Genomic DNA, 110,953 nt, shown 5'->3' with positions numbered 1-110,953 from the left:
ACGCGCTGCAGGCGACGGACGGATCCGCCGAGCACGCGGCATCCGTGCGCGTCGAGACCGGCGCGGACGGCACCACGACGATCGGCGTCGGCTCGTTCGAGCAGCTGCCGGGCGCCCCCGCCGACCCGCTGGCCGAGTACCGCTGGACGGCGTTCCGGGTCTACGGCCTCACCGCCACGATCACGCCCGCGGGCGCCGTCTCGACCGAGTTCGCGGATCCCGGCAGCGCGGTCTTCGTGGACGGCCGCTGGATCGACGCCACGACCGACCTCTACACGGGCGTCGACGAGCAGGGCGCACCCCGCGTCACCGTCGCGTTCGGCGAGCACGAGACGGCGGCCGACGGCACCGTCACGGTCACCGCCGTGCACTACCGCGACCTCACGGGCGCGCACCCGGACGTGCGTCTCGGCACGGTCGTCGTGCCGCCCGCGGCCGGGCAGGTCGTGGGCGCGTACGGCGTCGGGGTCACCGCGGCCGACGGCACGGTGCTCGTCGCGCCGCAGCCGGCCGCGACCGTCGCCGCGCCGCACGCGTCGGCCGACGCCGTGACCGGCACGGGGACGGATCCCGACACCGCGTCGGCCGTCGCCGTCGACCTCGGCACGGGCGACGCCGCGGGCACCGCGACCGTCGACGTGGGCGCGTTCCGTCAGGTGCCGGGCGCCTCGACGGATCCGCGCGCCGACTACCGCTGGCCCGCCCTCCGGGTCGCCGGCCTGCACGCGGCCGTCTCCGCCGCCGGCGCCATGACCGTGTCCTTCGCTGACGCGGGGAACGCGGTGTTCGTGAACGGCGTGTGGATCGACACCACGACCGACCTCTACACGGGCGTCGACGAGCAGGGCACCCCGCGCGTCGAGGTGCGCTTCGGCGAGCGGACGGTCGCCGCGGACGGCACGGTGACGCTCACCGCGCTGCACTACCGCGACCTCACCGGCCGCCACCCCGAGGTGCGGCTGGGCGTCGTGACCGTGGCGGCGGGCGGCTCGACGACGCCCGCGCCGGATCCGTCGCCGACGCCCGTCCCGATCGTGCCGGACTCCGCGCCTGCGGGATGGTCGGCGTACGGGATCCGGGCGACCGGGCCGAGCGCGGTCGCGGCGACGCCCGTGGCGCGGCCGGCCGACGAGGCGGGCCCGGCCGGCACGTCCGCGGCCTCGCCGTCCGCTGCCTCGCCGTCCGCGCTCGCGCCGGACACGCTCGCGCCGGACACGCTCGGCACCCCGCGCGCGGTGGCCGCGTCCGACGCCGCCGCCGCGTCGACCGCAGCGCCGGCCGCCGCGACCGATGCCGGCACCACCGCCGGGGACGGCGCCGCGGGCCAGATCCGCGCCACCGGCGTCCGCCTCACCTCGAGCACGGCGTCCGGCAGCGCCGCCCTCGACGACGTATCGCTGTACCCGGGCAGCCGACTGGCCGTCCGGATCCAGGGCCTCCGGGTCGAGGTCGCCGACGGCACGGCGCGCGTCACGAGCGACGGCGGCAGCGTCGCGGGCACCCCGCTCGCGGCCGGCGACATCGCGCCGGGCACGCGGTTCGCGCTGCCCGACGGCGGATCCGCGGTGCTCGCCGAGGACGTGACCGCGGGCGCGTCCCGCACGGTCACCGGCCTGCACCTTGTCGACGCCTCCGGGCTCGACGCGGACGTGTCCGCGGCCGTGGTCACGACGGCCGCGGTGGCGGCGGACCCGGGTGGCACCGGCACGACGCCCGGCGGGTCATCGTCCGGCGGATCCGCGTCGTCCCCGGCCGGCACGGGCGGGGCGGCCTCCCCCGGCGTCCTCTCCGCCGACGGGTCCAGCCCGGCCGGCACCTCGGGCGCGAGCGGCCTCGGCAGCCTCCGCGGCGCGCTGCCGCGGACCGGATCCTCGCCCGCCTCGACGCTCGCCCTCGCGGCGCTGCTGCTGGTCGTCGGATCCGCGTCCGCACTCGAGGCGCGCCGCCGACGCGCGCGGACGGGCCGCCCAGCGCGCCCCTGACCGGGCGCACCGCACCGCCGCCGCCCTCCGTCCCGCATCCCGCGGGCCGGAGGGCGGCGTGCGTCACCCGCGGAGCAGCAGCACGTCGGATCCGCCCTCGCGCCCCACGGCCACGAAGCCGAGCGACTCGTAGAGCGCGCGGGCGCGGTCGTTGCCGTCCTCCACGCTGAGGCTCACGGCCGGGGCACCGGAGGCGCGGACCGCCGCGACGAGCGCCACGAGCAACCGCCGCCCGAGGCCCCGGCCCCGCGCCGACGGCACGAGCGCCATGCCGAGCTCGGGGATGTCGGCGGCGACGAAGCCGTAGCCGCGGTCGTCGTCGGCGAAGAGGCGGGCCCACGCGGCGCCGACCGGTTCCCCGGCCGCCTCGGCGACCACGCCCACGTCGCCCGCGCGCGGCCAGCCGGCCACGTAGTGGGCGAGCTCCGGCGTCGCGAGCATGCGCTCGCGCGTCATCGACCCGTCCTCGCGCCAGTCCATCGACGCCAGCAGCATGTCCTCGAGGAACGAAAGGTCGTCGGCGCGCGCCGGGCGGAGCGTCGCATCGGGCAACGCCTCCGTCATCGCGCCGCCTCGCCGTCGGCCGCGACCACGCGCGAGCACGACGTGCCGGCGTGGCCGTGGGCCCCGAACCGGCAGCCGGCGGCCTCCACGATCGCTCGTCGCGGGCGGTGCACGCCCGCCTGTCGCCGATCCATCCGCTGCTCCGTCCCACCCCTGAGCTGAGGGTAACGGGACGCGGTGCCCGCGGAGGCCGACAGGACGCGGGCGAGCAGGTGGGTGGGGGCCGGTGACGTCAGTCGTCACCGCGCCCCGCAGCCGGTGTGCGCGGCCCACCGCCGGTCTCCGCCGGCGCGGCCATCACGGATCCTGATCCGCCGATGGCTCCAGCCCGTCCCGGACGCCCAGCGGGTGGCTCCCGCAGGTCGCCGCGAATCGGCGTCCCACCCGCCTGTGCACAAGTCAGACGACCGTCTGACACGACGAAGTATCGTGCGCTCGAAGCACCTACCCGGCTCGGACACAGTGACGTGTCGCAGCACGCCCCCTGGAGGACCGGGTTCCCGTCCCATCCATGCACACCCGAACAATGGAGGCAAAGATGCCTACCCGATCGCACGCACGACCCGCTCATCGCCCGTCGAGACTCCCTGACCGGTGGAGGAGCACGTTGCTCCTCACCCTCATCGCCGTCACCTCCGTCGGCCTGACGGCCGCGGGAGTCACGCCCGCGCAGGCCGCGACCCACGCGACGGGGTCGGCCACCACCGCCGAAACCACGATCTCGCCCGCGCTCGCGGCGTCCGTCCGAGCCGGCACCGCAGAGGACGACATCCGTTCCGGGCGCATCACCGTCGACCAGCTCGCCGACGCCGCGGAGGTCGCCTCCGGGGCAGCCCGCGGGCTCTCGCCCGCTGCCCGCGCGGCGGAGCGCGCGCAGCTCGTGCGGGAGACCACGGAGCAGGTGGCCGAGCTGCGGCTCAGCCGCCCCGGACAGTCAGTCGAGACGATCGCGGTCGTTGCCGATGCATCCGGTCGTCTCGTGGCGACCGTGCCGGGACGCGGCGCCGTCGCGCTGGACGCGTCCTCCGGCGCGAGCGCCACGGCGGCCTCCCCTTCGGATCCGCTCGTCGCGTCGGACAGCTGGCGCTCCATCTGGCACCACATCACCCATCCGTCCATCGTCCTCAGCATCTCGCCCACCGTGGCGAAGATCATCTTCGCGTCGGCGGCCTCGCTCGAGGTGGGCGCGCTCTGCGCGGTCGCCGGGGCGATCGCGTGCGCCTTCATCGGCGCCGCCGGGACGGCGTTCACCACCTGGCTCCTGAACAACCGGTGGGCGGAGAACGGATTCTGGCTCCACCTGCCGGACTACTGGGAGAGCCGGCCCAAGTAGTCCGCTGACCCGATGCGCCGCCCTCCGTCCCATGGGTCGGAGGGCGTCGTGCGTCATCCCCGCGGATCCCCCGGTGTCCCGGCCACGGCCCCCGTCGGCGAGATGCGCGACCCCAGCCAGCTGCGCAGATCCGCGATCACCTCGTCGCGGTTGATCTCGTTGTAGATCTCGTGCCGCGCGCCCGGGTACACGATGAGCAGCACGTCGCTGAGGCGCGAGCGCCTGCTGTAGTCGCGCGCGAGCAGCTGCATCCCGCGGCGCCCGCCGAGCGAGTCCTCCTCGCCGCCCTGGATGAGCACGGGCAGGTCGGTCGCGAGCTTCCGGGGCGGGCGGCCCATGATCTGCACGGAGTCGCGCATCCGGTACGGCTTCAGCGCGTTGACGTCGAAGTTGCGGTCGTCGGCGCCGAACGCGCGCTGCGCCTCCGGATCCCGCGACAGCCACTCGAATCCGGACGCCGCCGGAGACCGCCAGCGCTTGTTGAGGTCGCCCGTGTTGATGACGCCGGGCATCGCGAGCGACGCCCCGCTCAGCACGAGCCCCGCGTAGAGCCCGGACGCGCGCGCCACGATGCGCTGCGCGAGGAGCGCGCCCCAGCTGTGCCCGAGGAGCACGAGCGGGAGGTCGGGGTGCTCCCGGCGGAGCTGCTCGCTCACCAGCTGGATCCCGTCGAGCGCCGCGAGGTGGCGCCTCGGCCCCAGCACGCCGATGCCGAGGTGGCCGAGCCCCGTGGCGCCGTGGCCGCGGTGGTCGTCGGCTGCGACCGTGTACCCGGCGGCGTTGAGCTCCCGCGCCAGCCGGATGTAGCGCAGCGCGTGCTCGCCGACGCCGTGCGCGATGTGCACGACGGCCCGCGGGCGCTCCGCCTCCCACACGTAGTAGTGGAGGGTCACGCCCTCCGCGTCCACGATGGTGCGGTGGTCGGCTCCGCCGGTGGAGCGCTCGTCGTCGGGCATGGATCCAGACTAGGCGGCCCCGCCGCGGCCGCCCCCGATCGGGAGGCGTGCGGGATCAGGACTCGCGCGTGATCTCGACCCGCACGAACAGCTTCGAGCGGAACGGCCCCGCGTAGATGCCCCGCAGCGGCGCGACGTCGCGGTAGTCGCGACCGCGGCCGACGAGCACGTGCCGGTCGCCGATGTCGATGAGGTTCGTGGGATCCCACCCGCGCCACTCGCCGCAGAACCACTCGACCCACGCGTGCGACTCGCCCGTGACGGTCTCGCCGACGGCCGCGTTCGGCTTCGGGTGCAGGTAGCCGCTGACGTAGCGCGCGGGGATCCCGACGTGCCGGAGCGCGCCGATCACGATGTGCGTGATGTCCTGGCACACGCCGCGCCCCTGCTCCCAGGCCTCGCGCGCGGTCGACTGCACGCTCGTGACGCCGGCCATGTACTCGACCCTCTCGCCGATCGCGCGCGCGATCCCGGCCGCCGCCTCGCACGGGGTGCCCGCCCCGCCCGCGATCTCCTCGGCGAGCGCGCGGACCTCCTCGTGCGGCTCGGTGCGCACGGTCTGCGCGACCTGCTCCACGTAGTCCGTCGCGCGCTGCACGTCGACGGCGAGGTCGTCCCAGCCGAGCTGGTGCGGCTCGTGCGCGCGCGGCCGGACCTCGACGAGGCTCGTCGCCGTGAGCTCGAGCGAGCGGTGGGGGCTGAGGATCTCGAACGAGGAGACGCGCGTGCCGAAGTAGTCGACGTAGGTGTGGTGCCCCGGCTTCGGTTGGATGTCGAGGTTCGAGTACAGGACGAACTGGTTCTCGCTCGACACGGGCAGCATGCGCGCCTCGTTGTACGACGCGGTCACCTCGCCCTCGTAGTGGAAGCCGGTCCGGTGGGTGATGCGCAGGCGGTTCACGAGTTCTCTCCGACCCAGCTGGGTGCCGCGTTGGTGGGGAAGTAGCGCTGGCGGACGGCCTCGGAGGTGGCGGAGGTCGCCTCCTGCACGGCGTCCATGAAGCGCGGGAGGTCGTCGAGGATCTCCTGGATGGGCCGGTACTCCAGCTCGCTCCGGATCTGCCCGAGCAGCCGCTGCGCCTGGTCGGACACCCCGAGGCGGTCGGTGCGCGGCTCGATGTCGTGCAGGCACTGCTCGGCGCGGCGGATCGAGTGCGTGATCGACCGCGGGAACAGCCGGTCGAGCAGCAGGAACTCGGCCGCGTTGCGCGCGCTCGGCACGCCGCGGTAGGTGCGGAGGTACGCCTCGTAGGCGCCGCAGGAGCGGAGGATCGTCGTCCACGACGGGCCGCTCGCCTCCGTGAGCGCGCGGGTGGCGAGGAGGCGGGCCGTCATGTCGGCGCGCTCGATGGACCGGCCGAGCGTGAAGAACTGCCACGCCTCGTCGCGGCTCGTGCCCGACTCGACGAGCCCGACCGCGAGGGCGGAGCGCTCGCGCACCCAGCCGAAGAACTCGTGCACGCGGTCGTTCGCGATCTTCCGCGGCATGCGGGCGCGCGTCGTGTTGAGGCACTCCCAGAGCTCCGACGAGACGATCTCGCGGGCGCGTCGGGCGTTCTCCCGCGCGGCGCCGAGCGAGTAGGCGATGGAGGCGGGCTGCGTGCGGTCCACCGCGAGGAGCGCGAGCACGTCGTCCCGCCCGAGCACGTCCTCGGAGGGCACGTCGCTGCCCATCACGCTGAGGAGCGAGCGGCAGGCGGTGTCCTCGTCGATCCACGGATCCTCCAGGAGCAGCTGCAGGTGCACGTCGAGGATGCGGGCGGTGCCGTCCGACCGCTCGATGTAGCGGCCGATCCAGAAGAGCGACTCGGCGATGCGCGACAGCATGGGCATCAGCGGTCCCCCTCGGTCGTGATGTCGGGCCCGGCGGGCGCCGCGGCCTGCTGCTGCTGCTCGTGCTGGTCGCGGTTGCGCGGCCGGTCGTGCGGCGACTGGTCGGGCGCCTTCTCCCCGTTCTGGATGATCGGGATGGACGTGGTCACCGCGGCCTGGTCGGCCACGAGCGTCTGCACGCTGCGCTCGCGGGTGGCGGCGGGGAAGCCGGAGTCGCCGACGACCCAGGTGTCCTTGGATCCGCCGCCCTGGCTGCTGTTGACCACGAGCTGGCCCTCGGGGAGCGCGACGCGCGTGAGCCCGCCGGGCAGCACCCAGATGTCGCGGCCGTCGTTGACGGCGAACGGGCGGAGGTCGGCGTGCCGCGGGCGCATGCCGTCCTCCACGAGCGTGGGGATGGTGCTGAGCTGCACCACGGGCTGCGCGATCCAGCCGCGCGGGTCCTTGAGGAGCCGCGCGCGCAGCTCCGCGAGCTCGCCCGCGCTGGCGGCGGGGCCGACCACGAGGCCCTTGCCGCCGGATCCGTCGACGGGCTTCACGACGAGCTCCGGCAGCCGGTCGAGCACCTCCTCGAGCGAGTCGGGCTCCTCGAGGCGCCAGGTGTCGACGTTCGGGATGATCGCGTCCTCGGCCAGGTAGTAGCGGATGAGGTCGGGCAGGTACGTGTAGACGAGCTTGTCGTCGGCGACGCCGTTGCCCACCGCGTTCGCGATGGTGACGTTGCCGAGGCGCGCCGCGAGCATGAGGCCAGGCGAGCCGAGCATGGAGTCGGCGCGGAACTGCAGCGGATCCAGGAACTCGTCGTCGACGCGGCGGTAGATGACGTCGACGCGCATGGGGCCGCCCGTGGTGCGCATCCAGACGCGGCCACCGGAGCAGAACAGGTCGCGGCCCTCGACGAGCTCGACGCCCATGAGGCGCGCGAGCAGCGTGTGCTCGAAGTAGGCGCTGTTGTAGACGCCGGGCGTGAGGACGACGACGTTCGGGTCCTCGACGCCGTCGGGCGCGCTCGCGCGGAGGGCCTGCAGGAGCTTGTTCGGGTAGTCGCCGACGGGACGTACGCGCATCGAGACGAACAGCTCGGGGAGCGTCTGCGCCATGACGCGGCGGTTGGAGATGACGTAGCTGACGCCGGACGGGACGCGCACGTTGTCCTCGAGCACGCGCATCTCGCCGGCCTCGTCGCGCACCAGGTCGATGCCGGAGACCTGGATGCGGACGCCGTTGGCCGGGTCGATGCCGGCGGCCTGGCGGTGGAAGTGGCTGGACGAGCTGATGAGGCGGGCGGGGATCACGCCGTCGCGGATGGCGCGCTGCGGGCCGTACACGTCGGCGAGGAACGCCTCGAGCGCCCGGACCCGCTGCGCGACGCCCTTCTCGAGCCGGCTCCACTCGGCCTGCTCGATGACGCGCGGCACGGCGTCGAGCGGGAACGGCCGCTCCTCGCCCGCGAAGTCGAAGGTGACGCCCTGCGCGAGGTAGCTGGTGGCGAGCGCGTCGGTGCGGTCCTTCAGCTCCTCCTTGGTCATGCGGGAGAGGGCCGCGTGGATCTCGCGGTAGGCCGCCCGGGCGACCGCCGGCTCGCCCGCGACGGGCGGATCCCGGAACATCTCGTCGAACGGCATCGCGCCACCGGAGGCGCGGCGTGCGGCCGCGAGCGTGCCGTATCCCTCGAACAGATCACCCATGCCGGGAGCGTAGCCGGGCCGTGTGTCCGGTTTGTTACCGGGCGCGGCGGGCGGAGGCGACGCGGATCAGGCGTCGGTGCGCTTGAGGATGTGCGCCGGGATCGCGATGGAGGCCGAGACGCAGAGGATGCCGGCGAAGAAGCTCAGCAGCTCGAAGCCCTCGATGTAGAACGCGAACGCGAACAGCGCCATGCCGCCCAGGAAGAGGGCGAACGCGATGATGAAAGCGACGATGTTCACGAGGGCACCTGGATCCGTTGTCGAGACTGGGGGCGACCGGCGCGCCGGGGCGCGGACGCGGTCGTCCCCAGTCTACGAGATCGCGGCGCGGGCGTGTCCCGACCGGCTCAGCGCGCGGCCTGCTCCGGCCGGATCCCGCCGGCCAGCGCCTGGTACGCGCGCTGCGGACCGGGCGACCGCGTGAGCGACGCCGCGATGGCGTCGAGCCCGGCGCGCTGCGCGCCCGACGGGTTGAGCAGGAGCTTGGCCGCCTGCCGCAGCTCGGTGACGGTCGCGACGTTCGGGGCCAGCGCGATCCCGAGCCCCGCCTCCTCGAGGGCTGCGGCCCCCGCGAACTGGTCGGTCGAGAGCGGCAGCACGAGCATCGGGACGCCCGCGGTCGCGGCCTCGGTGACGGAGTTGTTGCCGCCGTGCGTGACCGCGAGGTCGGCGTGGCCGAGCAGCGTCACCTGCGGGAGGAACGGCCGGACGAGCCAGTCCGACGGGATGTCGCCGAGGGAGGCCCGGTCGGTGGATCCGGTCGCGAGCGCCACGCGCACGTCGAGGTCGCGGAGGGCCGCCGCGATGCGGGCGAGCACGTCGTCGCGCACGGAGAGGAAGCTGCCGAGCGACACGTAGACGATGGGGTCGCCGCCGGCGTCGATCCAGTCCCGCACCTCCGCCTCGGGCGCCTCGCGACGCACGGCCGAGCCGATGAAGGCGTGCGGCGGCAGGAGCTCGGAGCGGTCGGGGTCGTGCAGCTCCTCGGGGTAGTTGAGCAGGAGCACGTCGCCGGCCTCCGCGAACGCGTCGCGGCTCGGGCGCATCGACGGCGCGAGGATCGCGAGGGCGTCGTTCCACTGCGCGGTGAAGCGGTCGCGCACGCGCTCGCACAGCGCGTGCAGCTCGTCGAGGTCCTCCTCCTCGGGCTCGAAGGCGGCCGGCCACGCGGGCGGGAAGCCGTAGACCTCGTCGCCGACGGGCAGCGCGCTCGGGTGGCCGAGCACGACGTCGGCGTGGCGGGTGCCCGAGGCGAGGAGCGCCAGGCGGGCGCTGAAGGCGAGGTGGTCGACGATCACCTGGTCGGGGCGCACCTCGTCGAGGATCCGCTGCACGGCGCGCGCGGTCTCCACCGGCTCCCAGAGCAGGTCGTCGCTGCGGGCCTCGGCCTGGAAGCGCAGCGTCTCGACCATGCCGCGGCGCGTGGCGGCGAAGAAGCCGCGGAGCGCGTCGTCCTCGCCCGTCGGCTGGTCCTCGGCCTTGATGGTGCCGGGGTTGGATCCGCGGCCGAGGCGGAGGTCGACCCGCTCGAAGCCGGAGGCCTCGACGATGCCGGCGGTCGCGGATCCGGTCGCCACGACCACGCGCTCGCCTGCCTGCTGCCAGGCCGACGCGAGCGTGATGAGGGGGAAGAGGTGGGACGCGTAGTCCGGGCTGATGACGAGGAGGGTCATGAGGCGCTGAGCTCCCAGAGGGTTCGGTCGTCGGCTGCGGCGACGTCGCGGTAGACGCGGGACAGGGTGCCCGCCATGGCCTGGATGGTGAAGGTGCGGGCGACCATGTCGCGCGCGCGGTCGGCGGCCGCGTCGGCGTCGGGTCCGGCCGCGATGTCGAGCGCGCGGGCGATGCCGGTGGCGAGCTCCGCGGGATCCGCGGTGTCGACGAGCAGTCCCGTGACGCCGTCCTCGACGTAGGTCGCGGGTCCGCCCGACGCGGGCGCGACGACGGGCAGGCCCATCGACATCGCCTCCAGGAGCGCGACGCCGAACTCCTCCTTGATGCTCGCGCACGCGTAGGCGCCGCCGGGGGCGCTCAGGCCGGGGCGGCCGTAGCGGACGGCGGCGAGCCAGCGCGTGACGGTGTCGTTGCCGCGGTGGCCGGCGAGGAGGAGGCCGTGGCGCGCGGCGTCCGCCGGGCCGTCCGGGTCGGGGACCGCCTCGAGGATCCGGGCGAGCTGCTCGCGCTCCTCGGGGCTCGGCGCGTCGAGGTCGCCGCCCACGATCAGGAGGTTCGCGCGGGAGCGGAGCGCGGGATCCGCCGCCCAGACGTGCGCGAGCGAGGCCATGCCCTTGACGCGGGCGAGGCGGCCGACGCTGATGACGAGCGGCAGGCCGCGGCGCTCCTCGGGCAGCCTGGCGAGCAGGTCGTCGAGCTCGACGAAGGCGCGGGCGGGCGCGCCCTCGGCGTCGGCACCGAGCATGGCGTCGTCGCGGGAGCGCTCGATGGCGGCGACGTCGATGCCCTCGGCGACGACGCTGTGGCGCTCCGGGTGCGCGTCCACGTCGATCCCGACGAGCCGGCGCATGTCGCGCTTCAGCTCGGGACGCGGGAACAGCACGGTGTGGGCGGCGTCCGCGGCCAGGCGCTGCACGAGCCGCACGCGGAACCAGTAGTGCTCGCGCGCGTCGACCGCGCCGAAGCCGTCGCGGGTGAGGGCGCCGGAGCGGTCGAGCGCGTCGACCACGCCATGCGGATCCGGCGCGACCGTGAAGACGACGGGGATGCCGAGCTCGCGCGCGACCGTGGAGGCGGCGAGCGTGCCGACGTCCGCCATCCGGAGGTGCACGGCGTCGACCCGGCCGGCGGCGCGCAGCACGCGGCGGATCCCCCGCTCGGCCTCGACGCGGTGCGGCCACGCCTCGGGCAGCGAGCGCGGGCCGCCGAGCATGGGGATGTGGGCGAAGACGTGCCCGTCCTCACCGGCCGTGACGCGCGCGAGGGAGCCGAGGGCCTGGTCGGGGGTGCCGCGGGAGAGCGTGATGACGCGGTCGACCGGGCGGTTGGCGTCGGCGACGTCCACGTCCACGTCCACCCCGAGCGGGTCGGCGACGACGGCGCGGCCCGGCGCGTCCGCGGGCGCTCCGCCGACGGCCGCGGGCGCCACGAGCGCGTCGCCCAGCCGCACGAGCAGCGTCGCGATGCCGCCGTTGTCGCCCGCGCCCACGTGCGTGAGACCGGCGTCGATGTCGGCGTGCAGGAAGAGCTGGACGACGGTGAGGCCGGGGCGCTCGGGCGCGGCCGGATGGTCGCCGTGCTGGCGCGCGATGTCGAGCACGGCCAGGCGCGCGACCGCGGCCACCTCGTCGTCGCCGCGCGCGATGTCGGCGACGAGGGCGGCGAGCGCCTCGCCCGCGGGCCGGTCGCCGAGCGCGGCGACCGCGGCGGACCGGGTGAGCGGCCCCTCGGCGGTGGCGGGCGCGATGCGGAGGAGCACGCGCTCGGGGATCCGCCCGGGCACGAGGCCGATCGTCTCCACGAGGCGCGACCGGGCGTCGTCGCCCTGCACGCCGAGCAGCGCGTTCTCGAGCGCCAGCGCGACGTGCTCGGGCGTCGACCCGGCCCACTGCTGCAGGGTCCGCTGCGCGAGCATGCCGGGGAAGCCGCCCTCGACCACCATCGCGACGAGGCCGGAGACCGCGTCGAAGCGCGGCAGGCGGGTGCCGAAGGCCCAGGCGGCGTGCTCGCGGATCCACCGGACGTCGTGGTCGAGGAGCGCGACGAGCGCGTGGTCGGCGGCCTCGTCGAAGACCTGGGCGAGCGCGTGGATGGCGGCGACCGCGGTGAGCTGGTCGGCGGGGTCCGCGGCGGCGCGGGCGAGGAGGCGCACCGCGCGTCCGCCGCCGTCGCGGCTGGCGGCGACCGTGAGCTCGTCGGCCTCCTGCATCACGTCGAGGATGCGCGCGGCCTGCGCGACCTGGTCGAGGCTCGTCTGGATCCCCATGCTCGTGCCCCTTCTCGGGTCGATACTCCTCGTACGGAGCCGGGAGGCGCCTCGCGCGGGAGCGTTCGCTCCCGGGACAGCCAGCCGACCCTCGCGAGTATTCCCCAGTCTGCTGCGAGAACCCAGCCGGGCGCCCGAGATGCCGGCCCGGGCGCCGCCCGCCCGGAGCTCGCGCGACCCCGCGCGTACGCTGGCGACCATGCCCCGCCCCGCTCCGCCCGCCCCGCAGATCCGCTTCGGCATCGTGGGGAGCGGCTGGCGCAGCGCCTTCTTCCTGCGCATCGCGCGCGCCCTCCCGGAGCGCTTCGCCGTCACCGGGCTCGTGACCCGCAGCGCCGACACGGGCCGCGCGCTCGAGGAGGAGTGGGGGATCCGCACCTTCCGCACCGCGGCCGAGCTGCTCGCCGCGGAGGCGCCGTCGTTCGTCGTCGTCTCGGTGCCGCGGGCGGCCGCGCCCGACATCATCGCCGACCTCGTCGACCGCGGCGTGGCCGTGCTCACCGAGACGCCGCCCGGCGAGACCGTGGCGGACCTCGAGCGGCTCGACGCGCTCGTGCGGCAGGGCGCGCGGATCGAGGTGGCCGAGCAGTACCCGCTCTCGCCGCTGCTCGCCGCGCAGCTCGCGATCGCGGCCGGCGGCCGGCTCGGGCGGATCAGCCAGGCGCAGGTCGCGCAGTGCCACGACTACCACGGCGTCCGCGTGATGCGGCGGGCCCTCGGCATCGGCTTCGAGGACGCGACCATCACCGCATCCCGCTTCTCCTCGTCGCTGGTGGCCGGGCCCGACCGCGACGGCGGTCCCGTGCGCGAGGAGGTCGTGACCGCCGTGCAGACCACCGCGCGCTTCGACTTCGGCGACCGCCTGGGCGTCTACGACTTCGCCGACCGGCAGTACTTCTCCTGGATCCGCCGCAACCGCCTCCTCGTCCGCGGCGAGCGCGGCGAGATCGCCGACGAGCACGTGAGCTGGCTGCTCGACGCGACGACGCCGACCTGGGCCGACATCACGCGCGTCGACACCGGCCAGGGCGGCAACCTCGAGGGCCACCACCTGCGCGGTCTGCTGCTCGGATCGGAGTGGGTCTACGAGAACCCGTTCGCGCCGGGCCGCCTCGCGGACGACGAGATCGCGATCGCGCAGTGCCTCGTCGAGATGCACGCGCACGCGGCCGGCGGTCCCTCCACGAACTCGCTCGCGGAGGCGTCGCAGGACCACCACCTCGCGCTCCTCATGCACGAGGCCGCGACCACCGGGCAGCCCGTCCGCAGCACGCGGCGGGCGTGGGCGGACTGAGCCGGCCTCCCGGCTCGGGCGGGGCGGGGCGGGTCAGCCCGCCAGGTGCCGCCGGATCGCCTCGACGCCGACCTCGACCTCGCGGAACGAGGTCGTCAGCGGGCTGAGCCCGAGGCGCAGGCCGGACGGCGCGCGGAAGTCGGGGATCACGCCCTCCTCCCACAGCGCGCCGACGATCTCGCGGAAGCGCGGGTGGTCGACGCTCACGTGGCTGCCGCGGCGGTCCTCCTCGCGCGGGCTGGCGACGCGGGCGCCGAGCGGCACGAGGTCGCGGTCGACGAGATCCAGCGCGAAGCCCGTGAGCGCGAGCGACTTGGCACGGATGGCATCCATGCCCGCCTCCTCGATGAGGGCGATCATGTCCTGCATCGCGAGCATGCCGACGATGGGCGGCGTGCCGCTGAGGAAGCGGCGGATCCCGTCGGCCGGCACGTACTCCGGCCCCATCGCGAACACGTCCTGCGCGCCCATCCACCCCTGGATCGGCTGCCGCAGCTCGGCCTGCAGGTCGCTCCGCACGTAGCCGTGGGCGGGTGCGCCCGGCCCGCCGTCGAGGTACTTGTAGCTGCAGCCGACCGCGAGGTCGACGCCCCACGCGTCGAGCTCGGTGGGGATCACGCCGACCGAGTGGCAGGTGTCCCAGAGCACGAGCGCGCCGGCGTCGTGCACGATGCGCGTGATCCCCGGCACGTCCGCCAGGAACCCCGAGCGGTAGGCGACCTGGCTGAGCACGACGAGCGCGGTCCGCTCCCCCACCGCCTCCGCGACGAGGTCCGGCGTGACGCCGGCGTCGGGCGCCACGTCGATCCACCGGATCGTCATGCCGCACTCCTCGGCCACGCCCTCGAGCACGAAGCGGTCGGTCGGGAAGTTGTCGGTGTCGATCACGAGCTCGTCGCGGCCGGGGCGCGCGCGGACGGCGGCGCGCACGAGCTTGTAGAGGATCACCGTGGTCGAGTCCCCGACGAACGTCTGGCCCGGAGCGGCTCCGTACGCGACGCGGCCGAGGTCGTCGCCGATGCGCGTGGGCATCGCCAGCCAGTCCTCGTCCCAGCCGCGGATGAGGCGGCCTCCCCACTGGTCGCGCACGAAGTCGGCGACGCGGTCGACGCTCGCGCGCGTGGGACGTCCGAGCGAGTTGCCGTCGAGGTACGCGACCACGTCGTCGGCCTGCACGAACAGGTCACGGAACCGGGCGAGCGGATCGCGGGCGTCGAGGTCGGCGGCGTTCGGGATCGGGCGGGCGGGCGTCGCGTCGGGTGTCACCTCCGCAGCCTACGTTCCGCGCGGCTGGCGGCACCGGTCACCGGTCACCGGCGCCGGCGTCATCCCGGTCAGCCGGCCCGGAAGTAGTACGCGTCCGCGATCATCCCCGGTGCCGTGGCCCACAGTCCGTCCTGGGCGCCGTCGATCGGGATCTCGATGACGACGTTGCCCGTCGCGGTGCCCTGCGGCTCGAGCAGCTCGTCGGCGTCCGTGAACGCGGGCGCCGGCGCCTGCACGAAGCTGTCGGCCGCCGAGTACTGCGAGCCGTCGGAGGCGAGGAAGCCCACCGCGAGCTCGGAGAGCGGATCGCCCGTGCTCGACCCGAGGTACGTCGCGGTGACCGGCACGACCGCGTACTGCATGCCTTCCGCGGGGGCCTCGTTGGAGGGGTCAGCGGCGAGGACCGCCGCCGTGGCGTCGAGGATCGGCGTGCCCAACGTGACCTGCCACTCGGCGCCGTCGATGCCCTCGCCGGTGACCGGGGTGCCGATCGGCAGCGGATCGTCGGGGCTCGTGCCGGCCTGGGCCGTCGCGTCGTCGTCCCCGAAGGCGTCGGTGGGCGCGGGGCTCGCGAAGCCGGAGTCGGCGCCCGCGGACTCCACGGCGTCGGTGACCGAGCTCACGAACGCGAACGTGTAGACGAACGCCAGCACGATGCTGAGGACGAAGCCGACGGCGCCGAGGATGAGGCCGGTGAGGGCCAGCGGCTTGCCGTCCATCCGCCGGGCGAGCGAGACGATGCCGAGCACCACCGCGACGAGCGCGGGCACGGCCGTGACGTAGTTGAGGAACGGGATGAGCGCGCCCAGGAACCCGGCGATGCCGACGACGAGCGCCGCGATGGCGAGGCCCTTGCCGCCGCGCGGGCGGGGCGGCTCGCCGGAGACGTAGGGCGGCGCGGCGGCGTAGGGCGGCGCGGCGGCGTAGGGCGGCGCGGCGGCGTAGGCCGGCGCCGCCGCGTAGGCCGGCGCGGCCGCGTAGGCCGGCGCGGCCGTCGGCGGCGCGTAGTCGGGGCCGGACGCGTCCGCGGCGGTCGCGGGATCGGACGGCACGGGGCCGGCGTCGGCATCCGTCGCGGCCGGTGCGGCCGTGTCAGCGCGGGTCTCGGCGGGGGCCGGTTCGGCAGCGGCCGCTTCGACGGCCGGTTCGGCGGTGGCCGCCGGACCGTAGGGACTGATCGGCTCCGCCGAACCGGCGCCCAACCGCGTCGCCTCCTCGTGGCCCTCCTCGTGCTCGGGCACCTGGTCCCGCGGCTCGTCGGGGTGGGATCCGTCGATCCGATCGGGGTCGCGCTCATCGCTCATGTGACGTTCCTAGCGGAGCGCACGACCCGAGGGGCAGCGCCGCGGTCGAACCGCCCCGAAATGGGGGCGCATCACGCCGTGGGTGCGCCGCTCCGGTGCGCATCCCCCGCCCGCGGTGGTCCGTTAACCTCGGGGCGTGCCCCTGCCCGCGTGGACCCCCGACGGCCCCGACCTCGTGATCCACGCCGAGAACCTCGAGGCCGTGCGCGCGCTGCCCGACGGCGCGTTCCAGCTCATCTACCTGGATCCGCCCTTCAACACCGGCCGCACGCAGGAGCGGCAGAACACCACGGTGACGCGCACGCCGGATCCGGTGCCCGAGGCCGAGGCCGAGCCGGGCGTCGAACCGGTGACCGAGGCCGCAGCCGCAGCCGGCACGGGTGCCGCCGCGGTCGCGTCGGCTGCGGATGCCGCGGCACCGCCCGCTCTCGCCCCGGAGAGCGCCGCCACCCCCGAGCCGGTCCGTCCGCCGGCCGCGCGCCTCGGCTTCCACGGCCGCAGCTACGACTCCGTGAAGGGCATGCTCTACGGCTTCGACGATTCGTTCGCCGACTACTGGGACTTCCTGGAGCCGCGCCTGATCGAGGCCTGGCGGCTCCTGGATCCGACGGGCACCCTCTACCTGCACCTCGACTACCGCGAGGTGCACTACGCGAAGGTCGTGCTCGACGCGCTCTTCGGCCGCCGGTCGTTCCTCAACGAGATCGTGTGGGCGTACGACTACGGCGCGAAGTCGCGCCGCCGCTGGCCGGCGAAGCACGACACGATCCTCGTCTACGTCAAGGACCCCGTCCGATACCGCTTCGACTCCGAGGGCGTGGATCGCGAGCCGTACATGGCGCCGGGCCTCGTGACCCCCGAGAAGCGAGAGCGCGGCAAGCTGCCGACGGACGTCTGGTGGCACACGATCGTCTCCCCCACCGGCCGCGAGAAGACGGGCTACGCGACGCAGAAGCCGCTCGGCGTGCTGCGCCGCATCGTGCAGGCCTCGAGCCGGCCGGGCGACTGGGTCCTCGACTTCTTCGCGGGATCCGGCACCACGGGAGCAGCAGCCCGCGAGCTCGGCCGCCGCTTCGTGCTGGTGGACGAGAACCCGCAGGCCATCGACGTGATGCGCGCGCGTCTCGCGGGCGGCGGGACCGTCTTCGTCACGACCGATGCGGATCCGACGGCTCGGGGGCCGAAGCCGGCTCCGCCTCCCGCCTCTCCGCTCGCCAGCTGACCCGCCGTCCCCGCGCCGCTACCCCTGCTGCGCGAGCGCGAACGGCAGCACACGGGTGGCGCCGGCCTTCCGCAGCAGGCGGCCGGCGACGGTGAGCGTCCACCGGGTGTCGACGAGGTCGTCCACGAGGAGCACCGGACGCGGATCCGCCGCGAGGTCGTCCACGAGATGCGCAGGCACCTGGAACCGCGGGTGGACGCGCCCCAGCCGGTAGACGCTGTTGCCGCGCGCGGCGCCGGGCGCCCCCGGATCCACGAGGTCGAGCGACCCGAGGAACGGCAGCCGCCCGACCTCGGCGATGCGCTGCGCGAGGCTCCCGACGAGCTGCGGCCGGCTCGCGGACGGCACGTGCACGACGGCACGCGGCCGCTCCGCCCAGCCCCACTCGGCGAGCACCCGCACGCAGGCCGCGACGAGCGCGTCGTCGACGGGCGCGTCCTCCGCGCCGGCCGCGAAGACCGTGCGGAGGCGCCCGCCCCAACCGAGGTCGGTGAGGCGGGCGAGGGCGCGGCCTTCGTCCACCTGCTCGCCCGCCGCGATCGCCCCGCTGAGCGGCACGCCGACGCTGGACGCGCCCGTGGGCCAGCGCAGCCGCGGCTCGATGGGCAGCCCGACCCTGTCGAGCGCCTGCGACGCCGTGGCGGACGCGTGCTGGTCCAAGGACGCCGGGTACCACGCGCCGGCGCACCGGTCGCAGCGCCCGCAGGGAGCCGCGGTGTCGTCGTCGAGCTGGCGCTGGAGGAACTCCATCCGGCAGCCGAGCGTGGTCTCGTAGTCGAGCATCGCCTGCTGCTCGCGCACGCGCGCCGCCGCGACCTGCTCGTACCTGGCGCGGTCGTAGACCCACGGGACGCCCGTGGCCGACCAGCCCGAGGTGTCCCGCCGCACGGCGCCGTCGACGTCGAGCACCTTGAGCAGGAGGTCGAGCCGGCTGCGCGAGAGCGAGACCCGCGACTCGAGCGCCGGCACCGACAGCGGCCGGTCGCTCTCGCCGAGCGCCCGGATGACGGCGGCCGCCTGCTGCTCGTCCGGCATGGAGGCGGTGGCGAAGTACTGCCAGATGTCGGGATCCTCGCGGCCGGGCAGGAGCAGCACGTCCGCGTCGGCGGACCCGCGCCCGGCACGGCCGACCTGCTGGTAGTAGGAGACGGGCGACGACGGCGCCCCGAGGTGCACGACGAAGCCGAGGTCGGGCTTGTCGAAGCCCATGCCGAGCGCGCTCGTGGCGACGAGCGCCTTGACCTCGTTGCGCTGCAGCTCGCCCTCCGCCTGCTCGCGGTCGGCCGGATCGTCGCGCCCCGTGTACGCCTTGACCGCGTGGCCGGCGTCGCGCAGCAGCCGCGCGGTGTCCTGCGCGGCGGAGACCGTGAGCGCGTAGATGATGCCGCTGCCGGGCAGCTCGTCGAGGTGGCTGAGCAGCCAGCCGAGCCGATCGCGGCTGTTCTCCAGTCGCAGCACGCCCAGCCGCAGCGAGCGCCGGGCGAGCGGCCCGCGGATGGTGACCACGGGAACGCGCTCCGTCTCGACGACGCCCGCGCCCGCGGATCCGACGCTCAGCTGCTCCTCCACGTCGGCCACCACGCGCGAGTTCGCGGTGGCGGTGGTGGCGAGCACGGGCACGCGCTCGTCGACGGAGGAGATGAGGTCGCGCAGGCGCCGGTAGTCCGGCCGGAAGTCGTGGCCCCAGTCGGAGATGCAGTGCGCCTCGTCGACGACGAGGAGGCCGAGCCGGGCGCGGAGCGCGGGCAGCTGCTCGTCGCGGAAGCGCGGGTTGTTGAGGCGCTCGGGCGACACGAGCAGGAGGTCGACCTCGTCGGCGTCGAGCGCGCGCAGGAGGTCGTCCCACTCGTGGGCGTTGCTCGAGTTCATGGCGACCGCGCGCACGCCGGCGCGACGGGCCGCGGCGACCTGGTCGCGCATGAGCGCGAGGAGCGGCGAGACGAGCAGCGTGGGGCCGAGCCCCTGCTGCCGGAGGAGCAGCGTCGCGACGAAGTAGACGGCCGACTTGCCCCATCCGGTGCGCTGCACGACGAGGGCGCGCGAGCGATCCTGCACGAGCGCCTCGATGGCCTCGAACTGCCCGTCGTGGAAGTCGGCGCCCGCGACGCCGACGAGCCGGGACAGGTGCTCGCGGGCGGCGGACCGGAGGTCGGAGGTCGGAGCGGCGGAGGACGCAGCGGAGGAGGGTGGCGTCGCGGTGTCGGGCATGGGGCCATGCTCCCATCCGCCCCCGACCGCGGCGACCGGCGGCGGCCCGCCGAGGGAACGGCCGGCGGCGCACGACCTGGGGAGGGACTACCGCTCGGGAGAGGAGCCCGGCTCGATGGCCCGGGGCGCCCGCGCCGGCCCGGCGGCACGAGCGGCCTGCACCGCCTGCTCGGCCTGGAGCTGCTTCATGCGGGCGACCGCCGCGTAGTGCCGCTCCTCCTCCTCGAGGTCGGCGAGCTGCTGCTCGGTGCTCCGCACGCGCAGGTCGACCGCGGCTGCCGCCCGCTCGTAGGCCGCGCTCCGGTCCGGCGGGCCGACGGGCTCGCGCCGCGGCTCCCAGTCGTGCCCGACGCAGAACCAGACGATGCTGCCGATGAGGGGCAGGAAGACGATGAGCAGGATCCAGACGAGCTTCGGCAGGTGCTTGACCTGGTCGTCGGGACGCGTGATGAGGTCGACGAGCGCGCACACGGCCACGAGGAGGGGGAGCAGCCCGAAGAGGATCACGGTCAGGGAGCCTAGGGGCGGCGCGGGGCCCGGCGGAAGGCCCTTGCCCGAACCGGGATCGGGATCCAGGGGCCCGCGCATTTCGCTCAGTGGACACGCATCCGCCGTCTGTCAGGCGCTCAGGAGCCGTCGGTCCTACAGTCCACATCGTGGGCCGCACCCGGTGGCCTCAGTGAGGAGGAGATCATGGGTCTCGACGACAAGATCAAGAACGCTGCTCAGGACATCGCGGGCAAGGCCAAGGAGGCGCTCGGCGACCACAAGGGCGACGAGAGCCTCAAGGCCGAGGGCCAGAAGGACCAGGCCGCGGCGTCCGCCAAGAAGGCCGGCGAGGACGTCAAGGACGTCTTCAAGTAGAGCCGGACCAGCAGCGCCAGGAGAGGCGGCGACCCACGGGTCGCCGCCTCTCCTCATGCCCGGGACGTCACGGGGCGGTGGGAGCGCCCGACTCCGCGGCGATCCGCCGCACCAGCTCCGCGTCGAGCACCGCGACCTCGTCGCCGTCGCCCTCCGCGTGCGCCCGCACGACGACCGAGGTGACGCCGCCGTCCGGCCGCACGTCGACCACGAGGAACCCGGATCCGCGCACGATGCGCTCCGTGCCGGGGTCGGCCGCCACATCCGTCTCGTTCGCGACGCCCGGCGCGACCAGCACGGGAACGCCCGCGAGCGATCCCACGATGTGGTGGTGGTAGTGGCCCGAGAGGATCACCCGCACGTCGCTGCCGCGGACGATCTCCGCCAGCCGCTCCGGCCCCTGCAGCGCGAGGGACTCGTGCAGCGTCGTGGGCGCGGGCACCGGCGGGTGGTGCAGCACGAGCACCGTGCCGCGCTCAGCCGGGGTGGCGAGCAGCTCGCGCAGGCCGTCGAGCTGCTGCTCGCGGAGGGCGCCGTAGCCCTTGCCGGGCACGGAGGTGTCGAGGGTGACGATGCGCCAGCCGTCCACGATGGTGACGCCGTCGATGGGCGGCACGGCCGCGGGATCGCGCCCGTCGTCGGTGCCGGGAGCGCCGTGCCCGTCTCCGAGCACGAGCCGGAAGGCCGAGCGCACGTCGTGGTTGCCGGGCGTGAGCACCAGCGCGGCGCCGCGCGACGACGTCCACGGCACGAGCCGCTCGCGCAGGAGCGCGTAGGACTCGGGGGTGCCGTCCTCCGACAGGTCGCCCGAGCCGACGAGGAGCCGCACGTGCGGGACGCGGTCGGCCTCGACGAGGACGCGCTCGAGGGCGGCGCCCGTGTCGACGACCCCCTGGTGCAGGCCGCCGTCGCGGAGGAGGTGGGTGTCGCTGAGGTGGAGGAGGCGCAGGGATCCGGGAGGCAGTGCGTGCATGCGCCGACCCTACGGGGGTCGGCCGACACCGCGGCGGACGCCCGGCGGACATCGGGTGACGCCGTTCCCCGGGCCCGGCCGCCGCGCATCCCCCGGCGGTAGCCTCGTGCCACGACGAGAGGGAACCCCATGGCGACGCGCGACGAGATGGACTGCTGGCTCACCGACATGGACGGCGTGCTGGTGCACGAGAACCAGGCCCTGCCCGGCGCGGCGGCCCTCATCCAGCAGTGGCAGGACCAGGGCAAGCCCTTCCTCGTGCTCACCAACAACAGCATCTTCACGCCGCGCGATCTCTCGGCCCGGCTCCGCGCGTCCGGCCTGCACGTGCCCGAGGAGTCGATCTGGACCTCCGCGCTCGCGACCGCCGCGTTCCTCGAGCAGCAGATGCCCGGCGGATCCGCGTTCGTCATCGGCGAGGCCGGCCTCACCACCGCCCTGCACGAGGCGGGCTTCATCATGACCGACACGAAGCCCGACTTCGTGGTCATCGGCGAGACGCGCAACTACTCGTTCGAGGCGATCACGCGGGCGATCCGCCTCATCAACGGCGGCGCGCGCTACATCGCGACGAACCCCGACGCGACCGGCCCGAGCGCCGAGGGCGTGCTGCCCGCGACGGGCGCCGTGCTCGCGCTCATCTCGAAGGCCACGGGCAAGGAGCCGTACATCGTCGGCAAGCCCAACCCGATGATGTTCCGCTCGGCCCTCAACAAGATCGGCGCGCACTCCGAGAGCACCGGCATGATCGGCGACCGCATGGACACCGACATCATCGCGGGCATCGAGGCGGGCCTGCACACGGTGCTCGTGCTCACCGGGATCAGCGACCGGGCGGAGATCGAGCGCTACCCGTTCCGGCCGGACGAGGTGCTGTCGGGCGTCACCGAGCTGCTGGACCCGGAGCCGGTCGAGTCCGAGCTCTGATCAGCGGGCCGCCCGGTCGGCGGTCGCGGCCGGGGCGAGCAGGGCCCGGATCCCGCGCGAGCGCAGCATCGCGACGCCGACGAGCGCCTCGCCCAGCCCGCCCGCGATGATCACGATGCGGAGCGCGGTCTCCTGCCCGAGCGGGTGCAGCGCCACCGTGAGCGCCCCGCCGAGGAGCACGGCCGGCGGGTAGAAGCCCTGGCCGAGCAGCTTCTTCGCGCCGAGCACCGCGCCCTGGCGCTCCGGCGGGATCCGCTCCTGCCACACGGCGGTGAGGGGCGCGCCCTGCACCTGGAGCGCGACGTTGCGGACCACGGCCGCGAGGATCCAGACGGCGAGGAGCGCGCTCGCGCCCAGCGCCACGCGACCCACCAGGCCGAGCACGACGGCGGCGCCGGCGATGGCGACGAGCCGCGGGATCCGGTCCCCGCGCGCCGCGACGAACGCGGCGCCGGCGAGGAGCCCGACGGAACCGGCGACGCTGAACGCCGCGAGGCTCGCGCCCGAGCCGATGCCGCCCGATCCGAGCAGCAGCACGTACGCCGTCGTGGCGGACGCGGCGATCCCGTTCGCGAGGTTCAGGGCCGCGAAGCCGGCCTGCAGGCGGCGGAGCCCGGGGTGGCGGAGGATCCACGCGATGCCGTCCCGGGCCCCGCGGAACGGGTTCGCGATGCGGCGGTCCGGCGGCGCGTCCCAGCGCACCACGAGGAGAGCGGCGACACAGCCGAGCGAGGTGACCCCGTCGACGACGAACACGGCGGCGGGCGCGACGACGGCCGACAGGGCGGCGCCGAGCACGGGCGCGAGCAGGGTCGGCCCGTCCTGCAGGAGCGAGGTGACGCCGTTGATCCGCGTGAGGTCCGCCTCCCGGCGCATCCGGCGGACGCTCGCCGTGAGGGTGAGCGCGAGGGTCGACGCCGCCAGGGCCGACACCAGGGTCAGCGGGTAGACCACGGCGAGCAGGCGCCCCGGGCCGAGGGCGGACACGACGGCCATCCCGCCGGACGCGAGGGCGAGGACCGCGTTGCTCGCGAGCGCGGCCCGGCGGTGGCCCAGGCGATCCGCGGCCCAGCCCGTGAGCGGGGCGAGGTAGATGGAGGCCACGGTGGACACCACCGTGAGCGCCGACAGCGCCAGCGCGCTGCCCGTCTCGCCGAAGACCTGCAGCGTGAGCGCGAACGAGGCCGCGCTCGCGCCGAGGGAGGAGACGGCCTGCGCGCCCCACAGGAGGAGGAACGCGCGGTCGTGGGGTCGGACGCGTGCGGTCACCGGTCCCCCGCCCTCGATCCGCGCGCCGATGACGCGCACGCGGTGTCGAGGGTAGGGCGGGAGCGGGGCTCGTCGGGGACGGGATCCCCAGGCGGCCGGCGGCTAGGGGACGACGGGCGGCTGCGGGACGCCGATGCTGCCCGTGAACGTGCCGCCGCCGGCACGCGAGACGAAGCAGTAGACATCGCGGTCGCCCGCCGTCCACTCGTCCTGCGTGATCGGGTACGCCGACTGGTACTGCACGTCGGAGTAGGCGCGGGCCGCCGCGTAGTCGATCACGGTGTCGGCGATGCAGAGCTCGTCGGCGGAGTCGCGCACGGCCTCCTCGCCGGGGAAGGCGTCGCCCGTCTGCGGCAGGGCGACGCGCGCGACCATCTGCGCGTGGTGCTCGGAGCCGCAGTCGACGACCGTGAACTCCTCCTTCCACGGGGTCGAGTACGGGTCGATGCACTCGCCGCCGAGCAGCGCGTCCCAGGCCTGCGTGCCCGCGGCGGCCGGGCCCTGGACGGGATCGGTGGGGGTGGGGGACGGGGTCGGCGTGGCCTCGGGCGTCGCCGTCGCGACGGGGGCGGCGTCGGGTGCGGCGCCCGCTCCGAGCCGCTGGCCCAGGTAGAAGAGGCCGACGAGGAGCAGCACCAGGAGGATCGCGCCGCCGACCCAGAGGCCGGTGCGACGCGGGCCGCGGGGTCCGCGGGGCGGCGCGGCGGCGGGCGGGGCGGGGATCCGCGCGGTGTCGAGGACGGGGGCGCGCGGGCCGGGCGGGCGCGGCGCGGGCGGGGCCGCGTACGGCGGCGGGACCGGCAGCGGGCGCGGGGTGGCGGCCGGGACGGACGCGGTGGGGGCGTCGCGGTCGGAGCGCGGCGCGGGGGCCGCGGCGGCACCGACGGCCGGCAGGACGCGCGTGCGGTCGTCGGCGTCCTCGGGGGCGTCGGGTCGGGCGTCGGCGTCGGGACCCGCGGCGGCACCGTCGTGGGGCTCCTCGGCGGGATCCGTCACGACGTCGCCGAAGAGGAGGTCGATGGCGTCCGTGGGCTCGGCGGCGGAGTAGCCCGACGGCACGGGGGCGATCGGGTCGGCGACGGGCTCGGCTCCCGGGTCGGCCGGCGCGGCCTCGTCCCGCGGCTCGGCGTCGTGCTCGGGTGCGGCGTCGGCGTCGGCGTCCGACGGCGACGCGGGCGCGGTGTCCGGCTCGGGCGCCGCATCCGGCCCGGGCGCGGCGGACGCCGAGGCGGATCCCGATGCCCAGGCCATCGCGGCGGCGCGCGCCGCGGCGGCCGCGGGGGCGAGCGGTGCAGGGGGCGCATCCTCGTCGTCGTGCGCGGCATCGCTCGACGCATCCCGGGCGGTTGCCTCGGGCTCCGCCTCGCGCGCGGCGGGGTCGGCGGGGTCGTCGACGACCCCCGCGTCCTCGTCCATCCGCTCGTCGCGGAGCGGCGTCAGCTGCACGGATCCGTCGGCGTCGTCGGGCTCCGCCACCTCGTCGGCGGCATCCTCGACGAGCTCGGCGTCGACCACCGGCGCGTCCGAGACCACGACCGGCGTGGCCGCGTGCTCCTGCGCGTCGTCGGCGGGTTCGAGCACGAGCTCGGCGGGCGCGTCGTCGGTCGGTGCGGGATCCGCCTCGACCTCGCCGGCCAGCACCTCGCCGGCCAGCACGTCGCCCGTCAGCGCCTCGACCGGCGCGTCGTCCGCGGGCGCGGGCACGTATCCGGGATCGGGCTCGCCGGCGAACTCCACGTCGCCCGCGTCGACCGGGGCCGCCGCGATGCCGGGCTCGGGCGCCGGCGCGTCGACGTCGGCCTCGGGGTCCTGGGCGTCCGGGCCGGGATCCACCTGGTCGAGCGGGGCGACGCGGGCGTCGTCCTCGGTCGGGTCGAGCGGCACGATGCCCGCGAGGATGTCGCCGTCGGCGGGCGGCGTCGGGTCGACGGGCGCGGGATCCACGCCGTCGTCAGGAGCGTCGGCCATGGACGGGCCCTGCTCCGCGGGCACGGGCTCACGGCCGGCCGGGCGCCCCCAGCCGATGGGCGCGAGCGGCTGCGCGGGCCGCTCGCGGTCGGCGTCGGTCGCGGGACGGACCGCGAACGGGTCGTCGTCGTCGCGACCGGATCCGGTGCCGCCGCCCGGCGCCTCGCCCACTAGGCGAGCCCCAGGTCCTCGAGGCCGATCGCGTACAGGTACCGGTGGCCCGCGGCCTCGATCACCTCGCGGGCGTCGGTCGAGCGGTCGACGACCACGGCGACCGCGGCGATCTCCGCGCCCACCTTCTCGAGCGCCTCGATGGCCTTCAGCGGGGATCCGCCGGTGGTGGACGTGTCCTCGACGACGATGACGCGCTTGCCCTGCAGGTCCGGGCCCTCGACCTGGCGGCCGCGGCCGTGGTCCTTGGGCTCCTTGCGGACGACGAACGCGTCGTAGCCGCGACCGACCGCGGCGCCCTGGTGCAGGATCGCGGCGGCGATGGGATCCGCGCCCATCGTCAGCCCGCCGACCGCGGCGACGTCGGGCACCTCGGCGATGAGGTCGAGCATGACCTGCCCGATGAGCGGCGCGACGCGGTGGTCGAGGCTCACGCGGCGGAGGTCGACGTAGTAGCTGGCCTTCTTGCCGCTCGTCAGCGTGAAGTCGCCGTGGAACACGGCGTCCCGCTTGATGTGGTCGATGAGCTGCTGGCGCGCGTCGGAGGTCGTCACGCAGCCGATCCTACGGGCGGGGAACCGCGCCGCCCGGTGCGACGGGCGGGCGCGGCCCGGACCGGATCAGGCGTCGGACGAGGTCGGCAGGCCGAACACCGTGCCGACCGCGGCCACGTCGTCGCCGCCGTGACCGGCCGCGGACGCCTCCGCGTACGTCTCGCGGAGCGCCTCGAGCATCGCCGTGTCGAAGTCGTGCGCGTCGGCGCCGTCGAGCGCCGCGAGCATGAGCGTCACGTCCTTGAGCAGGCCGTCGAGCGCGAACGACGGCGCGAGCGCGCCGGACAGCATCGCGCCGCCCTTGAGGTGCGCGTACGGGGTGTCGGCGGCGCCGCCCGCGATCGCGTCGAGAAAGAGGCGCGGCTCGACGCCGAGCAGGCGCGCGAGGCCGAGCGACTGGCCGGTCGCCGCGGTGATGGAGGCGATCCACGCGTTGCAGGCGAGCTTGAGGGCGGATCCCGGTCCCGCGTCGCTCCCGGCGACCACGGTGCGCGAGCCGGTCGCCTCGAGGACGGGGCGGGCGACGGCGAGGTCGGCCTCGGATCCGGACACGAGGTGCACGAGGAGGCCCTGCTCGGCGGGGCCGCGCGTGCCGAGGACGGGCGCGTCCACGAAGCGGATGCCGTGCTCGGCGGCGAGCGCCGCGATCCGCCGGGTGCCCTCGACGCCGACGGTGGAGGACTGGAGCAGCACCGCGCCGGGCCGGAGCGCGGGCGCGACCTCGGCGAGGACCTCGAGCACGGCATCCGCGTCGAACAGCATCACGACGACGACGTCGGCATCGCGCACGGCGTCGGCCGCGGTGTCGGCGACGGTCGCGCCCGCGTCCGCGAGGGGTGCCGCCTTCTCGGGGCTGCGGTTCCAGACGGTGAGCGGCAAGCCCGCGCGGAGGACCGAGCGGCTCATGCCGGAGCCCATGACGCCGGTGCCGAGGATCGCCACGCGGGGCGGCCCGTCGGACGCGGGGACGGAGGCGGGCACGGCAGCGGTGTCGTCGGTCATCCCCCGACGGTACGCCCGCGGTCTGCGAGGACGGCGTCGGATCCCTCGCCGGGCAGCACGATGTCGGCGATCGTGACGTCGACGCGCGTCACCGGCCGGCCCACGAGCTCGGTCACGGCGTCGGAGATCGCCGCGCGGACGTCGGCCGAGATGCCGTGCAGCGGCACGCCGTACTCGGCGACGAGGGTCACCTCGAACGCGACGCCCGCCTCCTGGGCGTCGACGGCGATCCCCTGCGTGAGGTCGGTCTGGCCGATGCGGTCGCGGAGCTGGCCGATGACGCGGGCCGCGCCGCCGCCCAGCGCGTGCACGCCCGGGATGTCGCGGACGGCGAGGCCCGCGACCTTGGCGATGACCCCGTCGGTGACGGTCGTGTCGCCCTCGGCGAGGACGCTCCCCGTGACGGCGGCGCTCGGGGGCGCCACGCGGGTGACGTCGGCGGGGGTGCGGGGGATCTGGTCGCTCATGGGACTCCTCCTCGTGGTCGCCCGGTCGTCCGGGCGGTGCTGTGGTAATCATGGGGGAGACGCGTGGACGGCGCGATCCGTCACGGATCGCTCCCGGATCCGCCCGGTCTCCCAGTGCACACGGAGGTACGGCATGGCCATCTCCTCCTCGCTGCAGGACGCGGGCGACGGGATCCTCGCCGAGCGCGCCGCCGACGGCGACGCCCGGGCCTTCGAGGTGCTGGTCCGCCGGCACGCCCCCTACATGCGCGCGTTCGCGATCCGGCTCACGGGATCGCGCGCCGACGCCGACGACGCCGTGCAGGAGGCGCTCATCACCGCGTGGGACCGCCTGCCGACGCTCGAGAAGCCCGACCGCGTGAAGAGCTGGCTGCTGCAGATCGTCAGCCGCAAGTCCATCGACCGGATCCGCGCCCGCCGCCCCGCCGACGACATCGACGACCACGAGATCGCCGACCGGCTCACCTCCCCCGAGCGCGACGCCGAGACGTCGTCGCAGATGCGCGCCCTCGCGGGTGTCCTCGATGCGCTGCCCCGCGAGCAGCGCGAGGTGTGGATGCTGCGCGAGGTGGGAGGCTTCTCGTACGAGGAGATCGCCGAGAGGCTGGGCGCGACGCCCTCGACCGTGCGCGGCCGCCTGTCCCGGGCGCGCACCACCGTGATGACGAGCATGGAGGCGTGGCGATGAGCGGCACCGGACCGGGCGATCCCGTACCCGCGGTCGACGCCGACGGCGAGCCCCTCGACATGGCCGCCCTCGCCGACTACCTCGACCGCGGGCGCACCCCGCGCATCGCGGCCTACGAGGACGACCCCGAGATCCGCAACGCGCTGCGCGCCCTCGAGCACATGCGCGACCTCGGCCGCGAGCTCGTGGAGGTCGAGGCCGAGGAGCAGGACGCGCCCGGCGACGACTTCTTCCGCGGCGTGCTCGCCCACATCAGCCGCGAGTCGCGGGCCGGCCGCGACATCCCGCTCTCCCACCCGGATCCGGCGGTGAGCCTCGCGCTCACCGAGGGCGCCGTGCGGACCCTCGTCCGGCAGGCCGGCGACGAGGTGCCCGGCGTCCTCGTCGGCCGGTGCACGCTCGACGGCGACGTCACGCGCGCCGGCGAGCCCGTGCGGGTGGCGCTGACGCTGAGCGTCGTGTGGGGCGAGCCGCTGCCCGAGATCGCGCAGCGCGTGCGCGAGCGGGTGCACGCGGCCCTGCTCCGGCACACCGAGCTGCGCGTCGAGGGCATCGACGTGACCGTGGTGGACGTGCAGCCGCGTCCCGTGCAGGAGGAGGCCGGAGATGACCCACGACGATGACGTCCCGGCCGCCGCGCCCGCGCCCGTCCCCGTGCCGCTCCCCGCGCCGGCCGACCTGTCGCGCGACCTGACCGCGGTCCTCCGCGGCGTCGCGGGCGTGGCCGACGTCTACGCGCCGCGGTCCCCGATCCTGCTCGCCGCGCAGCAGGTGGTGGAGGGCGTCGTCGCCGGATCCTCCACGGCGACCGAGCAGCTCGTCACCGTCGAGACCGGCGAGGGCACCGTGCTCGTGCAGGCGTCCATCGCCGTGGACGCGTCGGGCCGCGCGAGCGACACCGCGCGCGCCGCGGTCGACGCCGTCCGCGCGCGCCTCGCCGAGTCGATCGGCGACGAGGCCGCCGCGCGCGCCGCCGTGACGGTGCGCATCGGCAGCATCGGCTGATCCCGGCCGCCCGGTACCGTGGACGCATGCGCGTCGCCACCTGGAACGTCAACTCCATCCGCACCCGCGTGGGCCGCGTCGTCGACTGGCTCGTCCGCGAGGACGTCGACGTGCTGGCCATGCAGGAGATCAAGTGCAAGCCGGAGCAGTTCCCGATGCAGGCGTTCGAGGAGGCCGGCTACGAGGTGGTCGTGCACGGCCTCAGCCAGTGGAACGGCGTCGCGATCGCCAGCCGCCTGCCGCTCGAGGACGTCGTGACGACCTTCGAGGGGATGCCGCGCTTCGGCAAGCCCGACGCCTCCGGGCAGCCGCCCCTCGAGGCCCGCGCGATGGGCGCGACCGTCGCGGGCGTCCGCCTCTGGAGCCTCTACGTGCCCAACGGCCGGGCGCTCGACGACCCGCACTACTCCTACAAGCTCGAGTGGCTCGGGGCGCTCGCGGCCGACACGCGCGCCTGGCTCGCCGCGGATCCCGCCACCCCGCTCGCCCTCATGGGCGACTGGAACGTGGCGCCGCTCGACACCGACGTGTGGGATCCGGCGCTGTTCGAGGGCAAGACCCACACGTCCGAGCCCGAGCGCGCGGCCTTCGCCGCGTTCCTCGACGCCGGGCTGGCGGACGTCGTGCGGCCGTCGATCCCCGACGGCTACACGTACTGGGATTACCAGCAGCTGCGGTTCCCGCGGAACGAGGGCATGCGGATCGACTTCATCCTCGGCAACGCCCGGTTCGCCGAGCTCGTGGACGCGCCCCGGATCCACCGCGACGAGCGCAAGGGCGACGGCCCGAGCGACCACGTGCCGGTGGCCGTGGACCTCGACGTCGAGACCGAGCTCGACGACGACCGGCCGATGATCTTCTGACCCGCCGACCGGCGCGCGGCTCCGTCGCGACCGCCCGCGCACGCCGCCGATTCCGGTCGGGCAGGGCGCGCCCCGTAGTCTCGTGACGTGACCCCCGACGACGACGCGACCCCGGCCCCCGGCCGCCGCGCCTCCCGCGGGCGCCGATCCGCCGCCCCGCCGGCCCGCCGGCGGCGCCTGCCTGAGGTCCCGAGGATCGCCCTGCCGACGCTCCCCCGCGGACGCGGCCGGGCGGATGCGCAGCCCGACGACCGCCCGGCCGCCCGCTCCGCCGCCCGCCCGGCCGCCCGCGACGACGACCCCGCCGGCCCCGACTGGGTGCCGCGCTGGATCCGCCGGATCGACCGCCGCATCCTCGTCACCACGTTCGTCTCCATGCTCGTCGCCGCGGTCGTGGGCGGCAGCATCGCCGCCATGGGGCTGGGCCTCATCTTCGTCACCGACGCGTGCGACGTGGACGCCTACGTCTGCGACGACTCCCTCTTCACGATCGGCTACGCGCTCTCCGTCGCGGGCCCGCTGATGCTCACGGGGATCGCCGTCGTCGTCGCGCTCGTCGGCATGATCCGCGGCCGCACCCGGCCCTGGCTGGTGCTCCTCATCGGCGTGGGCGCCTCGCTCGCGGCGTACATCCTGGGCGCCGTGCTCGTGCTCGTCGCCGTGCCCGGGTCCTCCCCCATCACCTGATCCCGCGCGTCGGCCCGGCACCCTCCCGCGACGGCAACCTCGCCGCGGCGGTCCGCTAGCGTGGGAGGTCCGGCGCGCTCGACGCGGATCCGGGGATCGGTCGCGCACGCGGCATGCGAGGGGGCGGTAGTGGACAGCGGACGTGTGGCTCTGGTCATCGAGGACGACGGCGACATCCGCCAGCTGCTCGAGGTGGTCCTGCGCCAGGGCGGCTTCGAGGTGCACGCCGCCGGCACCGCGGCCGACGGCGTCCGGCTGGCCGAGGAGGTCTCCCCCGACGTCATCACGCTCGACGTGGGGCTGCCCGACTTCGACGGCTTCGAGGCCGCCCGCCGCATCCGCCTCGTCAGCGACGCCTACATCGTGATGCTCACCGCGCAGGGCGAGGAGGTCGACACCCTGCTCGGGCTCGAGGCCGGAGCCGACGACTACATCGTGAAGCCGTTCCGCCCGCGCGAGCTGCGCGCCCGCATCTCCGCGATGATGCGCCGACCGCGCGGCGGCGGGGACGCGACGGCGACGCCCGCGGCCGGGGTCCCGGCGGCCCCCGACGCCCCGGGCGCCGACGCGGACGAGCCGGCGCTGTCCGCGGCCTCCGCCACCACGACCGTCGCCGCGCCCGGCGCGCCCGCATCGCCGGACGACGACGTCCTCCGGCACAACGGACTCGAGCTCGACGAGGGCACCCGCCACGTCACGGTCGACGGCGAACCGGTCGACCTCACGCGCACGGAGTTCGACCTGCTCGCCTCGATCCTCGCGAGCGGCGGGCGCGTACGCACGAAGGGCGACCTCGTGCGCGACATCCGCAGCGGCTCGTACGCCGTCGCCTCCTCCACGGAGCCGGAGGAGCGCGCCGTCGAGGTGCACCTCGGCAACCTGCGGCGGAAGCTGCACGACGACCCGCGCGAGGCGCGGTGGATCCAGACGGTGCGCGGCGTCGGCTACCGGCTCGCCCCTCCGCGCGGCTGAGGCGCCGGGCAGCGGGCGCCGGGTGGGGGCTGCCGCGGGACCGGTGGGGTCCCGCGGCAGCTGCGCCGTGGATCGGGGTCCCCTCGGGTGGGATCCCGCTCCGATCCTCCGACCGGCCTGTCGCGGGAGCCGGTCGGGCGTGCGCGTCGGCCGTCGGGGGCGGCCTCGCGCACGGGTCTAGTCGGGCGGGTGGCCCGCCTCGGCGCGGATCCAGGAGCGCATCGCGTCCATGCTCCGCTCCCCCACCTCGCCGAGCTCCGGCAGCATCGCCGTGGCACGGCCGTGGTCGGCGGAGCGGATGGCCCGCTCGAGCCGCGCCGCCTCGTCGCTGAGCAGGAGCGCGCCGACCATCGCCGCCGAGCTCTTCACGCTCAGGCAGGCGTCGAGCGCCGTCGCCCGGTCGCCGGCGCGCACGGCGGCGTCGAGGCGGACCCAGCGGGACGGCCACAGGTCGACGAAGAAGCGCAGGAAGTCGACGCAGACGTGCTGCCCGTCGGTCAGCGCGCCGGGGCAGGTCGGCTCCGAGGGCGCGGGGATGGCGGTGGGGGCGCCGACCGGACGGGGGGATCCGGCCGGCGCCTGCCCGCGACCGGGTGCGGGGGCACCACGGGTCGCGAGGCGGTCGTCCGGATGGGGGGATCCGGACGACGGGGTCCCGCGGCGCGGCTCGGGGTGGCCGCGCGGCGGGGTCACGCCCCCCGGCGCGGGAACGCCGAGGGGCGGAGCGGGGGCGTCCGTCGTGGGGACGACGGACAGACGGGCGGGGCCGGGCTCGTCCGACAGCTCGGCCAGCAGCTGCTCCAGGACGCGGACGTCGAGGAGCGGGGGGAGCTGCGGGACCCGGGCGGCATGGGCGCTCACGCCCGGCCGCCGTCGAGACGACCGGAAGGACCGGGGAGGCCGCCGTCGGGCACCGGCCGCGCCTCCGTGGATCCGGTACGGCACCCGGTGCGCGCGGCTCGGGCGCCGCTCGCGGGGTGGTCGTGGGGGATCATCCGGTCCTTCGATCGCTCGTGTCGGACGGGTGGCCCCGTCGTCCTCCGAGCGTGACACCGCCGGATGCCGGATCGGATCAAGGTGGGGACAAGATCAGCTCAAGTCGGGCGCGGCGTGGCGGGGCCGACGCGCAGCGGCAGCCGCACGCGCATCGTGGTGCCCGTGCCCACGGCGCTCTCCACCTCGATGGACCCGTCGTGCGCCTCCACGATCGAGCGGGTGATGCTGAGGCCGAGCCCGACGCCCGCGACCGTGCTCGCGCGCGCGGAGCTGGTGCGGAAGAAGCGCGTGAAGAGCTGCGCCGTGTCCTCCGCCGACATGCCCACGCCGTCGTCCCGCACGCAGAGGCGGAGGTGGTCGCCCTCGACGTCCACCTCGGTGGTCACGGTGCCGCCCTCCGGGGTGTACTTCACCGCGTTGCTGAGCAGGTTGTCGAGCACCTGGCCGATGCGCACGGCGTCGACCTCGGCGACCAGCTCCTCGTAGTCCGGCTCGACCAGCCTGACGCCGCTCGCCATCGCGTGGGGGCGGATCACGTCGAGCGCGTTCTCGACGATCTCGCCCACGTCGACGAGGTTGCGGTTCACGGCCAGCCGGTGCTGCGCCGCCGTGAGGAGGTCGCCGATGAGGCCGAGGAGGCGCTGCGCGTTGCGCTCGACGATGGCGAGGCGGGCGGCCGTGATGCGGTCGTCGATGTCGTCCTCGACGAGGTCGTCGGCGATGAGCTCCACGTAGCCGAGGATCGAGGTCAGCGGCGTCTTCAGCTCGTGCGAGACGCTCGCGACGAAGTCCTCGCGCGCGGTGACCGCGAGCGCGAGCGCGGTGACGTCGGTGCTCACGAGGACCGTGCCGAGGGACCGGCCGTCCGCGCCGACGAGGGGCGCACCGGACGCGAGCACGGCCTTCTGCTGGGCGCCCTCGCCCACCCAGTACACCTGCCGCGCCATCGCCTCGCCCGCGCGGGCGCGCGCGATCATGCGCTCCTCGGGCGGGACGACCGTGATGCGGTCCTCCTCGTAGACGAGGCCGCCCGTGGTCGGATCCGCCGCGTCCTCGGGGTCGGCGAGCGCCATCAGCTCCTTCGCCGCACGGTTGCGCAGCATGATCCGCCCGGTCGGGTCGAGCACCACCACGGTGTCGTCGATCGCGTCGAGCACGCCGTCGATGATGGTGTTGCGCTCCTGCAGGTCGACCAGCGTGGCGGTCAGCTCGAGCTGCATCTCCTCCAGGCGCGCGTGCTGCCGGATCAGCTGCTGCGCGAGCAGGTTCACGGCGACCGCCACGAGGAGCATCACGACGGGGAGCACCACGAGGTGCGACCAGCCGACCGTGCCCTCCGGGAGGGTGCCCGTCCGGAAGAAGGGCAGCGCGAGGACCGATGCCGTGCCGAGGGCGCCGAGCCACAGCACGTGGAGGGCGAACGCGTACGCCAGCCAGATCACGGGGAAGACGATGAGGAACGCGGTCGACGGCACCTGGTCGGCGATCGCGTCGTGGCAGAGGGCGAGCGCGGCGAAGTCGAGCATCGGCAGCACGGCCACCCAGTCGGAGTCGATGCGCTCCCAGGGCACGACGGCCGCGACGATGGTGACGATCGCGGCGATGACGGCCCCCGCGACGAACCCCGGATCGGCCACCGAGTCGAGGTCGCCGGCGCCCGCGACGACGCCGACCACGGCGAGGCTGAGGATGAAGGGCAGCTGCGCGTGCAGCGGCTTCGAGAACGTCATGCTGCGGAGCATGGCCTGCGCGCGGGATGCGAGGCCGCGTCGTACGTCGGAGGGAGCAACCTCGCCCACGTGACCCCCCGGATGCGGTCACCCCGTCCCGCTCATCGATACTAGCCACGAGTGCAGCGTCAGCCCCGGGCCGGAGTACCCCGTGGTATGAGCCCGTACGATTCCCGGATGACCGACCTCCCGCACGAGCACCGCGTGGAGATCGCGCACCTCGTCGCGTCACCCGTGCACCGGCTCGAGGGGCGCCCGTCCGACGGCCCGCGGGACGAGCCGGGCGAGCCGCCGTCGCGGGCGTCCGTGCGCGTGCGCGCCGGCCTCGGGATCGTCGGCGACCGCTACTTCGGCCAGCGCGCGCTCCGCACGGCGGCGGTCACGGTGATGGCCGTCGAGCAGGTGGAGCGCGTGGCGCGCGAGCTCGGCGTCGACGCGGGGCTGGATCCCGTCGACACGCGCCGGAACGTGCTTCTGCGCGGCGCGGACGTGGACCGGCTGCGCGGCATGCGCTTCAGCATCGACTCCGGCAACGGACCGGTCGAGTTCCAGGGCCACCGCCCCGCGAACCCGTGCGCGTGGATGGACGTGATGCTCGCGCCCGGCGCCTTCCGCGCGCTCCGGGGCCGCGGCGGGGTGCGCTGCGAGCCGCTCGCCGACGGGATCCTCACGGTCGGGCCGGCCGTGCTGCGCACCGAGCGGCCGCTCGGGGACGCGGGCGACGACGCGCGCCTGTTCTGACGCGCGCCGCCGCATCCCGCGCGGGGGTCAGTGGACGGGCGTGCCCCCGGTGACCGCGATCGTCTCGCCGCTCGTGAAGCTCGACTCCTGGCTCGCGAGGAACACGTACGTAGCCGCGATCTCCGCCGGCTGGCCCGGGCGGCCGTAGACCGACTGGGATCCGAACTCCTCCACGTCCGACGCCGACTGGCCGACGGGCTGCAGCACCGTCCAGAACGGGCCGGGCGCGACCGAGTTGACGCGGATCCCCTTCGGCGCGAGCTGCTGCGCGAGCCCCTGCGTGAAGTTGCGGATCGCGCCCTTGGAGACCGCGTAGTCGATCTTGTCGGGGCTCGGCTGGTACGCCTGCGAGGAGCTCGTCGTGATGATGCTGCCGCCCTTCGGGAGGTGCGGGATCACGGCCTTGCTCAGCCAGAACAGCGAGTAGACGTTGGTCTTCATCGTGCGGTCGAGCTGCTCGGAGTCGAGGTCGAGGATGTCGTCCTCGTTGCGCTGGTAGCCGGCCACCATCACCAGGCAGTCGATGCCGCCGAGCGCCGCGACGGACGCCTGCACGATGTCCTGGCACGCGGTCTCGTCGGAGATGTCGCCGGGCACGAGCGCGGCGGTGCGCCCGTCCGCCTCGACGGTGGATGCGGTGTCGCGCGCGTCCTCGAGCTCCTCGTCGAGGAAGTTGAGCGCGATGTCGGCGCCCTCGCGCGCGAACGCGATCGCGACGGCCTTGCCGATGCCGGAGTCGGCGCCCGTGATGAGCACCTTGCGGCCCTTCAGGCGGCCGAATCCGACGTAGCTGTCCTGGCCGTGGTCGGGCGTCGGCTCGAACCGCAGCTCGTCGCCGGGGCCGGCCTGCTCCTGCTGCGGGAACGGCGGCGACGGGTACTGCGCGATCGGGTCCTGGATCTCGTACTGGTTGCCGGAGTTGCGGATCTCGCTCATGCGCTGCGCCTTCGTTCGGGGGTCATGGGGTCGCATCCAGCCTGGCCCGGCGGGCGCGCGGCGTCCGGGGTGCGGCTCCTACGATCGGTCCATGACGACGACACCCGACCCCGAGCTCCCCCTCGTCGAGTTCGCGTTCCCGGGGCCGCTCCGCGACCAGCTCGTGGCCGCCATCGTGTCGGGCGCGAAGACCTCGACCAGCTCGCTGCTGATCCAGTACGCGGCCGACGACGAGGAGCTGCCGGTCATCGGATCCCGCGGCACCGTCATCGACTCAGCCGGGCGGCCGGTGCTCGTGGTCGAGACGACGGCCGTGGAGGTCGCCCGCCTCGCGGACGTGCCGCTCGCGCACGCGGTGGACGAGGGCGAGGGCTTCACGACGGTCGCCGAGTGGCGCGCCGGGCACGAGGAGTTCTGGACGTCGCCCGAGGTCGTGGCGGAGCTGCCCGCCGGGTTCGTGCTCGACGACGACACCGAGATCGTGATGGAGCGCTTCCGCGTCGTGCGCTGAGCCGCGCTGGCCGCGGCGGCGCGAGCCGATGCGGGGGCGCGGCCGGTGACGCGGTGCCGGCGCGCGCCTAGGGTCGGATCATGCGCTCCCTCCTCGCCGCGGCCCTCGTCGTCGCCACCCTCGCCGTGGCCGGATGCAGCTCGCCCGCGGATCCGCGCGGCGCGGGTGCCGCCGCGGAGCCCGCCCTCACCGCGGCGGACGCGACCACCGGCGACTCCCCCGCGGTCGCCGTCGCCGCCTCCGGCGTCACCCTCCCGCCGACCGGCACGCGCTTCGACTACCAGCTCGGCGGCGCGTCGAAGGTCCCGTCGGGCGTCGGGATCGTCGTGCGCGACAGCACCGACGCGCCCGCTCCCGGCGTCTACGGCATCTGCTACGTCAACGGGTTCCAGACCCAGCCGGGCGCGTCCTGGCCGGACTCCCTCCTCGTGCGGGGATCCGACGGGAAGCCGATCGTGGATCCCGGCTGGCCCGACGAGCGCATCCTCGACGTCTCCACGGCCGCCACCCGGACCGCCAACGCCGCCCGTCTGGCGCCCGTGATCGACGCGTGCGCGGCCGCCGGGTACCGCGCCGTCGAGTTCGACAACCTCGACTCGTGGACCCGATCGGCCGGCGCCCTCGACGAGGACGACGCGCTCGCCTTCGCCACGCTGCTCGTCGCCCGCGCGCACGACCGCGGCCTCGCGGCGGCGCAGAAGAACGCGACCGACCTCGGATCCCGCGGACGCGACGAGGCCCGGTTCGACTTCGCGATCGCCGAGGAGTGCGACCGCTGGAAGGAGTGCGCGGCGTACACCGACGTCTACGGCGCGCGCGTGCTCGACGTCGAGTACACCGACGACCTGCGCGACTCCGCGACCGGCGCGTGCCGTCGCATCCGCGCGATGGATCCGGCGCCCGCGGCCATCGTGCGCGACCGCGACCTCGTGCCCGCCGGCACGCGGGGGTACGCGTACCGCGCCTGCTGACCGCGACCGCCCGCCGCGTGACACGATGCGGGGATGGACGACGACGACCGGCGCGCGGAGATCGCGGAGCTGCGCCGCCGCGTCTTCGGGCCGGATCGCGACCCGCGCGACGCCTCCTCCGCGGCGCGGCTGCGCGAGCTCGAGGGGCAGGATGCCGGGCGCCCGGTCGGCGCTGCGGCGGCCCATCCGGCTCACGGCACGGCCGGGCAGTCGGCGGCGACGGCGCAGGAGCGCGGAGCCCCGACCGTCGGTGATCCGCGCGACGCCCGGCCCGCGGCACGGCGGACGCGCGCCCGCCTCCGCCCGCGTCTCGCCGCCGCCTGGGCCGCCTCCCTCGTGATCGTCGCCGTCGCCGCCGCCGGGGGCACCGCCTGGTGGCTGGGCGACGCGCGCGGCACGGTCGCCGTCCTCGCGCTGGAGCCGCCGCCGGTGCCCGACAACGCGACCTACCTGTCGGTGGACACCGGATCGATCGCGCCCGGATCCCTGTTCGCGGAGTTCCACGGGATCTCGGTCGCCCGGGTGCCCCGGATGGAGGCGGCGACCGGCGCCGAGGTCACCTGCCTGGTTGCCGGCCCGCCGAAGCAGGACGGCTCGGTCGAGGGTCCCGAGGGCTGCGCGACCGGCGCCGTCCCCGCGCGCACCGCCCTGGTGGTGACGCCGGACCAGCCCCAGGAGCTCCGCGACGCGTTCCCCGTCGGCACCACGCTGTCGTTCGAGCTGGAGGGCGACGGCGAGACGGTGCGGGTCCGGACCGTCGGCGGCTGACGCCCCCTCCCACCTCGCACGGCGCCCGGGATCCCGCGCCCGACGGCCGGAGTGCGCCGGCCCAGGCGGATCCGCTAGGTTGTTCTCCGTTCGGGGAGCGCACCTATCGGGGTGCCTCGTCTGGTTCGATTTCCGGAGCTCTCCACCATTCGCCGCCATCGCGGCGCACGTGCTCACCGCACGCGCCTGGTCGCCTACGCGTCGGGTCGGGCGTACGAGACCGGCAGCAGGTCGCCGATCGCCACCATTTCCGGCCCGTCCGCGCCGGGCACGGCCACGCGGATTCCGGGCTGGAGGTCCAGCATCACCTGGCGGCACCGGCCGCACGGCGGGGCGATCCCGCGACCGCCGTCGCCCACCGCCGCCATCGCCACGAGCGGTCCCGCGTGCGCGGCGGCCGCGGCGCCCAGCGCGACGAGCTCCGCGCACGGGCCGCCCGTGAAGTGGAAGACGTTGACGCCGACGTGGATCCGACCGGCGGCATCGAGGGTCGCGGCCGCCATGGTGTGGTCCGGGTCCGCGCCGAGCGTCCGAGCGAGCGCCTCGGCCGCGTCGATCAGCCGGGCCTCGGAGTCGTGGAGGGGCATGCGCCCATCCTGGCGGACCCGATACCGGCCGCGTGCGGTCACTTGTCCCACACCCGGATCGGCGCCAGCCCGCGATCCGCGCGCTCGGCGTTCACGAGCTCCTCGACGAGCGCGGTCTTCCCGACCGTGTACGCGCGGCCGTCGGCGGCGGTCTCGGCGCGCGCCGCCTTGAGCGCGTCGTAGCGGCGGCGTGCGTCCGGGTCGCGCAGGAGCCGGTCGCGGAAGAGGCGCTGCGGGCAGGCGTCCCATGCATCGTCCGCGAACACGTGGAGGATGTGCGTCCGCGATCCATTCGCCGACCGCACGTGCACCCCGTGGTTCCGCGGGCCCGTGCGGTGCTGCGCGTAGCCCAGGGGCGCGAGCACCGCGTCGAGCCCGAGCGGGTCGATCCCCGGCGCGGCCCTGGCGGCGAGGTCGATGACCGGCTTCGCGCGGAGGCCTGGCACCGCGGTGCTGCCGATGTGCTCGATCGCGAGGAGCGCAGGTCCTGCCGCTGCGAGGATCCGCGCGGCCTCGGCGCGGAACGTCTCCGCCCACGCGGGTCGGTGCTCCTCGAGGCGGATCATCGCCGCCACCCTACCGACGCGGCCGCGCAGGCCCCTAGGCTCGACGACCGTGCCCTCCTCCTCCACGTCCCCTTCCCGTCGCGCCCTCGTCCTCGGCGGGACCGGCGCCATCGGCGGCGCGACCGCAGAGCGGCTGGCGCGCCACGGGTGGTCGGTCGACGTGACCGGCCGCGATCCGCAGCTCATGCCGTCCGAGCTCACGGACCTCGGCGTGCGCTTCCACGCGCTCGACCGCGCCGACGCCCGCGGCATCGAGCGGCTGACGGGCGACGGCGTCGACCTGCTCGTCGACCTCGTCGCGTTCACGGCGGCCGACGTCCTCGCAATCGTCCCGGCGATGCGGGCGAGCGGGTCCGTCGTCGTCGCGTCCTCGCGCGCCGTGTACGTCGACGACGCGGGCCGGCACATCAACGGCGACGAGCCGCCGCGCTTCCCCGTCCCGATCCCCGAGGACAACCCGACGCTCCCGCCCGCCGCGCCGGGAACCGACCCGTTCACGCGCGAGGGCTACGCGCCCTCGAAGGTCGCCGTGGAGCGGGCCGCGCTCGACAGCGGACTGCCGGTGACGGTGATCCGCCCGTCCAAGGTGCACGGCCGGTGGGCGAGGAACGCCCGCACGCGCACCATCGCCGAGCGGATGCTCGCGGGCGCGGAGACGATCGAGCTCGCGGACCGCGGCGCCTCCGTCGACCACCTCACCGCGGCGGCGAACGCGGCGGCGCTCATCGCGCGGGTCGCGGACGTGCCGGGCGCGCGGATCCTCAACGCCGCCGACCCGGATCCGCTGACGGCCGCCGAGATCGTCGCCGTCATCGCCGATGAGCTGGGCTGGCGCGGACGCATCGTCCCGCTCGAGCCGGGCGTCGACGGCGGCGCGCACCCGTGGGCCGCGGCGCACCCGATCGTGCTCGACACGCGCGCGTCGCTCGCGCTCGACCACGCGCCCGTCGGCCCGGGCGCGGAGCTGCTGCGCGCCGAGGTCGCGTGGATCCGCGACGGGGAGCGCCCGCGCAGCTGACGCCCCGCCCCGCCCCGATGGCGCTCGCCGCGTGGGCGACCGGCCGCCCACGCCGTCCGCTGCCTGACCGTCACGGACCGTCGTGCGCGAACTACTCCGCGGAGTCGTCGATCTCCACCGCGACGGCCTCGGTCACCGGCGGAGCGTCGACCACGGGGGCGGTGGCATCGCCCGTGACGGCGCCCTCCGCGGCCGTCACCTGCGGATGACCCACCTCCGCCTTCCTCCCGCACTCGGACATCGGAGCCCTCATGAACGGATCAGCAGCGTCGCGTGGCATCTCGCGTCGGACGGTCACGGCCGGCGTCCTGGCGGGGATCGCCGTCACCGCCGTGAAGCCGGCGAACACCGCCCGCGCCGCCGCGGCGGACGGGTGGGTCACGGTCTGGGAGGACCAGTTCAGCGGCGGCGCCCTCGACCCCGGATCCTGGAGCGCCATCGTCGGCGGCGGGCAGACCGACCTCCGTGATCAGCAGTACAACGACGCGGGGATGGTCTTCCTGGACGGGCAGAACCTCGTACTCAAGGCGCGGAAGGAGCCCGCGAACGGCTTCGCGTACCGGGCGGGCAGCATCACCACCCGGGGCAAGCGCGTCCTGGGACCCCATGGTCGGCTGACCACCCGGCAGTACCTCACGACGGGCACCGGCGTCGGGGTGGGCGTCTGCCTGTTCGGCGAGGACATCGACAGCGTCGGCTGGCCGCAGTGCGGCGAGATCGATGCGACGGAGATCGCCATCGGCCGCCCCGGCGCGCCCTTCGGGTCGATCCACGGGCCGGGGTACTCGGGCGCCTCGCCCATCTCCGGGACCTACACCGGTCCGCTCGATTCCCTGGCCGGCCGCTGGGTCGAGCACACGCTCGAGTGGTCGCCCTCGGAGATCAGCTGGGCCATCGACGGCCAGGTGTACCACTCCGCCACGCCGACGGATCCGCGCGCCGCGGGGGGCTGGCCGTTCGACAGGGCCTTCTTCGTGCAGATCGTCGTCACGGTGGGGTCCTGGGCGAGCGGTGACGTCGACCTCGCGGACTGGCCGGTCGCCGCGGACGGGGTGCCCGAGTTCAGCGCGGTCATCGACCTCATCCGCTTCGAACAGCGATCGGCCTGAGAGGCGCACGGGCCTCGTGGACAGCCCGACCGCGGGTGCCCCCGCCCCTGCGACCATGCGCTGCATGCCCTCCGTGACCGTGCGCCCCATGACCCCGACCGAGTGCGCCCGCATGGTGGCCGACGCCGACGAGGACTACGCGGCCCGCCAGGTCGAGGCGGGGCTCTGGCCGGCCGAGGGAGCGTTCGAGCGGGCGGCGGCCGAGACCGCGAAGTACCTCGCCGACGGGATCCGGACGCCGCGCACCCTGCTCCTGCGCGGCGTCGACGAGGACGGCGTCGGGGTCGGCAGCGCCTGGGTCGCGCTCGACGATCCGAACGGCAGGCCCGACACGGCGTTCCTGTTCGAGCTCCTGGTGGATCCGTCGCGCCGCGGATCCGGGTACGGCCGCGCCCTGCTCGCCGCGGTGGAGGAGGCGACGCGCGCCGCCGGTGCCCCCGCGCTGGCCCTCAACGTCTTCGGCGCGAACCACGTTGCGATCGCGCTCTACGCGTCGGCGGGATACGACGTGACGGCGCAGCAGATGCGGAAGGCGCTCTGAGCCGCATCCGGCCCTCCCCCGCTGCGCCCGCCTGGCCGTTCCCCGCCGCATCCGCTCCCGACCCGGTCGCGCGCCGCCGGACCTGGCAGGGTCGATGAGCGGGCATCCACCGATCCGCGCAGATCCCCCGAGGAGCACCATGCCGCTGATCCGTTTCCTGTTCGTCGCCGTCCCCGTGATCCGGAAGTTCCTGCGCAGCCGCCAGGGCAAGGCCGCCATGGCCAAGGGCAAGGCCCAGATGGCGAAGCGCTCGCAGAAGCGCGCCGCGCAGCGCACGGCCCCGACCCGCCGCCGCTAGGTCGGAAGGCGGGGCCGCTAGGTCCCGGGTGCGAGCAGCGCCGCGATCACCAGCAGCACCGGGATCGAGGCGACCGTCGTGATGAGCACGGTGTCGCGCGCCAGCACCACGCCGCGCTCGTACCGCGACGCGAAGTTGAAGATGTTCTGCGCCGTCGGCAGGCCCGCGATCACGGTCGCGGCGAAGGTCTGCGGCGCATCGAGGTGGAACGCGAACCGGGCCAGCAGGAACGCGGCGAGCGGCATGACCACCGTCTTGATCACCGAGGCGACGACGATCTCGCCGCGCCCCGACCCCGGCGCGAGCGGCTTCCGCCCCACGAGCGACATGCCGAACGCCATCAGCACGATGGGGATCGCCGCGCCGCCGATGAGCCGGAAGGGCTCGTAGATCGCGTCGGGGACCGGGAGCCCGGTGATCGCGATGAGGATGCCGAGCATCGACGCGATGATCATCGGGTTGCGCAGCGGCTGCGTGAGGATCCCGACCACCGACGCGGATCCGCGGCTCGAGATGTCGAGGACCGTCAGCGTGGTCGGCGCCAGCACCAGCAGCTGGAGCAGCAGCACGGGCGCGACGAGCTGCGCGTCGCCGAGCACGTAGATCGCGACGGGCAGGCCGATGTTGTTGGCGTTGACGTAGCTCGCCGAGGCCGCGCCGATGGTGGTCTCCGCGACCGGCCGACGGAAGAGGATCCGTGCCACGACCAGGTAGAGCACCGCCGCGACGGCCACCGCGCTCGCCGACGTGAGCAGGAACGCCGAGAACACGACGTGCAGGTCGGCCTTCGCGAGCACCGTGAAGAGCAGCGCGGGCGTCGCGACGAAGAAGGCCACCCGGTTGAGGGAGTGCTGGGCGCCGGGGCCCGCTATCCCGGACCGGCCGACGCCGTAGCCCACGGCGATGATGAAGCCGATGATGGCGAAGCCGGTCAGCACCCCGATCATCCGTCTCCCCTCGCGCGCGTCCTCCCACCCTACGGGCGAGGTGCGGGCTCGGCGGACGCCCGGCACCCCGCCCGTTCAGCGCCGGGACACCGCCGTGTCATGCCATCCGCCTAGCGTCGGCCGCGTCGCGCCCGCGACCGACCCGCACCCGCCGCCGCGCTCCTGCCGCGCCGCGCCCGCTCCACCAGGAACCCATGCGCCTCCGCACCCGCCGCCGCCTGTCCGCCTCCGTCGCGCTCGCCCTGGCCCTCGGGATCACCGCCGGCGGATCCGCCCTCCCGGCGCTCGCGGCGACCGGCACCGGCACCGCCGACCGCACGTACTACAGCAGCAAGACCCCGTACCAGCCGCAGGGCACCGCGGCCGACCTCGCGCCCGCGCCCGCCGGGTTCGCGCCCGTCTACACGGAGTCGGTCGCGCGCCACGGATCCCGCGCCCTGTCGAGCTTCAAGTACGACTCGCTCACCACGCAGGTGTGGGAGCAGGCCCGCTCCGAGGGCGCGCTCACGACACTCGGCCAGACGCTCGGCCCGGAGGTCGCCAAGCTCACCGCCGCGAACAAGAAGCTCGGCTACGGCAACCTCACCGGCCAGGGCGCCGACCAGCACCGCGGCATCGGCTCGCGCGTCGTCGAGCGGCTGCCGTCGCTGTTCGCCGGCGTCGACGCGGGATCCGACACCGTCGCGCTCGAGAGCTCGGGCGAGGCGCGCGCCACCGCGTCGGGCAAGGCGTTCGCGGAGGGCCTGAAGCGCGCGGATCCGCTCCTCGCGTCGCACCTGCCGAAGGACATCGCCAAGGACCCCGACACGCTCTACTTCCACAAGTCCGCGGCGAACGCCGACTACCAGGCCTACGAGGACGGCCCCGCCGTGACCGCGGCCGTCGACGCGATCTACGCCCAGCCCCGCAGCCACGAGGCCGCGCGCCGCCTGCTCGAGCGCATCTACACGCCCGCCTTCGTCGATCGCCTCGCGGCCGGGCAGTACCACTTCGTCGACGGCGGCGACGGCGGCGCCCACGTCGACGACGAGCTCGACGCCGCGATGATGCTCTACAACCTCTACATCATCGCGCCGGACATGACGGAGGAGGTCAGCGTCGACTTCGACCGCTACTTCGCGGGCGACGACGCGGACACCGAGTGGTTCGCCTACCTGCTCGACGCGGAGGACTTCTACTCCAAGGGCCCGGCGTTCCAGGGCAGCGACATCACCTACCGGATGGCGACGCCGCTGCTCGACGACTTCCTCGACTCAATGGACGCCCGGCTCGCCGGATCCGCGACGGCCGCGACGTTCCGCTTCGCGCACGCCGAGACGATCATCCCCTTCGCGGCCCTCATCGGACTTCCCGGCTCGACGCAGCCGGTGACCCCCGAGGCCCCGTACGCGTACGCGACGAACGCCTGGCGCGGCGAGACCGTCACGCCCATGGCCGCGAACGTGCAGTGGGACGTCTACCGGGACGCGACCGGCCGCGCCATCGTGCGCATGCTCTACGACGAGAAGGCGATCCCGTTCCGCGCGGGCTGCACGCCCATCGCGCCGGGCTCCCTGTTCTACGACACGGCCGAGGTGCGCCGCTGCCTCACGGGCGCTGCCGCGGTGGATCCGGGGACGACCTCGTCCGGGGCGTCCGTCCCGGGCGCGCTCCCCGGCTCGCCGGCCGCGATCGCCGCCGCCGACGCCTCCGCCGCTCGCGGCGACACGCTCGCCGCGACGGGCATGTCCGCCGACGAGCTGCCGTTCCTGGCCGTCCTCGCGTTCGCGCTGGGCGCGGCGGGCATCACCGCGGTCGGCGTGGTGAGGAGGCCGCGACAGGACCGGCCCGCCGGCCGCACGCGCTAGGCGTCCGGCGCGACCAGCCCCTCCATCACGTCGAGCGACGCGCCCAGCCCTGGATCGCCCTCTCGCGCGGCAGGTGGGATCAGATGTGGATCTCCCGATCCAAGATGCGCAGCGCTTGCTCGGAGCGCGTCTCCAACCGATCGAGCATCGTCTCGACGGTCGATGTCCGATGCGTCTCGCGCAGGCCCCCCGCGACGAGACGGAAGACGGCGGGCGCGATGGACACGAAGTCCTTGGCCCAGTGGATGAACGCATCGCCCGGCATGCCCGCTTCTCGCGCAACGGCGGCCCATTCGAAGGCACCCATCGATTCCGCCTCATACCGCCCTGCGATGGCCATGGACATCCGCGTCGCACCGAAGGCATGGAGCAGGTCTCGCGGCGCATCTCCCCGTGGCCGGATGTAGGGCAACAGGGAAGAGAAGTCGTACATCTCGGTCAGATCGAACGCGGGAGCAGCGTGCCTCAGCGAGAAGTTCTTGCCGTGGGCGTCGGTGTTCAGCAGAAACCACGAAGCGAAGAGCGCCTCGACGAATCGGGATCTCGCGAGCGCGGAGATCTCGCTGTCCGGGATGCGGCTGAGCTGGCCGAGGATGTCGCGATATCCCGGGCCGCCGTCCTTCTGGTACTTCTTCAACCGCGGGGTGCCGGTCGCTTGCACGAGGTCCTCTTGATGGAAGCGCGTCAGGCCGCCGTCCGCCGCGGGTTGTCGATCGAAGCGGGTGACCACGAGGGACCGCTCAGTGTCGAAGTCCAGCATCTCGGTCCGGGCGGCGGGAATGCCAAGCAACGGTAGCGCCGTCATCGTCACGTGCTCGATGATCTCCCCATCGACGAGGGCACCGACCTTGGGCTTGAAGATGTGGCTGGACGGGTGCACACCGGTCGGCGCGAACCACTCGCCTTCGCGGAGAGCCAGGGCGAACTTGCCCTGGGCGCCTCCCAGGGAGAAACGGCCTGCCTCGCCTTCCACGAGCGCGGGGTCGGGCAGATCGTGTCGAATGGCCCGGATGCGCTCGGCTATGGATTCGTGGCTGAGCGGTTCCAGATGGCCGTCCGAGCGGGATTCCTCCCCTGCCGGGTAGAACTCCAGGGCACCAGCGACGTCTGCACCGTGTACGGCGAGCAGCTGGAACGGCTCAGTGTCCGCGAGTCCCGCCTCCCTCGCCCATGCATCGCGCACAGGGCCGCTGTCCGGCAACAGGTTGTCGATGAAGTGGAACACCACTGCCCCTTCATGCCGCCGCTGCGTGACGGGAAGGGACAGTGAGACAGGCAGATCTTCCTCTTCGCTCCACTCTCTGGTGTATTCCAGGACGTATTCACGCGGCCGGATCTGCTCGAGGGTGGCGACGAGCACGCCGTATAGGCGCACATCTAGGACCCGGATCACTTCGCCTCCTGATGGTCTTCCCCGTGAGCAGACCGGGAGCCGGAGGGGAGCTGCCCCTGTCCCCGCATCTGCTGCTGGGAGCGCGACAACCGTTCCAACGCCCCCGCCATGGTGTCTTGCATCGCGACCAGAGCAGACGCCAGTGCCTTCTCATCGGGCTTCTTCACCCGCGAAGCGACGAGGGCGAACTGCTCCAGGGCGGCAGCGAGATGAGACGTGTCGACGCTTGCGGGCTTGTAGACCGGGATCGTCGTGCGGGGCCGTGTGACCGCGACACGCTCCTCGGCGGCCACATCCACATGCAGCTTGAGTTCCCGTAGGACGCGCAGCACCTTCGACAGCGTGGGATCGCCTTTGCCCGTCTCGAAGCGCGTCAACCACTGACGCGTCACCTCCGCCTTCGCGGCCAGTTCCTCCTGCGACCACCCCAGGTCCAGCCGCCGCTGGCGCGCGATGCGACCGAGATCCGCCGACCACGATGCGCGCATGCTCGCTCCCCTCACCTCGTGATGTAACGCCGATGTTACACGCGACAAATGGAATGTCCATGTGACATTGGCGCCACGGCGCATTCGCGTTCCATGGCGACCCCGCTGATCACGAGGTCGAGTCCGCAGATGGGATGCGGACACGACCAGCAGTGGTCACCCGCTCGGCGCGACCAGCCCCTCCATCACGTCGAGGAAGGCGCTCCAGCCCTGGATCGTCATCTCGCGCTGCTCGTCGGTGAACTCGCCGGCGCGCTGCGTCATCGTCATGCGCGTGGCACCGCCCGCGACCTCCTCGAGGTCGACGGAGAGCGGCTCGCCCGCGGGCTGGTCGGGCCGGTCGGTCATGGTCATCGCGAGGCGCGACGGCCGGTCGAGCTCGACGTACTCCCCCGCCCAGTCGATGGCGCCCCCGTCGGGCAGACGCATCACGGCGCTCCACGCGCCGCCGACGCGCACGTCCATCCGCAGGGTCTCGAGGGGCACCTCCACCGCGGCGGCGCCGAACCAGGCGGAGAAGTCGGCCGGCGTGGTCCACGCGTCGAAGACGCGCTCCCGCGAGGCGGCGAACGTGCGGGTGATGACGATGGGCTCGCTCACGGCGACCTCCGGTGGCTCCTGGGACGGGACGGGCCGCCGCCCGTGCGGACGACGGCCCTGCCGTGAGTCGACCGGCCGCGGGCGGCCGTGTCAACGGATCAGCGCTCGGAGCGTCCGTCCCGCGCGTCGCTCGACGGCACCGCGATCCGCGACGCGTCGTCGGCCGCGTCCGGTCCGGTCGCCTCCGCGGAGCGCGTGCCGGCGCGGACGCCCGCGCGCTGCTCCGCCTCGAGCCGCTCGGCCTCCTCGCCGCCCACCGCCTCGCCGCGGGCGACGAGCCCGGCGACGTCCGACAGCGGGATCTGCTTCAGCACGAGCGACAGCACGAACGCGATCGCGATGAACGGCACGAGGTACCAGAACACGGGAGCCAGCGCGTCGGCGTACGCGTTCACGATCCCGTCGCGCACGGCGTCCGGAAGCCCGTTCAGCGTCTGCGGGTCGATGCTGCTGGCCGAGGCCGCCGCGTCGCCCGGCGCCGCGCCCGCCCCGGCGAACACGGTCGTGAGGTTCTCGGTGAGGCGCGTGGTGAACAGCGTGCCGAACACGGCCGTGCCGAGCGCGGCGCCCACCTCGCGGAAGTAGTTGTTCGTGCTGGTCGCCGTGCCGATCTGCGCGGCGGGCACCGCGTTCTGCACCACGAGCACGACCACCTGCATGATGAGGCCCAAGCCCAGCCCGAAGACGAACAGGAACACGCAGATCAGCCAGACAGGCGTCTCGGCGGTGAGCGAGGTCATCAGCACGAGCGCCAGCATCGTGAGGAGCGTCCCGACGATGGGGAAGATCCGGTACCTGCCGGTGCGGCTGATGAGGATGCCCGACGTGATCGACATGCCGATGAGGCCCACCATCATCGGCAGGAGCAGCAGCCCTGAGACCGCGGCCGAGGTGCCGGTGGACATCTGCAGGAACGTCGGCACGAAGCCGATGGCCGCGAACATCCCGATGCCGAGCGCGAGGCCGATGGCGGTGGCGTTCACGAAAACGGGGTTCCGGAAGAGGCTGAGCGGGATCACCGGGTCGTCCGCCCGCGACTCCGTGAACACGAACAGCGACGCCGCGACCACGAGCCCGAGGCCCCACGCCCAGGTGAGGAGCGAGCCCCAGCCGTAGGCCTTGTCGCCGCCGAAGTCGGTGAAGAAGATGAGGCACGTCGTGGCGACGGAGAGCAGCACCACGCCGGCCACGTCGATCCGCTTGGTCGCCTTCTTGCTCGGCAGCGTGAGCGTGATGAACGCCACGACGAAGGCCGCGATCCCGATGGGGATGTTGATGTAGAACGCCCACTGCCAGGTGAGGTGGTCGACGAAGAAGCCGCCGAGGAGCGGTCCGCCGACGGCCGAGAGGCCGAAGATGCCGCCGAGCGGGCCGAGGTACTTGCCGCGCTGGTTGGCCGGCACGATGTCGGCGATGATCGACTGCGACAGGATCATGAGCCCGCCGCCGCCGAGGCCCTGAGCGGCACGGAACACCACGAACGACCAGAAGTCGCCCGCGAACGCGCAGCCGATCGAGGCGAGCGTGAAGATCGCGATGGCCGCGAGGAACAGGTTCCGCCGGCCGAGCACGTCGCCGAACTTGCCGTAGATGGGCATGACGATCGTGGTGGCGAGCAGGTAGGCGGTGGTGATCCAGACCTGGTGGTCGACCCCGCCGAGCTCGCCGACGATGGTCGGCATCGCGGTGGAGACGATGGTCTGGTCGAGGCTCGACAGGAGCATGCCGGCGATGAGGGCCGAGAAGATGATCCAGATGCGCCGCTGCGTGAGCAGGAGGGGCGCGGGGGCGGTGGCGGTCATGGGGTCCGTTCGTGCTGGCGGGTGGTCACGGTCGTGGGGTGGGCGATCTCGCGGAGCGCGTCGAGGCGCCTCCGCAGGATGAGCGGCATCGGGTCGGCGTTGCCGGGGACGAGGAACTCGCGCGCGCTCGCCCGGCCGAGGGCGCCCATGGTCTGGACGACGACGGCCGCGCGGAGGTCGCCCGCGGGCAGCCCCTCGCGGCGCTCGACGAGGAGCACGTCCTTCGCCTCGTCCTCCATGGCGGCCTCGAGGGCGCGCACGAGGAGGTCGGGCTCGCGGCGGAAGGCCGCGTGCATGTCCTGCATCGAGGTGCCGTCGGTGTCGAGGCGGGCCCAGCGCTCGAGGCACAGGTCCGCGAAGTCGTCGAGCAGCGAGGGCGACAGCGCGGGATCCCCGGGGTCGCCGGCCGCGACGAACGCGTCCTCGAGGTCCTGGGTCTCGACGCGGGAGGAGCGCCCGAAGAGCGCGTCCTCCTTGGAGGCGAAGTAGTTGAAGAAGGTGCGCCGGGAGACGCCGGCCTGCTCGCAGACCTCCTCGACCGTGAAGCCGGAGAGGCCGCGCTCGGCCGTCAGCCGGCGCGCGAGCGTCGTCAGACGCGCCGAGGTCTCGACCCGACGACGCTCGCGGAGTCCCGTTGCACCATCATTCACGAAGTGCATGTTTGCACCTTCGGGCCCTCAGTGCAAGTGCGGGATCCCCGCCCGGGTCAGATGCGGAAGCCCTCCGGCCAGCCGTGCGCCTCGAGGTAGGCGCGCACGCGCTCGATGTCGGCGTCCGACGGCATCTCGGAGGTGACGCCCGCGATGGCGGAGGCGACGTCGAGGCGGCTGGCGGGCAGCCCGCCCTCGGATGCGAGACGCGCGCTCACCTCCTGCACCTCCTCGTCGCTGAGGCGGCGTCGCAGCAGCGCGAGCAGCGGGACGAAGTCCTGCTCGGGGAGCCCGGCCGGGTATCCGGCGCGCAGCCACGACACGATGCGGGAGACGAGGCCCGTGCGCTCGGTCGCGCGCGCATCCGCGGCGTCCGGCTCGTGCAGGTCCTCCGGGGATCCGAGCGGCCAGCCCGCGGCGGCCAGCCGGGCCGAGACGCGCACGAGGTCGTCGGGCATCGCGGGGCCGAGCAGCATGGCCTCGACGCGCTCGCGGAGCTGGCTCCGGCCGATCTCCTCGCCCGCCGCCTCCGCCTCGACCGCGTCGTCGACGAGCTGGTCGACCACCTGCCCGAGCTCCTCGGCGGTGAGGCTGCGGCGGAGGATCCCGAGCAGCGGCACGTAGTCCTGGTCCGGCACGCCGGACGGGTAGCCCGCCCGCAGCCAGCCGACGACGCGCTGGACGATGCCGCGGTCGTGGCGGCCGGGCTCGACGACGCCGGTCGCGCCGTCGCCCGACCCGCCGCCCTCGGATGCGCTCTCGGTCATGGTCAGCCCTTCGAGGTGAAGGTCGGGATGACGTGCTCGAAGCTCACCGACTGGCCGAGGCCCGCCGCGATGATGAGCGTGAGGCCCGCGATGACGGCGAGGACGACGACCGCGTAGCAGAGGGCGCCGACGGCCTGGAGGACGACGGGCGGCGTGCGACGCGCGGAGTCGGATCCGGCGACGCGGCCGCTGGTGTCGGGGCTGGCGAGCGCGAAGGACCGCACGCCGAGGGCGAAGAGGGCGGGCAGGCCCGCGCCGAGGAGGAGGGCGACGAGGGCGACCTGGCCGACCGCGGAGAAGAAGAGGGGGAGCATGGCGGGGTCCTTCAGACGTCGGCGGGCTGGGCTGCGGGGCGGGCGGTCTTCTCGTCGGACCACTCGTCGTTCACGTTGTGCGCGCCCACGTCGTCCTTGCGCGAGCGGACGTAGACGGTGATCGCGACGGCGACGAGCACGAGCGTCATGGCGATGCCACCCGCGGCGCCGCCGATGAGGTGGCCGAGCCACCACATGACCGCGCCGACGAGGGCGGCGGCCGGGAGGGTGATGATCCACGCCACGACCATGCGCAGCGCCACCTTCCAGCGCACCTGCGCGCCCGGGCGGCCGAGCCCGGAGCCGAGGATGGATCCGGTGGCCACGTGGGTGGTGGAGAGCGCGAAGCCGAGGTGGCTGGAGGCGAGGATGACCGCGGCCGACGAGCTCTCGGCCGCCATGCCCTGGTGCGTGTCGATCTCGACGAGGCCCTTGCCGACCGTGCGGATGATGCGCCAGCCGCCGATGTAGGTGCCGAGCGAGATGGCGAGCGCGCAGCTGATCTTCACCCAGAACGGCACCGACTCCGTGTCGGTCCAGCCGCCCGCGGCGATGAGCGCGAGCGTGATGACGCCCATCGTCTTCTGCGCGTCGTTCGTGCCGTGCGCGAGCGAGACGAGCGAGGCGCTGCCGATCTGGCCGATGCGGAAGGTGCGGTCGAGCCCGCGGCCGGCGAGGTTCCCGATGATCCGGAACACCAGCCACGTGCCTATCGCGGCCACCGCCCCCGCGAGGATCGGCGACATGAGCGCCGGGAGGATGACCTTGCCGACCACGCCGTCGAGCTTCGAGCCGTCGCCCGCCCAGTTGACGCCGTTGACGCCGAGGCCCGCGAGCGTGGATCCGATGAGCCCGCCGAACAGCGCGTGCGAGGAGCTCGACGGGAGGCCGAGCAGCCAGGTGAGCAGGTTCCAGACGATGCCGCCGATGAGGCCCGCGAGCACGATGAGCAGCAGCGCGGATCCGCCGCCCTGGAGCAGAGCCGGGTCGGGGGCGCCGGACTTGTCCTGGATCTTCACGACCGCGTTCGTGACCGTGAGCGCGACCTCGATGCTGAGGAACGCGCCGACGAGGTTGAGCACGGCGGAGAGCGTGACCGCGACCTTGGGCTTCAACGCGCCGGTCGCGATGGACGTGGCCATCGCGTTCGCCGTGTCGTGGAAGCCGTTGGTGAAGTCGAAGGCGAGCGCCGTGATGACGACGAGCACGAGGAGAATGAATGGATCCACGGCGATGAGCTTGCGCCCTGCCGGCGCGTCCCCTCTACGGGGGACCGCCGGGTTCACCCGCTGTTCACCCGCGCCTGTGGAGAAGCGCGCCCCGGCGTCCGCCGCTCGAACCACCCGGAAGGACCCCATGCCCGACACCCCATCCACATCCCCGACCGTCGTGCTGGTCGACGTCGACGTCGACCGTGACCGCGCGGCGCTCCGGGGGTTCCTCACCTCGAACGTGTTCCCGTTCCACATGGGGTCGGAGCCGACGGCCGCGGACGTCGACGCGCGCATCGCCGACGGCGGCTTCTCCGGGCCCGAGCACGCGGCCCTCTGGATCGACGTGGCGGGATCCGGCCGCGTGGGCCTCGTCGTCCTCGACGACCTCGAGGATCCGGGCGTGCTGTTCGACCTGCGCCTCGCCGAGGCCTCGCGCGGCCGGGGGCTCGGCGTCCCGGTCGTCCGCGCGCTCACGGACCACGTGTTCCGGACGTACCCGCACGTGACGCGGTTCGAGGCGCAGACGCGCGACGACAACCGGGCGATGCGCCGGGTGCTGGTGCGTGCCGGCTTCGTGAAGGAGGCGCACTACCGCGAGGGCTGGCCCGTCGCCGGCGGCGAGCCGCGCGCGTCCGTCGGCTACGCGATCCTCCGCCGTGACCACGAGACGGGGACGAGCACCCCGGTGCCGGACGACGACGAGGCGTAGCGCACCCCGCTCGCGCACGCATGCTGCGTGGGCACCCGGATCCACGCGCGGATCCCGCACGCGGGACACGATCTCGCGCCGAACCCGCCGTTACGGTGGAGGGACCGCACGCACCCGCACGATCGGAGGTCGATCCATGTCCAGCGCCGCACCCACCGCAGCCGTCATCGGCGAGCCCGAGGTCGTCGAGGACGCGCGCTCCGTCGCCTCCTCCCCCGCGTGGCTCGCCCTCAAGGACGCTGCCGTCGCGCTCCAGCCGATGCAGGTGAAGGACGGGTCGATCCCCGACCCCGCGCACCACGCGGAGGCCGCGGGCCTCGTCGGCGTGATCCGCGACGCCGTCCGCGCGCTCGCCCCGCTCTTCCCGCACGACGCCGCGTACCTCGCCGCGCTCGACGTGGACTTCGCGCGCTGGGTCGACGCGGGCCTCGGCGTGCCCGACTTCCTCGACTCCCTGAACGAGTTCCAGCCGCAGCGCGACCGCGTGGACGGGATCCGGCACCTCGTCGTCTTCCCGATGACCACGCAGAACGGCAGCGCGAGCCGCCTCGTGGAGGCCGTGCTCATCGAGGTCGTCTGGCCCGAGTTCGTGGCCGAGCTGGAGGCGGGCGACTACGGCAACGCGCTGTTCGTCCCCATCCGGTTCGTCGACTTCACGCCCGGCTACGACACCAACTCGGCCGTGCTGTTCCCGGAGACCGTCGCGATGCGCGAGGTGCCGACCTTCACGTGGGGCGCGATCTTCGCCGACCGCGAGGCCGCCCGGTTCCGCCGCGTGGTGCGCCACGCCGCCGAGGTCACGAAGCTCGAGCTGCCGGAGGACGCGCGGCGCCTGCTCGAGGACCAGCGGCTCGCGGAGGAGACCTTCGTGATGTGGGACCTCATCCACGACCGCACGCACATGCGCGGCGACCTGCCGTTCGACCCGTTCATGATCAAGCAGCGGATGCCCTTCTTCCTCTACTCGATCGAGGAGCTGCGCTGCGACCTCACCGCGTTCCGCGAGGCCGTGCGCATCCAGCGCCGGCTCGCCGCGGTGGATCCCGCCGAGCGCTCCGCCGCCGACGACGCCCTGCTCGAGCGCGCCGGCATGGTGCAGCACGCCGTCATCTTCGACCGCATCTTCCGCTTCGCGATCACCGGATCCCGCGTGCGGAACTACGACGGACTCGGCGGCCAGCTCCTGTTCGCGTGGCTGCACCAGCACCACGTGCTGCACTGGACCGACACGCGCCTCACGATCGACTGGGACGACGTCGCCGACGTGGTCGTCGCGCTCGCCGACCGCGTGAACGACCTCTACTGGCGCTCCATCGACCGGCCGAAGACCGCGCACTGGCTGGCCGCCTACGCGATGGTCACCGAGACGGTCACGCCGCACCCCGCGTCCACGTGGGCGAAGGGGCCGGATGCGCTGCCGCTCGACGGGCCGCCGAAGGGCCTCACCGACCTCGTGCTCGACGACGAGTTCCCGCTCAGCATGTTCTTCGAGGCGCTGGAGAAGAAGATGCGCGACGTCATCTCCTCCACCGCCGGGATCACGGGGCAGGCGGCGTGAGCGTCGACGGCCGCGTGGTCGTGGTCGCGGGTGCGTCGAGCCCGGCCGGGCGCGCGGTCGCCGCCGAGCTCACGGCGGCCGGGGCGCGCGTCGTCGCGGTCGGCAGCGACGCCGGGAGGCTCGAGGAGGTCGACGCCGCGCGCCGCGAGGTGTGCGACCTCGCCGACCACGCGGCCGTCGTGGACCTGGCGGCGCGGATCCGCGCGGACCTCGGCGGCGTCGACGGCCTGATCCACCTCGTCGGCGGCTGGCGCGGCGGCAACGGCCTCGAGGGGCAGACCGACGAGGACTGGGAGTTCCTGCACGAGCGCATCGTCACGACGCTGCGCAACACCACGCGCGCGTTCGACGCCGACCTGCAGGCGTCCGACGCGGGTCGCCTCGCCATCGTCTCCTCCACGGCCGTGCAGCGCCCCTACCCGGGCGGCGCCAACTACTCGACCGCGAAGATCGCCGCGGAGACGTGGGTGCGCGCGGTCGACCGCGGCTTCTCGAAGGCCGGATCCCCCGCCCGCACGACGATCTTCGTGGTGAAGGCGCTCGGCGGACTCGAGCGCGCGCTCGGCCGCCGGGTCGTGAGGCTGTGGACGTCGGTCCCGCCCGAGCGCGACCTCATCGAGGGCTGACCGCTCGCGTAGCACACGGTCGGCTGCCCCGGAGAGGGGTCGCCCCACCCCTGCCGCGGGCGCCGGAGAGCGGTATACGTTCACGGGGTGACATCGCCCGCCAGAACCGCCGAGCACGACGCCTTCGGCCCGTGGATCGACACCGTCCGCACCGTCGACGAGGTCCCCCGCCTCTACCGCCCGCACGACGTCGACCCGTTCGCCGCGCGTCTCGTGCTCAAGGTGCCGCGCGACATCCCCCGCCGCGACACCGACCCGTCGATGGACCTGTACGACCACCTCCTCGTCGTGGGCGACCGCGAGCTGGAGGTGCTCTCGCGCGACGGATCCGCGTACACCGCCCGCCGCATCCCGTTCGCCAACATCGTCGCCGTGCGCGACCGCGTCGACCTGCTCGACGGCCTGCTCACGGTGCACACGGCCGACGGCCAGGCGCTCCGGATCCCGTTCAACGGCGCATCCGCCGACGTGGTCGTGGAGCTGACCGAGCTGCTGATGACGCTCGCGGGCGAGTCCGCCGGGGTGCCGCACGCACGCCCGTCCGAGACCCGCGGTGCGACGCCGCGCATCGACGTCGGGCAGGACGAGGCCGGCGTCGCCGCGGCGTACTGGGATCTGGCCGCGCGCGATCCGCAGCTCCGCTACCTCTCGTCGCGGCCGCGCACGCCGCTCGTGCCCACCGCCGACGGCCTCATGGGCGCGCTGCAGCGGCTCCGGCCGATGAGCCTCGCGGGTGCGGTGGCGGCGTGCTCGCCGCGCGAGCTGCTGATCCTCACGCGCCGCGACCAGATCCTCCGCCGCCGCACCGCGACGCTCTCGATCGACCGCCTCCGGATCCTCCGCCACGCCATCTCCAGCACCACCGCCGAGCCGCATCCGCGCTGGGTCGGCATGTCGACGGTGACGATCCGCGCGGGCGCCGCCTCCTTCGAGATCGTTGCCGCGTCCGCGGACGAGCTCGAGTGCGACCTCGTCACGGGCGGCAGCTGAGATGCGATGACGGACGCCGTGATCCTCACCGGCACCGTCGGCGCGGGCAAGACCACGACGATGCGCGCCCTCGGCGCCCTCCTCGCCGCGCGCGGGATCCCCCACGCCCTGGTCGACGCGGACGACGTGCGCCTCCTCCATCCGGCTCCGGCCGAGGATCCGTTCCAGCTGGGGCTCGCGCTCCGCAACCTCGGCGACCTGTCCCGCAACTACCGGGAGGCCGGGGCGCGCGTGGTGGTGGTCGCGTCCGTGCTCGAGGACCCCGCGGATCTGCCGCGCCACATCGACGCGCTCGCCTCCCGGGAGTGCCTGCTCGTCCGGCTCACGGTCGACGCGGAGGCGGTCGGGGCGCGCCTCGACGTCCGCCACGGCGATGACGCGGCCGCCCTCGCCTGGCACCGCGCCCGCGCGCCCGAGCTCGCCGCGATCATCCACGCCGCGGGTCTCGGCGGCCTCGCGATCGACACCACGTCCCGCACCGCGGCCGAGGTCGCCGCGATCGTCGCCGACCGCGCCGGCTGGTGAGCGCGCGCCCGTAGGGTCGAGTGGTGACCGACGACCTCCCCCTCGACTTCACCGCGCCGCTCTGGGCGTGGGAGGCGCGGCGCGAGCTGTGGACGTTCGTGTCCCTGCCCGGCGACCTCGCCCCGATGCTCCGCGAGATGGGCCAGGCGGGCCGCCGCGGCTTCGGATCCGTGCCGGTGCGGGCCCGCGTCGGCACCACGACCTGGCGCACGTCCGTCTTCCCGCAGGGCGACGGCACGTGGATCCTCCCGGTGAAGCGCGCGATCCGCGACGCCCACGGCCTCGAGGTCGGCGACGACGTGCACGTCGACCTCGAGCCGCTGCCGTGAGCGGAGACCTCCGGAGCGCCTAGCCCGCGGGCGGCGTGTAGAGCTGCAGGTCGTTGCCCTCGCTGTCCTGGAACGGGAGGATGCGGCCCCACTCGTGGTCGCTGATCTCGCCCGTGATCTCGGCGCCGCGGGCCTTGAACTTCTCGAGCTCGTCCTCGATGGAGCCCTCGGGCGTGAACGAGATGACCGCGCCGCCGCTCGACGAGCCGCCCGCCTCCTCGCGCGCGTTGAGCCCGATCATGAGGCCGTCCGCGTCGATCTCGCTCCAGTCCGCGTCCTCGCTCGTGATCGTGAGACCGAGCGTGTCGCGGTAGAACGCCACCGCGCGGGTCATGTCCGTGACGGGCAGCCAGACCGTCGCCACCGAATCGACCATGGGGTTCCTCCTCGCATCGAGGCCGGTCGGTCGACCGGCTCTCCCTCCCGGTCTACTCCGACGCACGCGACGTCGGCCTCGGCCCGGCCTCGGCGCGGAGATAGTTGACACCTGTCCACCACCGACATATGGTTGCCTGTAGTCAACTACCCGGAGGATCATGTCCCAGCACCGCCCGGCCGCCGCATCACCCGCGAAGGCCCCCCGCCGCACCGTCTCGGCCGACGGATCCATGTCGAAGCGCCAGGTCCTCGAGTCCCTCTCGGGCCTCCTGCTCGGCATGTTCGTGTCGATCCTCGCCGGCACCGTCGTCTCGACCTCGCTGCCGATCATCATCAGCGACCTCAAGGGCGACCAGTCCGGCTACACCTGGGTCGTCACCGCGACCCTGCTCGCCACCACCGTGAGCACGCCGCTCTGGGGCAAGTTCGCCGACCTCTTCAATCGCAAGCTGCTCATCCAGCTCGCGCTCGGCACCTTCGTGCTGGGATCCGCGCTCGCCGGCTTCTCGCAGAACACCGAGACGCTCATCGTCTTCCGCGTGCTGCAGGGCCTCGGCGCCGGCGGCCTCGCGGCGCTGAGCCAGATCATCATGGCCGACATCATCAGCCCGCGTGACCGCGGCCGCTACGCCGGCCTGTTCGGCGCCGTCATGGCCGTCGGCACCGTCGGCGGCCCGCTCCTCGGCGGCGTCGTGACCGACGCGTTCGGCTGGCGCTGGAACTTCTTCATCGCGCTGCCCATCGCGATCATCGCGATCATCCTGCTGCAGGTCACCCTCCACCTCCCCGCGCACCCGAAGCGGAAGGTGCACGTCGACTACCTCGGCGCCGTCTTCATCGCCAGCGGCGTCTCGCTCCTGCTCATCTGGGTCTCGCAGGCCGGCAAGCAGTTCGAGTGGGCCTCGACCACGTCCTACCTGATGGCGGGCGGCGCGGTCGTGCTGCTGATCGCCGCGGTCGTCACCGAGCTCAAGGTCGCCGAGCCGATCATCCCGCTCACCATGTTCCGCAACCGCACGTTCACGCTCTCGGTCGTCGCGAGCCTCGCGGTCGGCATCTCGCTGTTCGGCACCTCGGTGTTCCTCGCGCAGTACATGCAGCTGTCGCGCGGCGCCACGCCCACCCAGTCGGGCCTCCTGACGATCCCGCTCATGGCGGGCCTGCTCATCTCCTCGACCGTGTTCGGCAACCTGATCAGCCGCCGTGGCAAGTGGAAGGCGATCATGATCACGGGCGCCGTGCTCATCGTCGCCGGCACCTCGCTGCTCTCGACGCTCCGCTACGACACCGACTTCGTGCTCGTGGGCATCTACATGTTCGTGCTCGGCGCGGGCCTCGGCATGCTCATGCAGAACCTCGTCCTCGTCGTGCAGAACGCCATCGAGGTCAAGAACCTCGGCGTCGCCACCAGCGCGGTCACGTTCTTCCGCAGCCTCGGCGGCACGGTCGGCGTCTCGGTGCTCGGCTCGATCCTCGGCACGATCATCGCGTCGGAGATCACCGCGGGGATCATGAAGCTCGCCCCCGCCGACCAGGCCGCCGCCGCGCAGGCGCTCGGATCCGGCGTGATCCCGCAGGTCTCGCAGCTCAGCCCCGCGGTCCGCACCGTGGTCGAGAGCGCGTACGGCGTGGGCATCGGCGACGTGTTCCTCTACAGCGTGCCGCTCGCGGTCGTCTCGCTCATCGCGGTGATCTTCCTGCCCAACGCGCAGCTCGGCAGCAAGAACGCCGTGCAGCTGAAGAGCGACAGGGCCGCCGCGGCGGACACCAGGGGGACGCGCCGCACCGACGCCGAGGACGCGCTCATCGGCGCATCCGCCGGCGCCGTGGCGCTCACCCCCGCCGGCGAGGCGAACCCGACCGGGTCCATCCGGCTCCCCGAGGCCGAGGACGCCGGGGTCGACTCCCGCCGATGACCGACGAGGACCGCTCCCCCGCGGTCGACGCCGCGGGCGAGGCCCCCGTCGCCGCCGACGGGATCGCCGCGGGCATCGCCGAGGTGGAGGAGCAGATGACCGCCCTCGCCGGGCGGATCCGGACGACGACCCGGGAGGCCGCCGCGGCGATCCACCCGGAGCTCCCGCCCATCGGCTACAAGATGCTCCGCGTGATCCGCCGCTGCGGCAGCGCCCACGCGAGCGCCGTCGCCGACCAGCTCGGCGTCGACCGCAGCGTGGTCAGCCGCCAGCTCCGCCAGCTCCAGGATCTGGGGCTCGTGGAGGTCGGCGGCGACGCGCAGGACGGCCGGGTGCGCGTGCTCGCGCTCACGCCGGCCGGGCTCGCCGGCATCGACGCGGACGACATGCAGGGCAGCCGCCTCATCCGCGGCCTCGGCGAGTGGACGCGCGCCGACCTCGACGCGTTCGCCGGGTACCTGGCGCGGCTCAACGCCGGAACGACGCACGACGCCGTCGCTGAGGACGGCGAACGCCATTCGGATCCTTCGCGATCAGCTTGCGCCGCAGAACCCTTCGAGGGCGGCCGTCCGTGAACCGGCGCGACGGTAGACCTCCCACGACAAGAGCATCCCGCCTGCGCTGAACTCCTCGGCATGCGGTTCGGACAACGGCAGGACGACGATGACGCGGAGCCCCCTCTTCGTCGCTGACGCGAGGGCAGCCCGCGGCTCGTCTCCGTCTTCCGTGTTCATGAAGACGGATGGTGAGAGAGATGCGTGCCACTCGGAGTAACCCTCGAGATCCAGGAGCGATTGCGTCCTCTCATCCCAGGCCGGCGGCAGGACCTCGTGAAGCCGAGACCTGTCGCCGGATTCCAGGATGCGATGAGTCAGGTCCTGGCGGTGCGATGCATCGAGAAGCCAGTGGAGGGAGTCCCGCCATTGACGCGACAGCGCCTCCTGTCGCGTGGAACGCTCAACCGCACCCAGCACATCGCGCGAGCGTGCCGTACGGGTTCTCCGCCCTGAAGCTGTCGACGGCATGCCTGCGACCTGCAGCCCATGGACGTCTCGGATGTAGAGCATCTTGAGGAGCGCGTCGTCGTCTACGCACACCGGCACCTCGGTGTCCGCTCGTCCTGGCGGCATCCCATCAGCGGACCTCCGCACCTCACGCGCTCCCGTTCCGGCACTCTGGCGCGGCCGACATGACTGTGCTCATCACGACGCCCCTCAATCGAAGGTGTCCGTCGGTCCGGCCGAGTAGCAGACCGTCCCATCGTCACCGATCACATGCGAGCTCAGCGTGACGCCCGCGACTCCGGGACCGACCAACGTCGCGGCGGCCTGGGCGGACCAGGCGCCTCCGCTAGGTCCGTCCCACGGGAAGGTGTGAGAGTCGAACACCGAGACCGCAGTGACGCGCCATGTCTTCTCGGCGACCGGAAACGGGACCTGGTAGCCGGTGTTGACCGCGAGCGTGTCGTTGGACAGCTTGGTGGCGTTCACAAAGGACGAGCCGCAGTCTCCGGGAAGGGCGTTGTCGAGCACGACCTCGCTCCTGGCTTCCGCGGACACCGGCACGCTCGTCTGACGTCCATGCGCGTCGGTCACGATGCGATAGCCGTGCGCCTCGGCCACAGACGTGTCGTAGCCTCGGAAGGACATCGGAGCAGATGAGCTGGTGACGGCCGCAGCTGGGCCAGCGTCTTCGGTGGCGGCGTGGGCGGGGAGTGCGATGGACGTCGATGCGACGATTGCGCCCAGCGCCATCACGACGGCGGCGGTGCGCGGACGGGATTGCATGTGCATGTTGATCACCTTTGATCAAGTTGCGGGAAGGCCGCCATCATCTGCCTCCACGCGCACATGATGGCGATCCATCCACAGGGGCCATGAGCGACCAGGACTCGACGTCCCGAGCAGGGGCCCGGACCCAGAGGTCATGGGTGGGGCTTGTCGGCAGCCTCGGTGCGCCGGGGCTCGCCGCCGATCGCCGCGTGCAGGGCCTCGAAGGCCGGCAGCGCGCGGGCGATGTCGCGCAGCTCGTCGGGCGTGAGGCCGCGGAGGGCGCCCACGAGCACGCCCTCGGTCGAGCGATCGAAGGTGCGCAGCAGATCCCGCGCGCGATCCGTGAGGCCCACCTCGGTGCTGCGACCGTCGCCCTTCGCGAGGCGCCGGTCGACGAGCCCGTCGCGCTCCATGGCGAGGATGAGGTTGCTGACGGTGGAGCGCGCGAGCCCGAGACCGCGGCCGAGCCCGGTGGGCGTCGCCCAGCCGGTCGTCTCGAGGCGGCGGAGCACCTCGACCTGCGCGTCCGGCAGGTCGGGCAGGTCGGCCGCGCTCCGCGACGCGTTCATCAGGCGTCGCCGGAAGGGCCCCAGGTCCGCGCCGAGCCGCCGCGCGACGACCCGCAGTTCGGCGTCGGACGGGTCGGGGGGCATGCACCGAGGATACCCAGGAAGATGCGCTTGTGACAAACGCATTCCGGTGTCAGGATGCCCGCATGACAACGATCACCACGAGCGTCGAGCACCCCGTGCCCGCTCAGGACCTCAGCCCCCTCGTCGGACACCGTCTCATCTACACGTACGCCAACGGCTGGCAGTACGAGATGTACGTGAAGAACGCCACGACCATCGACTACCGCATCCACTCGGGCATGGTCGGCGGCCGCTGGGTCAAGGACCAGACGGTCGACCTCGTCGCCCTCGCCGACGGCGTCTTCAAGGTGTCGTGGAACGAGCCCACGGGCACCAGCGTCGTCGTCAACATCATCCCGGCCGCGCGCGTGCTGCACGGGACGATCTTCTTCCCGCGCTGGGTGGAGGAGGACGGATCCAAGACCGTGCTCTTCCAGAACGACCACCTCGACGAGATGCGCGCCCACCGCGACGCCGGGCCCACGTACCCGATCTACGTGGTGCCGGAGTTCGCGCACATCACCCTCGACGAGTTCGTGGGCGCCGACGACGAGACCGTCGTCGACACGGCGCCCGGCGACCTCCCGGCCGGGTTCGCCGACCGGCGCAACTGATGGACCGGGCCGCCGCGGCCCGGGTCGCCCCGCTCGAGCTCGACCACGGCGGGCGCACCCTCCGCGGCTGGGAGCACGGCACGGTGCGCCCCGGCGCCCCCGCCGCGCTGCTCGTGCACGGCTTCGGCGACTCGGGCACCGGCGGCCACGGCCTGTGGGTGCCCGTCGCCCGGGCGCTGGCCGCGTCCGGCACGGCGGCGCGCGCCTACGACCGGCTCGGCCACGGCGTGAGCGACGGCGACGTCGCCGACGTGCGCCTGCTCGACGAGGTCGACCAGGTGACCGCGATGATCCGCGCCCTCGCGCGGGACGCGGGCGGACCCGTGCACGTGGTCGCCCACAGCCTCGGCGGCGTCGAGTCGGCGCTGGCCGCGGCGCGCGTCCCGGAGCTCGTCGCGAGCCTCACGCTCTGGTCGCCGGCCGGTGTCGTGGTGGACGACATCACGCGGCACGGGCGCGTGATGAGCGTGCCGCTCGCGCCCGCCCGGGAGCGCGGCGTCGTCGACGTCGCCGGCATGGGCCTCGGGCTGGGCTTCCCGGACGAGGTGCTCGCGGGCGTCGACGTCTACGGGCCGGTCGCGGGATACCCGGGACCGGTCGACGTGCTGCACGGCACGGCGGACCAGGTCGTCCCGGTCTCCTACGGCGCGCGCTACGGCGACCTGATGCCGGGCGCGACCTTCACGGCCGTGGAGGGCGCGGACCACGGTTGGTCGTCGGTGGACCTGCGCCGCATGCTGGTCGAGCGGCTGCTCGCGCACGTGGCGCGGGCGTCGGGCGGGGCTGCGTAGCCGCCGCCGCGTCCGGCGGGCAGGATGGGGGCGTGCTCGCCGACCTCGCCCTCCCCGTCCCGCTCGCCGCCCGCGCGGACGGCGTGGTCCTCCGCCGCGCGACCGCCGCCGACCTCGCGCCGCTCATGGGACTGCTCGCCGACGACCCGGTGAGCGCAGGGCGCGGCGACCGGGCGGATCCGGGGGACGTCGACCTCTACCGCGACGCTCTCGCGCGGGTCCTCGCCGACCCCGCGAACGACCTGCTCGTCGCGACCGACGCGGACGGCGCGGTCGTGGGCACGCTGCAGCTCACGGTGATCCCCGGCATGGCCCGGCGCGGCAGCTCCCGCCTCCAGGTGGAGGCCGTGCGGGTGCGCAGCGACCTGCGCTCGGCCGGCATCGGCGGCGCCATGATGCGCTGGGTCGCCGACACCGCCGCGCCCGCCCTCGGGACACCCCTCGTGCAGCTCACCTCCGACGCCGCGCGCGTCGACGCCCACCGCTTCTACGAGCGGCTCGGGTACGCGCGCTCGCACGTGGGGTTCAAGCTGCGGATCCCGGAGGCCTAGCCGCGCGGGTCGGCCGACGCGCAGCCGCGCGGGTCAGCCGAGCGCCGACCGCATCGCCTCGAGCACCGCGTGCGCCGCCGTGGGTCCGGTGTTGAGGTAGAACACGTCGTCGTCCACGAAGGTGACCGCATCGTCCGCGACCGCCTGCAGCGTCGGCCACAGCGGGAGGCCGGTGAGCGCCCTCTCGTCGCCGCCCTGGACGGCCGCGAACACGTGGTCGCCCTCGGCCAGGTCGAGCTGCTCCTGGCTGATGTCGCGCGAGGTCTCGTCGGTGAAGTCCTGCGCCTGCGGGCGCGGGAGGCCCGCGTCCTCGGCCACGGATCCGGCGAAGGACGCCACGCCGAAGACGCGGATGCGGTCGGCGGACGAGCGGAGGAAGGAGACGGCCGGGCGGTCGGCGAGGCCCGCGCCGAACGCGGCCGCGTCGGACTGGTAGGCGTCGAGCCAGGACGCGGCCTGCTGGGTGCGGCCCACGGCGTCGGCGAGGAGCAGGAGGTCCTGCTTCCAGTAGAGGCCCGTCCCCTGCGTCGCGACCGTGGGCGCGATGGCGGAGAGGCTCGCGTAGAGCGAGGCCGCGTCCTTGCCCGTGACGTTCATGAGGATGAGGTCGGGCTTCGCGGCCGCGACGCTCTCGACGTCGGGCGAGATGCGGTCGCCGAGCGGCGCGACCGCGGCGAGCGCGTCGGCGTCCTCGGGGAAGGCGCGGGTGAGGTAGTCGGGCACGACGGCCGCGCCGTCGGCCGCGGTGGACGCGACGGGCACGATGCCGAGGGTGAGCAGCGAGTCGGCCTGGCCGGTCGAGATGACGGCGACGCGCTGGGGCGCCGCGGGGACGGTGGTCGTGCCCGCGAAGTGCACGACGGTGCGCGGGAAGACGCCGTCGGGCTGGCCGCTGCCCTTGCCGTCGGGCATGGTGCGCGGCGTCGTGTAGCCGGCGGGGTCGGCGGAGGTGCCGGTGCCCGCGGCGCCCGCGCCGGCGCCGCCGGTGGAGGAGGCGGGCGCGGCGCACGCGCTGAGCGCGACGAGGACGGTGGCGGCGAGCGCGACGCCGGCGAGGCGGCGGCGGGTGGGGCGGCGGTCGGGGCGGTTCTCGGGGCGGGGAGGGGAGGCGATGATCACCGAGGCAGCTTAGGGTAGCCTTACCCGGCCATGCCACCGACCCGATCCGCGCCCGTCGCCGTCTGCGAGGTCGTCACGATCGTCGCGCTCGTCGCGCTGTGCGCCGTGAGCCTCGCGACGGGATCCCGCGACATCGCCCTCGACGCCGTGTGGCACGCGATCCAGCATCCGGACGACGGCAGCCGCGACGCGATCATCGTCTGGCAGCTGCGGGCGCCGCGCACGCTCCTCGCGGTCGCGGTCGGCGTGCTGCTCGCGGTCGCGGGCGTGGTGATGCAGGCCATGACCCGCAACCCGCTCGCGGAGCCCGGCCTCCTCGGCGTCAACGCGGGCGCGTCGCTCGCCGTTGTGCTCAGCGTCGCGGTCTTCGGCGTCGGCTCGACGGCGGGATACGCGTGGCCCGCGTTCGCCGGGGCCGCGATCGCCGCCGTGGTCGTGGTGCTCGTCGGGATGCGGGCGGGGCCGCGCGCGGATCCCACGCGCCTCCTCCTCGCCGGAACCGCGCTGACCGCGAGCCTCGCCTCCGTCACCGGCGTCGTCACGCTCTCCGACCCGCGGACCTTCGGCGACTACCGCTCCTGGGTGGTCGGATCCGTGGCCTCGCGCGACCCCGCCGACCTCGTCTGGCTCCTCCCGCTCACGGCCGTGGTGGTCGTCGGGGCGCTGCTGCTCGTGCGCCCGCTCGCGGTGCTCGCGCTGGGCGACGACACGGCGACCGCGCTCGGCAGCTCGGTCGGGCGGGTGCGGCTCGCGGGCTTCGTCCTCGTGACGCTCGCGTGCGGCGCCGCGACGGCGGTCGCCGGGCCGATCTCGTTCGTGGGTCTCGTCGTGCCGCACGCCGTGCGCCTGGTCGTCGGGCGGCGCGAGCGGCGGGTGCTGCTCGGATCCGTGGCGGCCGGGCCCCTGCTCGTGCTGGGCGCCGACGTCCTCGGCCGGATCGTCGCGCGGCCCGGCGAGCTGGAGGCCGGGATCGTCACGGCGTTCATCGGCGCGCCCGTGCTGCTCGCCCTCGTGCTCCGGCGGACGGGCGCGCGGTGAGGCCGCGCATCCCGCGGCGGGACCGGGTCGTCCTCGGGATCCTCGTGCTCGCGATCCTCGGCGCCGCCGCGGTCGGCCTCGGCACGGGCGCGTACCCGCTGTCCCCGGCGCAGGCGCTCGACGCCCTGCTCGGCGGCGGGGATGCGCAGGCCCGCTTCATCGTCGCCGACCAGCGGCTGCCGCGCGTGGTGTGCGCGGTCGCGGTCGGGGCCGCGCTCGGCCTGAGCGGGATGGTGTTCCAGAGCGTCTCGCGCAACCCGCTCGGCAGCCCGGACGTCATCGGCTTCAGCACGGGCGCGGCCACCGGCGGGCTCGTCGCGATCCTGGTGACGGGATCCACGGCCGCCGCCCCCTCCTCGGCCGGCTCCATCGCGCTCGGCACGGTGGTGGGCGGCTTCGCGACCGCGTTCGCCGTGCACCTGATGAGCTCGCGCACCGCGACGACGGGCGAGCGGCTCGTGCTGGTGGGCATCGCGGTGGGCGCGATGCTCGCCTCGGTCAACGACTTCCTCATCACCCGCAGCGACCTCGAGCTCGCCCAGGCCGCCGCGACCTGGCGCTTCGGCACGCTCAACGGGATCTCCTGGCCGCAGGTCGCGCCCGCCGTCGCGGTGCTCGCCGTGCTCGTGCCGCTCGCGTTCCTCGGCGAGCCGCCGCTGCGCATGCTCGAGATGGGCGACGACACCGCCCGCGCGCTCGGGCTCGACGTCGGCAGGTGGCGGACGGCGCTGCTGGCGGCCGGGGTCGCCCTGGCCGCGGTCGGCGTCGCGGCCGTGGGCCCGGTCGGGTTCGTCGCGCTCGCGGCGCCGCACCTCGCCCGCCGCCTGATGCCCGGCAGTCGCGGCCGCATGCTCCCCGCGCTCGTGGTCGGGGCGCTGCTGCTGAGCGTCGCCGACCTCGTGGCCGGCCGCCTGCTCAGCCCGTTCCAGATCCCGGTCGGGCTCGCGACCTCGGCGCTCGGCGGCCTCTACCTGCTGTGGCTGCTCGCGGCGCCGGACACGTCGCGTCGGGCGGCGTCGCGGGGTTGATCCGCGGGGCCGCTCAGTCCTCCACGCGCACGCGGAAGTGCCGTGCGAACACCGGGCCGAGCGCCATGAGCTGGGTCGGGTCGAGCACCGCGCCGCGCAGGCCGTCTGGGGTGTCGAGGTCCATGATCTCGGCGCCGCGGAGATCCAGGTGCGTGAGGCTCGAGTCGGCGAGGTCGAGCGTGCCGATGGTGGTGCGGGCGAACGCGATGCGCATGCCGGCGGTGCCGCGGAGATCCAGCTCCTCGATGGCGCAGTCGGTGATGAGCAGGTCGGTGATCTTCGAGCCGCGCAGGTTCACGAAGCCGAGGCGGCAGTCGGTGATGTGCACCGAGGAGAGCGTGGCGTCGTAGAGCTCGGCGGATCCCACGCGCGAGCCCTCGAGGCGCACGTCGCGCATCCGGATCCGGGGCGCCTTGAGCACGGGCGCGTCGAGGCGGGAGGCGAGCACGTCCACGAGGCTGGCGGCGGTGAGGTCGGCCTCGTGCAGGCGGATCCGCTCGAGCGCGCACTCCTCGAACCCGATGTCGACGAGGTCGGCGTCCGAGAGGTCGGCGTCGGCGAAGCGGAGCCGCTCGAAGGTCGCGTGCGCGTCGAGGTCGGACGGGTCGCCGTCCGCGAGCCCCTCGAGCCGCGGCTCGCTGATCCGGGGCGGGAGGATGCGGGTGGATGCGGCCATGCGGAGCCTCCGGGGCGGGTGCGGGTCGGTGCGGATGCGGCCGCCCGTCGGGCGGCGCTCCCACGGTACGGGAGACCCCCGCGGTCCGGCCGCGGCCCGAACTGGGTACGGCGCCGGAGGGCGAGCGCGCGATAGGACTAGGGAAGGCCGCGCGGACGCGGTCGGGATCCAGGAGAGTCATGTCATCTGCACGTCGTCGGGCCGTCGTCGGCCTCGTCTCGTTGGCGCTCGTCGCCTCCGCGCAGGTGGGGATCGCCTCCGGCGCATCCGCCGCCGACGCGCCCACGCCCGCCGCATCCGCGTCCCCCGACGCGGCACGCGGATCCGCTCCCGCCGCCGTGCAGGCCGCCGCCGCCTTCACGGCGTCGCCGCGTCCCACGATCACCGGCACCGCGCAGGTGGGCTCGGCGCTCACCACGGTCACCGGCACGTGGACCCCCGCGCCCGACTCCTTCTCCTACCGCTGGTGGCGCGACGGGGTGGCGATCTCGGGCGCGACCGAGGCCCGATACGTGCCGGTCGCCGCCGACCAGGGGAAGCGGATCACCGTCACCGTCACCGCCGCGAAGAGCGGCTACACGTCGCTCGCCCGCTCGAGCGGCCCGACCGCGACCGTGACGGCCGCCCCCGCCGCGCAGCCGTTCACCGCGGCGCCCGTCCCGACCATCACCGGCACCGCGACCATCGGCAGCCCGCTGACCGCCGTCCCCGGGACCTGGTCCCCGTCGCCGCGCTTCGCCTACCAGTGGTTCGTCGGCGACAAGCCGATCTTCGGCGCCACCGCGTCCACCTACACGCCGACCTACTCCGACCTCGGTCGCGCCCTGTCGGTGTCGGTCGCGGGGTACCGCGACGGCTACGCGACCACCGTGCGCATGAGCGCGCCGACGCCGGCCACCGTGGGCCGCGGCACGCTCACCACGGCCGTCCCCACCATCACCGGTTCGGCCGTCGTCGGTTCCGCGCTGCGCGCCGTGCCGAACGCCTGGAGCCCCGACCCGACCTTCGAGTTCCGCTGGTTCGCCGACGACAAGGCGATCTCCAACGCCACGGGCGAGTACTACACGCCCGTGGCCGCGGACATCGGCAAGCGCATCACCGTCACGGTCACCGGCAGCGCGGCCGGCTACAACCCGGCGGCCCGGACGAGCGCCCGCACGGCCGCGGTCGTCGCCGCCACCACCCCGCCGCCCGTGCCGGCGACCGGCACGATCGTCGGCCGCGTGTACCTCGACTCCGTCGCCCCCGGCAACCTGATCCCCTCCGGCGAGGTCACCCCGTTCCGCGTCGGAGCGGCCGAGGCCACGTCGTCGCCCATCGTCGACGGCGCCTTCCGCGCCGAGGGCCTCCTGCCGGGTGACTACCGGCTGGCCGTGGACGTCACGGTCGGCGGGCAGCGCCTGTACCAGTACTACGGCGAGGCGGACGGCGTCACGGACGGCCGCACCTTCACCGTGCAGGCCGACGGCACCGTGCGGCTCGACGTCGTGCTCAAGCGCTACGCGACCATCAGCGGCACCGCGACCCTGGCCGACGGCAGCCCGGCGGTCGGATCCCAGGTCGAGGTCTTCCAGGTGCGCGGAGGCGAGGTCTCCGGCGCGACCACGGATGCGTCCGGTCGCTTCGTCGCCCGCGGGCTCACGCCCGGCCAGTACGAGGTGCACTTCACCGCCCCGTTCACGAACCCGGACGGCGTCATCGGCGAGTGGTACAGCGACACCGACGACCGCAACGCGGCCACGCGCTTCACGGTCGGCTGGGGCCAGTCCGTGACGGGAGTCGACCCGACGCTCGACGCCGGGTCCCGGCTCTCCGGCATCGTCCGCGCACCGGACGGATCGCCGTACGCGGGCGCGCGCGTCTACGTCGTCCCCGAGGCGGCGGCCCTGCTCGGCGCCGACCCGCGGTCGGGGGGCGGCGCGGCGACCGACGCGACCGGCCGGTTCCTCTCCACCGGGATCCTGCCCGGCCGCTACTACGTGTTCGTCGCGGCCGACCGCTCCGAGGCTCCCTCGTACGCCTCCCAGTGGCTGGGCGGCAGCGGATCGCTCGCCTCGGCGACGGTCTACACCGCGACGCGACGCGCCGACCTCCCCTCCGTCGACGCGCGCTTCGTCGTCAGCTCCTCGGTGACCGCCACGATCTCGGGCACGCCGGCGGCCGGCTGGGCCGACCACGCCCAGGTCACCCTGTTCCAGGGCGGCACCGCGAAGAGGACCACGTTCGTCTTCCCGGACATGGACGCGTTCCTCGACTCGGTGCCCGCCGGCACCTACCGCGTGCAGGTGACGTACTTCCGCGACTACGTACCGTCGTCCCGCTGGTGGGACGGCGGGACCGGCGCCGACCGCTCGGAGCTGGTCGTGCCCGCGGGGAAGGACGTGCCGCTCGCGATCCGCTCCGCCCCGGCCGTCGCCCCGACCGGGGCGTCGGTCGTCCGCTAGCCGCACGAGCACGACCGACGACGACGCCGCCGCGACCCCACCGGGTCGTGGCGGCGTCGTCGTGCGCGGTCGGTCGCGCCCCCGTTCCGCGCGACACGTCGACAGCCGGTGGTTCCGCGCGGTAGGCATGCAGCGGGCACCGCAGTCCGCGGTGCCGGACCGGGGGATCCATGCACGCACCACGTCGACGCGCCCTGATCGGGCTGCTGTCGCTCTCGCTCGTCCTGTCCGCGCAGGCGGGCATCGCCGGATCCGCCACGGCCGCCGACGCGCCCGCCGGCACCGCCGCGAGCACGTCCCGCGCCGTGCCGGCCTTCACCGCGTCGCCGAAGCCGACCGTCGCCGGCACCCTCCGCGTGGGCTCCACGCTCACCGCGGTCACGGGCGACTGGGCGCCGACGCCGACGACCTTCGGCTACCGCTGGTGGCGCGACGGCGTCGCCATCGCGGGCGCGACCGGATCCACGCTGCAGCTGACCGCCGCGGACGCCGGCGCGCGCATCGACCTCACCGTCACCGCGCGCCGGGGCGGGTACGCGTCCCTCGCGCGCTCGAGCGGCCCGACCGCCGCCGTCGCGCCCGCCACCACGACGCCGACGCCGCCCGCACCGACGCCCGCACCCACGACCCCGACGCCGGACCCGACCCCGGCACCGACCGCGGAGCCCACGCCCGACCCCACGCGTCCCGTCGCCACGGTCCCCTTCACGGAGGCCGCCGTCCCGGTGATCACCGGCGACGTGCAGGTCGGCCGCCCGCTGCGCGCCGTCGCGGGCGTGTGGACCCCGCGCCCGACCTCCTTCGCCTACGCCTGGGCCGTGGACGGCGTGGCCGTCGCGGGCGCGACGGCCATCTCGTACACGCCCGTCGACGCGGACGCCGGGAAGCGGATCACCGCGACGGTCACCGGCAGCGCCCCCGGCATCACGCCGACCACCCGCACCAGCGCGCCCACGCCCCCGGTCGCGGCCGCCGGCGTCGACCTCCCCGAGCAGCCCTCGACCGGGACGGTGGTCGGCAACATCTACCTCGACTCCGTGGATCCGGCGAACCTCGTGTCCTCCGGCGAGATCTACCTCGAGCCCGCGCCCTACGAGTTCAGCGACGGCCTCGTCTCCGGCGTCGTCGGCGGCGCGTTCTCCTTCTCGGGCGTGCGCCCGGGCGAGTACCGGCTGCACGCCTTCTTCAACGTCGGCGGGAGGTACCTCTACCAGTACTACGGGCAGACGAACGACGTGAAGCAGGCGCAGACGTTCGCGGTGCAGGCCGACGGGACCGTCCGCGTGGACGTGGTCCTCAAGCGGTACGCCACCATCCAGGGCACGGTCACGACCACGGGCGGGGTCCCCGCGAAGGGGCTCTCCGTCGCCGGCTACCGCACGTACGACGGCCAGCTCCTCGACTCCACGACGACGGACGCGCAGGGCGGGTACACCCTCTCGAGCGCGGAGCCCGGCGACTACCTGATCAAGGTCGGGACGCCCGTCGGCGACTCCCGCGGCATCATCGGCGAGTGGTACTCGGACGCCTACGACAGGGAGAGCGCGACGCCGGTGACGGTCGCGCAGTGGGGCACGGCGCTCACCGGGATCGACGTGGAGCTCAACCGCGGCGCGAGCGCGAAGGGCCAGATCTACCGGTCAGACGGGGTGGGGACCCCCGCGGCGTCCGTGCGCTTCGTCCCCGTGGCCGCGGCCGTGGAGGGCGTCGCCCCGACCACCGGCCGCGTCGCGTTCGTCGACCAGTACGGCCGCTTCAGCATCAACGGGATCACGCCCGGCGAGTACGTCGTGTACGTCGCCGCGGCCGGCGAGACCCCGCGGCAGCTCCCGCGGTGGGCGGGAGGCACGGGCAGCCTCGCCACCGCGACGCGCTACACGGCGGCGCTCGACACGCAGCTGCCGGCGATCTACGTGCAGCTCGCGCGGGATCCGGCGGCCGGGGCCTCCCGCGCCGCACCGACCGCGCGCTGACCGCCCCCATCGGGGGTCGTGACCTCGGCGCGGCGGAGGAGTAGACCGGTCTCCCGACCGGCAACCGCGCCGGTCCGAGCATCGGAGCGCCCATGCCATCCGTCCGCCGACGCGGTCTCGTCGGCCTCATCGCCCTGGCCCTGATCGCCGCAGCTCAGGCCGGCCCCGCCTCCCCCGCGTCCGCGGATCCCACCGCAGCCGCCGCCGGTGCCGCCGACAGCGCCACCACCGCCACCGTCGTCGGCCGCGTCTACCTCGACCGCGTGGATCCCCGGAACCTCGTCCGCACGGGCGAGGTCTCCCTCGAGCTCGCCGACATCCCGTTCGGCGACAGCGTCGACATCGTCGACGGCGCGTTCCGCTTCGACGGGATGCGCGCCACCCGCTACACGCTGCGCGCCTGGGTCACGGTCGGCGGCCAGCCCGCGTCCCAGTACCTCGGGCAGGTCAACGAGTGGCGGGACGCGCGCTTCTTCACCGCGCCCGCCGGCCGCGCGACCCGCGTCGACATCGTGCTCCGCACCCCCGCGGGCATCGGCGGCACCGTCACGCTGCCCGGCGGGGCGCCCGCCGCGGCCGCTCCCGTCGACGTGCTGCGCGCCACCGGCGACGGGCGCCTCGAGGCGTCCGGCTTCACGGACGCGTCCGGCCGCTACGCGCTCGGCAACCTGGAGCCCGGCTTCTACGTGGTGCGCTTCGGCACGCCGTCGTCGGATCCGCGCGCCTACCTCCCCGAGTGGTCCGGCGACCGCACGCAGCGCGCCCTCGCCACGCGCATCGCCGTCTCGCGGTGGGGCCAGGTGGTCACGGGCGTCGACGCGACGCTCGCGCCGGCCCCGTGACGCGGTCGCCCGACGTCGGCTGACGTCGGGCGCCCCGCGGCGCACCTCGGCTAGGCGTTGTCGTCCCCGGTGTCGATCGCCGTCTGCCGCGACGGATCCGCGAACGGCAGCCCCTCCGCGCCCGACACGTCGGCCATGTCCTCGCCGTGCTCGCGCGTGTGGACGCGGTGCGCGATGCGCTCGTCGTCCATGCGCTGCGAGAGGCCCGCGTAGGTGGTCTCGAGGTGCGGCACGCGGCGGATCACGTCCATGACGAGCCGGAACCGGTCGAGGTCGTTGAGCATCAGCATGTCGAACGGCGTGGTCGTCCCGCCCTGCTCCACGAACCCGCGCACGTGCATGTTCTCGTGGTTGTGGCGCTTGTACGTGAGGCGGTGGATGAGCGACGGGTAGCCGTGGAACGCGAAGACGACGGGCTTGTCGCGCGTGAAGAGCGCGTCGAAGGATCCGTCGTCGAGGCCGTGCGGGTGCTGCGTGGAGTCCTGCAGCCGCATCAGGTCGACCACGTTGACGAACCGCACGCGCAGCTGCGGGATCTCCCGCTTGAGGATCTGCACCGCCGCCATCGCCTCCACCGTCGGGATGTCGCCCGCGCACGCGACCACCACGTCGGGCTCGAGCCCCGGCACCTCGGTGCCCGCCCACTCCCACACGCCCACGCCGCGCGCCCCGTGCGCCCGCGCCTCCTCGAGCGACAGCAGGCTCGCGGTCGGCTGCTTCCCGGCGATCACGACGTTGATCAGGTCGGTGCCGCGGAGGCAGTGGTCCATCGTCACGAGCAGCGAGTTCGCGTCGAACGGCAGGTACACGCGCACGATCTCGGCGCGCTTGTTCACGACGTGGTCGAGGAACCCCGGGTCCTGGTGCGAGAAGCCGTTGTGGTCCTGGCGCCACACGTGCGAGGAGAGCAGGTACGTGAACGACGCGACCGGCCGCCGCCACTCCACCTTGGAGCTCGACTCGAGCCACTTCGCGTACTGGTTGAACATCGAGTCGACCACGTGGATGAACGCCTCGTACGACGTGAAGAGCCCGTGCCGCCCGGTGAGCAGGTACGCCTCGAGCAGCCCCTGCGTGATGTTCTCGTTGAGGATCTCGATGACCCGGCCCTCGTGCGCCAGGTGCTCGTCGACCGGCAGCACCTCGCCCTGCCAGGCCTTGGCCGTGACCTCGTACACGTCGTCGAGGCGGTTGCTGGCGGTCTCGTCGGGGCCGAAGATCCGGAAGTCGAGCGGGTTGCGGGCGATCACGTCGCGCAGCCAGCCGCCGAGCACGCGGGTCGGCTCGGCGATGACCCCGCGGCCGTCGCTGAGGTCGATCGCGTTGACCTCGAGCGGCGGGAGCCGGAGGTCGCGGCGGAGCAGGCCGCCGTTCGCGTGCGGGTTCGCGCTCATCCGCCGGTCGCCCTCGGGGCGGTTCGGCTGGAGCGCGGGCGTCAGGCGGCCGTCGCGGTCGAAGAGCTCGTGCGGGCGGTAGCTCTCGAGCCACTCCTGGAGCTGGCGGAGGTGGCCCGGGTCGTCGCGCACGCCCGAGAGCGGCACCTGGTGCGCGCGCCACGTGCCCTCGACCTGCTTCCCGTCGACCTCCTTCGGTCCCGTCCAGCCCTTGGGCGTGCGGAGGATCAGCATCGGCCACGCCGGGCGCTCCTCGCTGCCGCCCGTGCGGGCCGCCAGCTGGATCCGGCTGATGTCGTCGAGCGCCTCCGCGAGCGCCAGGGCGAACCGCTCGTGCACGGCGAAGACGTCCTCGCCGTCGAAGCCGCCCGAGACGATCCGCGGGGAGTAGCCGTAACCGGTGAAGAGCGCGAGCAGCTCGTCCTCCGGGATGCGGGCGAGCACCGTCGGGTTCGCGATCTTCCAGCCGTTGAGGTTGAGGATCGGCAGCACGGCACCGTCCGACTCCGGGTCGAGGAACTTGTCGAGGTGCCAGCTGGAGGCGAGGGTCGCGGTCTCCGCCTCGCCGTCGCCGATCACGCACGCGACCACGAGGTCGGGGTTGTCGAGCGCGGCGCCGAACGCGTGCACGAGCGAGTAGCCGAGCTCGCCGCCCTCGTTGATGGATCCGGGCGTCTCCGGCGCCGCGTGCGACGGCACGCCGCCGGGGAACGAGAACTGCCGGAACAGGTGCCGGAGCCCGTCGCGGTCGGGCGTCGCCGCCGAGAACAGCTCCGAGTAGGTGCCGTCGAGGTAGGCGTTCGCGACCATGCCCGGGCCGCCGTGGCCGGGGCCGGCGATGTAGATCATGTCGAGGTCGCGCTCGATGATCGCCCGGTTCAGGTGCGCGTAGACGAAGTTCAGCAGCGGGGTCGTGCCCCAGTGCCCGAGGAGGCGCGGCTTGATGTCGTCGCGCGTGAGCGGGCGCTCGAGCAGCGGGTCGTCGAGCAGGTAGATCTGGCCGACGGAGAGGTAGTTGGCGGCGCGCCACCAGCCGTCGACGACGTCGAGGTAGAGGGGCGCGGCGGGGTCGCGGGGTGCGGTGTCGGAGGCCATGCATCAGCCTACGGCGATGGGTCTGCGGTGTCCCGGGTGGGGCGGATCCGGTCAGGGGGCTCGCAGTGGCGGGCGGCGGATCGGCCGCGCGTCAGCCGAGGCAGGCGTGGTCGTCGAGGGGCGTTGCCGTGGTGCGGGCGACGACGATCTCCGCGCCGGCTGTGATGTCCGAGTTCCCGTTCGCCGCTTCCAGGTCGGCGATGCAGAGGCCGAAGCGGGCGGCGACGCCGGTCAGCGTGTCGCCGGATGCGGGTACGTAGTAGGTCAGCGTGCCCACCGCGGAGCTGACCTCGCCCTGCGCCTGGGAGCGCGGGCCGCCGTCGGTCGGCACGACCGGGTCGGGTGCCGTGGTCGACGTCGCCGGGGTTCGCTCGCCCTCTACGGCGGCCGGCGTCGGGTCGGGTCCGCCGTCCACGACGGACGTGCAGCCCGCGAGGAGGGCCGCCGCGGCGAGGAAGGCGGCGGCGAGGAGCGGGCGACGCGTCATGCCCGCGAGGCTAGCAGCCGCGCGGGCGCCGGTCACGAGCGCTGACGCCGCCGAGGCATGCCCTGAGGAGGATCCGCACCCCTGCCGCCCGCAGCCCCCTACCGTGCTGCTCGATCCGGTCGGGCAGGCCGCACGGACATCCGACCCCATCGAGGCCCCATGTCCTTCGCGAACCCCGTCCGTCGCGCCCGGCTCACCGCCGTGGTCGCCGCCCTGGCCGCCGTCCTCGTGATCGCGACCTCCTTCACCACGCCTGCTCCCGCCCACGCCGCCGGTACCGTCGACGAGGTCGACGTCGCGCGCAGCGACGTCTCCGGATTCGGCGGCGGCGTGGTCTTCGCCCCCGAGGAACCCGCCGGCACGACGCTCGGCGCCGTCGTCATCACGCCCGGCTTCCGCGACACGCACGCCGACATGCGCTGGTACGGCGAGGCTCTCGCGGCCGCGGGCTACGTCGCGTTCACCATCGACACGGACGGGGTCCTCGACCTCCCCGGCCAGCGCGAGCAGGAGACGCTCGCCGCGGTCGACTACCTCACCGGATCCAGCGCCGTGTCGGGCGAGGTCGACGCCGCCCGCGTCGCCGTCCTCGGCTACTCGATGGGCGGCGGCGGCGTCCTCCGGGCCGCGCAGGCACGGCACGCGCTCAAGGCCGTGATCGCCGTGGAGCCCTTCGACATCCCGAGTTCCTACCCGTCGGACACCACGCCCACGCTCGTCATCACCGGCCAGGACGACCCGGTCGCGATCCCCTTCCTCATGGGGAAGCGCATGTACCGGTCCATCCCGGCGCCCACCCCCAAGGAGTACGTCGAGCTGCGCGGAGCCGGGCACACCGCCGGCAGGCGGACGCCGAACGCCACCATCCGCGACGCGGCCACCACGTTCCTCGCCCGCTACCTCGACGACGACGAGTCGGTCAGCATCTGCCCGGCGCCCGCGGCCACGGGTCCCATCAGCGCGTCGATGAGCTACTGCGGCTGACGCGCGTCCGCCGTCGAGGTCGCGCTGCGCCGCAGCGAGACGACGGCGTACGCCAGGTGCAACGCCACGGTCCCCCACGCGCCGGCCACGGAGAGCCCGGGCGCGAGCGTCGCGATGAGCACGCCCCCGACGACCATGGGCACGCCCAGCCCGAGGTAGGAGCGCATCCCGTAGAGGAAGACGAACGGCAGGTAGTGGGCGCCCACGATCACCATGACCGCGGGGAAGAACAGCCGCGGGTCCGTGGCCGCGAGCACGAGGGCGACGAGCATCCCGAACGGCACCTGCATCGCGGTCTGGAAGGCGAGCCCGGCCATCGGATGGCCCTTCGGGAGCCCGGCCGGTCCGCCGAGGAGCCGGAGGCCCAGGGTGGTGAGGGGGAAGATCAGCATGCCGCCGAGGAAGAGCACGTAGGGGGCGACGGAGGCGGATCCGACCACCGCGACCACGGCGGAGGCGGCCCACACGAGCGCCGTCGCGACCTCCCCCACCGCTCCGTGCCGGTAGACCCGGCGGACGTCCTGCTGGGCGGTGGCGATGTCCATGCGCCCACCCTGTCAGGGCGACGGGGCACCGTCCCGGGGACACGGTCCGCGCGGCCGCCCCACACCGGGGGCACCGGCGATCGCGGACCTCGCGAAGATCGTCCTCGTCCCACGCCGCCGGCGCCGCCCCCGCGAGGAGACGGCGCCGCCGCGAGCATCAGCTGACGCGGATCACGCCGTCTTCGTCGGCCCGTAGAACGCCTCGATGTCGGCCAGCTCGCGCTCGGCCGTCTCCTGGATGAGGGCCATCAGGTCCTTGTCGAGGCCCGGCGCGAACTCCTCGAGCCGCTCGGGCGCGATGGTCGACGGGACGCCGACGGGCGCCTGCTCGGTCGCGGTGAGGTCGGTGCCGTCCTTCGAGGGCGACGCGCCCTGGAAGATCCGGCCGGCCTCGCTCTTGCCGTCGAGGTCGAAGCTGTACTGCGTGCTCTGGAGGCCCAGGTCCACGAGCTTCTTCACCTCGGGGAACTGCTCCGCGTCGGTCTTCGGGATCGGCAGGAGCTTGCCCCAGTCGACGCCGAGGGTCTCGAGCGCCTTCGCGTACGCGTTCTCGTGCGCCTGGTCGCGCACGATGAGGTACGCGACGGTCGCGCGGGCGACGGGGTTGTCGGTCATCTCGTAGATGCGGCACTTCTGCAGGCGGCCGGTCGACTCGAGCATGACGTTGTAGAGCAGGTCGAGCGGGAGGTTGCCCGAGTTGTAGACGTAGCTGCCGCTCCACGGGTTGCCGGCCGAGTCGACGGGCAGCGCGCCCTGGGCGCCCACGAGGTGGTGGTGGATGTTGCCGTGGTCGAGCGCGATGCTCAGCGGCGTCGCGCCGCCCTTGCCCGGGGTGTCGAGCGGGTCGGTGAGCTTGCCGCTGTACTCGGGCGCGCCGTCGAGCAGGCGCGAGATCGTGGTGCCGATGAGCTCGACGTGGCTGATCTCCTCGGTGCCGACGCCCTGGATCAGGTCGCGGTACGGCTTGGCGGCGGCGCCGCGGAAGTTCATGGCCTGGAAGAGGTACTGCATCATCGTGCGCATCTCGCCGAACTGGCCGCCGAGGCCCTCCTGCAGCGCGTTGGCAGCGGCGGGGTCGGGCTCGCCGTCGGCGATCTCGTTGATCCAGGTCTGTGCGTGGAAGTACATAGGGGCTCCTATTTCTTCGTGCGGCGAAACCGCCGCCTCTCCAACCTGGTCCGGGGGCCGAGCGGCGTGTGCCATGCGCAGGGGGCTTGCCAGGGCCGGGCCGATCGGTTACGGACGCGCGGGTGTCCGGCGGTCGTCGCACCCGGGGACCGCGCGGATCCGCCCCGGTAGGGTGTGCGCAGCAACGGGGGATCCGACCGGCCCGCGCCCCGGCGGGCGCGACGTCCGTCGCCGCCTCGGAGGATGCCGGATGGAGTGCGGGTGAGCGTCAGGAGCGGCGGCGAGCGGCTCGGGCTCCGCGAGGTCGCGGAGCGCGCGGGCGTCTCGCACATGACCGTCTCGCGCGTGCTCAACGGGCACCCGCAGGTCAAGGAGTCCACGCGGCAGCGCGTGCTCGAGGTCGTCGCCGAGCTCGACTTCCGGCCGAACAGCGCGGCCCGGCAGCTCGTCACGCAGCAGGCGCTGCGCATCGGCGTGCTCATCGAGAGCGCGGTGGAGTTCGGGCCGTCGAGCATCCTGCGCGCCATCGAGCGGTCGGCGCGCGACGGCGGCTACTCGGTCGCCTCGTTCGCGCTACGCGACGAGGAGGACGCGACGCCCGAGGAGGCCGTGCGCCACCTCACCGGCCAGGGCATCGACGCGCTGTGCGTGGTCGCGCCCCGCTCGTCGTCGGTCGCCGTGCTCCGCACCATCACGACCGGGCTGCCGACGCTCGTGGTGAAGGCCGAGAAGGATCCGGCGTTCCTCACGGTCTCGGTCGACCAGTCCGCGGGCACGCGGCTCGTCGTCGACCACCTCGCGAGCCTCGGCCACCGCGACGTGCTGCACGTCTCCGGCCCGCTCGACTGGCTCGACGCACGCGCCCGCGAGCGCGCCTTCCACGCGCGCACCCGGGCGTGGGGCATGCGCGAGCGGCCCATCGTGATCGGCGACTGGTCGAGCGACTTCGGCTACGACTTCGCGAAGGGGCTCACCGCGGTGCCCGAGTACACGGCCGTGTTCGTGGCGAACGACGAGATGGCGCTCGGCGTGATCCACGGGCTGCACGACCGCGGGATCCGCGTGCCGGAGGACCTCAGCATCGTCGGCTTCGACGACCTGCCCGTCTCCCGCCACTTCCTCCCGCCGCTCACCACCGTGAAGCAGGACTTCCCGGCGCTCGGCACGCTCGTCGTGGACGTGCTCATCGCCGCGATCGAGGGGCGCGAGATCCCGCAGGCCAGCCGGATCCCGGCCGAGCTCGTGGTGCGCGACTCGAGCGCCGCCGCCCGCCGCGTCGACTGAATCCGGCACCCGGGGGATCCGCGTCCGCCACCCCTCGCCCGCGCCGCCGACCGGCGGCTACAGTCGAGCACACCGGGCCCGCCCGGCACGCGGCCGCCACCGGCCCGGAACCCGAGGAGCACCAGGTGCGTCACGCACGGGGATCGACGACGATCCGCCCGACCGGCCCGACGGCCGCGCCCGCGCCCGCGCCCGGATCCGCGCAGACCGCGCGCCCGCACGCACCGGCCCGCCCCACCGTGCGCATGCGGGGCATCACCGTCGCGTTCCCGAACGGCGTCGCGCTCGACGGCGTCGACCTCGACCTCCACCCCGGCGAGGTGCACGCGCTCCTCGGCGAGAACGGCGCGGGGAAGTCCACGCTCATCAAGGCGCTGCTCGGCGTGCACCGGATCGAGGCGGGCGAGATCCTCGTCGACGGCGAGCCCGTGCGGCTCGGCGGGCCGGCGGATGCGCGCGCCCTCGGCATCCAGGCCGCGTTCCAGGAGTCGCACCTGGTCGAGAACCTGAGCGTCGGCGAGAACGTGATGCTCGGCCACGAGGCCCGCGGCCGCCTCGGCATCTCGTGGCGCGCCACGCACGCGCGCGCCGCCGCCATGCTCGCGGAGCTCGGACTGGCCGACCTCGACCCGCGCGACCGCCTCGCCGACCTCTCCCCCGCCAGCCGCCAGCTCGTCTCCATCGCCCGCGCCATGGTCGACCGGCCGCGCGTGCTGGTGCTCGACGAGCCGACGTCGAGCCTCGACGCCGACGACGTGGCGCGCCTGTTCCAGGTGATCCGCCGCCTCCGCGACCAGGGCGTCGCGATCCTGTTCGTCTCCCACTTCCTCGAGCAGGTGCTGGCCTTGAGCGACCGGATGACGATCCTCCGCGGCGGCGTGAAGGAGGGCGACCACCTGCCCCACGAGCTCGACCGGGCCGAGCTCGTCGCGCGCATGCTCGGGAAGGACGTGGCGCACCTCAAGCGCATCGGCTCGGAGCGGCGGGCGCACCGCGTGGATCCGGTCGGGCCGCCGCTCTACCGCGCCGCCGGCGTCGGCCGCCGCGGGATGCTGCGGCCGGTGGACCTCGAGCTGCACCCGGGCGAGGTCGTGGGCATCGCCGGGCTCCGCGGATCCGGCCGCACCGAGCTCGCGCGCCTGCTCGCGGGCGCCGACCGGGCCGACGGCGGCGTGGTGACGCTCGGCGGGCGCGATGTCGTGATCGACCGGCCGGCCGACGCGCTGCGGAACCGCGTGGCCCTCTCGGCGGAGGACCGCGGCGCCGAGGGACTCATCGGCGAGCTGAGCGTGCGGGAGAACATCGTGCTCGCGCTCCAGGCGCTGCGCGGCTGGGCGCATCCGCTCGCGAAGGCCGAGCGCGAGGACCTCGTCGAGCGGCACATCGAGCACTTCGGCATCACGCCGGCGGATCCGGCGACGCCCGCCAGGCAGCTCTCCGGCGGCAACCAGCAGAAGGTCCTGCTCGCGCGCTGGCTGGCGATCCGGCCGCGCGTGCTGATCCTCGACGAGCCGACCCGCGGCGTCGACATCCGCGCGAAGGTCGACATCCAGGCGCACATCGCGCAGCTCGCGCTCGAGGGCGTCGCCGTCGTGTTCATCTCCAGCGCGTTCGAGGAGCTCGTGCGCGTGAGCGACCGGATCGTCGTGCTCAAGGACCGGGAGAAGATCGGTGAGCTGGCCAACGGGCCGGGCGTGACGGTCGACACGCTCGTCGAGCTGATCGCGGCGCCGGCGGACGAGGACGACGAGGCGGACTTCCCGCTGCCGGAGCTGCCCGAGCGGCCCGACCCGCCTCGACGCTGATCCCGCGTCCCCGCGCTCCCGCGGTCCAGGCGACAGGACCCTTGTGCCACCCGAACTGTTACCGGTAACATCCCGAGCACGCGGCAGCACCCCGCGCCACCGCAGCACCACCGGTCACCGAGGACCGTGAGGGACATCGACGTCCCGACATCTCAAGGAGGAGATCCCATGTCCACGAAGAGGCGCATCGCCACCATCGCCGCAGCCGGGGCCATCGCCCTGAGCCTCGCGGCCTGCAACAGCAACTCCGGCACCGGATCCACGGCGGGCGGCACCGCCGACAGCGGCGGCGAGACGGCCACCGTCGGCTTCGTCGCGGTCGGCCCCGAGGGCGCGTGGCGCCAGGCCAACGAGAAGGACATCCAGGACACCTTCACGAAGGAGGCCGGGTTCGACCTCAAGTACGCGCCCGCCACGAACAACGACCAGAAGTCGCAGATCGACGCGTTCACGTCGTTCGTCGACGAGGGCGTCGACGTGATCCTGCTCTCGGCCACCGAGGGATCCGGCTGGGAGGACTCGCTCGAGCGCGCCAAGGAGGCCGAGATCCCCGTGGTCCTCATCGACCGCGGCATCGAGCCCGACGACGACTCGCTCTACGCGACCCGCATCGCGCCCGACAACATCGCCGTGAGCTCGTCGGTCGCCGAGTGGGCGAAGACCGCGCTGCCCGATGGCGGCAAGTACTTCACGCTCGAGGGCCCGGCCGGCGTCTCGGTCGTCAACGAGCGCAACGAGGGATGGGACGAGGTCATCGGCGCAGAGAGCACCTTCACGAAGGTCGGCGCGCAGACCGCGAACTGGTCGACCGAGGAGGCCAAGAGCGTCTTCGAGACCGTGCTCAAGTCGAACGCGAACGACGTGCAGATGGTCTTCGCGCAGAACGACGAGATGGGCCTCGGCGCCGTCCAGGCCGTCGAGGAGGCGGGCCTCACGCCCGGCCAGGACGTGAAGATCGCGACCATCGACGGCACCAAAAACGCGCTCCAGGCGCTGGCCGACGGCAAGCTCAGCTTCGTCGCCGAGTACAACCCGCTGTTCGGCGGCACCGCGCTCGAGGCCGTGCAGAAGCTGCTCGACGGCGAGAGCGTCGAGTCGTCGATCGTCGTCCCGTCGGACGTGTTCGACTCCGCCGAGAAGGCCGCCACCGCGCTGCCCGATCGCAAGTTCTAGCCCGCCCGCACGGACACCCGCGGCGGGGCGGATCCAGCCGCCCCGCCGCCCCACCCGCCCGGCACCGACGCCGGCGGAGGAACGGAGCACGCGCCATGCAGGCACCCAGCCCCATCGTCGAGATGCGGGGCATCACCATCTCCTTCCCGGGCGTGAAGGCGCTCGACGGGGTGAGCTTGCGGCTCTTCCCCGGCGAGGTCCACACGCTCATGGGCGAGAACGGCGCCGGCAAGTCGACGCTCATCAAGGCGCTCACGGGCGTCTACGGGATCGACTCCGGGACCGTGATCGTCGCCGGCGCCGAGCGCCGTCTCTCCGGCACCGCCGACGCGCAGGCCGCCGGGATCTCCACGGTCTACCAGGAGGTCAACCTCTGCGGGAACCTCACCATCGGCGAGAACGTCATGCTCGGCCACGAGCGGCGCGGCCGGTTCGGCATCGACTGGAGGGGCACGCACGCCGCCGCCTCCGAGGTGCTGGCGCGCGTGGGGCTCGGGCACCTGGATCCGCGCACGCCGCTCTCCACCATCAGCCTCGCGCTGCAGCAGCTCGTGGCGATCAGCCGGGCGACCGTGCTCGACTCGAAGGTGCTGATCCTCGACGAGCCCACCTCCAGCCTCGACGCCGACGAGGTCGAGGGCCTCTTCCGCGTGATGCGCCGCCTCCGCGACGAAGGCGTCGCCATCCTGTTCGTCTCCCACTTCCTCGACCAGGTCTTCGCGATCAGCGATCGGCTCACGGTGCTCCGCAACGGCAGGCTCGTGGGCGAGCACCTCACGCGCGACATCGACCGGGCCGGCCTCATCGCCGAGATGATCGGCAAGGACCTGCAGACCCTCCGCTCCCTCGACCGCGAGCGCGCCTCGCGCCAGGTGGCGATGGGCGAGCCCGTGTACCGGGCCACCGGGATCGGCCGGAAGGGCTCGCTCGACGCGACCGACGTCGAGCTGCGCCGCGGCGAGGTCGTCGGCCTCGCCGGGCTCCTCGGGTCCGGCCGCACCGAGCTCGCGCGCCTCCTCTACGGCGTCGACAAGCCCGACACCGGATCCGTGACCATGGACGGCGCACCCGTCGCCATCTCCTCCCCCGCGAAGGCGCTGAAGCACCGCATCGCGTTCTCGAGCGAGAACCGGCGCGACGAGGGGATCATCCGCGACCTCAGCGTGCGCGAGAACCTCGTGCTCGCCGTGCAGGCGAAGCGCGGCTGGGCACGTCCCCTGCCGCGCAAGGAGAAGGACCGGATCGTCGCCAAGTACCTCACGGAGCTCAACGTGCGGCCCGCGGATCCCGACCGGCCCATCCGCAACCTGTCCGGCGGCAACCAGCAGAAGGTGCTGCTCGGCCGGTGGCTCGCGACCGAGCCCGACCTGCTGATCCTCGACGAGCCGACCCGCGGGATCGACGTGGGCGCGAAGGCCGAGATCCAGGAGCAGGTCGCCGCCCTCGCCGACACGGGCGTGGCCGTCGTCTTCATCTCCTCGGAGCTCGAGGAGGTGGTGCGGCTCAGCGACCGCATCGTCGTGCTCAAGGACCACCGCAAGATCGCCGAGCTCGAGGCGGGACCCGATGTGACGGCGCAGTCGATCGTCGCCGCCATCGCGGAGGAGGGCGTCTCCGACATCGCGCTCGAGACCGTGCCCGACGGCGCGTCCGACACCGCGACCCGCACCGCGCCCGAGGAGGCCACCCGATGAGCGAGACCACGACCCCCGCGAAGCGGAGCGCGCGCGGACTCGGCGACGTGCTGCACCGGCCCTGGTTCTGGGGCACGGTCGCGATCGTCCTGCTGCTCGCCATCAACGTGGCGAAGGACCCCGGCTACCTCGCGCTGTCGGTGAACCCGGACACGGGCAACCTCGTCGGCAACCTCGTCGACATCCTCCGGGCCGCAGCACCCGTGCTGATGATCGCCGTCGGCATGTGCCTCGTGGTCGCCACCGGCGGCATCGACCTCAGCGTCGGCTCGATCATGGTGGTCGCCGGCGCCGTGTCCATGGAGTTCCTGAAGGCGGCCGGATCCGACTCGCTCGGCGTCGCGCTCGGCGCGATGGGCCTCGCGCTCCTCATCGCCGGGATCCTCGGCGCGGTCAACGGCATGCTCGTCTCCGTCGTGGGGCTGCAGCCGTTCATCAGCACGCTCGTGATCATGCTGGCGGGCCGCGGCCTCGCGAAGGTCATCACGGCCGGGCAGAACACGGCCGCGTCGAACGAGCCGTTCCGCTGGGTCGCGAACGGGTACCTCGTGGGGCTGCCGGTGGTGTTCCTGCTGGCCGTGCTGATCACGATCGGCGTCGCCGTGCTCGTGCGGCGCAGCGCGCTGGGGCTCATGATCGAGGCGATCGGCATGGATCCGCAGGCCGCGCGCCTCGCGGGCCTCGACCGCCGCGCGCTCCTGTTCACCGCCTACATCGCGAGCGGCCTGCTCGCGGGCGTCGCCGGGATCTTCGCCACCGCAAGCGTCATGACGGTCGACGTCTCCCGCACCGGCTACCAGCTGGAGCTCGACGCGATCCTCGCGGTCGTCATCGGCGGCACCTCGCTCGCGGGCGGCAAGTTCCACCTGCTCGGGGCCGCCGTCGGCGCGCTCCTCATCGCGACCCTCGACAAGACGGTCGTGTTCCTCGGCATCTCGTCGTCGGCCACGCCCGCCTTCAAGGCCATAGTGATCGTCGCGATCGTGCTCCTGCAGTCCCGGCGCGTCCGCGCGCTGTTCACGAGGCGCCGCCCGCCGGCGCCCACCCCCGTGCCGACCGAGAAGGAGGCCGTGCCCGCATGAGCGCCACGACGATCCAGCCGCCCCTGACCCCGACGCCCGCGCCGGCACCCGGCACCGCGCCCCGGCCGCCCCGCCGACGGATGCGCCTCCGCCTCGACTCGCTTCCGACGGTCGCCGCCCTGGTGATCCTGCTGGCGATGCTGGCCTACGGCGAGATCGCGTACGGCCGGATCCTGCAGGCCGCGACGCTGTCGAACCTGCTCATCAACAACGCGCACGTCATCGTGCTCGCCGTGGGACTCACGTTCGTGATCCTCACGGGCGGCATCGACCTGTCCGTCGGCGCGATCGTCGCCGTCAGCAGCGTCGCGGGCGTGCTGCTCGCGAACGCCGGCTGGAACCCGTGGGTGGTGATGGTGCTGATGATCCTCATCGGCACGGCATCGGGCGTCGTGTCGGGCGTGCTGATCCAGTTCTTCGACGTGCAGCCGTTCATCGCGACGCTCGCGATGATGTTCCTCGGCCGCGGGCTCGCCTCCATCCTCAGCACCGTGCCCGAGCGGCTCGACGACGAGTCCCCGCTGCGGTCGCTCGCCACGAACATGAAGGTCGTCGACGGCCCGAAGGTGAACGACGTCGTCACGACACCCGGCGTGCTCATCGCCCTCGTCGTGGTGGCCGTCGCGTTCTTCGTGCTGCACCGCACGCGCCTCGGCCGCACCGTGTACGCGACCGGTGGATCCGAGCAGTCGGCCGCGCTCATGGGCCTGCCCGTGCGACGCACCAAGCTCGCCGTCTACGTGATCAGCGGCACGCTCGCCGGTCTCGCCTCGGTGATCTACACGGCCCGGCTCGGCAGCGCGCAGAACATCACCGGCATCGGCTGGGAGCTCGACGCGATCGCCGCGACCGTGATCGGCGGCACCCTCCTCACCGGCGGCGTCGGCTTCGTGCTCGGCTCGGTCGTGGGCGCGCTCGTGCTCGGCCTCATGAACGTGCTCATCACGCGCGACGGCGGCATCCCGCCTGAGGCGACCACCATCATCACCGGCGGGATCCTGCTGGTCTTCGTGCTGCTGCAGCGCGCGGTGATGGCGAGGCGGCGGCGGACGTAGACCCCATAAGTGGGGGCAGTATTTCGGCCGACAGTCCTAAGTTTATGGCTAGCATACAGAAATATCCTACCCAGCCCTTTCTGGACCGCATTTCGGAGAGGGGCACTCGGATTCTGTTACATGCATCCTTTAGAAGACTTCGGGAGATGATCGGCACGGGCGAGGATTCCATTATTTGCGCCTTGCGCCGAGGATATTTGCCCTAGTTTCCCGACTTGATATTAGGAGCCGCGTCATGCCCCTTACCCCCTCGAGGAATGAACTCGCACTGTTAAACAGTTTAGCAGGAGGCCATGCGCTGATTTTCACAAACACCCTTGACGTGCTCAATGTTGATGAATCGGAGTTAAGCACTTGGGGCGCAGAAGGCGCCCTTCGCGCGACCTTTATTCGCGAAGTCCTTCGAGGGCTGCATGTTCCGCTTAATACGATCGACCCTCACGGTATTCAAGTTTCTGGCGCACGCATTGAGGGCCTGCTGGACTTAAACCATGTATCAACCCTGTTACCGATTAACTTTACTGCATGCCTCTTCGCGGGCGGCCTAACTGCAGTTTCGTCCGACATCGCACGGCTCAACATGGCGGCGTCCGTGATACTGGCCCCACTGGCAGGTCGCCCGGAATCCGTGATCCTACAAGATGCACGCATCCGGGGACAATTAAATCTCTCTAAAGTAAAAATAACTAATACGACCGCGGCGGCCTTAAATGCAGACGGTTGCGTAATTGATGGCGATGCATTTTTAAACGACGGCTTTGAAGCTCGCGGGCACGGACCAACCAGCGCAGTGCGCTTTCTTGGAGCGCAAATAACAGGCCAACTCGGAATGTCTGGAGCCAAGCTGATAAACCTAGCTGGCCCCGCTTTGTCATGCGACAACGCCGACATGGGCGCCCTTTTTATCGACGAAAGTTTTACGGCGATTGGGCGAGGTCGCGAGGGAACAGTGCGCCTTCCACACTCTCACATTCGCGGTCAATTTGTAGCAAGTGGCGCAACTATACACAACCCGGAAGGGTTGGCCTTGCACGCTAACAGTGCAACTTTTGATGGAGGCGTATATCTTAATAGTGCTTTTGTTGCTACCGCAAAAAGCGTCGGTGGCGGGGTGCGCTTTATGGGTGCGCGCTTCCTTCGCGAAGTTGATCTGACAAATTCAGATATAAGCGACGCAGACGGACCCGCCCTCTTGCTGGACGATGCACAAATTGCGGGAGCTTTACTGTTTGGTAGTGGCTTTAGCGCATCCGGAAGCGGGGCGGGGGATGCGTTCGCCTCGTCGGCACGAAGATTGCAGGCCAGCTTGCGCTGAGAGGGGCTCACCTTTCTAACGAAAGCGGTCCGGCGCTCTACGCAGATGGCGCTTTCATCGGCATGGGTGCGTTTTTGGACAATGGATTCAGTGCAATCGCTAAGGACGACGACGCAGCAATCCGATTTCATAGCATTAAAATCGAAGGCCAGCTTGCAATGAGCGGTGCAACTATTTCCAACTCAATTGGTACCGCGCTCTTGGCCGACTGTGCCGCAATCAATGGAGATGTTTTCCTTGATGACGGATTCGACGCGAAAGGCGATGGCGCACACGGCGTTGTACGCTTTACTAGCGCCGTAATCACGGGACAATTAGTGCTACATGAATCATCAATGCAAAATGGCTCAGGACCGGCCCTTGTCGCGGTCGGCGCTACCATTACTGATGGTATTGCGGCGAGACGGGAAGCCTCCGCTTTCGGATCGAACGATAGTGCCGTAGTTGACTTATCTCGTGTCACAATCACTGCAGACGTCGACTTGAGCGGCCTTTCCATAGTGCAAGGCGAAGGCTCCGCATTACGCATCGACGGCGCGGAAATCCGCGGGAATTTGGTCCTGTGCTCCAAGGTCGCCTCAAGGACCGCAGGCGACTCAGTCACCATCAGTCTTGCAAATACTACCGTGCGAGGATCCCTACACCTTAATGCAGATAATTTAGAACAGGCGGGGCGCGAAACCAAGTGGGTCCTCGGCGGTTTGTCGTACAAAAGCTATACGGGCGTTCCTTTCCTTAAATGGCTGGATGCGATTCAGAAGGGAACGACGGAGTACGGGGCCCAGCCCTACCAGCAGCTCGCATTGGTGGCCCGGACCGAAGGCCACGATAATGACGCTCGCCGGGCCCTGATGAGACAGCGCAATGATCAACTTAGGCGCGGAGGATTGTCGAAGCCGGCAAAGTTGTGGCTGCTGATCACGGGAGTATGCATCGGCTACGGATACCAGCCTTGGCGCGCCTTGATCGGCGTGCTAGGAGTTATCACAGTTTCTCTGATTGTGGCATTTCTTAACGCCGGTGCCCTAACTCAAACCGGAGCCGCGACAGCGACGCGATGCACTGACGTACAAATCCTACAAGTTGCAGTGGACGTGGCTATACCACTAGTTCGAACAAGCGTGGGGACCGCGTGTCGGGTGACGGCCACTGCAAGCGGACAGTTCGTAGCCACTGTTGGAGTCTTCTTGACGCTAACAGGATGGGCCCTCACTGCACTCTTCGCCGCCGGATTCACGAGGGCCATCCGGCAGCCTTAGCTCGCGTATCGTTAATCGCTTATCGAACTGGAAGGGATTTCACCAGCTGTTGCACGGATGGCTCAAATGAGCTGAGCCTCGAGCCGGCTCCGGGTTGCGGCGGCGGGGAGGGGGAGAGGTCAGCCCTTGAGCCTCAGCGGGCGACATCGTATGTGCCGTCCCGTCTGCACAGGGTTCGATTGGCCGTCGTCATCACGACGCCAGGCTCGCTTAGCGCGCTTGTGGTGCTGCGCCGTGGCGTTCTTCATATCGGTCGTCGGCGCCCTCGTGCTGGGCCTCATGAACGTGCTCATCACGCGCGACGGCGGCATCCCGCCTGAGGCGACCACCATCATCACGGGCGGGATCCTGCTGGTCTTCGTGCTGCTGCAGCGCGCGGTGATGGCGAGGCGGCGGCGGACGTAGCCGCCGCGTCGGCGACGCGGGACCATGAGGGGACCGCGCCCGCCCGCCACGTCAGGACCCCCGTGACCCACCCGCTCCCCCTGCACGTCACCGACGCCGATCTCGACGACCTGCGCGACCGGATCAGCCGCACCCGCTGGGCGCCGGAGTGGCCGGTCGAGCCGTGGGAGGCCGGCACGGACCAGGCGACGCTGCGCCGCCTCGCCGCCGTGTGGGCCGACGGCTTCGACTGGCGGGCGCGCGAGCGCGAGATCCGCGCGCTGCCGTGGGCGGTCGCCGACCTCGACGGCACGCCGGTCTCGTACCTGCGCTTCGAGGCGGAGCGATCCGGCGGGCTCCCGATCGTGCTCACGAACGGCTGGCCGAGCTCCGCGCTGGAGATGGTGCCGCTCGCCGAGCGGCTGTCCCAGCCGTCGCGCTCCGGCGGCGACCCGGGAGACTCCGTCACCGTGATCGTCCCCGCGCTCCCCGGCTTCCCGTTCTCGCCGCAGCGGCCGCGGATGAACGAGCCGACGCATGAGCTCTGGCACCGGTTGATGACCGAGGAGCTGGGCTTCGCGCGGTACGCGGCGCACGGCGGCGACCTCGGCGCGGGGATCACGTCGCGGCTGGCGGAGGCGCATCCGGAGGCGGTCGCGGGGATCCACCTGATGGCGGTTGCTGCACCTCGCGACCTCGACGCGGCGACGCTCACGGACGAGGAGCGCGCGCACGTAGACGAGGTGCGCGCGTGGGAGGCAGCCGAGGGCGGCTACGAGCACCAGCAGCAGACGCGTCCGCTCACCCTCGCGCCCGCGCTGCAGGACTCTCCAGTGGGGCTGCTGTCGTGGATCCTCGAGAAGCACCGCGCGTGGAGCGACTGCGGCGGCGACGTCTCCCGGGCCTTCAGCGACGACCACCTGCTGACGCTGGCGTCCCTCTACTGGTTCACCGGATCCATCGGCACCTCGCTCCGCCCGTACTTCGCGTACGGCTCCGGACGCACCGCGCCGGTGGAGCGCGTGCGGGTGCCGACAGCGGTCGCCGTCTTCCCGCACGACCTGGTGCATCCGCCGCGGAGCTGGGCCGAGCGCACCTACGACATCGTCCGCTACACGACCATGCCGCGCGGCGGCCACTTCGCGCCGCACGAGGAGCCGGGGCTGCTGGCGGACGACATCACGGCGTTCCTGCGGACGCTGCGGTAGCGGGGCCGTGGACACAACAACAGCCCTTAAACATCGCCACTCTTTGACCACCTGTGGGTGCCCCCGCGTCCAAGTTGAATAGAGGAGCGCACCCTCGAGGGCGGCACCCCGACGGCACATGCCATGACGTTTAATAATCGACGAGCAATCGATTGCAAAAGCGTCTTTGGGCTGAGTGCCTAGATGACCGGTGCGCACGAAGCCCACCGCCTCCCTAACAGGGCGGTCGACATGCTACGACTTGTTATCGCGAATGAAATCACGTTGAGATTGACGCCGTTGTCACGCACACCTTAAACCAGAACGCGAGCTGCGCAGCCGGCCCGAACGGGGGCCCCGTACGCACCCGCAATGCCCTAGCCTTGGAGAAATACGCATCTGACACTTAGGACACACAATGCGACCTTTTTTGCAACGCTACGAGAGGGGGCGCCCCCGAAATGGCGACCCCGACGAGAGGCGGGTCATGGAATTACTAGGGCCAGCTGCCCAAAGAGCTGCAACAGATCTCTTTGCCTTAACTCACCAGCGTCCGGGCCTCCCTGCCACCAAGCAGGACTTTTACGAGGTGACGCTAGTTCAATTCTTTTATCAGCACCTCTTGATGTCACCGTCACTACATGGTCGCAGCATTCAGTGGGAAGTGCCATTTAGCGCCACCGGCGGCAATCCAAAACGCGTCGATCTTGCATTGCATTCCCCTTCTGGAGCGCCGCAGGACGAACAGCTACTTCTGGAAGTTGGTAGATACGCAGCAGTAAAGCTCAAAGAAGATACGGAGAAGCTCCGCGACCTACAGGATCACGGCACTCACGTAAAGGGATACAAGCGCGTATTGCTTTACTGGCTAGGGCCAGATGCGCCTAAAAGCGCTGCGGCCGTAAGAGAAGCAATACGAAAGCCCATGGCTAACGCAGCCAGTCGGGCGCGGGTCGGACCGAGTCACATCCGCCCCCTTTGGGTTACGGGATGCGAGCTGTATGCGCAATCGGCGGGCAGCAAAACGCGGTTCAGTGCCGTCATGGTTGAAGTGTCGCCGTAGAACAAGTTGGAGCAGCTGTTCGATCGTTCAACACAAAGCCTAGATGATGCAGCCTAATCAGTTCTGATGCAATGCACCGGCTCCGCGGCTTCAAATATTTCTCGTGGAGGTGCCGATGGAAGCTAACCAGGGAGGCACCATTTGGATGCGTTGCGTCTTATCAATGCCTTAAATGGTACGGACCGGACGAGATAGCGCGCCCGTATAAGTGTCGAAACAGCTCCGCATAGAAACTGACCTCATCGTCACTTAAAAGGCGGTCATTGCCGAGAAACTTAACCCCTTGGGCCTTATCGCTCAAGCACACTAGCTTACCGTCCTCCTCAATGGCCAGACGCGTCTCTTCGGCGCCTTCGCAGGGGGATGCGAAAACGACAACTACAAGCAATTTGAAGATACGAATTGTGCACAAGATGGCGCCGACGGCCTCAAGGTCATCACTTGCAGATGACGAAAAACTCCAGTGAGTCGTCCAAAGCTTTGCGCTCTTCGTCAAGCCAATGCAAACGTGCCACCCAGGCAAGGGCGCTGCCCCGTCTCTTAATAATGACCGGTGCTCGTCAGGATAGGCGGCAGCACATCCCGTCTCCTTGGCGCCGCGAATCATGGTGGTCTTAATGGCCCATCTGACGAAGCGCTTGCGATCCGAAGAGGAAAACAGCCGTGGTGATCCAACCATGGTTGCGGAGATTATGCTTTTCGTGGCCGACTCCAGCCCCGACATCCAACCGCTGTTACACGGGAAGCAAACAATCTTCACCGCCTGTCGCAAGAACGGAATCTGCGGAACCTGCTTTAGGACAGAAAAAGCACCCCCTGAGCTAGGAACGTTTTTACGCCAAGTGTTTGTATCTCCCGGCACGTGCCCTACTTTGTCGGCAAGCCACTTTGGTAGCATGTGCTCGTCGGTAAGCGGCTTAGCGCCGCAGAAGAGACATGCCCGGTGCGTTTGACGCTGACGCTCTGCGGCCTTCCTTCTACCCATAATTTAGTTATACCCCAATGAATCGACGGGTCAGCGAATCGAATCAGCCGCGTTGGCAGCCTCTATTAATTCGCATCGCTGGCGGTGCCTATGTGCTCGACTTTGGTACGGCTGGCGGGCGACATCCGATCGATCGTCTGGATGCTGCGGTAGGGGATTCGATCAGGTCGTGGCGCCGCTCGCTTCGGGCACGCCGCCCGCCGGGATCGGATCCATGTGCCCCAGCTCGATCACGTTCCCGTCGGGGTCGCGGAGCTGCCGCTGGTACATGAAGCCGAGGTCGACGGCGGGCCGCGCCTCGGATCCGCCGGCCGCGAGCCCCGCGGTCGCGCGCGCGTCGACGTCGGTGCGGCTGTCGAGCATGACCGCCGTGATCGCCGCGGCGCTCGTGGCCGGGTCGCCCACCGGCAGGTCGAGGAACGACTGGAAGAAGTCGCGGGTGAGGAGCATGAAGGCGCTGCGGTCGGCCTCCACGACGAGGCACGCCGCATTCTCATCGCTGAAGTCCGGGTTCACGGTGCAGCCGACGGCCTCGTAGAACGCGATCGCGCGGGGCAGGTCAGTCACGGGCAGGTTGACGAAGATCATGGGCATCGGTCTCTCCTTCGAGACGCAGGGACCGCGGGCGATGCGGGTGCGCCCAGGCTCCCGGCCCCGGCACCCGCGGTCAAGGGTGCACGCGTCCGGCATCAGATCAGACGTTTCTGACGCTACAATGACGGCGTCAGGATCGGAGCCCCCCATGTCCCATGCCCAGCCGCAGCACGACCACCCGACCCCTGCGCTGGCCGCCCTCAGCGCCCACCAACGCCGCACGCTCGAGGCCTACAGCCGCTCCGTCTCCGCGGATCCCTCGTCGGACTTCGAGCGCTTCATCGCCCGGCAGACCGCCATCTTCAGGGAGACCGTCGCCCTGTCCGACGTCCTCTCCCGGCAGGCCGAGCAGCTGCCCACGGGCGTCGTCAGCAGCCTGAACGACACGGAGCTCTTCTGGCGGGCCATCGAGGCGGAGTTCGGGTTCCTCTCGAGCGTCGACGTGTCGGCGGCGCTCGGAGCGCGACCGAACCGCGCCTACGCGAGCGATCTGCGGACGGCGGGCAGGATCCTCGGGCTCCGGCGCACGAATAGATACGTCTACCCGGGCTTCCAGTTCCACGCGGAAGCCATCCGGCCCGTGATCCCCCGGCTCATCGCGCTCGGACACGAGCACGAGCTGGAGTCACGGGACGTGGTGGCGTGGCTCTGCCGCCCGACGACCTACCTCCGCGGGGATGCATGCCGACCCGTGGACCACCTCGACGAGCCCGACCTGGTGCTCGATGCCGCCACGCGTGCCTGGGCCGTCGCCTGGTGAGCGTCCCCGCGCCGCCGTCGCCGTTCACGGCGATCCCGGAGGTCGTCGAAGCCGGGTGGCGCATCCACCGCATCCACTCCGCCCGGTTCGGTGCATCCGAGTTCAACCCGGGCGTGGGCGCGCCGACCCGGTTCGCGTTCTTCGGCGACCCGGTCGTCCCGGTCCTGTACGCCGGAGACACCGAGGACGTCGCGGTGTGCGAGACGGTCCTCCACGACGTCCCGCTCTCCGGCGGCGTGGTCGGCGGCATGGACATCGCCGGGCGCCGCTGCTCGCGCCTGATCGTGGCACGGGACCTCCGCCTGGCCTCGCTGGTGGGAGGAGGCCCCCGTGCGCTCCGGGTCCGCGCGGACTCGGTGTGCGCCACAGACGCGGCCGACTACCCGGACACGGTCGCGTGGGCGGAGGCCGCGCACGCGGCGGGCTTCGACGGGCTGGCTTACCCGTCCCGACAGGCTGCCGGACGACGGGCGATGGTGCTCTTCGGCGACCGCGTGAGCTCCGGCGACCTCGAGCCGGATCCGGCGTACCGCTGGTGGTTCGATGACGCCGACGGGTTCGCGAAGCTCTACGAGATGTGCCGGCCGCTCGGCGTCACGGTGCTGCGTCTCGCCTGACGCCCTGGCCCGGCTGACGCCCCGGCCCGGCTGACGCACGACGGCGGGACGCCCTCGTCGAGGAGCGTCCCGCCGTCGGCGGAGCAGGCGGATCAGCGCTTCCGCAGCGCACCCGTCGACCAGAGCGCCAGCCCGATGAGCACCGGCTGGAAGAAGAGGCGGCGGAACCGCTTGGCGTCGGTGTCGAGGCCGAACGCGTCGCGCTTGTGGACGTACTGCGCGATGTTGCCCGGGAAGATCGCCGTGAAGAACGCGGCGGCCGCCCAGCCCGCGAGGCCGCGGCGCGAGCGCGCGAACAGCAGGGCCGAGCCGAGCGTGATCTCGACGATGCCGGATCCGACGACGGTCACGTCCTCGGGCACCGGCAGCGACTTCGGGACCTGCGCGCGGAACTCCTCGCGCGCCACCGTGAGGTGCGAGACCCCGGCGAACGCGAGGAAGGATCCCAGCACGACGCGGGCGGCGGTGCGCGGGAACGACGTGCGGGCGACGCCGGCCATCAGTCGTCCGAGACCGTGACGACGACCTCGATGTTGCCGCGGGTCGCGTTCGAGTACGGGCAGACCTGGTGGGCCTGGTCGGCGAGCTCCTGCGCGAGGTCGTGCTCGACCCCGGGGATGACGACCTCGAGGTGCACGGCGAGCTGGTAGCCGCCCTGGCCGTTGGATCCGATGCTCACGCGGCTGCCCACGCTCGAGTCGGCGATCTTCACCTTGCGCGCGCGGGCGACGCCCTGCAGCGCGGAGTGGAAGCACGCCGCGTAGCCGGCGGCGAAGAGCTGCTCGGGGTTCGCGCCCTCGCCGGATCCGCCCATGGCCTTGGGGATGGAGAGGTCGAGCGCGAGGTCGCTGTCGCTGACGGCCACGCGGCCGTCGCGGCCGGCTCCCGTGGCGAGGGCCTCCGCGGTGTAGAGGGCGTCCATGTCGGTTCCTTCCGTTCGTGGCCGCTCGTGGCGGCCCTGGGTGGGGATGGTGGTGCGGATCAGGGGGTGCGGGTGCGCGCCGACGCGTCGGCCGGCCGGGTCGCGGGGTGCGCGAGCGCCTCGGCCGTGGCGTCCTGCATGCCCGCGGTCAGCAGATGCAGGGTGGCGAGCAGCTGGCGAGCTCGGTCGAGATCGAGGCCCATGCCGCGGATGATCGCCGCGGGCACGTGCGCGAGCTCGGCCCGGACAGTGCGGCCGCGCTCGGCGAGCGACACCGTGACGACGCGCTGGTCGGCGGAGATCCGACGCCGCGTGATGAAGCCGGCCTCCTCCATCCGCGCGAGCAACGGCGACAGCGTGCCCGAGTCCAGGTCGAGCTGCTGCCCGAGCTCGGTGACCGTGCGGTCGTCGCCCGACCAGAGCAGCACCAGCACGAGGTACTGCGGGTAGGTGAGGCCCCACGGCGCGAGGAGCGCGCGGTAGGCCTGGGTGGTCGCGCGCGACGCCGTGTAGAGCGAGAAGCAGACCAGCTCGTCGGCGATGCGCGCGGGCGGCGCGGTCGCGTCGGCGGGGGTGCAGGGCTCGCGATCGGTCATGGTCCGACCCCGCCACGAAACAAGGTTGTGCGCAATCCAGTTCGGGCGATGCTCAGGAGCGGAGCGCCGCCGCGTACCCTGGACCGACATGATCACGAGACGAGAGGCCGCGCTGCGGCTGGGCATCCCGCTGGAGATGGCCACGCGCCACGGCATCCCGGGGCGCGTGCCCGAGTCCGAGATCGCCGCGATGGACCAGGATCCGCCCGCCTGGCTGGCGCAGTCCCGCGCGAACGCGACCGGCAAGCGCCCCGTCTGGGTGCAGCTCACGTGCGAGGTCTGCGGCTTCACCGAGGCCGTGCGCCCCAAGAAGTGGTGGCCGGAGTTCTCCCACCTCTCCTGCGAGCGCCACTCCCCCGACGAGCTGCCCGAGCCCGCGCTCGGCCTCGCCCGGCGCGAGGTCGACGGGATCGGCAGCCGCTTCGTGGGCGTGGTGGACGAGCGGCCGTAGCCCGCGCGCCCCTCCGCGCCGGCGCCGACCTCGACGGCGCTCGAGTCGGCCGTCGCGATTCTGATTAAACGGTTGATCACGCTCCGCGTCTGTGGTTGAGTCTGCGTAACCGATTAATCATCACGACGGAGTGACATGCAGCAGCGAGGCTTCCCCCGCCCCACCGACGCCTGGGTCGGCGACGTCATCCCCTGGCAGGAGGGCGGCGTCTTCCACCTCTTCTACCTGCACGAGACGCGCGCGCAGCCCAAGGAGGGGATGCCCTGGCACCGCCTCACCACCACGGACCTCGTCGACTTCTCCGACCTCGGCGTCGCGCTCGAGTCCGGCGGCGAGTCGGCCGCGGACTTCAACGCCTACACGGGCAGCGTCGTCCTGGACGACGCCGGCGTGCACCACCTCTTCTACACGGGGCAGAACCCGGAGCGCGTCGGCGACGACGGGCTGCCGCTCCAGCTCGTGATGCACGCGACGAGCGACGACGGCATGGCCTCCTGGACGAAGCACCCGGAGCACACGTTCGGCGCGACCGCCGGCTACGAGACGGCCGACTGGCGGGATCCGTTCGTCTTCCGCGACGAGGAGGCCGGCCTGTGGCGGATGCTCATCACGGCCCGCCACGTGGACGGCGCGCCGCGGCGGCGTGGCGTCATCGCCCAGTGCACCTCCCGCGACCTCGAGAGCTGGGTCGCCGACGAGCCGTTCTGGGACCCCCGGCGGTGCATCGCCCACGAGTGCCCGGAGGTCTTCCGCTGGGGCGGGTGGTGGTACCTCGTCTCCTCGGAGTTCAGCGACGCGTTCACCACGCGCTATCGGATGTCACGTGATCTGCACGGTCCGTGGATCGTCCCCGAGCACGACACGATCGACGGGCGCGCGTTCTACGCCGCGAAGTCGGCGGAACGCGACGGCCGGCGCTTCTTCTTCGGCTGGATCGCGACCCGGGAGGGCTCCCGCGACGACGGCCCCTGGCAGTGGGCCGGCACCCTGTCGGTCCTGGAGGCCGAGCAGCGAGCGGACGGGACCCTGGCGTTCCATCCGACCGAGGAGCTGCGGGACACGTTCGACCGGGCGGAGGCCCCGATCGTGGACGCGCCGACCTCTCTCGACGCGCCGGACGGGTACGCCCACGTGCTCTCGGCCGACGACGCGCCCGCGTCCTTCCGCCTGGTCACCACGATCGAGATCCCGGAGGCCACGACCGAGTGCGGCGTGCTCCTGCGAGCCGGTGCCGACGGGGACGAGTCCTACGTCCTGCGCCTCGAGCCCCGGCGGCACCGGCTCGTGATGGACAGGTGGCCGCGTCGGATCACGGGCACGGAGCAGTGGCAGATCTCCGGTGACGTGCCGTTCGCGGTGGAGCTGGAGCGCCCCTGCCGCCTGGAGCCCGGGGTGCACACGCTCGAGGTGATCGTCGACGGCGACCTCCTCGTCGCGACGGTCGACGATGCCGTCGTGCTGAGCACGCGCATCCACGATCGCCCCGCCGGCCGGGTCGGCGTGTTCGTCGGGGAGGGACGGGTCACGTTCCTCACCGCGACGCTCTCGTCCCGCGAGAGCCACGCCGCGCACGCCGCGACGCCCGACCGCGAGCTCCTCGCCACCGCCCGCTGACACCGCCCACCGCACCACCCCGCCCACCGCACCACCCCGCACCACCCCCACCCGCAGCACCACCCACCACCGAGTCGATGGAGACCTCACCCATGCCCACCTCACGCCGCAGGGCCTCGTCCCTGGCCGCCGCGACCGCTGCCCTCGCCCTGCTGATCACCGGCTGCGCCGGCACCTCATCCGGTGCGGATCCGCAGGACGTCCACCCGGAGGGGGAGATCGTCCCGCGCCAGATCTCCTGGCTCCTCTCGCGTCCCGCCGACGGCGGCGTCATCACCACGATGGAGAAGATCGCGGACGAGTACGCCGCCGACCACCCCGGCTTCGCCCTGAACCTCATCACCACCCCCGATCGCCCCTCCTACATCCAGAAGTACGAGACCCTCGCGGCGGCGAACAAGCTGCCGGAGCTGTTCGACACGGACGCGACCCCGTTCGCGCAGAAGCTCGCATCGCAGGGCCGGATGATGGACGTCGACGCGCTCCTCACCGACCTCGGCGTCGCCGACGACTACCGCGCCGCGGCCCTCGACTACCAGCGCTTCGACGACGGATCCCTGCGCATGGTCCCGTTCGAGTTCCAGCTCGAGTTCTTCTGGTACAACTCCGACCTCCTGAAGGAGGCGGGGGTGGGGGTCCCGGCGACCCTCGACGACTTCCCCGCCATGTGCCAGGCGCTGCGCCAGAAGGGCATCACCCCGATCGCGCTGGACGGCCAGGACCAGTGGCCGCTCGAGCGCTACATGGCCTACTACCCGTTCCGCATGGCGGGTCCCGAGTACGTGAAGGACCTCAAGTCGGGCGCGGCGTCCTTCGGGGATCCCGCCGGGCGCGCGGCCGCCGAGTGGCTGGCATCGCTCGGCAAGGCGGGCTGCTTCCAGGAGGGCTTCTCCTCGACCGGGTACGCCGACGCGCAGGCCCAGTTCACCTCGGGGAAGGCCGCGATCTACAACACCGGCACGTGGGAGCTCGCGAACCTCGCGACGGACGCCCTCGACCCGGGCGTGCGCGGCGCCGTCGACTACTTCACACTGCCGACGATCGACGGCGCCGTGACCGACGCGGACGAGTACATGGCGCCGTCGGGGATCGGCATGGCCGTCAACGCCCGGACCTACGACCCCCTGGTGCGCGACTTCCTCGCGTTCGCGCTGAAGCGCTACCCCGAGCTCTACGCGGCGACCGGCGCGCTCTCGCCCACGACGACGGCGACGACCGCGATCCCGACGGATGCGACGCCGCTGTACTCGCGAGCGGTGGGGCAGGCGGACGGGATCGGCAGCACGATCGCGATGCCGTGGGACACGCAGCTCGACCCGGCCACGAACACGCGCCTGCAGCAGGAGCTGACGCTCCTCGTCCAGGGCGACATCTCGCCGGACGACTTCATCACCACTATGGACGCCTCCCTCAAGGAGAACAGCGATGACTGACCTCGTCGAGCGGGCCGCGGGCGGGGCCGGGGGATCGGTCGGGAGCGGCGGCGGATCCGCGCCGACCGCGGCCGTCCGCGAGGTCGCGGCCCGCGCCCCCCGGCGCGCGCCGGTGGCGGGGTCGATGCTCCCGCGACGATCGCGGCTCTCCGTGCTCGTGTTCCTCCTGCCGCCGCTCGTCGTCTACGGCTTCGCCGTGCTCCTCCCGATCGGGCAGTCGCTGGTGCTCAGCTTCTTCCGGTGGGACGGCATCACCGACATGAGGTTCGTCGGGATCGACAACTACGTGAAGATGCTGACCCGCGACGACGTGTTCTGGACGTCGTTCGGGAACGCGCTCGCGTACCTGGCCATCTGCCTGGTCCTGCAGCTGGGCGGAGCGCTCATCGTCGCGAGCCTGGTGAGCGCGCTGCCCCGAGCCCGCGAGCTCGTGAAGACGCTGTACCTGCTCCCGGCGGTCATCTCGACCGTCGCCATCGCGATCCTCTTCCAGCGCATCTACTCCCTCGAGCCGGTCGGCCTGCTCAACCAGGCGCTGGGCTGGATCGGGCTCGGCTCGCTGCAGACCGCGTGGCTGTCGAACGTGTCCACCGTCCTCGCCGCGGTCTCCGTCCCCGAGGGATGGCGCTTCACGGGCCTCTACATGCTGATCATCTACGCCGCGCTCCTCGCCGTGCCCCGCGAGCTCGAGGAGGCGGCGCGGCTCGACGGCGCGACCTGGTGGCAGCTGTTCTGGCGGATCCGCTTCCCCTACATCCGCCCGGTGTGGACCACGACGACGATCATGGCGACCACCTTCGCCCTGCGCGGCTTCGACATCCCCTACCTGCTGACGAACGGCGGCCCGGGCCAGTCGTCGGAGCTGCTCACGACGTACATGTACAAGACGGCCTTCGTGCACACCGACTACGGGTACGCGAGCACCATCTCCGTGTTCATCGTCGTCGAGTGCCTCGTCGCCGTCGGCATCATCTTCCTGCTCCTGCGTCGAAGGGACGACTCATGACCACGCCCACCCTCGACCGCCCGACGGAGGAGCGCCCGAGCCCGGGCAGCGGGCCGGCGCGGCGACGCCCGACGCGCTCCCCGCGGCTCCGCGTCCAGCGGACCCTGCTCACGGTGACGGTCGTCGCCATCCTCGTCGTGCAGGTGTACCCGCTCGCCTGGCTCCTCATCACGAGCTTCCGCACGGCCGCGGACTTCGCGGGCGGCGACCCGTTCGCCTTCCCGTCCGAGTTCACGCTGGACAACTACGCGCGCGCCTTCGCGGGCGGCGACCTGGGGCTGAACATCGTCAACAGCCTCATCGTGACCCTCGGGGCGAGCGCCGTGATCGTCGTCGCCGGCATGATGGCGGCCTTCGCGCTGCAGGTGCTGGGCTTCCGGTTCAGCCGCCTCGTCCGCTCGCTGTTCCTGCTCGGGATCATCGTCCCCGTGCAGATCGCGCTCGTCCCGCTGTTCATCGACTACTCGCGCGTCGGGCTCCTGGACACGCACCTGTCGATGATCATCCCGCTGGCGGCGTTCGCCCTGCCGATGGCGGTCTACCTGTTCTCCTCCTTCTACGAGTACATCCCGGCCGAGATGTACGAGGCGGCGTCCCTCGACGGCGCAGGCCCGTACCGGATCTTCTTCCGCATCACGTCGCCCCTGTCCGCGAACACGATCATCACCGTGGTCCTCGTGAACAGCATCTTCATCTGGAACGACTTCATCTTCGCGAACACGTTCGTGCTCTCCGACGGGCTGAAGACGATCCCGCTCGGCCTGCAGAACTACATCGGCGCCATGGGCAACACCGACTGGACGGCGACGTTCGCCGCGGTGTGCGTCTCGGTCACCCCGCTCCTGCTGGTGTTCCTCGTGTTGAACAAGGCCATGATCCAGGGCCTCGAGAGCGGAGCGACCAAGGGATGAGCGGACCGGAGCACGGACGCAGCACGAGCGCGGTGACCATGCGCGACGTCGCCAAGGAGGCCGGCGTCTCGGTGGCCACGGTCTCGCATGTGATCAACGACAAGGCCGGCGCGCGGATCGGCGAGAACGCGCGGCAGCGCGTGCAGGAGGCCGTCATCCGCCTCGGCTACCGGCCGAACGCGCTGGCGAAGACCCTGCGCCAGGGGTCGTCCCGGTTCATCGGGCTGGTCGCGGACGCCATCGCCACCACGCCGTTCGCCGGGCAGATCATCCACGGTGCGCAGGACGAGGCCTGGAAGCACGGCTACGTGCTCCTGGTGGCGAACACCGAGGGCGACGCGGCGGTGGAGGAGGAGGCGATCGCGATGATGCTCGAGCACCAGGTGCAGGGCATCCTCTACTCGACCTGGTACCACCGCGAGATCACCGTGCCCGACCTGCTGCACCAGACGGACTCCGTGCTCGTGGACTGCTTCGCCGTGGGCAGCGGCCTGCCCGCGGTGGTGCCCGACGAGGAGCAGGGCGGACGGGCGGCGACGGAGGAGCTGATCGCCGCCGGCCACCGTCGCATCGCGTTCATCAACACGACGACGGACTCCCCCGCGCGCACCGGGCGGCTCGAGGGATACCGCTCGGCGCTGGCCGGCGCGAACATCGACTTCGACGCCGCGCTGGTGTTCGACGCGACGCCCCAGCAGGACGGCGGCTACGCGAGCGTCCGGTCGGTGATCGAGTCCGAGGCCACCGGGGTGTTCTGCCACAACGACCGGGTGGCCATGGGCCTCTACGACGGGCTGCGGGAGCACGGGCTGCGGATCCCCGAGGACGTCGCCGTGGTGGGCTTCGACAACCAGGACGTGATCGCCGCGCACCTGCGCCCGGCGCTGACGACCGTCGAGCTGCCGCACTACGAGCTCGGCGCCGCGGGCATCCGCGTGCTGCTCGGGATGGAGACGGTGTCGCCCGGGCACCCGCACCTCATCGCCTGCCCGCCGATCCGCCGGGCGTCGACGTGAGCGCCACGGACGCCCTCGTCCCGCGACCGCGATTCCACTTCACACCGCGCCGGAACTGGATGAACGACCCCAACGGCCTCGTGCACCACGCGGGCCTCTGGCACCTCTTCTTCCAGTACAACCCGCACGGCGCGGACTGGGGCAACATGAGCTGGGGGCACGCGACGAGCCCCGACCTGGAGCGCTGGACCGAGCACCCGGTCGCGATCATGCACCGTCCCGGCGAGCAGATCTTCTCCGGGTCCGTCGTCGCGTCCTCCCCGGGTTCGTCCGAGCTGACCGCCCTGTACACGAGCGCCTACGACGACGACCACCAGGCGCAGTCGCGGGCCACGAGCACCGACGGCGGGATGACCTGGACGCCGGATCCGCGCAACCCCGTCCTGGATCGCGGCACGTCGTCCTTCCGCGACCCGAAGGTGATCCGCGTCGCCGACGCCGCCGGCCACGCCCGGTGGGTGCTGCTCGCCGTCGAGGCGGAGGAGCGCCGGGTCATCTTCTACTCGTCCACGGACCTGCTCTCGTGGGAGCCGCTCAGCGACTTCGGGCCGCACGGGGAGGAGGGCGTCGTGTGGGAGTGCCCCGACCTCGTCCCGCTCGCCGTCGACGGGGATCCCGACCACGTCGCGTGGGTGCTCACGTTCAGCACCAACCCCGTGGACGGCCGCGATGATCCGGGAGGCTCCTCCATGAGCTACGTCGTGGGGGACTTCGACGGCCGGACCTTCACGTCGGCGACGCCGGATCCGCTTCGCCTGGACCACGGCACCGACTTCTACGCCGGGGTGACCTTCGCCGACGCCCCCGACGCGGCCGTGGTCATGCTCGGCTGGATGAGCAACTGGCGCTACGCGGCCGCCATCCCCTCCACGCCCTGGCGCGGCGCGATGTCGCTCCCCCGCACGCTCAGCCTGACGCGCACGGCCGCCGGCCCGCGCCTCGTCCAGCGGCCGCCCGCCTCCCTCGTGGAGCGCCTCGCGGAGCACCCGCCCCTCCGGATCGCGGCGCACGCACCGGCCACGCGGCTCGACCTGGGCGACCACTTCCTGCTCGGGCTGGCCTGGGACAGCTCGCGCCCGGGGACGTCGCGGCTCCACCTCCGGGGGACGGCCGACGCGTTCGCCGTGATCGAGCTCGACGCGTCGGCCGCCACGCTGACCGTCACGCGGGGCGGCCCGGCCATGGCCGCCGTGCACCCCGACCTCCCCGCGACCACGACCGCGCCGCTGCCGGACGGGCACGGCGGTCGGATGCTCGTCAGCGTCGACGGCCCGCTCCTCGAGGTGTTCGTCGACGGGGGGATCGTCGCCTCATCCCACCTCGTGCTCCTCGGGACGGGCGGGGTCACGGTGACCCTGTCCTCGGACGCCGCCGACGTCGAGCTCACGGTCGCGGACCGGGTGGGCGAGCCCGCCTCCGCGTGACGCGCACGACCCATCAGACGCACGACCATCAACCGAAGGGAGGTCCCGATGACGAACGACATCTCACGACGCCTGGTCCTCCAGGGAGCAGGAGGCGGGGTGCTGGCCGCCCTGGCCGCGGCCGCCGGTCCGGCGCACGCGACGAGGACGTCGGCCGCCGCCGCATCGCTCCGCGCGAGGTTCCACATGACGCCGCCCACCGGGTGGCTGTGCGATCCGCAGCGGCCCGTGTTCACCGACGGCGCGTACCAGCTCTACTACCTGCACTCGGACCAGAACAACGGCCCGGGTGGCTGGGACCGCGCATCGACCACGGACGCCGTGCACTTCACCCATCACGGCGTCGCCATCCCGCTGCAGCCGGACTTCCCGGTCTGGTCCGGCTCGGCCGTCGTCGACTCCGCGAACACGGCGGGCTTCGGCGCCGGCGCGGTCGTCGCCCTGGCGACGCAGCCGACGGACGGCGTGCGGAAGTACCAGGAGCAGTACCTGCACTGGTCGACCGACGGGGGCGCGACCTTCACCGCGCTCCCGGACCCGGTGATCGTCAACACCGACGGCCGCGCCGCGTCGACGCCGGGCGAGATCGACAACGCCGAGTGGTTCCGCGACCCCAAGGTGCACTGGGACGCCGCCCGCGGCGAGTGGGTCTGCGTCATCGGACGCGCGCGCTACGCGGCCTTCTACACATCTCCCGACCTGCGCACGTGGCGGCTGCAGCGCAACTTCGACTACCCCGACCACGGGCTCGGCGGGATCGAGTGCCCGGATCTGTTCGAGATGACGGCGGACGACGGCAGCCGCCACTGGGTGCTCGGCGCGAGCATGGACGCCTACGGCGTCGGCCTGCCCATGACGTACGCGTACTGGACCGGGCGCTGGGACGGCGAGCAGTACCTCGCGGACGACCTCACGCCGCAGTGGCTCGACTGGGGGTGGGACTGGTACGCGGCCGTCACGTGGCCGGTCGTCGAGGCGCCGGAGACGCGCCGCTACGCGATCGCGTGGATGAACAACTGGAAGTACGCGAACCGCGACGTGCCCACCGACGCGTCCGACGGGTACAACGGCCAGAACTCGATCGTCCGCGAGCTGCGGCTCGATCGCCAGGCGGACGGGCGCTACAGCCTGCTCAGCGCTCCCGTCGCGGCGCTCGCGGCCACCGCCACCCGGACCGTCGAGCTGCCCGACCGCGAGGTGGACGGCACGGTCGTCCTCCCCTGGGACGGCCGGGCCTACGAGCTCGAGCTCGACATCGCGTGGACCGCGGCGACCGACGTCGGCGTGTGGGTGGGACGCTCCGCGGACGGGGCGCGGCACACCGACATCGGCAGGACCGGGAGCGAGGTGTACGTCGACCGGTCGGCGTCCGACCTGCCCGGGTACTCCCTGTCCCCGTACAGGCGGGCGACCGCGCCGGGCGATGCGGCGGGCCGCTCCCTCCACCTGCGGATCTTCGTCGACATGCAGAGCGTGGAGGTCTTCGCGGACGACGGACACGTCGTGCTCTCGCAGCAGGTGCAGTTCGCGGACGGGGACACGGGCATCGCGCTCCGCTCCGTCGGCGGCGCGGCGCGGTTCACCGGCCTGACCATCCGCGACCTCGCCGGCTAGGCGCTCCGGTTCGGGAGGGCGGCGTCCCTCCCGGGCCGACGCGGGGCCCGCGCGCGGACGGCCCCGCGGCGGAATCAGGCGGCGACGGGTTCCGCGTGCGCCGCCCCGCCCTCGCGCAGCGCCGGGCAGTGCTCCGGCGTCGGGTGCAGGCAGACCTCGATCACGCGCTCCAGCTCCACGCGGGCGCGCTCGAGCTCGGCGATGGCCGCGGTGATCCGGTCGCGCTCGGAGCGCAGGAGCGCGAGCGACTCGGGCGCCGCGACGCCGGTGTCGACGCTCGGGAGCAGCTGGCGGATCGTGCGGCTCGGGAGGCCCGCCGCGAACAGCCGCTGGATGAGCTGCACGCGCTCGACCGCCGCCTCCCGGTAGACGCGCTGGCCGCTCGTGGTGCGCTCGGCCGGCAGGAGGCCCTGCTCCTCGTAGTACCGGAGCGCCCGCGTGCTCACGCCCGCGCGTCCCGCCACGTCGCCGATCCGCAGCATGCCGCCCTCTTCCCTCGTGCTGATGGTGGTGATCCCGCCGATCTCGCGGGCGGACTTGCCCTTCACGTCGACGTCAACTCCTAGCGTAGGCCGCGCCGCACCCCGCGATCGACGCGGGCGGCAGGAGGAAGAGCACGCATGGACATCCAGGATCAGGTCGCCCTCGTCACCGGCGCGAACCGCGGCATCGGCCGCACCTTCGTCGAGGAGCTGCTCGCGCGCGGCGCCCGCAAGGTCTACGCGACCGCGCGCCGACCCGAGGCGATCGACATCCCCGGCGTCGAGGTGCTGCGCCTCGACCTCGCCGACCCGGCGTCGGTGACCGCCGCCGCGGAGGCCGCGCACGACGTGACGCTCGTGGTCAACAACGCGGGCATCTCGACGGGCGCCGCGCTCATCACGGGCGACATGGCGGAGATCCGCCGCGAGATGGACACCCACTTCTACGGGACGCTCGGCGTGATCCGCGCCTTCGCGCCCGTGCTCGCCGCGAACGGCGGGGGCGCGATCGTCAACATCCTCTCGGCGCTGTCCTGGTTCTCGACCCCCGCCAACGGCGGCTACGCGGCGGCGAAGGCGGCCGAGTGGAACATGACGAACGCGGTGCGGCTGGAGCTCGCCGGGCAGGGCACGCTCGTGCAGGGCGTGCACCTCGGGGCGGCCGACACCGACATCATGGCCGGCTACGACGGGCCGATGATCGACCCGCGCGACGTGCCGCGGGCGTCGCTCGACGGGCTGGCGGCGGGATCCGTCGAGGTCGTCGTCGACGACTGGAGCCGCATGGTGAAGGCCTCGCTGGCCGGCGACCCGGCGCCGTTCTACGAGCGGATGCGCGCGATCCTCGGCTGATCGACGCACGGGCGGGGGCTGCCGATCGGCCGCCGGCTCAGAGGGACTCGAGCACGTCGACCGCCCGCCGCACCCCGCGCTCCCGCCGCATGAGCGCGCCCACCTCAGCCGCGCGCCCGCTCCGGGACAGGGCGTCGGCCATCGCGGGCGCGAGGGCGGCGGCCGACATGCGGCGCGAGGGGATCGGGGCGGCGGCCACCCCCTGCCGGTGCAGCTGGGCGGCCCAGAACGGCTGGTCGGCGGTGACGGGCACGACGACGGCGGGCACCCCGGCCCGGGCGACGGCGTGCGAGGTGCCCGCCCCGCCGTGGTGCACGGCGAGCGCCGCGCCCGGCAGCACCCGGTCGAACGGCGCCGACCGCACCGCCAGCACGTCGGATCCCCCGCACCCGTCCGGCAGCGCGAGCCCGCCCCAGCCGGTGACGAGCAGCACCCGGAGGCCGTGGGAGCGGGCGGCCGTGAGGATGGCGCGCCCCCGGGCCGACGCGTCCCCTCGCGCCATGGACCCGAACGAGGCGACGAGGTGGGGCCCACCGCCCAGGAAGTCCTCGATCACCGGATCCCGCGACGCCGCCGGCTCCTCCGACCAGGCCCCGGCCTGGTGCACCCGCTCCGGCCAGTCGTCGGGCCGCGGCAGCAGCGCGGGACTCACGGCCATGAGCGTCGCGCGCGACGGCGAGCGCCGGGAGGGACGACGGCCGCCCGGCAGCTCGGCGGCCGCGCGTACCACGTGGCCCTCGAGGAGGCGCGCGGCGAGGCGCGGCACGGCGTAGGTTGACCGGTTGCGCACGGGGAGGTCGCGGACGGCCGTGGGGCCGCCGGCCGCGGGGAAGCGGTCGCTGGGGGTGGCGACCGGCGCGAACTCCACGAGCACGCGGGGCACGCCGAGCGCGTCGGCCACCATCGGCGCGCTGAGGACCAGGGGATGGTGCACCACCACGTCGGGCTCGAAGGCGACCGTCTCCCGCACCGCGGCGGCGAGCATCCGCCGCATCGCGGGCCGGACCTCCGTGCGCAGGTGGCGCGCGAGGGCCCAGGGGGTGCGGCCTGCCGGGGAGAGCAGGCGCCGGGCATCCAGTCTGCGCCTGGGAGCCGTAAGGCGGGCGCGCGCGTCGATGGGGGTACGTTCGGCTTCGTGACCGACGGCAGCGAGCGCTTGCCCCGCACCGCGCCCTCGGAGATCGGGATGGCCGTGCGGCGCCTCGTGCTCATCTCGCGGCCGGTGCTGTGGATCAACACCATCGGGTCCGGCGTCGTCGCCGTGTGGCTCACGGGCGCGCTGTTCGACCTGCGCGCCCTGCCGCTGCTCCTGTGGCTCACCCTCCCGTTCAACCTGCTCATCTACGGCGTGAACGACGTCTTCGACCAGGACACGGACGCGGCGAACCCCCGCAAGGGCTCGCTCGAGGGCGCCCGGATCCGGCCGTCCGAGGTGCGGCTCATCGCCTGGTCCGTCGCCGCCCTCAACGTGCCGTTCCTCGTCTGCTTCCTCCTGGTGCTGCCCCCGCTCGCGAACGCGGCGATCCTGCTCTACGCGGGCGTGTTCGTCTTCTACTCCGCGCCCCCGCTGCGCTTCAAGGCCCGGCCCTTCCTCGACTCGCTGAGCAACGCGGCGTACGCGCTGCCCCTGGTGATCGTGCCGGCGGCCCTCGAGGCGAGGCCGGTCTGGCCCGCCGCCCTGGGCCTGATGGCCTGGAGCGTGGCCAAGCACGCGTTCGACGCGGTGCAGGACATCGTGGAGGACCGCGACGCGGGGATCACCACCACCGCGGTGCGGCTCGGCCCCCGCGGCACCGCCCTGTGGAGCGGAGCCTGGTGGCTCGTCTCGACGGCGCTGCTCGCGCTGGTGAGCGTGCCCGTGGCGGCCGTCACCCTGGTGATCGCCGGGACCCTCGTGGTGCGCCTCCTGCGCGACCCGACGCCGGAGACGGGCCACCGCCTCTACGGCCTGTCGATCGCCTTCCCCTACATCGCGGGCTCGTTCGCCGGCGTGCTGCTCGTCGTCTCGATCACGCTGGGAGGTGTCGCGTGAGCCGCATCGTCGTCGTCGGCGGCGGGATGGGCGGCCTCACCGCCTCCGCTCTGCTCGCCCACGCGGGCCATCGCGTCACCCTGCTCGAGGCCTCCGCCGAGCTCGGCGGCAAGAGCCGTCGGATCCTCCTCGGCGACGACCGCATCGACACCGGGCCGTCGCTGGTGACGTTCCCGGCGGTGTGGGACGAGCTGCGGCGCAGGCTCGGCGACGGCGAGCGCACCCCCGGGCGCGCCTCCGACGACGGCGGCCTCGACCTGGTGCGGATGCCCGAGGTCGGCCGCTACTACTTCGACGGCGAGGAGACCTCCCTGCCGGTGGCGCCCGACCACCCCTGGTACCGCGCCTGGCGGCGGTTCTCCGAGATCCACGCGCCCCTCGCCGACGACGTCACCGCGCTGCTGCTCGCCGACCCCACCGATCGGGCCGCGCTCCCCGCCGTGCGCCGGCTGCTGGCGGTGTACGGCTCGCGCCTCACGACGCGGGCCTACCTCGACAGCCTCACGTGGCTGCCCGACGGGCTGCGGGAGATCATCGCCATCCACACCCTCAACGCGGGCGTCTCGCCGTCGCGCACCCCGGCCCTCTACGCGAGCATGCCGGCGATCATGGCGGAGACCGGCGCCTGGGTGCCGCGCGGCGGCGTGTACGAGATCGTGCTCGCGCTGGGCCGGCTGGCCGAGGCGGCCGGGGTGGGGATCCGCACCGGCGAGGCCGTCACCCGCATCCAGCGAGGGTGCGTCACCACCGCAGCCGGGCGCTACCCGGCCGACCTCGTCGTCAGCGCCCTGGACGCCGACCGGCTGACCCGGTTGATGTGCCCGTCGCGGATCCCGACGGTCGCCGGCCTGCGCCCCCGCGCCCTCTCCTGCTCGGCGATCGCGGTCTACGGCGCGCTGCGGGAGGAGCTCCCGGCGGAGATCGCGACGCACAGCGTGGTGCTGCCGACGAAGCCGGCCGCGCTGCACCGCAGCCTCGAGGCGGGCGACGAGCCGGCCGACACCATGGTGTTCGTCAACCAGTACCGCGCCGGGGAGGTGTACCCGAACCCGCGCAGCACCGTCGGCATCCTCCTCACCGCTGCCGCAGACGGAGGCCGCTACACAGCCGAGCACCCCTTCGTCCGGCGCGAGGTCGACCGGGTGTCCCAGGCGTTGGGGCTCGACCGGCCCCTCACCGACCTCCTCGACACGACGACGGTGCTCGATCCGCGCTACTACGGCGTCGGCGGCGAGCCGCACGGCGCGCTCTACGGAGCGGCGCGTCCGCCGTGGATGAGCGGGCCGTTCCACCGTCCCGCGTACAACGACCCCTGGCGGCCCTGGCTGTGGCGGGTCGGCGCGTCGGTGCACCCCGGCGGCGGGATCCCGGCTGTGGTGGGCGGCGCGATGATCGCGGTGGCCCG

Annotated in this window: 110 protein-coding genes (2 of these 110 cut by a window edge); 61 read left to right on the top strand and 49 right to left on the bottom strand. The window is 73.1% G+C overall.

The genetic code is table 11. From position 1 onward, the window contains the following. On the top strand, positions 1–1,982 hold the 3' portion of the coding sequence (locus ITJ40_RS02135) for a hypothetical protein (RefSeq protein ID WP_228511735.1). Its footprint begins 889 nt before the window's first position; the window shows 1,982 of its 2,871 coding nt (coding positions 890–2,871); the start codon falls outside the window, past its left edge; its stop codon occupies positions 1,980–1,982. Between the two features lie 63 nt (positions 1,983–2,045). Here ITJ40_RS02135 and ITJ40_RS02130 read toward each other — a convergent pair whose 3' ends face one another. After that, the gene (locus tag ITJ40_RS02130; RefSeq protein WP_194665535.1) at positions 2,046–2,546 is read right to left on the bottom strand and encodes a GNAT family N-acetyltransferase; all 501 of its coding nucleotides are present in this window, start codon (positions 2,544–2,546) and stop codon (positions 2,046–2,048) included. Between the two features lie 607 nt (positions 2,547–3,153). On the opposite strand from ITJ40_RS02130, the gene ITJ40_RS02125 reads away from it, so the two are divergent. Beyond that, positions 3,154–3,879, top strand: a complete 726-nt coding sequence (locus ITJ40_RS02125; protein WP_194665534.1) for a hypothetical protein — start codon at positions 3,154–3,156, stop codon at positions 3,877–3,879. A 53-nt stretch (positions 3,880–3,932) separates the two neighbouring features. Here ITJ40_RS02125 and ITJ40_RS02120 read toward each other — a convergent pair whose 3' ends face one another. From ITJ40_RS02120 to ITJ40_RS02090, 7 genes are all read right to left on the bottom strand, one after another. Continuing rightward, a complete protein-coding gene (locus ITJ40_RS02120) occupies positions 3,933–4,835 on the bottom strand; it encodes an alpha/beta fold hydrolase (RefSeq protein ID WP_194665533.1) in 903 nt (300 codons plus the stop codon). Between the two features lie 55 nt (positions 4,836–4,890). Continuing rightward, the gene (locus ITJ40_RS02115) at positions 4,891–5,736 is read right to left on the bottom strand and encodes a transglutaminase family protein (RefSeq protein WP_194665532.1); all 846 of its coding nucleotides are present in this window, start codon (positions 5,734–5,736) and stop codon (positions 4,891–4,893) included. Next, entirely contained in the window at positions 5,733–6,662 is a 930-nt protein-coding gene (locus ITJ40_RS02110) for an alpha-E domain-containing protein (RefSeq protein WP_041464281.1), read from the bottom strand. Before ITJ40_RS02110 ends, ITJ40_RS02115 begins: the two co-directional genes overlap by 4 nt. Before the next feature lie 5 nt (positions 6,663–6,667). Further along, on the bottom strand, positions 6,668–8,356 hold the full coding sequence (locus ITJ40_RS02105; RefSeq protein ID WP_194665531.1) for a circularly permuted type 2 ATP-grasp protein: 1,689 nt from the start codon (positions 8,354–8,356) through the stop codon (positions 6,668–6,670). Between the two features lie 66 nt (positions 8,357–8,422). Continuing rightward, complete coding sequence (locus ITJ40_RS02100; protein ID WP_194665530.1) at positions 8,423–8,596, bottom strand: hypothetical protein; 174 nt, start codon at positions 8,594–8,596, stop codon at positions 8,423–8,425. Positions 8,597–8,703: 107 nt separating this feature from the next. Beyond that, a complete protein-coding gene (locus ITJ40_RS02095) occupies positions 8,704–10,029 on the bottom strand; it encodes a nucleotide disphospho-sugar-binding domain-containing protein (RefSeq protein WP_194665529.1) in 1,326 nt (441 codons plus the stop codon). Further along, the gene (locus ITJ40_RS02090) at positions 10,026–12,296 is read right to left on the bottom strand and encodes a glycosyltransferase (RefSeq protein WP_194665528.1); all 2,271 of its coding nucleotides are present in this window, start codon (positions 12,294–12,296) and stop codon (positions 10,026–10,028) included. The genes ITJ40_RS02095 and ITJ40_RS02090 overlap by 4 nt, the downstream gene beginning before the upstream one ends. A 199-nt stretch (positions 12,297–12,495) precedes the next feature. Here ITJ40_RS02090 and ITJ40_RS02085 point away from each other — a divergent pair, with 199 nt between their 5' ends. Beyond that, positions 12,496–13,590, top strand: coding sequence for a Gfo/Idh/MocA family oxidoreductase (locus tag ITJ40_RS02085; RefSeq protein ID WP_194665527.1), 1,095 nt, complete (start codon positions 12,496–12,498; stop codon positions 13,588–13,590). Between the two features lie 33 nt (positions 13,591–13,623). Here the strand turns inward: ITJ40_RS02085 and ITJ40_RS02080 are convergent, their stop codons facing one another. Continuing rightward, positions 13,624–14,856, bottom strand: coding sequence for an aminotransferase class V-fold PLP-dependent enzyme (locus ITJ40_RS02080; protein WP_194665526.1), 1,233 nt, complete (start codon positions 14,854–14,856; stop codon positions 13,624–13,626). Between the two features lie 68 nt (positions 14,857–14,924). Next, positions 14,925–16,160 carry a DUF4190 domain-containing protein gene (locus tag ITJ40_RS02075; protein WP_228511733.1) on the bottom strand — a complete coding sequence of 412 codons (1,236 nt, stop codon included), beginning with the start codon at positions 16,158–16,160 and terminating at the stop codon, positions 14,925–14,927. 136 nt (positions 16,161–16,296) lie between these two features. On the opposite strand from ITJ40_RS02075, the gene ITJ40_RS02070 reads away from it, so the two are divergent. Then, positions 16,297–17,382 (top strand): site-specific DNA-methyltransferase, encoded by a 1,086-nt coding sequence (locus ITJ40_RS02070; protein ID WP_370531967.1) that lies wholly within the window; start codon positions 16,297–16,299, stop codon positions 17,380–17,382. An 18-nt stretch (positions 17,383–17,400) separates the two neighbouring features. Here ITJ40_RS02070 and ITJ40_RS02065 read toward each other — a convergent pair whose 3' ends face one another. Both ITJ40_RS02065 and ITJ40_RS02060 read right to left on the bottom strand, forming a co-directional pair. Then, positions 17,401–19,590 carry a DEAD/DEAH box helicase gene (locus ITJ40_RS02065; RefSeq protein WP_194665525.1) on the bottom strand — a complete coding sequence of 730 codons (2,190 nt, stop codon included), beginning with the start codon at positions 19,588–19,590 and terminating at the stop codon, positions 17,401–17,403. Between the two features lie 87 nt (positions 19,591–19,677). After that, entirely contained in the window at positions 19,678–20,097 is a 420-nt protein-coding gene (locus tag ITJ40_RS02060) for a PLD nuclease N-terminal domain-containing protein (protein ID WP_194665524.1), read from the bottom strand. Between the two features lie 186 nt (positions 20,098–20,283). Between ITJ40_RS02060 and ITJ40_RS02055 the strand changes: the two genes are divergently transcribed. After that, on the top strand, positions 20,284–20,454 hold the full coding sequence (locus ITJ40_RS02055; protein ID WP_043585457.1) for a CsbD family protein: 171 nt from the start codon (positions 20,284–20,286) through the stop codon (positions 20,452–20,454). 67 nt (positions 20,455–20,521) lie between these two features. Here ITJ40_RS02055 and ITJ40_RS02050 read toward each other — a convergent pair whose 3' ends face one another. After that, complete coding sequence (locus ITJ40_RS02050) at positions 20,522–21,427, bottom strand: metallophosphoesterase (RefSeq protein ID WP_194665523.1); 906 nt, start codon at positions 21,425–21,427, stop codon at positions 20,522–20,524. Between the two features lie 129 nt (positions 21,428–21,556). Here ITJ40_RS02050 and ITJ40_RS02045 point away from each other — a divergent pair, with 129 nt between their 5' ends. Then, complete coding sequence (locus tag ITJ40_RS02045) at positions 21,557–22,354, top strand: HAD-IIA family hydrolase (protein ID WP_011931704.1); 798 nt, start codon at positions 21,557–21,559, stop codon at positions 22,352–22,354. Here the strand turns inward: ITJ40_RS02045 and ITJ40_RS02040 are convergent, their stop codons facing one another. From ITJ40_RS02040 to ITJ40_RS02020, 5 genes are all read right to left on the bottom strand, one after another. Further along, positions 22,355–23,662 (bottom strand): MFS transporter, encoded by a 1,308-nt coding sequence (locus tag ITJ40_RS02040; RefSeq protein ID WP_370531966.1) that lies wholly within the window; start codon positions 23,660–23,662, stop codon positions 22,355–22,357. A 63-nt stretch (positions 23,663–23,725) separates the two neighbouring features. Then, positions 23,726–25,762: a septum formation family protein gene (locus ITJ40_RS17355; RefSeq protein ID WP_194665522.1), complete on the bottom strand. Its 2,037-nt coding sequence runs from the start codon at positions 25,760–25,762 to the stop codon at positions 23,726–23,728. After that, on the bottom strand, positions 25,762–26,316 hold the full coding sequence (gene pyrE, locus ITJ40_RS02030; RefSeq protein ID WP_194665521.1) for an orotate phosphoribosyltransferase: 555 nt from the start codon (positions 26,314–26,316) through the stop codon (positions 25,762–25,764). Before pyrE ends, ITJ40_RS17355 begins: the two co-directional genes overlap by 1 nt. A gap of 66 nt (positions 26,317–26,382) precedes the next feature. Beyond that, positions 26,383–27,318, bottom strand: coding sequence for an NAD(P)-dependent oxidoreductase (locus ITJ40_RS02025; protein ID WP_194665520.1), 936 nt, complete (start codon positions 27,316–27,318; stop codon positions 26,383–26,385). Then, the gene (locus ITJ40_RS02020; RefSeq protein WP_194665519.1) at positions 27,315–27,785 is read right to left on the bottom strand and encodes an Asp23/Gls24 family envelope stress response protein; all 471 of its coding nucleotides are present in this window, start codon (positions 27,783–27,785) and stop codon (positions 27,315–27,317) included. Before ITJ40_RS02020 ends, ITJ40_RS02025 begins: the two co-directional genes overlap by 4 nt. A gap of 133 nt (positions 27,786–27,918) precedes the next feature. Here ITJ40_RS02020 and ITJ40_RS02015 point away from each other — a divergent pair, with 133 nt between their 5' ends. From ITJ40_RS02015 to ITJ40_RS01990, 6 genes are all read left to right on the top strand, one after another. Beyond that, positions 27,919–28,473, top strand: a complete 555-nt coding sequence (locus tag ITJ40_RS02015) for an RNA polymerase sigma factor (protein WP_194665518.1) — start codon at positions 27,919–27,921, stop codon at positions 28,471–28,473. Further along, positions 28,470–29,096, top strand: coding sequence for an Asp23/Gls24 family envelope stress response protein (locus ITJ40_RS02010; protein ID WP_194665517.1), 627 nt, complete (start codon positions 28,470–28,472; stop codon positions 29,094–29,096). Before ITJ40_RS02015 ends, ITJ40_RS02010 begins: the two co-directional genes overlap by 4 nt. After that, positions 29,080–29,478, top strand: coding sequence for a hypothetical protein (locus ITJ40_RS02005; RefSeq protein WP_194665516.1), 399 nt, complete (start codon positions 29,080–29,082; stop codon positions 29,476–29,478). The genes ITJ40_RS02010 and ITJ40_RS02005 overlap by 17 nt, the downstream gene beginning before the upstream one ends. Positions 29,479–29,504: 26 nt before the next feature. After that, complete coding sequence (locus ITJ40_RS02000; RefSeq protein ID WP_194665515.1) at positions 29,505–30,341, top strand: exodeoxyribonuclease III; 837 nt, start codon at positions 29,505–29,507, stop codon at positions 30,339–30,341. An 87-nt stretch (positions 30,342–30,428) separates the two neighbouring features. Next, positions 30,429–31,028 (top strand): hypothetical protein, encoded by a 600-nt coding sequence (locus ITJ40_RS01995; protein WP_194665514.1) that lies wholly within the window; start codon positions 30,429–30,431, stop codon positions 31,026–31,028. Positions 31,029–31,157: 129 nt separating this feature from the next. Beyond that, entirely contained in the window at positions 31,158–32,000 is an 843-nt protein-coding gene (locus ITJ40_RS01990; protein WP_194665513.1) for a response regulator transcription factor, read from the top strand. A gap of 177 nt (positions 32,001–32,177) precedes the next feature. Here the strand turns inward: ITJ40_RS01990 and ITJ40_RS01985 are convergent, their stop codons facing one another. Next, on the bottom strand, positions 32,178–32,861 hold the full coding sequence (locus tag ITJ40_RS01985) for an Hpt domain-containing protein (RefSeq protein WP_370531965.1): 684 nt from the start codon (positions 32,859–32,861) through the stop codon (positions 32,178–32,180). Between the two features lie 233 nt (positions 32,862–33,094). Next, the gene (locus tag ITJ40_RS01980) at positions 33,095–34,726 is read right to left on the bottom strand and encodes a cell wall metabolism sensor histidine kinase WalK (RefSeq protein ID WP_228511729.1); all 1,632 of its coding nucleotides are present in this window, start codon (positions 34,724–34,726) and stop codon (positions 33,095–33,097) included. A 177-nt stretch (positions 34,727–34,903) separates the two neighbouring features. On the opposite strand from ITJ40_RS01980, the gene ITJ40_RS01975 reads away from it, so the two are divergent. Continuing rightward, a complete protein-coding gene (locus tag ITJ40_RS01975; protein ID WP_194665510.1) occupies positions 34,904–35,467 on the top strand; it encodes a molybdenum cofactor biosysynthesis protein in 564 nt (187 codons plus the stop codon). Between the two features lie 27 nt (positions 35,468–35,494). On the opposite strand, the gene ITJ40_RS01970 is transcribed toward ITJ40_RS01975, so the two are convergent. Next, on the bottom strand, positions 35,495–36,403 hold the full coding sequence (locus ITJ40_RS01970; protein ID WP_194665509.1) for an SDR family oxidoreductase: 909 nt from the start codon (positions 36,401–36,403) through the stop codon (positions 35,495–35,497). Positions 36,404–36,494: 91 nt separating this feature from the next. On the opposite strand from ITJ40_RS01970, the gene ITJ40_RS01965 reads away from it, so the two are divergent. The 3 genes from ITJ40_RS01965 to ITJ40_RS01955 all read left to right on the top strand — a co-directional run bounded on the left by ITJ40_RS01965 (position 36,495) and on the right by ITJ40_RS01955 (position 38,653). Continuing rightward, positions 36,495–36,914 carry an ASCH domain-containing protein gene (locus ITJ40_RS01965; RefSeq protein WP_194665508.1) on the top strand — a complete coding sequence of 140 codons (420 nt, stop codon included), beginning with the start codon at positions 36,495–36,497 and terminating at the stop codon, positions 36,912–36,914. Positions 36,915–36,994: 80 nt separating this feature from the next. Beyond that, positions 36,995–37,885: an endo alpha-1,4 polygalactosaminidase gene (locus ITJ40_RS01960; protein WP_194665507.1), complete on the top strand. Its 891-nt coding sequence runs from the start codon at positions 36,995–36,997 to the stop codon at positions 37,883–37,885. A 33-nt stretch (positions 37,886–37,918) separates the two neighbouring features. Then, positions 37,919–38,653, top strand: coding sequence for a hypothetical protein (locus tag ITJ40_RS01955; protein WP_194665506.1), 735 nt, complete (start codon positions 37,919–37,921; stop codon positions 38,651–38,653). Positions 38,654–38,847: 194 nt separating this feature from the next. On the opposite strand, the gene ITJ40_RS01950 is transcribed toward ITJ40_RS01955, so the two are convergent. Further along, positions 38,848–39,240: a cytidine deaminase gene (locus tag ITJ40_RS01950; protein ID WP_194665505.1), complete on the bottom strand. Its 393-nt coding sequence runs from the start codon at positions 39,238–39,240 to the stop codon at positions 38,848–38,850. A gap of 38 nt (positions 39,241–39,278) precedes the next feature. Further along, on the bottom strand, positions 39,279–39,806 hold the full coding sequence (locus ITJ40_RS01945) for a GrpB family protein (protein ID WP_194665504.1): 528 nt from the start codon (positions 39,804–39,806) through the stop codon (positions 39,279–39,281). Between the two features lie 49 nt (positions 39,807–39,855). On the opposite strand from ITJ40_RS01945, the gene ITJ40_RS01940 reads away from it, so the two are divergent. After that, entirely contained in the window at positions 39,856–40,824 is a 969-nt protein-coding gene (locus ITJ40_RS01940) for an NAD-dependent epimerase/dehydratase family protein (protein WP_194665503.1), read from the top strand. 91 nt (positions 40,825–40,915) lie between these two features. Here the strand turns inward: ITJ40_RS01940 and ITJ40_RS17200 are convergent, their stop codons facing one another. After that, on the bottom strand, positions 40,916–41,038 hold the full coding sequence (locus ITJ40_RS17200; RefSeq protein WP_255526437.1) for a hypothetical protein: 123 nt from the start codon (positions 41,036–41,038) through the stop codon (positions 40,916–40,918). A gap of 37 nt (positions 41,039–41,075) precedes the next feature. Here ITJ40_RS17200 and ITJ40_RS01935 point away from each other — a divergent pair, with 37 nt between their 5' ends. The 3 genes from ITJ40_RS01935 (at position 41,076) to ITJ40_RS01925 (ending at position 42,772) form a co-directional block, all read left to right on the top strand. Next, positions 41,076–41,933 (top strand): family 16 glycosylhydrolase, encoded by an 858-nt coding sequence (locus ITJ40_RS01935; RefSeq protein ID WP_194665502.1) that lies wholly within the window; start codon positions 41,076–41,078, stop codon positions 41,931–41,933. Between the two features lie 64 nt (positions 41,934–41,997). Further along, on the top strand, positions 41,998–42,474 hold the full coding sequence (locus ITJ40_RS01930; protein ID WP_194665501.1) for a GNAT family N-acetyltransferase: 477 nt from the start codon (positions 41,998–42,000) through the stop codon (positions 42,472–42,474). Positions 42,475–42,613: 139 nt separating this feature from the next. Further along, positions 42,614–42,772, top strand: a complete 159-nt coding sequence (locus ITJ40_RS01925; protein WP_194665500.1) for a hypothetical protein — start codon at positions 42,614–42,616, stop codon at positions 42,770–42,772. Positions 42,773–42,789: 17 nt separating this feature from the next. Here the strand turns inward: ITJ40_RS01925 and ITJ40_RS01920 are convergent, their stop codons facing one another. Then, a complete protein-coding gene (locus ITJ40_RS01920; RefSeq protein WP_194665499.1) occupies positions 42,790–43,719 on the bottom strand; it encodes an AEC family transporter in 930 nt (309 codons plus the stop codon). A gap of 194 nt (positions 43,720–43,913) precedes the next feature. On the opposite strand from ITJ40_RS01920, the gene ITJ40_RS01915 reads away from it, so the two are divergent. Continuing rightward, the gene (locus tag ITJ40_RS01915; protein WP_194665498.1) at positions 43,914–45,566 is read left to right on the top strand and encodes a histidine-type phosphatase; all 1,653 of its coding nucleotides are present in this window, start codon (positions 43,914–43,916) and stop codon (positions 45,564–45,566) included. 79 nt (positions 45,567–45,645) lie between these two features. Here the strand turns inward: ITJ40_RS01915 and ITJ40_RS01910 are convergent, their stop codons facing one another. The 8 genes from ITJ40_RS01910 to ITJ40_RS01875 all read right to left on the bottom strand — a co-directional run bounded on the left by ITJ40_RS01910 (position 45,646) and on the right by ITJ40_RS01875 (position 52,809). Further along, entirely contained in the window at positions 45,646–46,941 is a 1,296-nt protein-coding gene (locus ITJ40_RS01910; protein ID WP_370532028.1) for a HipA domain-containing protein, read from the bottom strand. Between the two features lie 14 nt (positions 46,942–46,955). Then, the gene (locus tag ITJ40_RS01905; protein ID WP_194665496.1) at positions 46,956–47,447 is read right to left on the bottom strand and encodes a helix-turn-helix transcriptional regulator; all 492 of its coding nucleotides are present in this window, start codon (positions 47,445–47,447) and stop codon (positions 46,956–46,958) included. A gap of 156 nt (positions 47,448–47,603) precedes the next feature. Further along, the gene (locus ITJ40_RS01900) at positions 47,604–48,047 is read right to left on the bottom strand and encodes an SRPBCC domain-containing protein (RefSeq protein WP_194665495.1); all 444 of its coding nucleotides are present in this window, start codon (positions 48,045–48,047) and stop codon (positions 47,604–47,606) included. Between the two features lie 98 nt (positions 48,048–48,145). Next, positions 48,146–49,849: an MDR family MFS transporter gene (locus tag ITJ40_RS01895; protein ID WP_194665494.1), complete on the bottom strand. Its 1,704-nt coding sequence runs from the start codon at positions 49,847–49,849 to the stop codon at positions 48,146–48,148. Beyond that, a complete protein-coding gene (locus ITJ40_RS01890; protein ID WP_194665493.1) occupies positions 49,846–50,508 on the bottom strand; it encodes a TetR/AcrR family transcriptional regulator in 663 nt (220 codons plus the stop codon). Before ITJ40_RS01890 ends, ITJ40_RS01895 begins: the two co-directional genes overlap by 4 nt. A gap of 47 nt (positions 50,509–50,555) precedes the next feature. Further along, positions 50,556–51,266 (bottom strand): DUF3349 domain-containing protein, encoded by a 711-nt coding sequence (locus ITJ40_RS01885; protein WP_194665492.1) that lies wholly within the window; start codon positions 51,264–51,266, stop codon positions 50,556–50,558. Positions 51,267–51,268: 2 nt separating this feature from the next. Continuing rightward, positions 51,269–51,580 carry a hypothetical protein gene (locus ITJ40_RS01880; RefSeq protein ID WP_194665491.1) on the bottom strand — a complete coding sequence of 104 codons (312 nt, stop codon included), beginning with the start codon at positions 51,578–51,580 and terminating at the stop codon, positions 51,269–51,271. 11 nt (positions 51,581–51,591) lie between these two features. After that, complete coding sequence (locus ITJ40_RS01875) at positions 51,592–52,809, bottom strand: inorganic phosphate transporter (RefSeq protein WP_194665490.1); 1,218 nt, start codon at positions 52,807–52,809, stop codon at positions 51,592–51,594. A 127-nt stretch (positions 52,810–52,936) separates the two neighbouring features. Between ITJ40_RS01875 and ITJ40_RS01870 the strand changes: the two genes are divergently transcribed. The 6 genes from ITJ40_RS01870 (at position 52,937) to ITJ40_RS01845 (ending at position 57,531) form a co-directional block, all read left to right on the top strand. Next, positions 52,937–53,503 (top strand): GNAT family N-acetyltransferase, encoded by a 567-nt coding sequence (locus ITJ40_RS01870; protein WP_194665488.1) that lies wholly within the window; start codon positions 52,937–52,939, stop codon positions 53,501–53,503. 136 nt (positions 53,504–53,639) lie between these two features. After that, entirely contained in the window at positions 53,640–55,061 is a 1,422-nt protein-coding gene (locus ITJ40_RS01865) for a DUF6421 family protein (protein WP_194665487.1), read from the top strand. Beyond that, the gene (locus ITJ40_RS01860) at positions 55,058–55,687 is read left to right on the top strand and encodes an SDR family oxidoreductase (RefSeq protein WP_194665485.1); all 630 of its coding nucleotides are present in this window, start codon (positions 55,058–55,060) and stop codon (positions 55,685–55,687) included. Before ITJ40_RS01865 ends, ITJ40_RS01860 begins: the two co-directional genes overlap by 4 nt. A gap of 87 nt (positions 55,688–55,774) precedes the next feature. Beyond that, positions 55,775–56,677 (top strand): hypothetical protein, encoded by a 903-nt coding sequence (locus ITJ40_RS01855; RefSeq protein ID WP_194665484.1) that lies wholly within the window; start codon positions 55,775–55,777, stop codon positions 56,675–56,677. A gap of 6 nt (positions 56,678–56,683) precedes the next feature. Then, on the top strand, positions 56,684–57,202 hold the full coding sequence (locus tag ITJ40_RS01850; RefSeq protein WP_194665483.1) for a zeta toxin family protein: 519 nt from the start codon (positions 56,684–56,686) through the stop codon (positions 57,200–57,202). 23 nt (positions 57,203–57,225) lie between these two features. After that, positions 57,226–57,531, top strand: a complete 306-nt coding sequence (locus tag ITJ40_RS01845) for a DUF1905 domain-containing protein (RefSeq protein WP_194665481.1) — start codon at positions 57,226–57,228, stop codon at positions 57,529–57,531. 19 nt (positions 57,532–57,550) lie between these two features. Here ITJ40_RS01845 and ITJ40_RS01840 read toward each other — a convergent pair whose 3' ends face one another. Continuing rightward, positions 57,551–57,907: a VOC family protein gene (locus tag ITJ40_RS01840; RefSeq protein WP_194665480.1), complete on the bottom strand. Its 357-nt coding sequence runs from the start codon at positions 57,905–57,907 to the stop codon at positions 57,551–57,553. Between the two features lie 160 nt (positions 57,908–58,067). Between ITJ40_RS01840 and ITJ40_RS01835 the strand changes: the two genes are divergently transcribed. Further along, positions 58,068–59,825, top strand: coding sequence for a DHA2 family efflux MFS transporter permease subunit (locus tag ITJ40_RS01835; protein WP_194665479.1), 1,758 nt, complete (start codon positions 58,068–58,070; stop codon positions 59,823–59,825). Beyond that, positions 59,822–60,400, top strand: coding sequence for a MarR family winged helix-turn-helix transcriptional regulator (locus ITJ40_RS01830; protein WP_228511725.1), 579 nt, complete (start codon positions 59,822–59,824; stop codon positions 60,398–60,400). Before ITJ40_RS01835 ends, ITJ40_RS01830 begins: the two co-directional genes overlap by 4 nt. On the opposite strand, the gene ITJ40_RS01825 is transcribed toward ITJ40_RS01830, so the two are convergent. The 3 genes from ITJ40_RS01825 to ITJ40_RS01815 all read right to left on the bottom strand — a co-directional run bounded on the left by ITJ40_RS01825 (position 60,359) and on the right by ITJ40_RS01815 (position 62,250). Next, complete coding sequence (locus tag ITJ40_RS01825) at positions 60,359–60,955, bottom strand: hypothetical protein (protein ID WP_194665477.1); 597 nt, start codon at positions 60,953–60,955, stop codon at positions 60,359–60,361. The two genes, ITJ40_RS01830 and ITJ40_RS01825, sit on opposite strands and share 42 nt — an antisense overlap. Positions 60,956–61,039: 84 nt before the next feature. After that, on the bottom strand, positions 61,040–61,618 hold the full coding sequence (locus ITJ40_RS01820) for a hypothetical protein (RefSeq protein WP_194665476.1): 579 nt from the start codon (positions 61,616–61,618) through the stop codon (positions 61,040–61,042). A 131-nt stretch (positions 61,619–61,749) separates the two neighbouring features. Next, positions 61,750–62,250 carry a MarR family winged helix-turn-helix transcriptional regulator gene (locus tag ITJ40_RS01815; protein ID WP_194665474.1) on the bottom strand — a complete coding sequence of 167 codons (501 nt, stop codon included), beginning with the start codon at positions 62,248–62,250 and terminating at the stop codon, positions 61,750–61,752. A gap of 62 nt (positions 62,251–62,312) precedes the next feature. Here ITJ40_RS01815 and ITJ40_RS01810 point away from each other — a divergent pair, with 62 nt between their 5' ends. The 3 genes from ITJ40_RS01810 to ITJ40_RS01800 are packed head-to-tail and all read left to right on the top strand — an operon-like array spanning position 62,313 to position 64,185. Further along, complete coding sequence (locus tag ITJ40_RS01810; protein ID WP_194665473.1) at positions 62,313–62,843, top strand: phenolic acid decarboxylase; 531 nt, start codon at positions 62,313–62,315, stop codon at positions 62,841–62,843. After that, positions 62,843–63,634, top strand: a complete 792-nt coding sequence (locus tag ITJ40_RS01805) for an alpha/beta hydrolase (protein ID WP_194665471.1) — start codon at positions 62,843–62,845, stop codon at positions 63,632–63,634. Before ITJ40_RS01810 ends, ITJ40_RS01805 begins: the two co-directional genes overlap by 1 nt. 32 nt (positions 63,635–63,666) lie before the next feature. After that, positions 63,667–64,185 carry a GNAT family N-acetyltransferase gene (locus ITJ40_RS01800; protein WP_194665469.1) on the top strand — a complete coding sequence of 173 codons (519 nt, stop codon included), beginning with the start codon at positions 63,667–63,669 and terminating at the stop codon, positions 64,183–64,185. Positions 64,186–64,218: 33 nt separating this feature from the next. Here the strand turns inward: ITJ40_RS01800 and ITJ40_RS01795 are convergent, their stop codons facing one another. Beyond that, positions 64,219–65,304, bottom strand: coding sequence for an ABC transporter substrate-binding protein (locus ITJ40_RS01795; RefSeq protein ID WP_194665467.1), 1,086 nt, complete (start codon positions 65,302–65,304; stop codon positions 64,219–64,221). A 30-nt stretch (positions 65,305–65,334) separates the two neighbouring features. On the opposite strand from ITJ40_RS01795, the gene ITJ40_RS01790 reads away from it, so the two are divergent. Together ITJ40_RS01790 and ITJ40_RS01785 are read left to right on the top strand one after the other, a co-directional pair. Further along, positions 65,335–66,342: an iron ABC transporter permease gene (locus tag ITJ40_RS01790; RefSeq protein WP_194665465.1), complete on the top strand. Its 1,008-nt coding sequence runs from the start codon at positions 65,335–65,337 to the stop codon at positions 66,340–66,342. Continuing rightward, positions 66,339–67,370 carry an iron chelate uptake ABC transporter family permease subunit gene (locus ITJ40_RS01785; RefSeq protein ID WP_194665463.1) on the top strand — a complete coding sequence of 344 codons (1,032 nt, stop codon included), beginning with the start codon at positions 66,339–66,341 and terminating at the stop codon, positions 67,368–67,370. Before ITJ40_RS01790 ends, ITJ40_RS01785 begins: the two co-directional genes overlap by 4 nt. Before the next feature lie 13 nt (positions 67,371–67,383). Here ITJ40_RS01785 and ITJ40_RS01780 read toward each other — a convergent pair whose 3' ends face one another. Then, positions 67,384–68,046 (bottom strand): pentapeptide repeat-containing protein, encoded by a 663-nt coding sequence (locus tag ITJ40_RS01780; protein ID WP_194665461.1) that lies wholly within the window; start codon positions 68,044–68,046, stop codon positions 67,384–67,386. A gap of 179 nt (positions 68,047–68,225) precedes the next feature. On the opposite strand from ITJ40_RS01780, the gene ITJ40_RS01775 reads away from it, so the two are divergent. From ITJ40_RS01775 to ITJ40_RS01765, 3 genes are all read left to right on the top strand, one after another. Further along, positions 68,226–70,490: a carboxypeptidase regulatory-like domain-containing protein gene (locus ITJ40_RS01775; RefSeq protein WP_194665459.1), complete on the top strand. Its 2,265-nt coding sequence runs from the start codon at positions 68,226–68,228 to the stop codon at positions 70,488–70,490. A gap of 170 nt (positions 70,491–70,660) precedes the next feature. Then, a complete protein-coding gene (locus ITJ40_RS01770) occupies positions 70,661–72,463 on the top strand; it encodes a carboxypeptidase-like regulatory domain-containing protein (RefSeq protein ID WP_194665457.1) in 1,803 nt (600 codons plus the stop codon). Between the two features lie 92 nt (positions 72,464–72,555). Next, positions 72,556–73,305 (top strand): carboxypeptidase regulatory-like domain-containing protein, encoded by a 750-nt coding sequence (locus tag ITJ40_RS01765; RefSeq protein WP_194665455.1) that lies wholly within the window; start codon positions 72,556–72,558, stop codon positions 73,303–73,305. A gap of 50 nt (positions 73,306–73,355) precedes the next feature. Here the strand turns inward: ITJ40_RS01765 and ITJ40_RS01760 are convergent, their stop codons facing one another. Together ITJ40_RS01760 and ITJ40_RS01755 are read right to left on the bottom strand one after the other, a co-directional pair. Beyond that, on the bottom strand, positions 73,356–75,794 hold the full coding sequence (locus ITJ40_RS01760; RefSeq protein ID WP_194665453.1) for a phosphoketolase: 2,439 nt from the start codon (positions 75,792–75,794) through the stop codon (positions 73,356–73,358). A 91-nt stretch (positions 75,795–75,885) separates the two neighbouring features. Then, the gene (locus ITJ40_RS01755) at positions 75,886–76,281 is read right to left on the bottom strand and encodes a LysM peptidoglycan-binding domain-containing protein (protein WP_194665451.1); all 396 of its coding nucleotides are present in this window, start codon (positions 76,279–76,281) and stop codon (positions 75,886–75,888) included. Positions 76,282–76,440: 159 nt separating this feature from the next. On the opposite strand from ITJ40_RS01755, the gene ITJ40_RS01750 reads away from it, so the two are divergent. Next, positions 76,441–77,265 carry an alpha/beta hydrolase gene (locus tag ITJ40_RS01750; protein WP_194665449.1) on the top strand — a complete coding sequence of 275 codons (825 nt, stop codon included), beginning with the start codon at positions 76,441–76,443 and terminating at the stop codon, positions 77,263–77,265. On the opposite strand, the gene ITJ40_RS01745 is transcribed toward ITJ40_RS01750, so the two are convergent. Further along, positions 77,253–77,810: a hypothetical protein gene (locus ITJ40_RS01745; RefSeq protein ID WP_194665447.1), complete on the bottom strand. Its 558-nt coding sequence runs from the start codon at positions 77,808–77,810 to the stop codon at positions 77,253–77,255. The two genes, ITJ40_RS01750 and ITJ40_RS01745, sit on opposite strands and share 13 nt — an antisense overlap. Positions 77,811–77,981: 171 nt before the next feature. Further along, a complete protein-coding gene (locus ITJ40_RS01740) occupies positions 77,982–78,938 on the bottom strand; it encodes a manganese catalase family protein (RefSeq protein ID WP_194665445.1) in 957 nt (318 codons plus the stop codon). 261 nt (positions 78,939–79,199) lie between these two features. Here ITJ40_RS01740 and ITJ40_RS01735 point away from each other — a divergent pair, with 261 nt between their 5' ends. The 10 genes from ITJ40_RS01735 to ITJ40_RS01690 all read left to right on the top strand — a co-directional run bounded on the left by ITJ40_RS01735 (position 79,200) and on the right by ITJ40_RS01690 (position 91,197). Next, complete coding sequence (locus ITJ40_RS01735; protein ID WP_194665443.1) at positions 79,200–80,222, top strand: LacI family DNA-binding transcriptional regulator; 1,023 nt, start codon at positions 79,200–79,202, stop codon at positions 80,220–80,222. A 125-nt stretch (positions 80,223–80,347) separates the two neighbouring features. Beyond that, on the top strand, positions 80,348–82,027 hold the full coding sequence (locus tag ITJ40_RS01730; protein ID WP_194665441.1) for a sugar ABC transporter ATP-binding protein: 1,680 nt from the start codon (positions 80,348–80,350) through the stop codon (positions 82,025–82,027). Between the two features lie 168 nt (positions 82,028–82,195). Beyond that, the gene (locus ITJ40_RS01725; protein ID WP_194665439.1) at positions 82,196–83,200 is read left to right on the top strand and encodes an ABC transporter substrate-binding protein; all 1,005 of its coding nucleotides are present in this window, start codon (positions 82,196–82,198) and stop codon (positions 83,198–83,200) included. Between the two features lie 95 nt (positions 83,201–83,295). Then, positions 83,296–84,894 carry a sugar ABC transporter ATP-binding protein gene (locus tag ITJ40_RS01720; protein ID WP_194665438.1) on the top strand — a complete coding sequence of 533 codons (1,599 nt, stop codon included), beginning with the start codon at positions 83,296–83,298 and terminating at the stop codon, positions 84,892–84,894. Then, complete coding sequence (locus ITJ40_RS01715; protein ID WP_194665436.1) at positions 84,891–85,976, top strand: ABC transporter permease; 1,086 nt, start codon at positions 84,891–84,893, stop codon at positions 85,974–85,976. The genes ITJ40_RS01720 and ITJ40_RS01715 overlap by 4 nt, the downstream gene beginning before the upstream one ends. Next, entirely contained in the window at positions 85,973–87,031 is a 1,059-nt protein-coding gene (locus tag ITJ40_RS01710) for an ABC transporter permease (protein WP_194665434.1), read from the top strand. Before ITJ40_RS01715 ends, ITJ40_RS01710 begins: the two co-directional genes overlap by 4 nt. A gap of 235 nt (positions 87,032–87,266) precedes the next feature. Beyond that, positions 87,267–88,346: a hypothetical protein gene (locus ITJ40_RS01705; protein ID WP_194665432.1), complete on the top strand. Its 1,080-nt coding sequence runs from the start codon at positions 87,267–87,269 to the stop codon at positions 88,344–88,346. A gap of 62 nt (positions 88,347–88,408) precedes the next feature. After that, positions 88,409–89,605 (top strand): hypothetical protein, encoded by a 1,197-nt coding sequence (locus tag ITJ40_RS01700; protein WP_194665430.1) that lies wholly within the window; start codon positions 88,409–88,411, stop codon positions 89,603–89,605. Positions 89,606–89,839: 234 nt separating this feature from the next. Continuing rightward, on the top strand, positions 89,840–90,010 hold the full coding sequence (locus tag ITJ40_RS01695) for a hypothetical protein (RefSeq protein WP_228511723.1): 171 nt from the start codon (positions 89,840–89,842) through the stop codon (positions 90,008–90,010). A 62-nt stretch (positions 90,011–90,072) separates the two neighbouring features. Beyond that, the gene (locus ITJ40_RS01690; protein WP_194665428.1) at positions 90,073–91,197 is read left to right on the top strand and encodes an epoxide hydrolase family protein; all 1,125 of its coding nucleotides are present in this window, start codon (positions 90,073–90,075) and stop codon (positions 91,195–91,197) included. 2,189 nt (positions 91,198–93,386) lie between these two features. Here ITJ40_RS01690 and ITJ40_RS01685 read toward each other — a convergent pair. Continuing rightward, positions 93,387–93,818: a VOC family protein gene (locus ITJ40_RS01685; protein WP_194665426.1), complete on the bottom strand. Its 432-nt coding sequence runs from the start codon at positions 93,816–93,818 to the stop codon at positions 93,387–93,389. 148 nt (positions 93,819–93,966) lie between these two features. Between ITJ40_RS01685 and ITJ40_RS01680 the strand changes: the two genes are divergently transcribed. Continuing rightward, positions 93,967–94,578, top strand: a complete 612-nt coding sequence (locus ITJ40_RS01680; RefSeq protein ID WP_194665424.1) for a hypothetical protein — start codon at positions 93,967–93,969, stop codon at positions 94,576–94,578. Continuing rightward, a complete protein-coding gene (locus ITJ40_RS01675; protein WP_194665423.1) occupies positions 94,575–95,195 on the top strand; it encodes an RES family NAD+ phosphorylase in 621 nt (206 codons plus the stop codon). Before ITJ40_RS01680 ends, ITJ40_RS01675 begins: the two co-directional genes overlap by 4 nt. 92 nt (positions 95,196–95,287) lie before the next feature. Here ITJ40_RS01675 and ITJ40_RS01670 read toward each other — a convergent pair whose 3' ends face one another. The 3 genes from ITJ40_RS01670 to ITJ40_RS01660 are packed head-to-tail and all read right to left on the bottom strand — an operon-like array spanning position 95,288 to position 96,713. Then, complete coding sequence (locus ITJ40_RS01670; protein ID WP_194665421.1) at positions 95,288–95,695, bottom strand: MauE/DoxX family redox-associated membrane protein; 408 nt, start codon at positions 95,693–95,695, stop codon at positions 95,288–95,290. Beyond that, positions 95,695–96,117 carry an organic hydroperoxide resistance protein gene (locus tag ITJ40_RS01665; protein WP_011931635.1) on the bottom strand — a complete coding sequence of 141 codons (423 nt, stop codon included), beginning with the start codon at positions 96,115–96,117 and terminating at the stop codon, positions 95,695–95,697. Before ITJ40_RS01665 ends, ITJ40_RS01670 begins: the two co-directional genes overlap by 1 nt. Positions 96,118–96,176: 59 nt before the next feature. Beyond that, entirely contained in the window at positions 96,177–96,713 is a 537-nt protein-coding gene (locus ITJ40_RS01660; protein ID WP_194665420.1) for a MarR family winged helix-turn-helix transcriptional regulator, read from the bottom strand. 88 nt (positions 96,714–96,801) lie between these two features. Between ITJ40_RS01660 and ITJ40_RS01655 the strand changes: the two genes are divergently transcribed. The 8 genes from ITJ40_RS01655 to ITJ40_RS01620 all read left to right on the top strand — a co-directional run bounded on the left by ITJ40_RS01655 (position 96,802) and on the right by ITJ40_RS01620 (position 106,182). Beyond that, positions 96,802–97,164 carry a hypothetical protein gene (locus ITJ40_RS01655; RefSeq protein ID WP_194665418.1) on the top strand — a complete coding sequence of 121 codons (363 nt, stop codon included), beginning with the start codon at positions 96,802–96,804 and terminating at the stop codon, positions 97,162–97,164. Positions 97,165–97,299: 135 nt separating this feature from the next. Further along, complete coding sequence (locus ITJ40_RS01650) at positions 97,300–98,778, top strand: glycoside hydrolase family 32 protein (protein ID WP_194665417.1); 1,479 nt, start codon at positions 97,300–97,302, stop codon at positions 98,776–98,778. A 92-nt stretch (positions 98,779–98,870) separates the two neighbouring features. Beyond that, entirely contained in the window at positions 98,871–100,211 is a 1,341-nt protein-coding gene (locus ITJ40_RS01645; protein WP_194665415.1) for an ABC transporter substrate-binding protein, read from the top strand. 124 nt (positions 100,212–100,335) lie between these two features. Next, on the top strand, positions 100,336–101,217 hold the full coding sequence (locus ITJ40_RS01640; RefSeq protein ID WP_194666905.1) for a carbohydrate ABC transporter permease: 882 nt from the start codon (positions 100,336–100,338) through the stop codon (positions 101,215–101,217). Continuing rightward, positions 101,214–102,128, top strand: coding sequence for a carbohydrate ABC transporter permease (locus ITJ40_RS01635; protein WP_194665407.1), 915 nt, complete (start codon positions 101,214–101,216; stop codon positions 102,126–102,128). Before ITJ40_RS01640 ends, ITJ40_RS01635 begins: the two co-directional genes overlap by 4 nt. Beyond that, the gene (locus ITJ40_RS01630) at positions 102,125–103,144 is read left to right on the top strand and encodes a LacI family DNA-binding transcriptional regulator (RefSeq protein WP_194665405.1); all 1,020 of its coding nucleotides are present in this window, start codon (positions 102,125–102,127) and stop codon (positions 103,142–103,144) included. The genes ITJ40_RS01635 and ITJ40_RS01630 overlap by 4 nt, the downstream gene beginning before the upstream one ends. After that, a complete protein-coding gene (locus ITJ40_RS01625; protein WP_370531964.1) occupies positions 103,141–104,568 on the top strand; it encodes a glycoside hydrolase family 32 protein in 1,428 nt (475 codons plus the stop codon). The genes ITJ40_RS01630 and ITJ40_RS01625 overlap by 4 nt, the downstream gene beginning before the upstream one ends. Before the next feature lie 48 nt (positions 104,569–104,616). Continuing rightward, positions 104,617–106,182, top strand: coding sequence for a glycoside hydrolase family 32 protein (locus tag ITJ40_RS01620; protein ID WP_194665401.1), 1,566 nt, complete (start codon positions 104,617–104,619; stop codon positions 106,180–106,182). A gap of 74 nt (positions 106,183–106,256) precedes the next feature. Here the strand turns inward: ITJ40_RS01620 and ITJ40_RS01615 are convergent, their stop codons facing one another. Next, positions 106,257–106,730: a MerR family transcriptional regulator gene (locus ITJ40_RS01615; RefSeq protein WP_370531963.1), complete on the bottom strand. Its 474-nt coding sequence runs from the start codon at positions 106,728–106,730 to the stop codon at positions 106,257–106,259. Between the two features lie 72 nt (positions 106,731–106,802). Here ITJ40_RS01615 and ITJ40_RS01610 point away from each other — a divergent pair, with 72 nt between their 5' ends. Beyond that, positions 106,803–107,516 (top strand): SDR family oxidoreductase, encoded by a 714-nt coding sequence (locus tag ITJ40_RS01610; protein WP_194665399.1) that lies wholly within the window; start codon positions 106,803–106,805, stop codon positions 107,514–107,516. Positions 107,517–107,553: 37 nt separating this feature from the next. On the opposite strand, the gene ITJ40_RS01605 is transcribed toward ITJ40_RS01610, so the two are convergent. Further along, positions 107,554–108,501, bottom strand: a complete 948-nt coding sequence (locus ITJ40_RS01605) for a glycosyltransferase (protein ID WP_228511719.1) — start codon at positions 108,499–108,501, stop codon at positions 107,554–107,556. Between the two features lie 150 nt (positions 108,502–108,651). Here ITJ40_RS01605 and ITJ40_RS01600 point away from each other — a divergent pair, with 150 nt between their 5' ends. Continuing rightward, a complete protein-coding gene (locus tag ITJ40_RS01600; protein WP_194665397.1) occupies positions 108,652–109,548 on the top strand; it encodes a UbiA family prenyltransferase in 897 nt (298 codons plus the stop codon). After that, positions 109,545–110,953, top strand: partial view of an NAD(P)/FAD-dependent oxidoreductase gene (locus ITJ40_RS01595; RefSeq protein ID WP_194665395.1) — the 5' portion only. 25 nt of this gene lie beyond the right edge of the window; only the first 1,409 of its 1,434 coding nucleotides appear in the window; the start codon lies at positions 109,545–109,547; the stop codon falls past the right edge of the window. The genes ITJ40_RS01600 and ITJ40_RS01595 overlap by 4 nt, the downstream gene beginning before the upstream one ends.

The sequence above is a fragment of the Clavibacter sp. VKM Ac-2872 genome (assembly GCF_015351105.1).
GTDB lineage: Bacteria > Actinomycetota > Actinomycetes > Actinomycetales > Microbacteriaceae > Clavibacter.
Note: the sequence above shows the minus strand (reverse complement) of the source record. Positions and strands in the feature narration are given on the sequence as shown.

Excerpts from the sequence above, each read along its gene's own strand:
- ITJ40_RS02055 (WP_043585457.1), top strand. The coding sequence starts at position 20,284 with ATGGGTCTCGACGACAAGATCAAGAACGCTGCTCAGGACATCGCGGGC.
- ITJ40_RS01965 (WP_194665508.1), top strand. The coding sequence starts at position 36,495 with ATGACGACGACACCCGACCCCGAGCTCCCCCTCGTCGAGTTCGCGTTC.
- ITJ40_RS02015 (WP_194665518.1), top strand. The coding sequence starts at position 27,919 with ATGGCCATCTCCTCCTCGCTGCAGGACGCGGGCGACGGGATCCTCGCC.
- ITJ40_RS01650 (WP_194665417.1), top strand. The coding sequence starts at position 97,300 with ATGCAGCAGCGAGGCTTCCCCCGCCCCACCGACGCCTGGGTCGGCGAC.
- ITJ40_RS01975 (WP_194665510.1), top strand. The coding sequence starts at position 34,904 with ATGACCGACCTCCCGCACGAGCACCGCGTGGAGATCGCGCACCTCGTC.
- ITJ40_RS02120 (WP_194665533.1), bottom strand. The coding sequence starts at position 4,835 with ATGCCCGACGACGAGCGCTCCACCGGCGGAGCCGACCACCGCACCATC.
- ITJ40_RS02000 (WP_194665515.1), top strand. The coding sequence starts at position 29,505 with ATGCGCGTCGCCACCTGGAACGTCAACTCCATCCGCACCCGCGTGGGC.
- ITJ40_RS01850 (WP_194665483.1), top strand. The coding sequence starts at position 56,684 with ATGACGGACGCCGTGATCCTCACCGGCACCGTCGGCGCGGGCAAGACC.
- ITJ40_RS01660 (WP_194665420.1), bottom strand. The coding sequence starts at position 96,713 with ATGACCGATCGCGAGCCCTGCACCCCCGCCGACGCGACCGCGCCGCCC.
- ITJ40_RS01740 (WP_194665445.1), bottom strand. The coding sequence starts at position 78,938 with ATGTACTTCCACGCACAGACCTGGATCAACGAGATCGCCGACGGCGAG.
- ITJ40_RS01720 (WP_194665438.1), top strand. The coding sequence starts at position 83,296 with ATGCAGGCACCCAGCCCCATCGTCGAGATGCGGGGCATCACCATCTCC.
- ITJ40_RS01655 (WP_194665418.1), top strand. The coding sequence starts at position 96,802 with ATGATCACGAGACGAGAGGCCGCGCTGCGGCTGGGCATCCCGCTGGAG.
- ITJ40_RS01710 (WP_194665434.1), top strand. The coding sequence starts at position 85,973 with ATGAGCGCCACGACGATCCAGCCGCCCCTGACCCCGACGCCCGCGCCG.
- ITJ40_RS01955 (WP_194665506.1), top strand. The coding sequence starts at position 37,919 with ATGGACGACGACGACCGGCGCGCGGAGATCGCGGAGCTGCGCCGCCGC.
- ITJ40_RS02005 (WP_194665516.1), top strand. The coding sequence starts at position 29,080 with ATGACCCACGACGATGACGTCCCGGCCGCCGCGCCCGCGCCCGTCCCC.
- ITJ40_RS01925 (WP_194665500.1), top strand. The coding sequence starts at position 42,614 with ATGCCGCTGATCCGTTTCCTGTTCGTCGCCGTCCCCGTGATCCGGAAG.
- ITJ40_RS01885 (WP_194665492.1), bottom strand. The coding sequence starts at position 51,266 with ATGACCGAGAGCGCATCCGAGGGCGGCGGGTCGGGCGACGGCGCGACC.
- ITJ40_RS01680 (WP_194665424.1), top strand. The coding sequence starts at position 93,967 with ATGTCCCATGCCCAGCCGCAGCACGACCACCCGACCCCTGCGCTGGCC.
- ITJ40_RS01945 (WP_194665504.1), bottom strand. The coding sequence starts at position 39,806 with ATGATCCGCCTCGAGGAGCACCGACCCGCGTGGGCGGAGACGTTCCGC.
- ITJ40_RS01890 (WP_194665493.1), bottom strand. The coding sequence starts at position 50,508 with ATGCACTTCGTGAATGATGGTGCAACGGGACTCCGCGAGCGTCGTCGG.
- ITJ40_RS01635 (WP_194665407.1), top strand. The coding sequence starts at position 101,214 with ATGACCACGCCCACCCTCGACCGCCCGACGGAGGAGCGCCCGAGCCCG.
- ITJ40_RS01905 (WP_194665496.1), bottom strand. The coding sequence starts at position 47,447 with ATGCGCGCATCGTGGTCGGCGGATCTCGGTCGCATCGCGCGCCAGCGG.
- ITJ40_RS02025 (WP_194665520.1), bottom strand. The coding sequence starts at position 27,318 with ATGACCGACGACACCGCTGCCGTGCCCGCCTCCGTCCCCGCGTCCGAC.
- ITJ40_RS01770 (WP_194665457.1), top strand. The coding sequence starts at position 70,661 with ATGCACGCACCACGTCGACGCGCCCTGATCGGGCTGCTGTCGCTCTCG.
- ITJ40_RS02095 (WP_194665529.1), bottom strand. The coding sequence starts at position 10,029 with ATGACCCTCCTCGTCATCAGCCCGGACTACGCGTCCCACCTCTTCCCC.
- ITJ40_RS02130 (WP_194665535.1), bottom strand. The coding sequence starts at position 2,546 with ATGACGGAGGCGTTGCCCGATGCGACGCTCCGCCCGGCGCGCGCCGAC.
- ITJ40_RS01915 (WP_194665498.1), top strand. The coding sequence starts at position 43,914 with ATGCGCCTCCGCACCCGCCGCCGCCTGTCCGCCTCCGTCGCGCTCGCC.
- ITJ40_RS02045 (WP_011931704.1), top strand. The coding sequence starts at position 21,557 with ATGGCGACGCGCGACGAGATGGACTGCTGGCTCACCGACATGGACGGC.
- ITJ40_RS01705 (WP_194665432.1), top strand. The coding sequence starts at position 87,267 with ATGCCCCTTACCCCCTCGAGGAATGAACTCGCACTGTTAAACAGTTTA.
- ITJ40_RS01935 (WP_194665502.1), top strand. The coding sequence starts at position 41,076 with ATGAACGGATCAGCAGCGTCGCGTGGCATCTCGCGTCGGACGGTCACG.
- ITJ40_RS01665 (WP_011931635.1), bottom strand. The coding sequence starts at position 96,117 with ATGGACGCCCTCTACACCGCGGAGGCCCTCGCCACGGGAGCCGGCCGC.
- ITJ40_RS01700 (WP_194665430.1), top strand. The coding sequence starts at position 88,409 with ATGGGTGCGTTTTTGGACAATGGATTCAGTGCAATCGCTAAGGACGAC.
- ITJ40_RS01760 (WP_194665453.1), bottom strand. The coding sequence starts at position 75,794 with ATGGCCTCCGACACCGCACCCCGCGACCCCGCCGCGCCCCTCTACCTC.
- ITJ40_RS01745 (WP_194665447.1), bottom strand. The coding sequence starts at position 77,810 with ATGGACATCGCCACCGCCCAGCAGGACGTCCGCCGGGTCTACCGGCAC.
- ITJ40_RS01930 (WP_194665501.1), top strand. The coding sequence starts at position 41,998 with ATGCCCTCCGTGACCGTGCGCCCCATGACCCCGACCGAGTGCGCCCGC.
- ITJ40_RS02020 (WP_194665519.1), bottom strand. The coding sequence starts at position 27,785 with ATGAGCGACCAGATCCCCCGCACCCCCGCCGACGTCACCCGCGTGGCG.
- ITJ40_RS01820 (WP_194665476.1), bottom strand. The coding sequence starts at position 61,618 with ATGCACATGCAATCCCGTCCGCGCACCGCCGCCGTCGTGATGGCGCTG.
- ITJ40_RS01880 (WP_194665491.1), bottom strand. The coding sequence starts at position 51,580 with ATGCTCCCCCTCTTCTTCTCCGCGGTCGGCCAGGTCGCCCTCGTCGCC.
- ITJ40_RS02105 (WP_194665531.1), bottom strand. The coding sequence starts at position 8,356 with ATGGGTGATCTGTTCGAGGGATACGGCACGCTCGCGGCCGCACGCCGC.
- ITJ40_RS02110 (WP_041464281.1), bottom strand. The coding sequence starts at position 6,662 with ATGCTGTCGCGCATCGCCGAGTCGCTCTTCTGGATCGGCCGCTACATC.
- ITJ40_RS02085 (WP_194665527.1), top strand. The coding sequence starts at position 12,496 with ATGCCCCGCCCCGCTCCGCCCGCCCCGCAGATCCGCTTCGGCATCGTG.
- ITJ40_RS01960 (WP_194665507.1), top strand. The coding sequence starts at position 36,995 with ATGCGCTCCCTCCTCGCCGCGGCCCTCGTCGTCGCCACCCTCGCCGTG.
- ITJ40_RS01715 (WP_194665436.1), top strand. The coding sequence starts at position 84,891 with ATGAGCGAGACCACGACCCCCGCGAAGCGGAGCGCGCGCGGACTCGGC.
- ITJ40_RS01645 (WP_194665415.1), top strand. The coding sequence starts at position 98,871 with ATGCCCACCTCACGCCGCAGGGCCTCGTCCCTGGCCGCCGCGACCGCT.
- ITJ40_RS02065 (WP_194665525.1), bottom strand. The coding sequence starts at position 19,590 with ATGCCCGACACCGCGACGCCACCCTCCTCCGCTGCGTCCTCCGCCGCT.
- ITJ40_RS01815 (WP_194665474.1), bottom strand. The coding sequence starts at position 62,250 with ATGCCCCCCGACCCGTCCGACGCCGAACTGCGGGTCGTCGCGCGGCGG.
- ITJ40_RS01755 (WP_194665451.1), bottom strand. The coding sequence starts at position 76,281 with ATGACGCGTCGCCCGCTCCTCGCCGCCGCCTTCCTCGCCGCGGCGGCC.
- ITJ40_RS01630 (WP_194665405.1), top strand. The coding sequence starts at position 102,125 with ATGAGCGGACCGGAGCACGGACGCAGCACGAGCGCGGTGACCATGCGC.
- ITJ40_RS02075 (WP_228511733.1), bottom strand. The coding sequence starts at position 16,160 with ATGAGCGATGAGCGCGACCCCGATCGGATCGACGGATCCCACCCCGAC.
- ITJ40_RS01775 (WP_194665459.1), top strand. The coding sequence starts at position 68,226 with ATGTCATCTGCACGTCGTCGGGCCGTCGTCGGCCTCGTCTCGTTGGCG.
- ITJ40_RS01810 (WP_194665473.1), top strand. The coding sequence starts at position 62,313 with ATGACAACGATCACCACGAGCGTCGAGCACCCCGTGCCCGCTCAGGAC.
- ITJ40_RS01825 (WP_194665477.1), bottom strand. The coding sequence starts at position 60,955 with ATGCCGCCAGGACGAGCGGACACCGAGGTGCCGGTGTGCGTAGACGAC.
- ITJ40_RS01765 (WP_194665455.1), top strand. The coding sequence starts at position 72,556 with ATGCCATCCGTCCGCCGACGCGGTCTCGTCGGCCTCATCGCCCTGGCC.
- ITJ40_RS01610 (WP_194665399.1), top strand. The coding sequence starts at position 106,803 with ATGGACATCCAGGATCAGGTCGCCCTCGTCACCGGCGCGAACCGCGGC.
- ITJ40_RS01640 (WP_194666905.1), top strand. The coding sequence starts at position 100,336 with ATGCTCCCGCGACGATCGCGGCTCTCCGTGCTCGTGTTCCTCCTGCCG.
- ITJ40_RS01725 (WP_194665439.1), top strand. The coding sequence starts at position 82,196 with ATGTCCACGAAGAGGCGCATCGCCACCATCGCCGCAGCCGGGGCCATC.
- ITJ40_RS01805 (WP_194665471.1), top strand. The coding sequence starts at position 62,843 with ATGGACCGGGCCGCCGCGGCCCGGGTCGCCCCGCTCGAGCTCGACCAC.
- ITJ40_RS02050 (WP_194665523.1), bottom strand. The coding sequence starts at position 21,427 with ATGCACGCACTGCCTCCCGGATCCCTGCGCCTCCTCCACCTCAGCGAC.
- ITJ40_RS01840 (WP_194665480.1), bottom strand. The coding sequence starts at position 57,907 with ATGGTCGATTCGGTGGCGACGGTCTGGCTGCCCGTCACGGACATGACC.
- ITJ40_RS01685 (WP_194665426.1), bottom strand. The coding sequence starts at position 93,818 with ATGCCCATGATCTTCGTCAACCTGCCCGTGACTGACCTGCCCCGCGCG.
- ITJ40_RS01865 (WP_194665487.1), top strand. The coding sequence starts at position 53,640 with ATGTCCAGCGCCGCACCCACCGCAGCCGTCATCGGCGAGCCCGAGGTC.
- ITJ40_RS01670 (WP_194665421.1), bottom strand. The coding sequence starts at position 95,695 with ATGGCCGGCGTCGCCCGCACGTCGTTCCCGCGCACCGCCGCCCGCGTC.
- ITJ40_RS01980 (WP_228511729.1), bottom strand. The coding sequence starts at position 34,726 with ATGACGTTCTCGAAGCCGCTGCACGCGCAGCTGCCCTTCATCCTCAGC.
- ITJ40_RS02010 (WP_194665517.1), top strand. The coding sequence starts at position 28,470 with ATGAGCGGCACCGGACCGGGCGATCCCGTACCCGCGGTCGACGCCGAC.
- ITJ40_RS01620 (WP_194665401.1), top strand. The coding sequence starts at position 104,617 with ATGACGAACGACATCTCACGACGCCTGGTCCTCCAGGGAGCAGGAGGC.
- ITJ40_RS01790 (WP_194665465.1), top strand. The coding sequence starts at position 65,335 with ATGCCACCGACCCGATCCGCGCCCGTCGCCGTCTGCGAGGTCGTCACG.
- ITJ40_RS02090 (WP_194665528.1), bottom strand. The coding sequence starts at position 12,296 with ATGGGGATCCAGACGAGCCTCGACCAGGTCGCGCAGGCCGCGCGCATC.
- ITJ40_RS01895 (WP_194665494.1), bottom strand. The coding sequence starts at position 49,849 with ATGACCGCCACCGCCCCCGCGCCCCTCCTGCTCACGCAGCGGCGCATC.
- ITJ40_RS01830 (WP_228511725.1), top strand. The coding sequence starts at position 59,822 with ATGACCGACGAGGACCGCTCCCCCGCGGTCGACGCCGCGGGCGAGGCC.
- ITJ40_RS01950 (WP_194665505.1), bottom strand. The coding sequence starts at position 39,240 with ATGCCCCTCCACGACTCCGAGGCCCGGCTGATCGACGCGGCCGAGGCG.
- ITJ40_RS01780 (WP_194665461.1), bottom strand. The coding sequence starts at position 68,046 with ATGGCCGCATCCACCCGCATCCTCCCGCCCCGGATCAGCGAGCCGCGG.
- ITJ40_RS01750 (WP_194665449.1), top strand. The coding sequence starts at position 76,441 with ATGTCCTTCGCGAACCCCGTCCGTCGCGCCCGGCTCACCGCCGTGGTC.
- ITJ40_RS01870 (WP_194665488.1), top strand. The coding sequence starts at position 52,937 with ATGCCCGACACCCCATCCACATCCCCGACCGTCGTGCTGGTCGACGTC.
- ITJ40_RS01920 (WP_194665499.1), bottom strand. The coding sequence starts at position 43,719 with ATGATCGGGGTGCTGACCGGCTTCGCCATCATCGGCTTCATCATCGCC.
- ITJ40_RS01835 (WP_194665479.1), top strand. The coding sequence starts at position 58,068 with ATGTCCCAGCACCGCCCGGCCGCCGCATCACCCGCGAAGGCCCCCCGC.
- ITJ40_RS01970 (WP_194665509.1), bottom strand. The coding sequence starts at position 36,403 with ATGAGCGAGATCCGCAACTCCGGCAACCAGTACGAGATCCAGGACCCG.
- ITJ40_RS01605 (WP_228511719.1), bottom strand. The coding sequence starts at position 108,501 with ATGCTCGCCGCCGCGGTGCGGGAGACGGTCGCCTTCGAGCCCGACGTG.